The following is a 115343-nucleotide window of genomic DNA, read 5'->3' as shown; positions in this document are numbered from 1 at the left end:
CGCTCAGCAACCTGCGCACCGACGAGTACGGCGGTCCGCTCGCGAACCGCGCCCGCGCCCTGCTCGAGGTGGCGCGTGCGGTCCGCACCGAGGTCGGGGACGCGTTCCCGGTCCTGGTCCGCGTGTCGGCGACCGACTGGGTGGACGGCGGCGTGACGCTCGACGAGACCGAGGACGTCGTCCGCTGGCTCGCCGAGGCCGGGGTCGACCTGATCGACGTCTCGACGGGCGGGAACGTCGCCGACGCCGAAATCCCCGCCGGGCCGGGCTACCAGGTGCCGTTCGCTGCGTCGATCCGGCGGACGACAGGGGTGCCGACGGCGGCGGTGGGCATGATCTCGAGCGCGGAGCAGGCGGAGCAGATCGTCGCGACCGGCCAGGCGGACGTCGTGCTCGTCGGGCGGGACATGCTGCGCGACCCGAACTTCGCGCTCCGGGCCGCTGCTGCGCTCCGCGTCGAGCTCCCGTACGCCCCGCCCCAGTACGACCGGGCGCGCATCGCATGAAGCATCGCGAAGCGATGCGCAGCGCGCCCCGACCGAGCCTGCGAGGTCGGCGCCGGAAGGTGACCATGGCGCGCCCCGACCGAGCCTGCGAGGTCGGCGCCGGAACGTGACCATGCCGCGCCCCGACCAAGCCCCGGAGCTCGGCGCCGGAAGGTGAGGCCGCCCTCCCGGGTCACCGCCGCCGCGTCGCGTCCTCGACCTCGCCGACGAGCTCCTCGAGGATGTCCTCGAGGAACAGCACGCCGGTCGTGTCGCCCTCAGCGTCGAACGCGCGCGCGAGGTGCACGCCGGCCGCCCGCATGGTCGCCAGCGCGTCTTCGAGGTCCATCTCGGTGTAGAGCGAGATGAGCTGCCGGATGCGTTTCGGCGGGACCGGCTCGTCGTACTCGTCCGGGCGCAGGTCGAGGACGTCCTTGACGTGCACGTACCCGGTCGGCTCGTCGTCGTCGCCGACCAGGACGTACCGCGAGAACCCGCGCGTCGCCACGGACCGCTCGACGTCGTCCGGAGTGGCGTCGTCCGGCAGCGTCACGAGGGACGGCATCGGGACCGCGACGTCCGCGACCTTCTTCGACGTGAACTCGAACGCGAGTTGGAGCGTCCCGGCCCGGTCGGCGAGCATGCCCTCCCGGCGTGAGGTCTCGACGATGGTCTGGACCTCCTCGACCGTGTAGGCACTGACCGCCTCGTCCTTCGGCTCCACGCGGAAGACCCGGAGCACGCCGTTCGCCGCGGCGTTGAGCGCGACGACGACCCAGCGGAGCCCGTGCGCGATGTACCAGAGCGTCGGGACGAGCATGAGCGCCGCCCGGTCCGGCATCGAGAACGAGATGTTCTTCGGCACCATCTCGCCGAACACCACGTGCAGGAACGACACGAGCACGAGCGTGATGACGAACGCGATGATCCCGATGACCTCGGCGTTCCACCCGGTGAGGTGCAGCGGCCCCTCGAGCAGGTGGTGGATGGACGGCTCGGACACGTTCAGGATGAGCAGCGAGCAGACCGTAATCCCGAGCTGGGTGGTGGCGAGCATGCGCGTGGCGTGCTCCATCGCCCACAGGGTCATCTGCGCGGCGCGGGAGCCCTCCTCGGCTCGCGGCTCGATCTGCGACCGACGTGCGGAGATCACGGCGAACTCGGCGGCGACGAAGAACGCGTTGCCGAGGAGCAGCACGACCAGCCAGAAGATGCCCCACCAGTCGCTCATCGGGTCGCCTGCTTCTGGTCGGGAACGGGAGTGGTGGACGCGGCGTCCGGGACGGCGGGCGTGTACCGGACCCGGTCGATGCGCCGACCGTCGAGACGCTCGACCCGGAAGGCGCCGCCGTCGATCGCGACCTCGTCCCCGACGACGGGCAGCCGCCCGAGGCGGCTCATCAGGAAGCCGCCGATGGTCTCGTACGGTCCGTCGTCCGGGACGCGGACACCGGCGCGGTCCTGCAGCTCGTCCGGCCGGAGGAGCCCCGGGAAGGTCAGCCAGTCGCGGGAGCGCACGACGTCGATGCGCGCCCGGTCGTGCTCGTCGGACACCTCGCCGACGAGCTCCTCGACGAGGTCCTCGAGCGTGACGACCCCGGCGGTGCCGCCGTACTCGTCGACGACGACCACCATCTGGTACCCGCGCCCCCGGACCTCGGTGAGCAGGTCGTCGAGGTGCATGGTCTCCGGCACGCGCTCGGCGTCGGTCCGGAGCGCCCCGGCCGGGACGTCGGCGCGCTTGTCCCGCGGGACGGCGACGGCCTGCTTGACGTGGACGATGCCGACGATGTCGTCCGCGTCCTCCTCGATCACCGGGAACCGGCTGAAGCCGGTCTTCCGGGCGAGGGCGATGACGTCGGCCGCGCTCGCGTCGGCGTCGATCGTGGACATCCGCGGACGGGGCGTCATGACGTCGCTCGCCGTGAGCTCGGAGAACGCGATGGTCCGGGCGAGCAGTGTGGCGGTGTCCCGCTCGAGGCTGCCCTCCATCGCGGAACGGCGGAGCAGGCTCGTCAGCTCCTCGGCGCTCCGTGCGCCGGAGAGCTCCTCCTGCGGCTCGATCCCGATCGAGCGCAGGACGCGGTTCGCCGTGCCGTTCAGGAGTGCGACGGCCGGCTTGAAGACCGTCGTGAACGCGATCTGCAAGGGGACGACGAGCTTCGCGGTGGCGAGCGGCAACGCGAGCGCGAAGTTCTTCGGCACCAGCTCGCCGATGATCATCGACAGCAGGGTGGCGATGACGAGCGCGACGACCGACCCGACGGTCTCGACGACCCCGTCGGGGAGGTCGAGCGCGAGGAACGGGGCCTCGAGGAGGTGCGCGATGGACGGTTCGAGCAGGTACCCGGTGAGCAGCGTGGTCAGGGTGATCCCGAGCTGGGCGCTCGACAGGTGCGTCGAGGTCACCTTGAGGGCCGCGATGACCGCGTTCAGTCCCGTCTCGCCACGGTCCTGTCGCGCTTCCAGCTCGGAGCGGTCGAGGTTCACGAGGGCGAACTCGGATGCGACGAAGACCCCGGTGCCGGCGGTCAGGAGGATCCCGCCGACGAGCATCAGGACGTCGACGAGCGTCACGAGTTCCACCCCCGCGCGGTCGAGGAGGTGTCGAGATGGCCAGGCGAAGTGCGATTCGGAGGGTCGTCCACAGTGGGGACGAGTTTAGCCGGACGTCACCCTCGGAAACCGTGAGAACGGACAGAGACCGGGTCTCACCACGACACGGGCAGCGGCTTGCCCTCCTCGTACCCGGCGGCGGACTGGATGCCGACGAGCGCGCGCTCGGCGAACTCGTCGAGCGACCGGGCTCCCGCGTACGTCGCGGACGACCGGACGCCGGCGGTGATCATGTCGAGCAGGTCCTCGACGCTCGGTCGGTCCGGGTCGAGGTAGATGGTGGACGACGAGATCCCCTCGGCGAACAGCGACTTCCGGGCACGGTCGAACGGGTCGAGCCGCTCGAAGCGCTCCCGGACGGCCTTGGCCGACGCCATCCCCCAGCTCTCCTTGGACCGGCGTCCGGCGGCGTCGGTCCGGATGCGTCCCGGAGCCTCGACCGTGCCGGCGAACCACGAGCCGATCATGACGCTCGACGCACCGGCGGCGAGGGCGAGGGCGACGTCGCGGGGGTACCGGACCCCGCCGTCCGCCCAGACGTGGGCACCGAGGGAGCGTGCCGCGGACGCCGTCTCGAGCACGGCGGAGAACTGCGGGCGGCCGACCGCGGTCATCATCCGGGTCGTGCACATCGCGCCGGGTCCGACGCCCACCTTGATGATCGAGGCGCCGGCGTCGACGAGGTGCTCGACGGCGTCCGCCGTCACGACGTTGCCGGCGACGAGCGGGATGCCGAGGTCGAGCGCGGCGACGGTCCGGAGCGCGCCGAGCATGCCCTCCTGGTGCCCGTGCGCCGTGTCGAGCACGAGCACGTCCACCCCGGCGGCCGCGAGTGCGCGGGCCTTGCCGGCGACGTCGCCGTTGATCCCGACGGCGGCGGCGACCCGGAGGCGACCGCGCGCGTCGACCGCGGGCCGGTAGATGCCGGACCGGATCGCACTGGTCGGCGAGGTCGTCCCGACCACGTGCCCGTGCCGCATCACCGGGGCGAAGTCGACCTCGGCGGCGGTGAGCAGGTCGAACACGGCGCGCGGGGAGTCGACGTCGTCCGCGTCGATCGCGGTCGTCGCGCCGTGCAGCAGGTCGCCGACGGTCGCGTCCGCACCAGCGGTCGCGAGCCGGACCGCGGGCACGCACCCGAGGTACGACCCTGCGCCGTCCCGCACCACGACGCCGTGGCCGGCGACCGGCACGAGCTGCGTGAGCGCCTCGGCGACCGTCGTGTCCGCGGTCATGTCGAACGGGGTGTCGTGGTCGACCGGCTGCACCTTCACCCAGCGGATCGCGGCGTCGAGGTCCTGCAGGTGCATGTCCTGCGGCAGCACCCCGAGTCCGCCGCGGCGGGCGAGCGTCGCGGCGAGCCGCGGGCCGGTCACCGAGTTCATGTTGGCGCTCACGATCGGGATCGTCGCGCCGGTGCCGTCCTGCGGGGCGAGGTCGACGTCGAACCGGCTCGTCACGCCGGAGCGGCTCGGGACGAGGAAGACGTCCGAGTACGTCAGGTCGTGCGTCGGTGCCGTCTCGTAGAACCTCATGCGGACCAGCGTAGGCGAGCACCGGACGGGAGGCGCGGGTCGAGCCCGCCCCGCGCCTCCCGTCCGGCACGGCCGTCGGGGCGCCCTGACGCGTTCGCCACAGGCGGCGTGTACCCATCTCCCGCCCACGTTCCAGCGACTACGCTGGTTCGGTGTCGGGCAGGGCTGCCCGGACGACAAGCAGAGCATCAATCGACGGAGAGTGGGCGATCGGCTGTGTCGAGCCATCTGACCGGAACATCGGACGAGACCGCGGGCGAATTCGGCGCGAACGAGTGGCTCGTGGACGAGCTCTACGAGCAGTTCGTCGCGGACCGGAACTCGGTCGACGAGTCCTGGTGGCCGGTCCTCGAGAGCTACCACCGGACGCAGGCGCCGGCATCCCCGCCCAGCCCGTCGGACGCGGCTCCCACGGCATCTCCGGCCGCGCCGCCGACTCCCCCGCAGCAGCCCGCCACGGGCGCCGCGCCGGCAGCCCCTGCCCAGGCCAGGACGACCTCCAAGCAGCCGGCCCCGGCACCGATCCCGGCCGAGGCGAACGACGAGCACGACTCCTCCGACGAGGTCGCCGAGGACGTCGCGACCCCGCTCCGCGGCATGGCGAAGGCCCTCGCGGCGAACATGGACGCGTCGCTGACCGTCCCGACCGCCACCAGCGTCCGCACGATCCCGGCCAAGCTGCTCATCGACAACCGGATCGTCATCAACAACAACCTGCGCCGCGGTCGTGGCGGCAAGGTGTCGTTCACGCACCTGATCGGGTGGGCGCTCGTCAAGGCGCTCCAGCAGTTCCCGTCGCAGAACGTGTACTACGCCGAGCAGGACGGCAAGCCGGTCGTCGTCACACCGGCGCACGTCAACCTCGGCATCGCGATCGACGTGCCGAAGTCCGACGGCACCCGTGCGCTCCTCGTGCCGAGCATCAAGCGCGCCGAGACCCTGACGTTCCGGCAGTTCCTGGCCGCGTACGAGGACCTCGTCAAGCGGGCCCGCGCCGGCAAGCTCACCGCCGACGACTTCGCCGGCACCACGATCTCGCTGACGAACCCCGGCGGCATCGGCACCGAGCACTCGGTCCCGCGCCTCACCCGTGGTCAGGGTGCGATCATCGGCGCCGGTGCGCTCGAGTACCCGGCCCAGTTCCAGGGCTCGGCCCCCAAGACGCTCGTCGAGCTCGGGGTCGGCAAGACCATCACGCTGACGAGCACCTACGACCACCGGGTGATCCAGGGTGCCGGCTCGGGCGAGTACCTGAAGATCGTGCACGGCCTCCTGACCGGCCAGGACGGCTTCTACGAGGGCGTGTTCGCCGCGCTCCGGATCCCGTACAAGCCGATCCAGTGGGCGAACGACATCAACGTCGACCTGTCGTCGCGGTTCAGCAAGACGGCGCGGGTGCTCGAGCTCATCAACAGCTACCGCGTCCGCGGGCACCTGATGGCCGACATCGACCCGCTCGAGTACAAGCAGCGCACGCACCCGGACCTCGAGATCGAGAGCCACGGGCTGACGTTCTGGGACCTCGACCGCGAGTTCGTCACCGGCGGGCTCGGCAAGGCCACGACCGCGCCGCTCCGCGACATCCTGGCCGTGCTCCGCGACTCCTACTGCCGCACGATCGGCATCGAGTACATGCACATCCAGGACCCGGTCCAGCGACGCTGGATGCAGGAGCACGTCGAGGTCGGGTACCAGAAGCCCGGCAAGGACGAACAGCTCCGCATCCTCGGCAAGCTCAACGAGGCCGAGGCGTTCGAGACGTTCCTGCAGACCAAGTACGTCGGCCAGAAGCGGTTCTCCCTGGAAGGCGGCGAATCGACCATCTCGCTCCTCGACACCCTGATCCAGGAGGCCGCACGGGGCGAGCTCGAGGAGGTCGCGATCGGCATGGCGCACCGCGGGCGCCTCAACGTGCTGACGAACATCGCCGGCAAGACGTACGGCCAGATCTTCCGCGAGTTCGAGGGCCGGCAGCTCCCCGGTTCGATCAGGGGCCAGGGCTCCGGCGACGTCAAGTACCACGTCGGCACCGAAGGCGTGTTCACCTGCTCCGAGGGCACGACGATCCCCATCACGATCGCCGCGAACCCGTCGCACCTCGAAGCCGTCGACGGGGTGCTCGAGGGCATCGTCCGCGCCAAGCAGGACCGCGAGCCGATCGGGACCTTCGGTGTCCTGCCGGTGCTCGTCCACGGCGACGCGGCGATGGCGGGACAGGGCGTGGTCGTCGAGACCCTGCAGCTCTCGCAGCTCCGCGGCTACCGCACCGGCGGCACGGTGCACATCGTCGTCAACAACCAGGTCGGGTTCACCACCTCGCCGAGCGCGTCCCGCACGTCGGTGTACAACACCGACGTCGCGAAGACGATCCAGGCGCCGGTCTTCCACGTCAACGGGGACGACCCCGAGGCCGTGGCCCGCGTCGCCGAACTCGCGTTCGCGTACCGGCAGGCGTTCCACCGCGACGTCGTCATCGACCTCGTCTGCTACCGTCGCCGCGGCCACAACGAGGGCGACGACCCCTCGATGACGCAGCCGCTCATGTACAACCTCATCGAGGCCAAGCGTTCCGTCCGCACCCTGTACACCGAGGCCCTGGTCGGCCGCGGCGACATCACGCAAGAGGAGTACGACGAGGCCCACCGCGACTTCCAGGACCGTCTCGAACGCGCGTTCGCGGAGACGCACGAGGCCCAGACCGGGTCGATCCCGGTGATCGACCCGGCGACGGGCGCCCCGGTGTCCGGTGCGCCGGGCGACGACGGTGCCGTGCAGGGCCTCGAGCGTCCGAGCGCCCAGCGCGACGACTCCGAGGTCGAGGTGCACGAGACCGCCGTGTCCGAGGACATCGTGCGGCTCGTCGGCGACGCCCACCAGAACCAGCCCGAGGGCTTCTCGGTCCACCCGAAGCTCGCGCAGCTGCTCGCGAAGCGCGTCGACATGACGCGCAACGGCGGCATCGACTGGGCGATGGGCGAGCTCATCGCGATCGGCTCCGTGCTCGCCGAGGGCAAGCCCGTCCGGCTCGCCGGTCAGGACACCCGACGCGGCACCTTCGTCCAGCGGCAGGCGGTGTTCCACGACCGGGTGAACGGCCAGGAGTGGTTGCCGCTCGCGAACGTCGCCGAGGGACAGGCACGGTTCTACATCTACGACTCGCCGCTCAGCGAGTACGCGGCGCTGGCGTTCGAGTACGGCTACTCGGTCGAGCGGACCGACGTGCTCGTGCTGTGGGAGGCCCAGTTCGGCGACTTCGCGAACGGCGCGCAGACGGTCATCGACGAGTTCATCTCATCGGCCGAGCAGAAGTGGGGGCAGCGTTCCGGCCTCGTGCTCCTGTTGCCGCACGGCTACGAGGGCCAGGGGCCCGACCACTCGTCGGCGCGGATCGAGCGGTACCTGCAGCTCTGCGCCGAGGACAACATGATCGTGTCCCGGCCGTCGACCCCGGCGTCGTACTTCCACCTGCTGCGCCGCCAGGCGTTCGCCCGCCCGCAGAAGCCGCTCGTCGTGTTCACGCCGAAGGCGATGCTCCGGATGCGCCAGGCGACGTCCGCGGTCTCGGAGTTCACGACGGGGCGCTTCCAGGAGGTCATCGACGACACCACGATCAGCGACAAGCGCGCAGTCCGACGTGTCGTCCTGTCGTCGGGCAAGATCCACCACGACCTGCGCGCCGAGGTCGAGAAGCGCGGCATCACCGACGTCGCGCTCGTCCGGCTCGAACAGCTCGCGCCGCTCCCCCTCGACCAGCTGCTCGAGGTCCTGGGGAGCTACCCGGAGGCCGAGCTCGTGTGGGCGCAGGAGGAGCCGGAGAACCAGGGTGCCTGGCCGTTCGTGTACATGAACACCGCGCCGCACCTCGGCGGTCGCGCGTTCACGGTCCGGAGCCGTCCGGCGAGTGCCGCACCGGCGACCGGGTCCGCGAAGCGCAGCGCGGCCGAGGCCACGGAGATCATCGACGGCGCACTCGGCGCCTGACGGTGCCGATCCGGACGGTGCCGATCCAGACGGTGCCGATCCGGACGGTACTGATCCGGACGCCGGGGTGCGCTACGCGATCTTCGTGTAGCGCACCCCGGCTTCGTGGTACCCGCGCTTCTGGTAGAACCGGTGCGCACTGTCGGTCGCAGCAGCCGACACCGCGCTGAGCCGTCGGGCGCCCTGCTCGCCCGCCCACGTCTCGAAGGTCGACAGCAGCTCGCTCCCCGTGCCGTCCTTCCGGAACGTCGGGTCGACGACGAGCAGGAGCAGCAGCGCGCTCGGCTCGTCGGAGTCGTACGCCCACGTGGTCTGTGCCCCGGCGACCGCGGTGACCCGGCCGTCGTCGCCGCGGACCACCCAGGTGCGGTGGCCGGCCGCGGGGACGAGCCGTTCCAGGCGCGATCGCATGCCGAGCGGGTCGACGTCGTGGCCGAGCAGACGGACGAGGGCGGTGACGTCGGTGACGTCCTGGTCGGACCAGACGGTCACAGGTTCGACGGCGAAGGGCATGTCACGACCCTAACCGAGCCGTCCGACGGATGACGCGTCCCCCGGGCGCCGGGCCGGGGGCGACGGACCGGGGTCGGACCACGGGTCGGTGACGGCCTCGCTAGTGGGAGGCCTGGACCTCGCGCAGCCTCGCGAGCACCTGGAGCCGGAGCACCTCGGGCGCCTGTTCCCGGCACGCGCGCTGGACGGCTTCGGTGAGCACGATGCCGATCCGGTGCTCGGTGGTGCAGTCGACGCAGTCGGCCATGTGCGCGCGGATGTCCGCGGCGTCCTCGCCGCGGAGTTCGTTGTGCAGGAACTCCTCGAGCTCCGCCTTCGCCTTGGAGCAGTCGCAGCCGCTCATCGCTCGTTCCTTCCGGTCGTGCGGGCCGCCGTGGCGGGCGCTCTCCTGGTGCGGGTGCTCGGACGCATCGTCTCCGTCGACGCCGCATCCGGCACGACACCGGTCTCTCGGGCGTGGTCGGCGAGGAGCCCCCGGAGGAGCCGCCGACCGCGGTGGAGACGGCTCATCACCGTGCCCACGGGCGTCTTCATGATGTCGGCGATCTCCTGGTAGGAGAACCCTTCGACGTCGGCGAAGTAGACCGCCATCCGGAAGTCCTCCGGGATGGCCTGCAACGCGTCCTTGACCGCCGACGACGGCAGGTGGTCGATGGCGTCGGCCTCGGCGGACCGCGACGAGACACTCTGGGTGACGCTCTCCGCGCCGCCGAGCTGCCAGTCCTCGAGCTCGTCGATCGTGCCCTGGTAGGGGTTCCGCTGGTTCTTGCGGTACGTGTTGATGAACGTGTTCGTCAGGATCCGGTAGAGCCAGGCCTTGAGGTTCGTGCCCTGGCGGAACTGCCGGAACGCGGCGAACGCCTTGACGAAGGTCTCCTGGACGAGGTCCGACGCATCGGCCGGGTTCCGGGTCATGCGCATCGCGGCGCCGTACAGCTGGTCCATGAACGGCAGGGCCTGCTGCTCGAACAGGCTGCGGAGCTCCGAGGCGTCGATGGTGGTCTCGTCGGCCACGTCACCGGTCTGCTCGGCCTGCACGGCGTCGAGCTGCTCCTCGGTCGCGGCGAGCGGTGCCTCGTCGGCGGGAGCGTTCCGCGGAGCGTCGTCAGGAGTCATCGAGCGCAAGTCTAGGCCGAGGCCACCGAGCGACGTCCGGGTCGGCGGCAGGGTCCTGGTCCTCGGCGCTGCGAGTGCGATCGGCATGGTCCTCCCGGAGCCGTTGTCCTGCTGGGTACTCTTGTGAACCGATGCAGTCTCCGAATGATTCCCGGCCGGCCACGCCCGATCCGACCTGGCGCGCGCCCGTCGCCGCCGGCCCCCTCGCGGGCGACGTCGCCCTGCCGGGCTCGAAGTCCCTCACGAACCGCGAGCTCGTCCTCGCGGCCCTCGCCGACGGGCCCTCGACCATCCACCTGCCGCTGCACTCGCGCGACTCCGAGCTCATGGTCGGGGCGCTCCGGGCGCTCGGCGTGGGCATCGACCCCGTCGACGGGTCCGGGTCGTACGGACCGGACCTCCGCATCACGCCGGGTGCGATCGGTGCCGCCGCGGGCGCCGTCACGATCGACTGCGGACTCGCCGGGACCGTGATGCGCTTCCTGCCGCCGCTCGCCGCACTCGCCACCGGACGGGTCACCGTCGACGGCGACCCCCAGGCCCGCCGACGTCCGATGCGCACCACGATCGAGTCCCTCGTCGCCCTCGGCGTCCAGGTCACCGACGACGGCGGCGGCGCGATGCCGTTCGGGTTCGTCGGGACCGGCCACGTCCGGGGCGGTGAGATCGCCATCGACGCGAGCGCCTCGAGCCAGTTCGTCTCGGGACTGCTGCTGTCCGCGCCGCGGTTCGACGAGGGCCTCGTCCTCCGGCACACCGGGGCGACGCTGCCGAGCATGCCGCACATCGCGATGACCGTCGACGCGCTGCGTGCGCGCGGTGTCGTCGTCGACGAGCCGGAACGAGGGGTGTGGCACGTGCACCCGGGGCCGATCGGTGCGCGCGACGTCGTCATCGAGCCGGACCTGTCGAACGCCGCTCCCTTCGCCGTCGCGGCGCTCGTGGCCGGTGGCACGGTCCGGATCCGCACCTGGCCGGAGCGCACCACCCAGGTCGGGGCGGACCTCCAGGCCCTGCTCCCGCGGTGGGGTGCGACCGTGGTCCGCGACGGCGCCGACCTCGTCGTCGACGGCGGTGTCGGCGTCCGGGGGGGCGCGTCGCTCCCGGGCGTCGACCTCGACCTGTCGCGCGGCGGCGAGCTCACACCGGCGCTCGTCGCCCTCGCCGCCCTCGCCGCCGGTCCGTCCACCATCACCGGGATCGGACACCTCCGCGGCCACGAGACGGACCGGCTCGCCGCGCTCGTCGACGACCTCACCGGGCTCGGCGGAGCGGTGACGGAACTCGACGACGGTCTCCGGATCGAACCGCGGCCGTTGCACGGTGGCGCGTGGCGTGCGTTCGAGGACCACCGGATGGCGCACGCGGGTGCGGTCATCGGGCTCGTCGTGGACGGTGTGGAGGTCGACGACATCGGGTCCACGGCGAAGACCCTGCCCCAGTTCCCCGAGCTGTGGGCCGCGCTGGTCGCGACGGCCGCGACGGGGCCATCGTGAGCTGGCTCCCCCCGGACGGCGACGACGACGACCTCGACGAGCCCTGGGGACAGTACGACGAGTCCTCGGTGCGGGTGCGCCCGAACCCGAAGGGCAACCGGCCCCGCACGAAGGTCCGACCGACGTACGACGACGCCGCCCCGGGATGGGTGACGAACGTGGACCGGGGTCGCTACGGGGTCCTGGTCGACACCGACGGCCCGGACGGCGGACGGGTGATCACGGCGACGAAGGCCCGTGAGCTCGGCAAGAAGGCCGTCGTCACCGGCGACCACGTGTCACTCGTCGGCGATGTCACCGGTGAGGACGGTTCGCTGGCCCGCATCGTCCGCGTCGCGGACCGGACCACCCTGCTCCGCCGGAGTGCCGACGACTCCGACGAGGTCGAACGCGTCATCGTCGCGAACGCCGACCAGATGCTCGTCGTCGTCGCGGCCGCTGACCCGGAGCCGCGGACCCGGCTCATCGACCGGTACCTGGTGGCCGCGTTCGACGCCGGACTCGACCCGGTCCTCTGCATCACGAAGACCGACCTCGCCGACCCGCAGCCGTTCCTCGACCACTTCGCCTGCCTCGACCTGCGGATCGTCACGAGTGCCGCGTCCGACGTCCCGCTCGGCGTGTTCGAGGACGTGCTCCGCGACCACACCACCGTGACCGTCGGGCACTCCGGCGTCGGCAAGTCGACGCTCGTGAACGCCCTGACCGGGTCGACACGGGCGGTCGGGGTCGTCAACACCGTCACCGGGCGCGGACGGCACACGTCGTCCTCCTCGATCGCGATCCGGGTCACCGGGGGCGGGTGGATCATCGACACCCCGGGCGTCCGGTCGTTCGGGCTCGGCCACGTCGAGCCCGCGAACGTGTTCCGGGCCTTCGCGTCGCACGCGGTGCCCGTCCGGGAACCCCGCGACGGCATCCCGCTCGACCAGGCGCACGACTGGGAGATCGTCGACCGGGTGCAGGACGGCGAGCTCGGACCGACGGGCGTGGAACGGCTCGACTCCTTCCGCGCGCTGCTCACGGGCATGGGCGAGCACGACCCCGGCGCCGAGTAGCGCCGCGCCAGCGGGCCCTGTCCCGACCTCCGGACGGATCCGTCCCAGACCGCGGACGTGCCCTGTCCCGGGCTGCGGACCGGCCCCGCCCCCGAACTGGGGGTGTGTCCACCGGCATCCGGCCCTGAAAGCCCTGTCAGCCGACCAGGACCTGAGTTATCGTTACGCCACGGCCGTCTGTTCAGGAGACGCCGCCGATCGGACCCTCGATCTGGTGCTCCTGCGCGGCGTCCAGTCTCGTCGAAAGACCCTAACCCGAGGGGTGATCAAGACGATGCATTCGTCGTACCACCAGCAGGACGGTCCGAGCGCGCCGACCCAGCACGCACGCACCGTCACCACCACCGCCACCGCGCAGCGCACACCCGGAGTCCGGTGAGTTCCGATGGAACTCGTCGGTCGACGCCCTGAGGTCGATCGCATCGCGACGCTCGCCGTGCTCCCCCGGGAGTCGGCGCTCGTCGTGGTCGGCGAACCCGGCCTGGGCAAGAGCTCACTGTTGGATGCGGCTGCGACCCGCGCGCGGATCCCCGTCGTCCGCGTCACGGTGAACGCGAGCGAGGCACGCTGGCCGATGTCCGGCGTCTCGACGCTGTTCGCCGCGCTCGACGACCCCCGCGCCACCGCACACGCCGAACGCCTCGTCGCGCACGCCGCCGTCGCGGGCGACACCCTGGCGGTGGCCCACGAGCTGCACGCCGCGGTCCGCGACCTGGCGCTCGGGCCGGTGCTCGTCCTCGTGGACGACGCCGACCGGATGGACGACGAGAGCCAACGGCTCCTCGCGTTCCTCGCGGGCCGACTCGCCGGCACGGCCGTCCGGCTCGTCCTGTCCACCCGCCCGGCGTGCGAGGACAGCCCGTTCAGCGCGCTCCCCACCCTCCGGCTCGGGCCGCTGCACCCGGACCAGGCGCTCGCGCTGGCCCGGGTCACCGCACCCCCCGAGGCCAACGACGGCGTGCTGGCGATCCTCGCCGAGGAGACCGGCGGCAACCCCAAGGCCCTCGCCGAGCAGCTCCGGACGCTGGCCCGGGAACAGCTCGTCGGCCGCGAGCCGCTCGACGTGCCGCTCCGACCGACGGCCACGACCGAGGCGGTCGCCGAACTCGTCCTCTCCTGCGCCGGTGCGGACCAGGTCGACGTGCTCACCCGGATGGCACTCGCCCCGGTGGTCCGCACGCCGTCGCCCGCGTTCGACCGCGACGCCGTCGGGGACCTCGCGGACCGTGACCTCATCCGGTTCCGGGGCGTCCACGCCGAGATGAAGAACCCGCTCGTCCGGTCCGCCCTGCACTGGCGCATGCCCTCCCGGGCCCGACGCGCCGCACACGCCGGCCTCGTGGGCTGCCTCGCCGAGGTCGACCCCCGGGCCGCGCTCTGGCACGCGAGCTTCGTCGACGACGTCGTCGACCCCGAGCCCCTGCTCGACGCCGCCCACGAGTACGCCGTCGCGGGCCTCCCGTTCGCCGCCGTCGCGTTCACCGAGCGGGCCCTGCAGGTCGCTCGCGGCGACCTCCGGGAGCAGCGTGGACTCCTCGCCGTCGCGGAGGCACTGCTCAGCCGGCGGTTCCTCTCGCCGGCCGCGCGGTACCTGTCCGCGATCGGGCAGTTCAGCACGCTCGCGGACGACACCCGCCGCCTCCGACTCCGGTACTCGGTCGACTACCTGAGCGGCAACCCGGTGCACGCGGACGAGCTGCTCGTCCCGACCGACGTGACCGACCCCGCCGAGGCGGACGCACTCGCGGGGCTCCTGTCGATGGTGGCCTGCTTCCGCGCCGAGACGTGGGAGACCGACAGCGCCCGGGAATTGTTGCTCCGCGCGGAACCGATGCTGCCCGCGTCCGGCGCGCACACCCGCGAGGTCCACCAGGCGGCCGTGACGCTCGTCGCCGCGGTCGACGGGAGCATGCCGCCGGACGCCGAACTCCACGACGGGCTCGCCGCTCCGGTCCTGGTCGAGTGCTCCGAGGCGACGCTGCTCCTGCTCGGGCACGCCCTGAGCCTCAGCGAGCGGTACCGGAGCGCCCGTCGCGTGTTCGCCATCGTCCTGGCGCGGGCGTCGCGGACGGCGCCGGTCTGGATCGAGGCCGCGCGCTACCTCGGCGCGGAGAACGAGGTGCGCTCCGGCAACCACCGCCAGGCACTGCGCGCGATTGACGCGTGGGAGGCCGGCTCCGCGGTGGTGGAACGGCTCCGGGAGCCCTCGCGCGCGATCGCGATCGCCTGGCGTCACCACGCGGAGGGACGACCGGCCGACGCGCTCGACGTCCTCGAGCTCTGTCTGGCGCACCGGTCGAGCGGACGGCTGTGGGGTTCCACCGCCAAGCTGCACGCGCTCCGCGGTCGGGTGCTCCTGCAGGAGGACCGAGTCGAGGACGCCATCACCGCGCTCGAGGCCGCGGACGCCATCGGACGGAACCTCCGGAACCCGACGATCCTCCGGCACACCGGCGACCTCGTCGAGGCGTACGTGCGGGCCGGGCGCGTCGACGACGCCCGAGACCTCACGGGTCGGTTGGCGGCGGACCACAGTCGACGACCGTCGCGCTGGGGCACGCTCGTGCTCGCGCGCTGTCGCGCGCTCGTCGCCGGCCCGGCCGAGATCCCCGCCGCGTACCGCGCGGCGCTCGACGTGTTCGACACGAACGACTCGCAGTACGAGCGGGCCCGGACCCTCGAGGCCCTCGCCGAACGGCTCGACCGCGTCGGCGCACGGGAGGACCGGGACAAGTTCGTCGCGGCGGCGAACGCCGCGTACGAGGCCGCTGGGCTCCGCCGTCCGGCTCGGCCGGTCGCGGCGCCCATCCCCCTGCCGGTCCGCGAGCGGGTCGGTGTCGCCGGCTCGACCGGTGTTGCCTCCGCCGGCGGCGCCGTGCTGACGATGCTGACGCCGGACGAACGCGCCGTGGTCCAGAAGGTCACCGAGGGCTACCGCAACCGGGAGATCGCGTCGTCGTTGTACATGTCGCAGCGCACCGTCGAACTCCGTCTCACGCAGATCTACCGCAAGGTCGGGGCCAGGTCGCGCTCGCACCTCGTCGCGCTCCTCACCTGACCGACCTCCGGCCCGAACGGGGGGCGTCCCAGCGTCCCGTCGTTCGCCGGGGCCGCGCCGAACACCTCCCGACACACGCGCCCCCGTGTGTCGCTCGGACCTCGAACCGATCGGTACCCGAAGCCATGACCTCCGTCCAGACGTCCCGTCCGACCCCGAGCCGCGGAGTACTCCGCCAGCCGGCCCCGCGGCCGGTGGCACTCCGCCTGCGGCCGTCGCGTCCGGACCCCGCGACCCTCGCGGGGCGGATGGCGGCGATGCGTCGACCGCACCTCGACACCGACTGCAGTGGGCGCGTCACCGTCGTGGCCGACGGCACGACCGCGGGGACCGACGGCCTGCGCGACCTCCTCGCCGAGCTCGGGCACGGGTTCGCGACGAACGACGACGCCGAGCTCCTCGCCCACCTCGTCGAGCGCGCGCTCGTCGCCGAGCCGGACCTGGTGTCCGCGGTGGAGGTCGCGATGGCTCAGCTCGGCGGCGCACGCCCGTTCGTCGTGCTCGAGGTCGAGTCCGGCCGGCTCGTCGTCGCGGAGCCCTCGGTCCGGACCGGCGGCACGGTCCGCGAGCTGGCCGGCTGACGGTCCGCGGCCGGCGGGCTGACGGTCCGCGAGCCGCCGGCCGCCGGATCGCCGAGGGTCGGGCGGGTCGCTGTCAGGCGCTCCGGCGGAACTCGTCCCGCTCGTCGACGCTCTGCTGGACCGTCCGGGACTGCGTCGGCCGGCCGAGCGCCCGGTACTCCCAGCCGCTCGCACGGTAACGAGCGGGGTGCCCTCGTCGAGCACGGGACGGAACGCGGCCCGGAGCTGCGCCTCGGCCCAGGCGGACTCGACGCCGAACACGAGCCGGTCCGGGGGGAGCTTGTCCTGCTCCGCGTATCCCTCGCGGAGGTACTCGGGGTTCCAGGCGAGCTCCACCGCCGCACCGGCCGGGGAGACCTGCTGCACGAGCGCGGTGAGTCGCGCCGCGGTGCCGATCGGTACCGTTGACTTGCCGACGAACAGTGCCCGCCGCGTCACGCGACGGGCGAGTTCGGTGAACGCGCTGTCGACGTACGTCAGAGCGGTTACGTGTTCGGGACCGACGACGCACGTCCGGCGAACACGCGCTTCAACGGCGCCGGCATGGACGTCTCGCCGGCACTGAACGGCTGCCTCGGGTACGCGCTCGACGGCGAGGACGACCGCGTCGACTGGCGGTTCCTCGACGACCACGAGGTGCCGGCCGGTCCCTGGACGACGCTCGTGACCACGAGCGGGCTGACGGAGCAGGGCGGCGTTCCCCTATGCTCCTGGCAAGGGGGAACGATGCACCGGAGGATGATCGTCGCGGCGGGGGTCGCCACGACCGCCGCCATCGCGCTCGGCGGATGCTCGCTGCTCGGCGACACCACCGTCCCGATGCCGAGCCGGTCGCGGACGCCGCACGCGTCGGCGACCGCGACACCGCACAGTGCCGGCGACGACGTCGTCGGATCCGCCACCCCGGTCCCGCTCGTGCCGTCGCCCGGGCCGACCCCGTCGCCCAGCCCGACGCTCACCCAGATCGCCGCGGGCACCCCCGTCGCCGAGGGCGACGTCACCTCGCCCAAGGGCAGCGTCCACTACCACTACCGGATCGTCGCGGACGGTGACGGCACCTTCTCGACCCAGTTCTCCGGGTTCACCTCGACGCTCCCCGTCCCGGTGTCGGTGACGCTCCTCGGCGTCGCACCGCGAGTCGGCGACGGCCTCACCGACCACGGGACCGCGGACCACCAGCTCGGCGGGCCGACGAGCGGAGCGGCGCCGGCGTCCTCGGTGGCGCTCGACGGGGTCGGCCACGATCCCTCCGGACTCGGCACGATCGTGACGTACTCCTCCGCACCGGCGTCCGCGGCCGCCACGCTGCCGGTGGAGATCGGTCCGGACAAGGTGCTCGCGGTGGACACGGTCCGGTGGTCGATACCCGTTCGTCAGTCGAACGTGCACCCGGTGGACGGTGGAGCTGGTCCCTACGCGTACGGCGTCGTCACCGCGACGACGGCGTCCGGGGCTCCGCGGACCTACCTCGTCGCGCACGGCGACCGGGCCTCCGTCGTCGCGGAGCGGTTCGGGGTCTCCGTCGCCGACCTCGTGTTCCTGAACGCCGACATCCGGGTGTTCGGGGACGACCAGTGGATGTACGAGGGGACGTCCATCAACCTGGACCCGGACCGCCTCGACACGGTCGGCTGAGCCGCGGCGCAGGGCCGCGCCGTCCGGGCCGTCCGTCCGGGCCATCGGCCGGGCCGGCGGGGCGTTGAGTGAGCAGGAATCGTCGCGTCGACCGAGGCTGCCCGACGATTCCTGCTCACTCACGGGCGGGGACGGCACCGAGACGGCACCGGGACGGCATCGGGAAGGCACCAGGACGGCACCGGGACGGCACCGGAACGGGACGGGGTCCGCTCGGCGACGTCCAGGGTGGACCTGCGACGATGACACGCCACCGACCCGATGGAGACCACCCTGCCCGCACACGTGTTCCTCGCCCTGCTGATCGGCGCCGTCCTGACGTTCGTCCCCGTCGTCGGCCGGATCGCCCGCATCGCGACGACGATCGCCCACGAGGTCGGCCACTGCATCGTCGTCGTCCCGTTCGGCGGTCGCATCCATCGCATCACCCTCCGGACCGACGGCTCCGGCGAGGCCCAGGTCGACCTCGCGCGGACGCCCGGCAGCATCCGCTGGCTCGTCCGCGTCCTGAACCTCTACGCCGGGTACAGCGCACCGCTCTGGGCCGGTGTCCTGCTCGTGACCGGCACGCTCGCCGGCAACCGGGTGCTGACGACGACGGTGCTCGCGGTCGTCGGCCTCATCGCACTCGTCTTCGTCCGGAACTGGTTCGGACTCCTCGTCGTGATCGGTTTCGACGTCCTGGCCGCCTGGGTCGCGCTCCGTCCGTCCGAGGGCACCGTGCTCGTCGTCGCGGCGGTCGGTGCGCTGTTCGTCGTGGACGGCGTCCGGGCGATCGTGCAGGTCGCCGGCTGGTTGTCCACAGGGGCGCGGGTCCGGACCGATTTCCACATCATGGCGGGCGAGTACCGCGGGCACCCCTCGCTGTGGTTCATCCTGTTCCTGGTCGTGAACGCCGTCGTCGTCTGGCTCGCCCGGGCGCCGCTGACCACGGTCGGCGAGACGGTGTGGGCGGGGATCCGCGCGCTGCTGCCGTGAGCCAGCGCAGCCGCGGGCCAGCGCAACCATGAGCCAGCGCAACGGCGACGGCGCGACGTAACCGGGGGCCGCACAGCGCGGCCGACAGCAGCGGGCGTGGCAGAGTACCGAGAACGGCAACAGGAGGCACGGGCATGAGCAGTGAGGACCAGGACCGATTCGGGTTCGCCACCGAACAGGTGCACGGCGGAGTGCTCCCGGAGACCGGACACGGTGCCCGGATCATGCCGATCCACATGTCCTCCGGGTTCCTCTTCGACGACTTCGACCAGGCGCGCGACCGGTTCGCCGGCGACGACGACGGCTACACGTACACCCGCCTCGGCAACCCGACGAACGCGGCCGTCGAGCGCCGCGTCGCACTGCTCGAAGGCGGTGTCGAGTCGATCCTGGTCGCCAGCGGGCAGGCCGCGGCGACCGTCGCGTTCCTCGGACTCCTGCAGGCCGGTGACCACGTGGTGTCGGCGCAGAGCATCTACGAGGGCACCCGCGGGCTGCTCATCCAGAACCTCGGACGCCTCGGCATCGGGGTCGACTTCGTGGACGATGCCCGCGACCTCGACGCCTGGGCCGCGGCGATCCGCCCGAACACCCGGCTGTTCTTCGGGGAGTCGATCCCGAACCCCAAGAACGACGTCCTCGACATCGCCGGCGTCGCATCGGTTGCGCACCGGAACGGGATCCCCCTGGTCGTCGACAACACCCTCGCCACGCCGTACCTGGTCCGCCCGCTCGAGCACGGCGCGGACGTCGTGATCCACTCCGCGTCGAAGTTCCTGACCGGCCACGGTTCGGCGCTCGGCGGAGTCGTCGTCGACGGCGGCACGTTCGACTGGACCACCGGGGCGGGCTTCGGACACCTCACCGAGCCGGACCGCGGCCTCGGCGGCGCGAGCTACGTCGAACGCTTCGGTGCCCGTGCCTACGCTGCCTTCGCGCGCGACGTCATCGCGTCACGGATCGGTCCGACGCCGTCCCCGTTCAACGCGTTCGTCATCCAGCAGGGCATCGAGACGCTCTCCTTGCGGGTCGAGCGGCACAACGCGAACGCCCTCGCGATCGCCGAGTGGCTCGAGCAGCAGCCCGAGGTCTCGAGCGTGGACCACGCCGGGCTCCCGTCGAACCCGTTCCACGACCTCGCCGAGCGCTACCTGCCGCGCGGCGCCGGCTCCGTGTTCGCGTTCACCCTCGCCGGCGGCGAGCCCGCGGCACGCCGGTTCATCGACGCGGTCGAGCTGTTCAGCCGGATGACGCACCTCGGCGACGTCCGGTCGCTCATCCTGCACCCGGCGTCGACGACCCACGCGCAGCGCACGCCGGAGCAGCGTGCCGCGACCGGCATCGACGACGGACTCATCCGGCTCTCCGTGGGGATCGAGGACGTCGCGGACCTCCTCCGCGACCTCGCTCGCGGCCTCGCCGCGGTCCGCGCCGACGGCGCGTCGACAGACGGGGTCGGGAGGTCCGACGCTCGACCGGAGCTCGGCCTGGAGGCCCAGGGCACGTCCGCCACGGACCTCGACACCGCGGTCCTCCAGCACACCCTGCCGGGACACCACGTCATCGCCGAGGAGATCTAGTCATGGCCCGCCAACAGCACGTCGGATACTTCCTCTCCCGCGGCTTCGGTCCGCAGGCCTGGGGCCGGGACGACTGGGCGTGGGGGTACGACTGGACCAAGCCGGACCTCTACCAGCAGTCGGTCCGGACCCTCGAGCAGGGCGGGTTCGACCTCGTGATCGCCGAGGACGCCATCTCGCTCGGCAACCCGTCGACGCTCGACCTGCGTGTCCGGCAGGCGTACGGCGGTCCGAAGCACGACCCCCTCATGTTGGCGCCGTACCTGTTCGCGGCGACGTCGCACATCGGCATCGCCCCGACCGTCAACGCCGGGATCACGCCGCCGTACCTCGGTGCCCGGCAGTTCGCGACACTCGCGCACCTGTCCGGCGACCGGTTCGGGATCAACGTCGTGACCGACGTCGGGAGCGCGCGACACGCCGGGCTGGAACCGTTGGCACACGACGCCGCCTACGACCGCGCCGAGGAGTGGCTCGGCCTCGTCCGGCACCTCTGGCACAGCTGGGGCGAGCGCGCCCTCGTGCAGGACGTCGAGACAGGACGCTTCGCCGACGCGTCGGAACTCGACGCCTTCCAGCACGACGGCGAGTACTTCCGTGCCGCCGGACCGTTGAACGCGGTGCCGTTCGCGGCCGGCGACCCGGTCGTGGTCTCCCCCGGCGGGTCCGGCCGCGGGCTCGCCTTCGCCGGCACGCACTCCGACGTCCAGCTCGCCCTCGCGCCGCTCGAAGCGTCAGCCGTCCGCGCCTACCGCGCGAAGGTGCACGAGGCTGCACGTGCCGCGGGCCGCACCGCGGACGACTGCAAGATCCTGTTCGTGTTCAAGCCCGAGATCGTCGCGTCGAACGCCGAGGCGGACCGCATCGTCGAGGCGTCCCGGCACCCGTCGGACGCCGACCTCGTGGTCATCGCCGAGGGCCAGTCGAGCGACCTCGAGACCGACCTCACGGCGCTCGACCTCGACGCACCGCTGCCCGACGGGCTGTTCGGGGACCACGTGTCCGCCGGTACGATCCGCGGCCTCGTCGGCAGCACACCAGACGCGCCGCTCCGCGAACTCCTCACCCGCAAGGCACGGAAGGGCCGGATGTCCGCACCCGGTGGGCACGAGGGCTTCGTCGGGACGGCGGACGAGGTCGCGGACTTCATCGAGGAACTCGGCGACGACGCCGACAACGACGGCGTGATCTTCTCCGGCGACCTGCACCCGGCATCGATCTCCCGGATGCTCGGCGACGTCGTGCCGATCCTCCGGCGACGTGGGATCCTCCGGACGTCCTACGGCGACGGCGGCCTGCGCGCGAACCTCACCGACTTCTGACCGGCCGCGCCGCCCCTGCGATGATGGCCCGGTGACGATCACCGCGCTGCACCTCGCGTTCCTGACCGGGGCCGGGATCGTCGCGGGCGTCATCGGGACCGCGGGCGGGATCACCTCACTCGTCGCGTACCCCGCGCTCCTCGCGGTCGGCCTGCCCCCGCTCACCGCGAACATCACGAACTCCGTCGCCCTCCTCGGCAGCGGCATCGGCTCGACACTCCGCGCCGGCCCCGAACTCGTCGGACATGCCGCGACCCTCCGCCGCTGGATGCCGGTCACGGTCCTCGTGTCCCTCGCGGGGGCGTTGCTGTTGCTCGTCACGCCGTCGGCCGTCTTCGACCACGTCGTGCCGTTCCTCGTCGCCGCCGGGTCGGTGCTCCTGCTCGCGCAGCCCGCGATCGCCCGCCGCCAGGAACGCCGCGACCGGGGCATGAGCCAGTCCACGGCGGCAGCGAGCGTCTCCGCGGTGTCGCTCTACAACGGGTACTTCGGTGCCGGATCCGGTGTGCTGATGATCGCCGTGCTCATGCTCACCGCGGAGCGCGACCTCCGACGGGCGAACGCGCTCAAGAACGTGCTCCTCGTCGCCGGCGACCTGCTCCCCGCCGTGCTCTTCGCGGTCGTCGGCAGCGTGGTGTGGTCCGCGGTGTGGCCGCTCGGCGTCGGCGCGCTCGTCGGCGGGCTCCTCGGCCCGTCGGTGGCGCGGCGCGTCCCGCGTGACACGTTGCGTGTCCTCATCGGCGTGTGCGGGTTCGCCCTCGCCGCGTGGCTGCTGGTCACCGCATGACGGCTCGCGTCACGACGCGCGTGCGGACGGACGGGAGGCGCGGGACGGGCCCGCCCCGCGCCTCCCGTCCGTCACGTCCCCGGTCCGGGACGGCGCGGGCGCTCAGTGCGCCACGGGCTCCACGATGTTCGACTCCTCGACCTCGGTGACCTCGTTCGCCGTGCGGAGGATCTCCTCGCGGCTCGAGGCGACGTTGACGGCCCAGTAGTAGATGACGAGCGAGAAGACGGCGACCACGACGATGTCCCACCAGAGCGGGAACACCGGGTGCGCGAGGGGGCCGAAGTCGCTGAGGTACACGATGAGCCCGATGCCGATGAGGTACGGGAACAGCCACTGCGCGGCCCGCCAGTCCCACCGCGGCTGGACCTCCTTGCTGCCGCCGAGCACACGGTTCAGCACGATGAGCACGAAGCCGATCGCGACGGCGATCCCGAGCTTCCAGTCGGTGTCCCATCCGGACCACAGGATGATCAGGTTGGCGATGATGAACGCCACCGGGGACAGCACGTGCGCGGCGGGCAGCCGGTAGGGCCGTTCGACCTCCGGGATCCGCTTGCGGAACGCGCCGACGGCGAGCGGCGCACCCGCGTACATGAGCACGGACGCACTCGTGATGAGTCCGACGAGGGACTGCCAGCTCGGGAACGGCAGGAAGCAGACGACGCCGATCACGAACGCGGCGACGAGCCCGACCCACGGCACGCCGGCGCGGGTGACCCACTCGAACGCCTTCGGGAAGTACCCGTTACGGCTGAGGCCGTAGGAGACGCGGGACGACGCCGTCACGTAGATGAGGCCGGTGCCCGCCGGGGACACGATCGCGTCGATGTAGATCACCACGGCGAGCCAGACGATCCCCGCACCCATCGCGATGTCGGCGAACGGACCGGTGAACGTCGTGTACGCGGCACCCGCCCAGGTGCCCTTGATGTCCTCCGGGCGAAGCGCGCCCAGGAAGAAGATCTGCAGCAACAGGTAGATCACGAGGCCGATGACGACCGACCCGATGACGGCTCGGGGGATGTCGCGCTTGGGGTTCGTCGACTCGCCGGCGAGCTGGTCGGCCTGCTCGAACCCGAGGAGCGAGAAGATGATCCCAGAGGTCGACACCGCTGCGAGGATGCCCTTCGCCCCCTCCGGAGCGAAACCGTTCGCTGCCGTGAAGTTGCTCCCGTGGAACCCGGAGAACGCGAGGACGACGATGGTGAGGACCGGGATGCCGACCTTCCACCACGTCGCCGCGGAGTTCGTGTTCGCGAGGATCCGGACGCTGAACAGGTTCACGAGCGTCAGGACGACCATCAGCACGATCGCCACCGCGATGCCGCTGCCCGTCAGCACCGCCTGGTGGTCGACCTCGTGCAGCCAGGCGTGCGCGAACGACCAGTGCTGCGCGTAGTTGATCATCGCCTCGACCTCGATCGGGGCGACCGTCGCGGCCTGGAGCCACGAGAACCACCCGAACGACGCCCCGGCGACGCCGCCGAACGCGATGTGCGGGAACCGCGCTGTCCCGCCCGCGATCGGGAACATGCCTCCGAGTTCGGCGTGCACGAGCGCGAGGATGAGGATCGCGACACCGCCGATCGCCCAGGAGATGATCGCGGACGGACCCGCCGCCTCGAGTGCGTGCTGCGACCCGAACAACCAGCCGGAGCCGATGATCGAGCCGGTCGAGGCCCAGATGAGCCCGATGAAGCCGACCTGACGCTTCAGGCCGCGACGGCCCTGCGTGGTCGGTGTTCCCGTTGTGGTGGCCAAGGTTGCTCCAACGTCGGATGGTTCAGGACCTGACCGACTTTGGCACCACAACGAGGGCCGCGGGGGCGACGCAACAGGCTTGGAACGAACCCGTAACGCGCCGGTAACACGCATGCTGTAAGAGCACTCAGACTACTTGGCGGCTTTCTTCGCCTTCTTCGCCCGCTTCTTGGCCTTGTCAGCCTTGGCCGTCGCACGCTCGACGAGCTTCTTCGCCGTCTTCGCGGCCGCCTTGGCCTCGTCCGCGGTCGTGACGGCACGCTTCCGATCGGCCTTGGTCCCGGTCTTCGCGATGGCCTTGACCGCTGCAGTGGCCTCCTTGGCGAAGCTCGTGGCCTCTGCGACGACCTTCTCCGCGGCCTTCGCGTTCTGCTTCGCCGCCTTCGCCTTCGCTTTGGCCTCCGCCGCGTCGGCCGCGGCGCTCGGCTCGGCGCTGGAGTCGTCGCTCGCCCGCGGCACGCCGTTCCCCGTCGGGAGCGGTGGAGCGATCGGCATCGTGGTCGGGACCTCGGACACCACCACGGGTGCGTCCGCCATGATCGCCGCCTCGTCGGGCGTCTCGGGGATGACGACGACGTCGCCCGCGTCCGGGACCGAGTCCGTGACCAGGGTCGTCGTGATCTCGTCGGCAGCGGCGTCATCGACGCGCTCCACGAGGAGCTCGGCGCCTTCCTCGGCGAGACGCACGAGCGCCGACGCGGCCCGGACCTTCGCGGTGGCACGACGGTCGACGACATCCGCATGCGCCTGCTCGAGGAACGTCCGGAGTGCACGCTCGGCGACGGTGCGGCCGCGCGGGGCGAGCCGATCGAGCCGGTCGATCTCGCCCGCGACCCCGGTCGACGAGGCCTCGACGCCGTCGTTCCGCGCTGCTTCGATGAGCGCAGCGACGGCACCGGCGGCACGTTCGGTGGCGAGTGCGCGCTGGTCGAGGACCACGAGCATCTCGAAGTCGGTACCGTGCGTCACGGTCTCGACCCGTGCCGGCTCGGTGCCTCGTCCGCGGAGCACCAGTCGCTCGTCCGTCGACGGCAGCCACGCGATGAGGGCCGCCACCGTCGCGACGGAGCCGACGATCCGTTCGTACTCGGCGAGTCCGAGCTGCTCCTGCTCCCGGATCCGGACGCGGATCGCGATCTCCTGCACGGTCGTTCCCTTCGGTCGGTGACCATCCCCACGGTAGTCCGGGCAGGTGAACGGGTCTGGGGAGCGAGGTGGCCCGGACGACGACCCCGACCAACTCCGGCTCGTCAGACCGCACTGGACGGCGAGCGGGACCGGGCCGCCAGACCACACCGGACGGCGAGCGGGACCGGGCCGCCAGACCGCACCGGACGGCGAGCGGGGCCGGGCCGTCAGACGACACCGGGCCGCCAGACGACGACGGCCGCAGCGCACACCCGGTGAGGGACGTGCACCACGGCCGGCGATGACCACGGATGTGACAGCGGACCCCGGCGCCGGAGCGAGTGGTGGAGATGGGGGGAATTGAACCCCCGTCCATCGCTGAGATTCGACGTCTTCTACGGGCGTAGCCAGATGATTCGTTCTGCTCGGCCCCGATCATTGCTACTGGCTTCTTGGTCGACGGGCCCAGCCCGAGTGCAAGTCCCGCACGGCCCTCAGACACAACCGTGCAGCAAGCCCTCTGCATGACGTCAGGGTCCGGTTAGAAGGCGATCACCGGTCTGACGGACTTCATGTGGCTCTACTGCTTACGCAGCGAGAGCGAAGTCAGTGCGCTTGTTATTGGCACTTGTTGTTTCCACGGATCGTTAACGAGACAACCGTGGATCCTCGGCCCGCTTCTCGTCGGCAAACAGGCGATGTCGAAACCGATCATCCCCATGAGTCCGCCGCCGAGGGCCGCTGTCACACTGTGGAGTTGTGAGTCTGCTCGACGAGTCGAACAGCAGTTCAGTCTACATGAGGCACGTCGACCCCGCCAGCGCGGGTCGGGCCTCCGTTCCGGAGCTACTCGCCCATGTGGCGGCGCGAGGACATCGCGCGCTCGGCCTCGCGCCGATCGGTGCGCTCCCGCAACGTCTGACGCTTGTCGAACTCGCGCTTGCCCTTGGCCACCGCGATCTCGACCTTGGCGCGGCCGTCGGAGAAGTAGATCTGCAGCGGGACCAGGGTGTACCCGCCCTCCTTGGTCTTGTGCGAGATCTTCACGATCTCCTGTTTGTGCAGGAGGAGCTTCCGCTTGCGCCGAGGGGCGTGGTTGTTCCACGTGCCCTCGGTGTACTCCGGGATGTGCACGGCGTCGAGCCAGGCTTCCCCGCCGTCGATGAAGGCGTAGCCGTCGATGAGGGATGCGCGCCCCTGACGGAGCGACTTGACCTCGGTGCCGGAGAGGACGATGCCTGCTTCGTACGTGTTCTCGATGGTGTAGTCGTGGCGCGCGCGGCGGTTCGTCGCGACGACCTTCTCACCGCGTTCCTTCGCCATGACGCCTCCTCGACGCTCGTTCCGCTGTCCGCTCGGTCCGGGCGGCGCTCGCCCGGGAGTGGGCGGCCGACCAGTCTATCGAACGTCGGGGTGCAGCGCGATCTTCCCGCGCGTCGCATCTCCGCACGGAGTCGGGTCGACGTCGCACGACACGCCGCGCGGACTCGGCCGAAGTCGCACGACACGCCGCGCGGACTCGGTCGAAGTCGCACGACACGCCGCGACGCCCGACCCGCACGCGGCGCGTCCTGCGATCTCGACGAACGCGCCCGGGCGTGGCGCGCGGAGGGGCGGGAGGCGCGGCGCGGGGCGCGTGCGTGCGCCCCGCCTAGACCTTCAGGTACCGACGGATCGCGACGCTCGCCGACCCTGCGGCGAGGAGCGCCCCGACCACCACCACGATGGGCACCACCACGGCGGTCTCCCCCATCCCGATGAACGGCGTCCCGGTGAACCGCGTCGACAGGTACCCGCGGACGAAGAACCAGACGACAGCCACGATCGCGCCACCCGCCAGGACCGCCCCGATGAGCGAGGCGATCACCCCCTCGAGGATGAACGGCGTCTGGATGAACCGGTTCGACGCCCCCACGAGGCGCATGATCCCGAGCTCCCGGCGTCTCGAGAACGCGGAGAGCCGGATCGTCGTGGCGATGAGCAGCACCGCGGCGACGAGCATGAGCGCAGCGATCCCGACCGCCGTGTACGACGACGCGTTCAGCACCGAGAAGATCGGTTGCAGGTAGCCGCGTTGGTCGACGACGCTCTGCACTCCGGCGAGCTTGGACAACGACTCGATGAGGACGTCCGACTGCGACGGGTTCTTCAGGTTCACCCAGTACGTCTCGTTGAGGTACTCCGGCTTCACGAACTCGGTCGCCGCGGAGTCCTTGAACTGCGACTTGAAGCGGGCGTACGCCTGGTCCTGCGTCTCGAAGTAGGTCTTCTGGATGAACGGCTTGAGCGTCGACGAATCGAGCTGCGCCTTGACCTGGTCGCGCTGGTCCGCCGTGGCCTTCGCGCCGGTGCAGTTGCCGGTTGTGTCCGTGTCGGTGCACAGGTAGACGGCGACCTGCGCTCGGTCGTACCAGTACCCCTTCATCTGGTTGATCTGCATCTGCAGCAGGATCGCCGTGCCGACGAAGGTCAGCGAGATGAACGTGACGAGCACCACCGAGACGACCATCGAGGCGTTCCGGCGGAGGCCGGAGCCGACCTCGGAGAACACCAGCCCGAGCCTCATCGGACGATCCCCGGGAGGGTCTGGATGCCGGTGGTGGTCGACACCGGTCTGCGGATGACCGGGATCGCCTGGGTCTCGTAGCCGCCGGCCTGCTCGTCGCGCTGGACGACACCGCCGGAGAGTTCGATGACGCGGCGCTGCATCTGGTTGACGATGCCCGCATCGTGAGTGGCCATGAGCACTGTGGTCCCGCCCTGGTTGATGCGTTCGAGGAGCGCCATGATGCCCGCCGAGGTGGTCGGGTCGAGGTTGCCGGTCGGCTCGTCCGCCAGCAGGATCGCCGGCTTGTTGACGACGGCGCGCGCGATCGCGACACGCTGCTGCTCACCACCGGAGAGCTCGTGCGGCATCCGGTTCGCCTTGCCGGACAGGCCGACCATCTTGAGGACGTCCGGCACCGCCTCGCCGATGAACCCCTTGCTCTTGCCGATCACCTGGAGGGTGAACGCGACGTTGTCGAACACGTTCTTGTTCGGCAGCAGGCGGAAGTCCTGGAACACGACCCCGAGGTTCCGTCGGAAGTACGGGACCTTCCGCGAGGAGAGCGACCCGAGCCGCTGCCCGAGCACGTGGATCTGCCCGCGTGTCGGCTTCTCCTCCTTCAGGACGAGCCGCAGGAAGCTGGACTTGCCGGAGCCGGAAGCACCGACGAGGAAGACGAACTCGCCCTTGAGGATCTCGAGCGTGACGTCGTTGAGCGCCGGATTCGGGTTGCCCGAATACACCTTGGTGACCTGGTCGAATTTGATCATGACCGGAACAGGGTAGGTCGGGATCCGGTGAACCGGGCTCAGGCGCGCGGCTCGACGTCGCGAGACCCCGCCGGCACCCCCGCGAGTGAGCAGGAATCGTCGGGTGCGGGCGATCGACCCGACGATTGCTGCTCACTCGCGCGCGGCCGGGCACGCCGCGCGGGGGCGCGGCCCGCGCGCCCGCGCCGGGCCGGTCAGTCCGTGGACTGCTTGCGCCAGCGGATGCCGGCGTTGATGAACCCGTCGAGGTCGCCGTCGAACACGTGCGAGGGGTTCCCGACCTCGTACTCGCTCCGGAGGTCCTTCACCATCTGGTACGGCGCGAGGACGTAGGAGCGGATCTGGTCACCCCAGCTCGCCGTGATGTTCCCGGCGAGCTCCTTCTTCTTGGCGTTCTCCTCCTCCTTCTTGAGGAGCAGGAGTCGCGACTGCAGCACGCGCATGGCGGCGGCACGGTTCTGGATCTGCGACTTCTCGTTCTGCATCGACACCACGGTCCCCGTCGGGATGTGCGTGAGGCGCACCGCGGAGTCGGTCGTGTTGACGGACTGTCCACCCGGTCCGGACGACCGGAAGACATCGACGCGGATGTCGTTCTCCGGGATGTCGATGACGGCCGTCTCCGGCATGAGCGGGATGACCTCGACCGCGGCGAACGACGTCTGTCGCTTGCCCGCCGCGCCGAACGGCGACATCCGGACGAGCCGGTGCGTGCCGGCCTCGATCGACAGCGTGCCGAACGCGTGCGGGGCGTCGACCTCGAAAGTGGCGGACTTGATGCCGGCCTCCTCGGCGTAGGAGGTCTCCATCACCGTCGTCGCGTAGCCGTGCTGCTCGGCGTAGCGGAGGTACATCCGCAGGAGCATCTCGGCGAAGTCCGCGGCGTCGACGCCACCGGCTCCGGCGCGGATCGTGATGACGGCGGGTCGATCGTCGTACTCGCCGTCGAGGAGCGTCTGCACCTCGAGCTCGCCCATGGTCTTCGTGAGGGCCTTCAGCTCGGCACCGGCCTCGTCCGCGGAGTCCTGGTCGTCGCCCTCGTTCGCCATCTCGACGAGCACCTCGAGGTCGTCGAGCCGCTGCTCGGTGTCGGTGACCTTCTTGAGCTCCGACTGCTTGTGCGACAGGGCGCTCGTCACCTGCTGGGCGTGCGCGGTGTCGTCCCACAGGTCCGGGGCACCGGCCTGCTCGCCCAGGTCGGCGATCTCGCGCTCGAGCCGATCGACGTCGATCACCGAGCGGATGTTCCCGAACGTCTCGCGGAGGGCTGCGATCTGCTCGCTGATGTCCAGTTCGACCATGGTGCACAAGCCTACCGGCAGGCCGCTGACGGCCGGGTCGGGCGCGATCCGTCGGACTGGAGGCTCGGTGCGGGTCCGCCCTGCACCCCGCGTCAGTGCGCGCCGAGCGTGGGCTGCCGCGCGGCCATGCCCGCGACGGACGCGCGGGCGACGGCGTCGGGGAGGGCGTCGAGGAACGCGCTGACGTCGTCGGCGGTCGAGCTGTGTCCGACCGTGATGCGGAGCGCCCCACGCGCGTCCTCCTCGGACACCCCCATCGCCATCAGCACGTGCGACGGCTCGGGGATCCCCGCCTGGCACGCGGACCCCGTCGACACGCTGATCCCGGCCGCGTCGAGCAGGAACAGGAGCGAATCGCCCTCGCATCCGGGGAAGGTGAAGTGCGCGTTGCCCGGCAACCGGTCGACCGGATCGCCCCGCAGCACGGCGATCGGCACCCGCTCGGTCACCCCGGCGATCACCGCGTCGCGGAGCGTCCTCGCCCGCGCGGCGTCGTGCACCGCGGACGCCGCGACCCCGAACGCCGCCGCCGCCGGTGCGTCCTGTGTGCCGGAGCGGACCTGGCGCTGCTGACCCCCGCCGTGGATGAGCGGCTCGACGACCGCGGTCCTCGCGAGCACGAGTGCGCCGATGCCCACCGGTCCGCCGATCTTGTGCGCGGAGATGCTGGTCGCGTCGAGGGGTTCGGCACCGCCCCCGGCGTGGTGCACGTCGACCGGGACCTGCCCGTAGGCGGACACCGCGTCGCAGTGCACGGGGACACCGGCCGCGTGGGCCAGCCGGACGACGTCCGCGACGGGCTGGACCGTGCCGACCTCGTTGTTCGCCCACAGGAACGTGACGAGCGCGACGTCCGACGCGTCCGCCAGTGCTGCGGCGAGCGCCGTGAGGTCGAGTCGGCCGAGGGCGTCGAGCGGGATCTCCTCGACCACGGCGCCGTCGTGACGTTCGAGCCACGCGACGGTGTCGACGGTCGCGTGGTGCTCCCCCGCGGGGACGACGATGCGCGGTCGCGGTCGCTCGGCCTGGCGCGCCCAGTACAGCCCCTTCACGCCGAGGTTGACGCTCTCGGTGCCGCCGGAGGTGAACACGACCTCGACGCCGTCGGCACCGACGGACGCGGCGACCTGCTCCCGGCCGGTCTCGAGCAGCATCTTCGCCGCCTGCCCGGCACTGTGGATCGACGACGGGTTCCCGACGGTGGCGAGGGCGCGCGTGTACTCGACGAGGGCGGCGGGCAGGATCGGCGTCGTCGCAGCGTGGTCGAGGTAGACGGGCAAGGTGGCGCTCCAGGCGGTGGGGATGCCCCGGTGCGGGGTCTCGTTTTCAGGATACGCGGGGCCGGTGATTAGCCTTGACCCGTGCAGACCGTCGACACCGCCAGCCGCCTGGGCCTCCGACTCGACGGCACCGGTGCGTGGTTCGCGGTGCACTCCGCGTCCGCGACGTCGGTGACGCTCGTCGTCCCCGCGACCCCGGCCCACGCCGAGCTCCGTGTCCCGATCACCCCGGACGGGACGGTCGCCGGCGTCTGGTCCGGCCGGGTGGACGGGATCGCCGTCGGTGACCCGTACCACCTGCTCGTCGACGGCCCCGACGGTCCGCGGCACGACTTCGACCCGGAGCGGCCCCTGCTCGACCCGTACGCCCGGGGCATCGTCCCGAGCGCGACGACGCCCGGCGGGTGGACCTCGGTCGCGGTGTCCGACGACTTCGACTGGGGCGACGTCCCGAAGCCCATGACGCCGCTCGACCGGACGGTGCTCTACGAGGCGAACGTGCGGACCCTGACCGCCGGGAACCCGGACGTCCCCGAACACCTCCGCGGCACGTACGCGGGGATCGCGCACGAGAGCACGATCCGGCACCTCCGACGCCTCGGGGTCACGGCCGTCGAGCTGCTGCCCGTGCACGCGTTCACGTCCGAGCAGTGGCTGCACGGCACGGGTCGGGAGAACGCCTGGGGGTACAACTCGCTCGGCTTCTTCGCACCGCACGCGGCGTATGCGTCGATGCCGGCTCGGGACGCCGGCGCGGACGCGGTGCTCCGTGAGTTCAAGGGCATGGTCCGGATCCTCCACGAGGCCGGGATCCAGGTCGTCCTCGACGTCGTCTACAACCACACCGCCGAGGAGGGCCGCGGCGGCCCGACGACGAGCCTCCGCGGGATCGACGGGGCGAACGCCTACCGCTGGACCTCCGACGAGACGGACCCCGCCTACTTCGACGTCACCGGCTGCGGGAACTCCCTGAACACGAGCCACGAGCCGATGGCCGACCTCGTGATCGACAGCCTCCGCTACTGGGCGGAGGAGGTCCAGGTCGACGGGTTCCGGTTCGACCTGATGGCGGCGCTCGCCCGGAACGCGGAGCACGCCTTCGACCCGGACCACCCGATCCTCGACCGGATGCGGGACGATCCGGCGCTCCGGGACGTCCTGCTCGTCGCGGAACCGTGGGACGTCGGCCCGGACGGCTGGAAGACCGGGGCGTTCGGGCGCGGGGTGGCCGAGTGGAACGACGGCTTCCGCGACACCGTGCGGCAGTTCTGGCTGACCGACATCGCCCGGGAGCGTCGCGAAGGCAGCCCGCAGACCGGCATCGGCGCGCTCGCCGGCGCACTCACCGGGTCGCGGCACATGTTCGGTGTCGACCGCGGACCGCTCGCGGGCGTGGCCTTCGTCACCGCGCACGACGGGTTCACGATGCGCGACCTGGTGTCCTACGACACCAAGCACAACGAGGCGAACGGTGAGGACAACCGGGACGGCACGAACGACAACCGGTCGTTCAACCACGGCGTGGAGGGACCGACCGAGGACAAGGGGGTCCGCACCCACCGGCAGCGGTCCCTCCGGAACCTGATGGGCACCCTGCTCCTCTCCGCAGGCATCCCGATGCTCACCGCGGGCGACGAGCGCGGCCGGACGCAGCACGGCAACAACAACGCCTACGCGATCACCGACGACACCGTGTGGGTCGACTGGTCCCCGATCCCCGAGGCCGAGTCGTTGATCGACGACACGGCGGCGCTGATCCGGCTCCGACAGGCGCACCCCGCGCTCCGGCCGTCGCGGTTCGGCGTCGAGGGCGCGGTCACCCCGTCGGCCTCCCGGATGACCTGGTACGCCACCGACGGCGAGCTCATGACCCGCGAGCGCTGGGACGAGGCGACCCACCGGGCGCTGCAGTACTTCGTCGAGTCGACCCCGGAACACGAGGAGTACGACCGGGTGCTCGTCGTCGTGCACGGCAGCGGCCGGACGCGGGACATCACGCTCCCCCGCCATGACGACGTGGAGTCCTACCGGTTGGCCTGGTCGAGCGAGCGGCACCGTGACCACGACCGGCAGCGGCCGGCGGGCACCATCTTCACCGCGTACGGCCCCGGCATCCACGTCTTCGAGATCCGCTGAGGCCCGCGGGGATCCGCTGAGTCCCACGGGGATCCGCCGAGGCCCACGGGGATCCGCCGAGGTCCACCGCGGTCCGCGGGCACGCCGACCTGACCCGCTGGGGCACCCCCGAGTACGGTCGAGTGGTGGACATCGCAGACCGACCCGTCATCGGGCGCATCCCCGTCACCGACCTGGAACCCTCGACGCCGATCGGGTTCCCGAGCAAGGCGTTCGACGGCGAGGTGATCACGTTCTCCGCCCGGGTGTTCCGCGAGGGGCACGGCGTCATCGGCGCCGACCTGGTGCTCGAGCGTCCCGACGGCGCCACCCGCACCGTCCCGATGACGCCCGGCGCCCCGGGGACCGACCGGTACGTCGCCACGGTGCAGGTGGACCACACCGGCATGTGGACCTGGCACATCGAGTCCTACGCCGACGACTGGGCGAGCTGGGTCGGCGGGGCGCGGCTGAAGATCGCCGCCGGCGTCGACACCGAGGCGACCCTCCTCGACGGTGCCGTCCTGCTCGAACGCCTCGCCGCCGAGGCCGACTCCCCCGCGGCGTCGGAGGCGGCCGTCCGCATCCGGGACACGTCCCGGGACGCCGGGACGCGCCTCCAGGCCGTCGACGACCCGAGGATCACCGGGGCGCTCGTCGACACGCCGCTCACCAGCCTCCGCTCCACATCGGCACCGCAGGCGCTCGACGTCGAACGCACCCGTGCCGGCGTCGGCGCGTGGTACGAGTTCTTCCCCCGGAGCGAGGGCGCCAGGCGGCTGCCGGACGGTGCATGGCGGAGCGGCACGTTCCGGACAGCCGCACGCCGGCTCCCGGCCGTCGCGCGGATGGGGTTCGACGTCGTCTACCTGCCGCCGATCCACCCGATCGGCACCACCGCGCGGAAGGGTCCGAACAACACCCTCACCCCCGGCCCGCACGACCCGGGGAGCCCGTGGGCGATCGGGTCCTCGGCTGGCGGTCACGACGCGATCCACCCCGACCTCGGGACGGTCGAGGACTTCCGCGAGTTCGTCGAGACCGCGAAGAACACCGGGATGGAGGTCGCGATCGACTTCGCGCTCCAGTGCTCGCCCGACCACCCCTGGGTGCTCGAGCACCCGGAGTGGTTCACGATCCGCGCCGACGGCTCGATCGCGACCGCCGAGAACCCGCCGAAGCGGTACCAGGACATCTTCCCCATCCAGTTCGACACCGACCCGGAGGGCATCGTCACCGAGGTCCTCCGTGTCCTCCGGTACTGGATCGGCCTCGGCGTCGGGATCTTCCGCGTCGACAACCCCCACACGAAGCCGCTGTGGTTCTGGGAGCGGGTCATCCGGGAGATCCGCGTGGACCACCCCGAGACCGTGTTCCTCGCCGAGGCGTTCACACGTCCGGCGATGATGCGGGCGCTCGCCGAGTCCGGGTTCACGCAGTCGTACACGTACTTCACCTGGCGGAACACCAAGGAGGAGATCGAGGAGTACTTCACCGAGCTGAGCTCCGAGACCGCCGCCTACCTGCGGCCGAACCTCTTCGTGAACACCCCGGACATCCTCACCGAGTACCTGCAGTTCGGCGGTCGCGCGGGCTACAAGGTCCGGGCCGCACTCGCCGCGACGGGCTCGCCGACGTGGGGCGTCTACTCCGGCTTCGAGCTGTTCGAGGACGTCGCACGCCCCGGGAGCGAGGAGAACGTCGACAACGAGAAGTACGAGTACAAGCCGCGCGACTTCGCCGCCGCCGAGGCGGCAGGGGCGTCCCTCGCGCCGTACATCACGATGCTCAACCGACTCCGCTCGGCGCACCCGGCACTCCGGCAGCTCCGGAACCTGCACGTCCACGGCAGCGACAACGACGCCATCGTCGTCTACTCGAAGCACCTCGACGGCGAGTTCACCCGCTCCGGCCGACCGGACACCGTGATCGTCGTCGCGAACGTCGACCCGCACTCCGCACGGGAGGCCACCGTGTCGCTCGACCTCACCGCGCTCGGGGTCGCCCCCGACGCACAGCTCGACGTCCGTGACGTCGTCACCGGCGCCCGCTGGACCTGGGGCGCGTCCAACTACGTACGGCTCGACGCCTTCGCCGAACCCGTGCACCTGCTCGTCGTGGAGGGAACCCGATGACCGACAGCCGCCAGCCCGACCAGCCCTCGGACAAGCTGCCGACCCGGCGAGTGGAACCGGGACGGCCGGGAGGCACGGCCTCCCCCGCCCCGCAGGCTCCGGTCCCCGGACGCCCCCCGATCGCGCCGCCCCCGCCGCCGCCCGTCGCGGTGCAGAGCGCCGCCCCGGTCGCACCCGCCGTACCGCGCACCGAACCGAACGTCTCGGCACCGGGCGAGGACCTCCCCGGCGCGCCGACGCCGGCGGCGGAGTCGCCCGACCGCGACGTCGCCGAGGCCGACACCCTCGCCGGTGGTGCCGGTCCCGCGCCGACGACCGACACCACGAGTGCGGGTGCCGGTGCCGGTGGTGCCGGTGCCGCCAGTGCGCCGGGCGCGACTCGCGAGACGGAGGGGCCCCGTGCCTCCCGTCCGGATGCGAGCACGACCGCCGCGGAGACCGCGACCGCGGTCTCGGACACGGCCGCAGCCGCACCGCATCCCGACCACGTCGAGGACTGGCTGCTGCGCGAGGTCGCCGAGGGGCGCTGGTCGCAGCCGCACAGCGTCCTCGGCCCGCACCCCGTCGACGGCGGGACGAGCGTCCGGGTCGTCCGGCACCTCGCGAACGCCGTGACCGTCGTCACCCGCGACGGCGACGACTTCGCGCTGGAGCACGAGGGACACGGCGTCTGGTCCGGAGCGACGACCGGTGCGCTCGGGGCGTACCGGGTCGAGGCCGAGTTCGACGAGGAGATCTGGACGTCCGACGACGCCTACCGGTTCGCCCCGACGCTCGGCGAGCTCGACCTGCACCTGTTCGGCGAGGGCCGCGACGAGCAGCTCTGGCATCACCTCGGTGCACACGTGCGGACGGTCGACGGCGTCCCGGGCGTCGCGTTCGCCGTGTGGGCTCCGCGCGCCACCGCCGTCCGGGTGATCGGCGACTTCGAGGGCTGGGACGGCCGGACCACCGCGATGCGCCGACTCAGCGACCTCGGCGTCTGGGAGCTGTTCGTCCCCGGTGCCGTGGACGGGCAGCGCTACAAGTTCGCGATCCTCACCGACTCCGGGTGGGTCGAGCGTGCCGACCCGTTCGCGCGCCGGACCGAGGTCCCGCCGCTCACCGCCTCCGTGGTGACGGAGTCCTCCTACGCGTGGTCCGACGACGACGACGCCTGGATGCAGCGGCGTGCTGCATCGACCACGCACGACCGGCCGATGAGCGTCTACGAGGTCCACCTCGGGTCCTGGCGCCCGGGCCTGTCGTACCGCCAGGCCGCCGACGACCTCATCGGGCACGTCACCCACCTCGGGTTCACGCACGTCGAGTTCCTGCCGCTGTCCGAGCACCCGTTCGGCGGCTCGTGGGGCTACCAGGTCACCGGGTACTACGCCCCGACCGCTCGCTTCGGGTCGCCGGACGACCTGCGGTACCTCATCGACCGCCTGCACTCCGCGGGCATCGGCGTCATCATGGACTGGGTCCCCGGGCACTTCCCGAAGGACGAGTGGGCACTCGCGAAGTTCGACGGGTACGCCCTCTTCGAGCACCCGGACCCCCGCCGCGGCGAGCAGCTCGACTGGGGCACCCTGGTGTTCGACTTCGGGCAGCAGCAGGTCCGGAACTTCCTCGTCGCGAACGCGCTGTACTGGCTCGAGGAGTTCCACATCGACGGGCTCCGGGTCGACGCCGTCGCCTCGATCCTGTACCTCGACTACTCCCGGACCGAGTGGCTCCCGAACCAGTTCGGCGGCCGCGAGTACCTCGAGGCGGTCTCGTTCCTCCAGGAGACGAACGCCACCGCGTACAAGCGCTACCCCGGCATCGTGATGATCGCGGAGGAGAGCACGTCCTGGCCGGGGGTCACCCAGCCGACGAGTGCCGGCGGACTCGGGTTCGGGCAGAAGTGGAACATGGGCTGGATGCACGACTCGTTGGAGTACGTGCAGCGCGACCCCGCGTACCGCGCCTACCACCACGACGAGATCACGTTCTCGTTCGTGTACGCGTTCTCCGAGCAGTTCACCCTGCCGATCAGCCACGACGAGGTCGTGCACGGCAAGGGGTCCCTCTACGGCAAGATGCCGGGCGACGAGTGGCAGAAGCTCGCGAACGTCCGCGCGTACCTGACGTTCATGTGGGCGCACCCGGGCAAGCAGTTGTTGTTCATGGGTCAGGAGTTCGCGCAGCCCTCCGAGTGGAGCGAGGAACGCGGTCTCGACTGGTGGCTCCTCGACGACCCGGGCCACCTCGGTGTGCAGGACCTCGTCGTCGCGCTCAACGCCGTGTACAAGGACAACCCGGCGTTGTGGGCGCACGACGCCACGGCGGACGGGTTCGAATGGCTCGAAGGCGGTGACGCGGAGCACTCGACGCTCGGGTTCATCCGGAAGGCGGGCGACGACCGCATCGCGGTGTTCGTGAACTTCTCCGGCGTGCCGGTGTCGCGTCGGTTCGGGCTGCCCGTCGCCGGGACCTGGACCGAGATCCTCAACTCCGACGCCGTCGCGTACGGCGGGTCCGGCGTGGGGAACCTCGGGCAGGTCGTCGCGGAGGACAAGCCGTGGGCCGGGCGCCCGGCCTCGGCCGACATCGTCGTCCCGCCCCTCGGTGCCGTCTGGCTGAAGCTCGCGCGGTAGCGGGAGCGGTTCTTCCGCGAAACACCAGGTTGGCCGCGTCGCGCAGGGGTGTCTCCCTGCGCGACGCGGCCAACCTTGTGTTTTCCGGAGGTGCGGTGGGGCCAGGCCGCCTACGCGTCGAAGGCCCTGGCCCGTTCGAGCAGGCGGTCGAACGCCGCGTCCTCGTCCGGGTCCGCGACTGCGCGACCGGGCTCGGCGTCGAACCACTCGACGATCTGCCGCGCACCCGTCGCCCACGGGATGGTCGCCGTCCACCCCGGCACGAGCGACTTGACGTGCGTGTTGTCGAACACCACCGAGTGCATCCGGTCGCCGAGGATCCCCGGCCCCCAGGCCGGCACCATCCGCGCGACGCTGTCGCTGGCGACGTGCACGATCCGCGGGTCGTCGACACCGGCCGCGGCGGCGAGCGTCCTGGTGATCTGGTCCCACGGGAGCGCCTCGTCCGAGGTGATGTGCACCGTGTCGCCGATCGTCGCCGGCACCCCGAGCAGCCCGACGAACGCGCGGGCGAAGTCGTCGTGGTGGGTGAGGGTCCAGAGCGAGGTGCCGTCGCCCGGGACGACGACCTCCAGTCCGCGCCGGAGCCGGTCGATCGTCGTCCAGCCGCCGAGGAGCGGCACGCTCGTCCGGTCGTAGGTGTGCGACGGGCGGACGATCGTCACCGGGAACCCGGTCTCGCGGTACGCGGCGACGAGCAGGTCCTCGCAGGCGATCTTGTCGCGGGAGTACTGCCACCACGGGTTGCGGAGCGGCGTGGACTCGCGGATCGGGAGCGACGCCACGGGTTTCTGGTACGCCGACGCCGAACTGATGAACACGTACTGCCCGACCCGGCCGCGGAACAGCTCGACGTCCGCCTGCACCTGGTCCGGCGTGAACGCGACGAAGTCGACGACGACGTCGAACCGTCGGTCTCCGACCGCGGCCCGGACGGATGCCGGATCGGAGACGTCGCCGACGAGCACCTCGACGCCGTCCGGCACCGGCCTGGTGTGCGAGGCGCCGCGGTTGAGGACCGTGAGCTGGTGTCCGAGCTCGAGCGAGCGGACCGCGGCGGCCGAGCTGATGATGCCCGTCCCGCCGATGAAGAGGACTGTCAACGCTGACATGGGAGGCTGCTTCCTGAGAGACGAGTCTCCAGTCTGCACCCCACGGACTGGAGGGACGGTGCCGGTCGGCCCCGTCCCTCCTGTCCCGCGCCCGGTCACGGGCGCACCGCCGGACGAGCGCGTCAGTACAGCAGCATCGTGAGCCGGCGTCGGGCCGCGATGACTCGTGGATCCTCGGTGCCGACCAGTTCGAAGTACTCCACGAGCCGGGCGCGGACGGCGTCGCGGTCCTCACCGGACACGCCCGGGAACACGTCGAGCAACCGCGCGAAGGCGTCCTCGACGTGACCCCCGCTGATGTCGAGGTCGGCCACGCCCATCTGCGCGTGCGCGTCCGTCGGCGACTCGGCGGCGGCGGCACGGAGCTCGTCGGCGGTCCGGCCGTCGAGCCGGTCGAGCAGCGACACCTGGGCGAGCCCGGCCACCGCCATCTGGTCGTGCGGGTCCTGCAGGATGGCCGTCCGGTACTCCTGGATCGCCGCCGCGAAGTCACCGCGCTCGATCGCGTCGTAGGCGGCCTGGTGGTGCGGCGGGAGGGGCTCGGGTTCCGGCTCGGACGCCGGGTCCTGCTCGGCGCCGGGTACCGCGTCGGATCCCGACAGCTCGACACGACCGGCGACCCCGTTCTGCTCGGCGACCTGGAGCACCTGCTCGAAGACGTCGCGGACCTCGGCCTCCGGCAGTGCGCCGACGAAGAGTCCGAGGGGGCGGCCACCGACGACCGCCGCGACGGTCGGGATCGACTGCGCCTGGAACGCCTGTGCGAGCTGCGGGTTCGCGTCGACGTCGACCTTGGCGAGGACGACCCGCCCGTCGTACTCGGCGGTGATCTTCTCGAGGACCGGGGACAGCTGCTTGCACGGCCCGCACCACTCGGCCCAGAGGTCCACCACGACGGGGACGATCGTCGAGAGCTCCAGGACGTCCTGGAACGAGGCGTCCGTGACGTCGATCACCAGGGAATCGAGGGTCACCGGGGTCCCGTCGTGGTCGTGCGCGAGTGCACCGGCCTGTTCCGCGACGGCGCCCGGGGTCGACTGGCCCGGCGCGGACTGGCCCGATGCTGTCGGTCGGTTCACCAGGGACGACAGGTCGACCGCGCCACGGAGACCGGCGGGGAGGGACGGGGGGACGTTGCTCATTGGACCTCACTCGCTGCGATCAGGCCCTGACTGAACCCGAGCAGTTCTATCTTGGACTTCGTGCCGACCGGGGGCACGTAGAAGAGCAGCTGCACACCGTAGGTCGCGCTGATCCCCTTCGTGCTCGTGCCGACACCCGACAGGGCCTTGACGGCACCCTCGGTGTTGACCTCGGCGCCGGCCTGGGTCGGCGTGACCTTCTCGATCTCGTCGAGCGTCGTCGAGACGAGCGCCCCGGCCTTGTTCGTCGCGAGTGCGATGCTCGCGTTCTCCGGGATCTCGGAGGAGTACTCGATCTTGGCGGTCGACGGCAGGCTCGAGGACTTCGAGTCCTTGTACGGCTTGCCGATCTTCGAGCGCAGGTCGTCGCCGTCGGACGAGAACGTGTCGGCGTACTGGCTCGCCGTGTCGTTCGCCAGGATGTCGGCGTACGCCCCGGCGATCTGGCCGGGCGGCAGCGTGAGGAGCTTGACGTCCGGCGAGAGCTGCGCGGCACCGATGCTCACCGGTGGCACGTCCGTGAACGTCGCGCCGGCCTCGAGCGCGACGTCGTAGTCGACCTTGTACTGGGACCGCGCGGATTCCTGAACGAGGGTGAGCGCCTGCGGGGCGGTGTCCTTGTCCGCGGGGTCCTGGACGACCACGAACACCGTCCGCGGCCACGAGTCGGTCTGCTGCGGGACGGCGACGGTGACGTCCCCCGACGGGATCGCCGGGGGTGCCTGCACGTCCGTGTCCGAGCCGCGGATCGTGTAGTTGGCCTTCCGGAGCGCCAGAGCCGGCCCGGTGAACCGCTCGGCGGCGAGGTCGGCGTTCCGGTCCGAGTCGGCCTTCGCTGCGACCTCGGCGATCCGGCCGACGATGCGCTTGATCTGCGGCGCCGTCGCCGCGGTGGGCTCGGCGGCCGTCTCCGCGGCACCGGACTCCGTCGCCGTCGGGGTCGGAGTGGGGGTCGCTCCGGATCCGTGCGGCCAGTACTCCGAGGAGCACCCGGCGAGCGTCAGACCGGCGACCAGGACGACCGGCACCACCGCGACCATGCGGCGGCCGCGACGACCCCGCGGCGGGACCTGGGCCCCGGCGGCCGCGGCGCGACGGGAACCACGGACCCGCGGCGGACGACCGCCGCCGCTCCGACGACGCGGTCCGCGGAGGCGGCGCTGGTGGAGGATCGCCCAGACGTAGAGCGCGATGCCGAGGGCGACGAAGAAGCCGCCGGCGGTCATCAGCGGCCCCACGAGCGGCGTGGAGGTGTCGCGCGGCCAGGTCACCGAGACCGTGCCGACGCTCGAGGTGCCGTCGCCGTCCACGAGGAGCAGCGACGTGCTCGACGGCAGTTCGACCGTGAAGTCCGACGCCTCGGAGCCGGAGTACTCGGCGGACCAGAGGTCGCTGCCCGCGGGATCCGGCACGCTCCGCTCCGACCCGGTGGTCTTCGCGCGGAGGCTCGTGTCCTCGGCGTCGTACCGGAGCGTCTGGTGCCGGGCGTCACCGACCCAGGCATCGACGTCGGTCGTCGTCCCGTACACCGCCACGAGGTCCTTCGACGCACCCGTGATGCGGACGTGCTGGTGTCCGGGGTTCGCGTCGAGCGTCGTCCCGGGGATCACGGTCACACCGGCGGACGAACCGCTCGTCGCCGCGACCGTCGAGGTCGGTGGGGCGAAGATCGTGCGCTGGCCGACCCCGAGGCCGACGAGCACGACGCCGATGACGAAACTGACGATCGCCAGGACGAATCGCACGGAGACACTCCCTCCGCGCCGCAGGAATGGGACATGCGGCGCGCCACCGACACGGCGGCTCTGCCCTTCTCGGACATGTTTGGGCAAAACGGACGGTTCAGGATAGCCGGGGAGCCTGGGAGGCACATCCCCGTCGCACGGACGACCGGTGCACGGGAGCCCCAGGAGCCCGGCCACTACAATCGAGGCCGGACGACCACCGTCCGTCGAGACGTGCAGGAGCGACATCGTGGCCAACGACGAGGCAGAGTTCGGGAGCGAGCTGCGGGGGTACCGCAAGGACGACGTCGACCGTGCTCTGGGGCAGCTCCGCCGTGAGCTCATCAAGTCGAACAACGACCGCGCCGAGGCAGCCCGGGAGCTCCGCCAGCTCCAGGTCCGGGTCGACGACCTGCAGCGCGAGCTCGACGAGGCCGGCACGCCGACGTACAGCGGACTCGGCACCCGGCTCGAGAACACGCTCCGGGTGGCCGAGGAGCAGTCGACACGCCTGATCAGTCAGGCGGACATCGATGCCGAGCGCGTCCGGGCCTCCAGCCAGACCGAGGCCGCCCGGCTCCTCCGCGGGGCCCGGACCGAGGCGAGCGACACGCTCGACGACGCCAGGACCCGTGCCACGAACGAGCTGTCGCGAGCCCGGGCGGAGTCGGCCGACACCATCGAACGGGCGCGCGCCGAGGCCGGCCTCGCCCTCCAGGACGCCCGCACCGAAGCCGCCGCGATCCGCTCCGCGGCCGTCACCGAGGCCGCCGAGAACCGGTCGGTGAGCATCCGGGAGACGAGCGCGCTCCGGGCACAGGTGGAGCGTGAGGTCGCCGAGCTCCGCGAGGTCGCGCACCGCGAGTCGACCGAGGCGCGCGAGTCCGCGGCCGAGCTCGACCGCGACACCGCACACCGGCGCGGGGTGTTCGAGGCCGAACACGAGCGCAGGACCGCCGAGCTCGACCGCGTCACGACCGAGGGACACGACACCCTCGCCCGCGAGCTCGCCGCCGGCCGCGACGACTGGGACCGGACGCGCGCAGCCGAGCGGGCGGCGCACGATCGCGACCTCGCGGACGGCCGCGCAGCGCTCGACGCCGAGGTCGCCGCCCGCCGAGCCGACCTCGAGGCCGAGTTCGGCGATGCGCGGAGCGACCTCGACGCCGAGCTCGGCGCCCGACGAGCCGATCAGGACCGGGCGTTCGCCGAGTCCCGGAGCGCCCTCGAGCAGGAGCTCGCCGCGGCGCGCGCGGACCTCGCCGTCGACGTCGAGCAGACGCGCATCGAGAACGACCGGCTCGTGGCCGAGACGACCGCCCGGATCGACCGGGAGACCGCCGAGCACCTCGCCCGCATCGAGCGCGAACGCGCCGAGGCCGACGACGCCGCAGCACGCGCGGTGCGGGCGCACGAGGCCGAACTCGCCGACCGGCGCGCCGCCGAACACGCGGCGCTCGACACCGAGGTCGCGGACCGCCGGACCGCCGAGCTCGGCGAGCTCGAGGCCGAACGCATCGCCCTCCGCGCCGAGATCGACCGCGACCGCGCCGACCACGACCGATCGCGTGCCGAGACCGACGCGGAGATCGTCCGTGCCCGCGACGCCGCCCGCACGGCGCTGGAGTCCGAGCTCGCGGGCCGGCGTGACGAAGCCGAGCAGGACTACCTGCGGAAGCACCACGAGACGGTCACGGAGACCCAGCGGTACCTCGACGAGGCCAACCTGCAGCTGGCGGACGCGATCCGACGCGCCGCCGACGCGCGGACCGAGGCGGACCGGCTCGACCGCGAGTCGAAGGACGCTGCGCGCGAACGCGAGCAGCAGGCCGAGGAGGCTGCGCTCACGGCCGTCCGTTCCGCGCAGGAGCGTGCGCACCTGCTCGTCACCGACGCCGAGACCCGGACCGAGCGGCTCCTCGCGGACGCGGAGGACCGGCTCGCCGCGATCCGGATGGAGCGCGAAGCAGTTGCCGGGTACCTCGAGAACCTCCGCGGAGCGCTCTCGCACGCCGCCGACGGCTCCGGAGACTGACCGACCCGCACACGCCAGCCGGACTGGAGGCGCGACCCCGGCCTCCGGTCCGGCCATCGGTCCGTCAGGTGCGCGCGTCCGTCAGCGCGCTGCTGGCCACACGGTGGGGAGCGGTGCACTCCCCGGGACCACGAGGTCCGCGACGCGGTCGAGGACGATCCGCACGTACTTCTCGCCCACCCACAGGTGCTTCGCGCCGGCGACCGGTTCCACCCGCACCTCGGGGACCGTCGCGAAGGCGTGCGCGGCGGCGTCCGGGCGCAGGAAGTCGTCGAGTTCCGGGACCAGCGCGACGACGGGCACCCCGGCGCCCCGCCATCGCGCGAGTTCCGCTGGTGACGTGCGGCGGAGTGGCGGCGACAGCAGCACGATGCCCGCGACGGCACCGCGCTCGACGTGTTCGAGGGCGTGCTTCAGGATCACCTCGGTGCCGAACGACCACCCGACGAGCCAGGGGGTCGGCAGTTGGCGCGCCTCGACCTCCGCCAACGCCGCATGCATGTCGAGTCCCTCGGACACGCCGTCGCCGAACGTGCCCTCCGAGGTGCCGCGGGGACTCGTGACGGAGCGGAAGTTGAACCGGAGCACCGCGATGTCGGCGAGGGCCGGGAGCCGAGCGGCTGCCTTCTTGAGCACGTGCGAGTCCATGAAGCCCTGCGCCGTCGGCAGGGGGTGCAGGGCGATGATCGTCCCGGCGGCGGCGCGGTCGAGCGGTTCGGCGAGCTCGCCGACGAGCGTCAGGTGGTCGTCGGTGACGAGGTCGATCTCGGTCCGGAGCGCGGGCAGCTCGACGCCGCTGCGGATCTCGGTCGGCGCAGGCACAGCGGTCGGCGCAGGCACAGCGGTCGGCGCAGGCGCAGCGGTCGGCGCAGGCGCAGCGGTCGGCACGGAAGCGGTCGGTTCGGGCGCATCGGTCGGCGCGGTCATGCGACTCTCCAACAGTGTGTGTGCCAGTGCCGACGGGACGCGAGGTCGGCGGCGTCACCGAGCACCCCGTCCGCACGCCAGACCACGAGGTGCGCGACACCTGGCCGGATGGACAGCGAGCAGCCCGGGCAGACGTACTCCTTGACCGCGGCCGTCGCACCGATCGGCTGGACGGTGAACTCGCGCCCCCGTCGGACCTCGGTGCGGGCCCAGCTGCTCATCACGCGCCCGAGGTCGTCGTCCTCAGGCTCGGGACGGCGACCACGCGGCCGGTTGCTCCGCGGCACCGCCGATCAATACCAGTTGTACGAGACGCTGTGGCCCCAGGCACCGCACGGCGTTCCGTACGAGCCGGTGATGTAGTTCAGGCCCCACGTGATCTGTGTCGCGGGGTTGGTCTGCCAGTCCGCACCGGCGGTCGACATCTTGCTGCCCGGCAGCGCCTGCGGGATGCCGTACGCGCCCGAGGGGTTGTAGGCGTAGATGTTCCAGCCGGACTCCTTGTTCCACAGGGAGACGAGGCAGTTGTACTGGTCGGAGCCCCATCCACGAGCGGTCACCATGTCGAGGGCGATCGCCTTGGCGCTGCCCGGATCCGGGGTCCCGGCAGCGGGCGCGGCCGTCGACGACGAGGACTTCTTCGTGGTGGACGTGGTGGTCGTCGTGGCGGAGGACGTGGTGGTCGTCGTGGCGGGCGGCGTCGTGACGACGGGCGCCGGCTCCTTGATGGAGTAGCCGTCGCGGTCGACGGTGGCGTCGGCGTACGTGCCGTGCGCGGTGTAGCTCTGCGCGGGACCGGCCTTCTGCAACGGCGGCGCGATGACGGCCGCGGACGCCATGTCGACGCCCTGGAACGGGCTGACGAGCGAACCGCCCGCGATCCCGAAGACGGCGAAGAAGGACAGGGCGGGGATCGTCGCGCGGCGACGCATGAGGGCAGCGCCGCGGAGGCGCGGGGTGGTCGCCCGGCTGGACGGCCGACGCGGCGGGCGGCTGATGCGCGCTGCGGCGGTGCTCGTCGCCTGCTCCTGCACGGCCCGCTCGTGGACCGCGGTGTCGGAGACGCGAGTGTCGGCGACCGAGACCGGCGCGAGCCCCCGGGGTCGGCCGAGGGCCGCCCGCCGCTCACCCGGTCCGTGGTCGGACGGGGTCGAGAGGAGCTCCACCTGGCCGGCACCGACGAGGTCGGTGGGAGCGGTCAGAGGAGTACGGACGCTGCGTGGTTCTGCACTGTGCCTACCCATGAGTCCGTCAAGGATAACGGAAGGATCACGGAAACCGAAGCATCCGGCAGGATCCGTGTCGCGGACGGGTCAGCGGACGGCCAGCATGACGTCGACGACGGCGTCGAGCAGCGCGTCGACCTGCGACTCCCGGTACCCCCCGTGCCCCGGCCGGAACACGATCGAACGCACCTCGGTGAGGCTGAGGGGTTTGCCGTCGTGGAAGTACCCGCTGAGCCGCGACGCGAACGCGTCCACGTCCTTCGGGTGGTAGCCGACCGACAGGAACCCGACCCGGGAGAACCGCTGACGGTCCGGTCGCTCGAGCCGGGCGACGATGTCCGACGCCTTCGTGCGCGCGTCGGCGAACCACGCCTTCTGTCCTCGGGAGCTCTGCTCCTGCTCGCGCTCCCGGGCGGCGAACGCGTCCTCGAGCCGCTCGAGCGCAGCGTCGACGTGCTGGGTCGAGTAGCCGCCCTTCCGCATGCTGAACGCCGTCGCGCGGATCTTGTCGGAGGCCAGGTGGTCGCCCCCGCCGCCGGTGTAGGCCCGCCGGGCGTCGTCGAGGAACCGCTCGACCTCGTCCGGGTCGTAGCCGAGGGACTTGCGGTCAACGGTCGGGAATGTCGATGGCACGGCGACATTCTGCCACCGCCCCGGCGCAGAACTCCCTGAAGCAGCTCCGCGCGTCGGCGGCGGAGACACCCGGCGCGACACCCCGGGTCCGCCGTCAGTCGGACGGTCGGTCAGTGGACGATGAGGTACAGCACGTAGCCGACGGCGGCCGACGGCAGGATGCTGTCGATCCGGTCGAGCAGTCCGCCGTGCCCCGGCAGGAACGTCGAGATGTCCTTGATGCCGAGGTCGCGCTTGATCATCGACTCGGTCAGGTCGCCGAGCGTCGCCGAGAGGGTGATGAGGGCTCCGAAGACCAGGCCGAACCACCACGACTGTCCGAGGAGCAGCCAGGACACCAGGACGCCGGCGATGAGCGCCGCCGTCACCGAGCCCGCGAACCCCTCCCAGGTCTTCTTCGGGGAGATCCGTGGGGCCATCGGGTGTTTGCCGAGGTTCAGTCCGGTCGCGTACGCCCCGGTGTCGACCGCGACCACCACCACCACGAAGCCGATCACCCAGAACTGCCCGCGGTCCTCGGCGGCGAGGAGCACCGTGCAGGCGCCGAGCAGGGTCACGTACGACTGCACGAACAGCCCGCTCGCGACGTCCTGCACGATGCTCGCGGCGGTGAGTCCCGGGCGCGTGACCGCCACCTCGACGACGCGCCAGAGCGTGATGAACACGATCCCGGCGAGCAGGACGACGAGGGCGGCCTCGGGACCGCCGTAGAACGCGAACGGCGTGATCGCGACACCCGCGATGACGCTCGGGACACGGGGGACGTCGCGCCCGGCGAACCGCATGGCGCTCGCGAGCTCGTAGACGCCGACACCGATGAGGAACGCGGCGACGACGATGTACGACGGCGTGTACGCGAGCAGGCTGCCGAGCATGACCGCCGCGAAGGCCAGCGCGATGGCGATCGCGGCCGGCAGGTTCCGGCCGGTGCGCTCGGTCAGGCGCTGGTTCCGGGCCTCGATCACCGCACGCCGCTGGCGCAGCTGCATCTCGAAGTCGGTCCGCGCCGCCTTCGCCCGGGCGTCGAAGTCCGCCCGGAACCCCTTGCCCCCGCGTCGACCGCCGTCGTTGTGGTCCGGGCCGTCGGGGCCCGCGTCTGGCTGGTCCATCAGACCTCGAGGAGTTCGGCTTCCTTCTTCTTCAAGGCGTCGTCGATCTGGTCCACGTACTTCTTGGTCAGGGACTCGAGTTCCTTGTCCGCACGGGAGATCTCGTCGTCGGAGACCTCGCCCTTCAACGCGTCCAGGTCGTCCTTGGCCTTGCGACGGATGTTGCGGATCACCACCCGGTGGTCCTCGCCCTTGCCCTTGACGATCTTGACGTACTCCTTGCGGCGGTCCTGGGTGAGCTCCGGGATCGTCACGCGGACGATCTCGCCGTCGTTCGTCGGGCTCGCCCCGAGGTTCGGGAACGTCGCGATCGCGCGCTCGATCTCCTTGAGGGCCGTCTTGTCGTACGGCGTGACGATGAGCGTGCGGGCCTCGGGCGTCTGGAGCGACGCGATCTGGGCCAGCGGGGTCGGCGACCCGTAGTACTCGACGGGGATCTTCTGGAACAGCGCGGCGTTGATGCGGCCGGTACGGACGGTCGAGAAGTCGTCCTTCGCCACGTCGACGGCACGGTTCATCTTGTCGGTGGCCTCGGTCAGGACATCACTGATCACGGTGGTTCTCCTTCGGTACGGGTCGAGTCTAGTTGCTGACGACGGTGCCGATGCGCTCCCCGCGGATGGCGGCAGCGACGTTGCCGGCACCCTCCATCCCGAAGACGTGCATCGGCATCCCGTTGTCCATGCACAGGCTGAACGCAGTCGCATCCACCACCTTCAGCCCGCGGAGCAGCGCGTCCTGGTAGGTGACGTGGGCCAGCTTCTCGGCGGTGGGGTCCTTCTTCGGATCGGCGGAGTAGACACCGTCGACGCCGTTCTTGGCGACGAGGACCTCCTGCGCACCGATCTCGAGCGCCCGCTGCGCCGCCACGGTGTCGGTGGAGAAGTACGGCAGCCCGGCACCGGCGCCGAAGATGACGACGCGGCCCTTCTCCAGGTGTCGCTCGGCACGTCGCGGGATGTACGGCTCGGCCACCTGGGTCATCGAGATGGCGGACTGCACCCGCGTCGCGGCACCGGCCTGCTCGAGGAAGTCCTGCAGCGCCAGGGCGTTCATGACGGTGCCGAGCATGCCCATGTAGTCCGCGCGACCGCGGTCCATGCCACGCTGGCTGAGCTCGGCGCCGCGGAAGAAGTTCCCACCACCGACGACCACGGCGACCTCGACCTCGCGCGCCGCCTCGGCGATCTCCCGCGCGATGGCGCCGATCACGTCGGGGTTGACACCGAGGGACCCGGCGCCGAACGCCTCCCCCGAGAGCTTCAACAGGACTCGTCTGCGGCCGGTCTTCTCATCGGTCATCGTGCGGTGCGCCTTTCGTGCGGTTGGCGTGCTTGCTGTGGAGGCTATCGGAGCGGGCATGCGAACGGGGTCCGGAACCTGTGGTTCCGGACCCCGTCCATGCGGTCGTTACGCGCCGACCTTCACCCGGGCGAAGCCCTCAATCGTGATCCCGGCCTGCTCCGCGACCGTGGCCACGGAGAGCTTCGGGTCCTTCGCGTAGCCCTGCTCGAGCAGTGCGATCTCCTTGAAGAAGCCGGTGAGTCGACCCTCGATGATCTTCGGGAGCGCGGCCTCGGGCTTGCCCTCGGCACGCGTGGTCTCCTCGACGATCGCGCGCTCCTTGGCGACGTCCGACTCGGGGACGTCGTCGCGCGAGAGGTACTTCGGGTCCGCGAACGCGATGTGCTGCGCGATGGACCGAGCCGTCTCGGCGTCGTCACCCGAGTAGGCGACGACGACGCCGACCTGCGGGGGCAGGTCCTGGCTGGTCTTGTGCAGGTAGATCGCGAAGTCGGTGCCCTCGACACGGGCGACCGTGCGGAGTTCGACCTTCTCGCCGAGGAGCGCGGCCTCGTCGTTGATGTGCGCGGAGACGCTGGTGCCACCGAGGTCGGCGGCGTTGCCCGCGGCGGCGTCGGCGGCACCGGCGGCCTGCACGGCACCGAGCACGTCGGCGGCGAGCGCGATGAAGCGGTCGTTCTTCGCGACGAAGTCGGTCTCGCTCGCGAGCTCGACGATGGTCGCAGCGGAGTCGTTCGCGGCCGCGGTCACGAGACCGGCGGTCGTCGCACGGCCCTCACGCTTGGCGACGCCCTTGAGGCCCTTGACCCGGAGGATCTCGATGGCCTTCTCGATGTCGCCGTCGGCCTCGACGAGCGCGTTCTTGCTGTCGAGCATGCCCGCACCGAGGCGGTCACGCAGGGTCTTCACGTCAGCGGCGCTGAAGTTTGCCATGACTGTGGTCGTCCTTTCTGGACTGTGCGTGGTGATGGCGGGGGCGCCAGACCGGGTCCGACGCCCCCGCCGAGGAGGGGTGGTGCTTACTCGGCCGGGGTGGTCGTGGCAGCAGCGGCTGCCTCGGCCGTCGGCTCGGCGTTCTTGTCCTCGACCGGCTCGCCGATCTCCTTCGCGGCGACCTGGGCGTCCGCGTCGTTCTCCTCGACCGGCGCCTCGGCGGCCGGAGCTGCATCAGCAGCCGGAGCTGCGTCGCCAGCCGGAGCTGCATCAGCGGACGGCGTGGTGTCGTCGGAGCCGCCGAGCAGCTCCTTCTCCCACTCGGCAAGGGGCTCTGCGGGCTCGTCGGAACTGCCCTGGTGGCGGACCGTCAGGCCTTCCGCGGCGGCGTCGGCGACGATGCGGGTCAGCAGGCCGACGGAACGGATCGCGTCGTCGTTGCCCGGGATCGGGTAGGTGATCTCGTCGGGGTCGCAGTTGGTGTCGAGGATCGCGATGACCGGGATGCCGAGCTTCTGCGCCTCGTCGATCGCGAGGTGCTCCTTCTTGGTGTCGACGATCCAGAGCGCGCTCGGGGTCCGCGTGAGGTTGCGGATGCCGCCGAGGGTCTTGTGGAGCTTGTCCAGCTCGCGCTTCTTGATGAGGAGCTCCTTCTTGGTGAAGCCCTTCGTGGTGTCGTCGAAGTCGATCTCCTCGAGCTCCTTCATGCGCTGGAGGCGCTTGGAGACCGTCTGGAAGTTCGTGAGGAGGCCGCCGAGCCAACGCTGGTTCACGTACGGCTGGCCGACGCGGGTGGCCTGTTCGGCGATCGAGTTCTGCGCCTGCTTCTTCGTGCCGACGAAGAGGATCGTGCCGCCGTGGGCGACCGTCTCCTTGACGAAGTCGTACGCGCGGTCGATGTAGGACAGCGACTGCTGCAGGTCGATGATGTGGATGCCGGAGCGCTCGGCGAGGATGAAGCGCTTGACCTTCGGGTTCCACCGACGGGTCTGGTGCCCGAAGTGGACGCCGCTGTCGAGCAGCTGGCGGATGGTGACGACGGCCATGGCCGTACTCCTGTTCTCGGCACACGGAAGGACCGGGTGCAAGGTTGCGGTTTGTCGATCCGACCGGCGGCCGGGATCCCTGGTGCCCTGGCACCGCGACCGCCTCCGCCGTCTGGCAGGAGGACCGGTGGTCGGGAGCGCCACGCCCGCCTGCTGAACAGGACGGGCGGATGGGCACGCGAAGTCAGCGCTCAGCGCGCTGCTGCCCCAATGCTAGCACCCCGTCGCGGCGGGAACGCGGACGGGAGGCACGGTGCGGGTGCGCGGATCTGCGCGCCTGCACCGTGCCTCCCGTCCGACTGCGCGGAGCGCGGCTACGCCTTGACGGTCTCGCCGTCCTCGGTGACGCCCATCTCCTCGAGCGAGCGACCCTTGGTCTCCGGGATCTTGGACAGCACGAAGAAGAAGGAGACGAGGGCGAACAGCGCGTAGATGCTGTAGGTCACGGTGAGGTTGAACTGCGACAACGCCGGGAACGAGATCGTGACGATGAAGTTCGCGACCCAGTTCGCCGCCGATCCGATGCCGAGCGCGGTGGCCCGGATCTTGTTCGGGAACATCTCGCCGAGGAGCACCCACATGAGCGGTCCCCACGTCGCGCCGAACGAGACGACGAAGAGGTTCGCGAAGACCAGCGCGATGATCCCCCACGCGCCCGGGAGGTGCGGTGCGCCGCTCGAGTCGACCGTCGCCTGGCTGAACGAGATCGCGACCATGAGGAGCGACACGAACATGCCGCCGGACCCGGCCAGCAGCAGGGGCTTCCGACCGACCTTGTCGACGAGGAAGATCGCGATGAACGTCACGGCGACGTTGATCACGGACGAGATCGTCGAGATCAGGAACGACTGCGACGGCTTGAACCCGACCGCCTGCCAGAGGGTGGTCGAGTAGTAGAAGATCACGTTGATGCCGACGAACTGCTGCAGGACGGCGAGGATGATCCCGACCCAGACGATCGGCTGGAGACCGAAGCGGTTGCCGCGGATCGAGCCCTTCGCCTGCTTCGACTCGCGCTCCAGCCCGTCCTGGATCTCGTCGAGCGACATGTCCACCGTGTCGCTCGGGACGATCCTCGTGAGGACCTCCCGGGCGTCGTCCTTCCGGCCCTTCGCGGCGAGGTACCGCGGTGACTCGGGCAGGATCAAGGCCAGGACGCCGTAGATGACCGACGGGACCACGCCGACGAGGAACATCCACCGCCAGGCCTCGAGCCCGAGGAAGTGCCCGGACGCCGTCCCGCCGCCGCCGAGCGCGATGAGCTGGTCGGAGAGGAGCGCGGCGAAGATGCCGAGCGTGATCGCGAGCTGCTGGAACGAGGCGAGTCGCCCGCGGATCCCCTTCGGCGAGACCTCGGAGATGTAGGCCGGCGCGATGACCGATGCCGTGCCGATGCCGAGGCCGCCGACGAGCCGCCAGATGATGAAGTCGACGGTGCCAGTCGAGATGCCGACGAGGATCGAGCTGACGAAGAACAGGATCGCGGCGATGAACATCACGCGGGTGCGGCCCCAGCGGTCGGCGATGCGCCCGGCGAAGTACGCGCCGAACGCGCAGCCGATGAGGGCGCTGGCGACCGCGAAGCCGCTGCCGGCAGCGGAGAGCTGGAACTGCTTGGTGATGGCGGACTCGGCGCCGTTGATCACCGACGAGTCGAACCCGAACAGGAACCCGCCGACCGCGGCCGCGATGGCGAACGCCGTGACCTTCCCCTTGAATGCCTTGTCGGGCTGCTGCCCGGCCTTCGCTGTGGTCACGTTGCTCCCTGTCTCCCGCCGCCGCGCGCGCGTGGGATGACACGTGGTGCACGGTGCCCCGGTGGTCGGCTGGTCGCCGTCCGTGCGGCGTTGCGGTGACCGGAGCAGCACCCACCGTACTCCCCGGGTTGGGGGCCGGTGACCTGACCGTCGAGCAGGCCGGGCCGGTCGTTCCGGTGTCGCCCGGTGTCCCCCCGGTCCACCCGAGGCGTCGGTGCGCGGGTGGATGGCTGGTCCTGCACCGGACGGGAGGCGCGGCCCACCGTCCACAGATCGGCTCCCCGCCCGGGACCGTCGCCCGTGTCGGCCTCAGGCTCCGAGGACGAGAGGACGCGGCTGATGGAGGTGGTGGCTGATGGGACGACGGTGGGCGCGCGGAACACGCGGCATCCTGGTCGGAGGACGGTGGCGGGCACGTCTCTGCGGCGCGACCGGATCGGTGCTGTGGGTCGGTTGGGCAGTGGTGACGCTGAGCTCGGTGTCGGCGGGGCCGGTGTCCGCGGGGCCGGTGTCGGCGGGCCCGGCGTCGACAGAGCCGGGTTCGGCGGAGCCCGCGTCGGGGGGATCCGTGTCGGCGGGGCCCGCGTCGGACTTCCGGACGGGGACATGGGGGTGGCCGACGACGACCAGGATCGTCCTGCGGCCGTTCGAGCAACCCACCGGCGAGTACGGTCCCGGACACCGCGGGATCGACCTCCGCGCCGACGTCGGCGCTCCGGCGAGCGCTCCGGCTGACGGTGTCGTGGCCTTCGCAGGGAGTGTGGCGGGTCGGCCCGTGGTGACGATCGACTTCGGCGGCGGCCTCGTCGGGACCCTCGATGCGGTCGCGCCGTCCGTGCAGTCCGGCGATGCGGTCGTCCGCGGGCAGTGGGTCGGCACGATCGCGACGGGAGCGGTGTCGGCCGGCCACTGCGGCGGCGTGGCCTCGTGCCTCCACCTCGGCGCCCGGCTCGACGGCGTGTACGTCGATCCGCTGCTCTACCTGTCGGCGCCGGAGTGGCCGGTGCTGCTCCCGCTCGGGGTGGTGCCGTGGTGACGGTGCGGGCTCGGTCCCGTGGTCCTGCTGTCCCGCTGCCCCGCTGCCCCGCTGCCCCGCGATGAGGCTGAGTGCGCGGCCCGATGACCGAGCGCGGGCCCGGCCAGGTCGGCCACGCGCGGTGCTCGTCGGCGGCGGTCACTGCCCGCCGGCCGCCGGTGCGCTCACGTCCCGTTTGCGACCCGTGCGCCCGTCGGCCGTGCGGCCGTCGGTGACCGTCGACGACCCGCGCTGCAGGCACGTCCATGCCGGACGTCATGCTCGGGGATGGGCGGTCCGGTAGACCTCGCGGAGTCGCGCCGAGGAGACGTGGGTGTAGATCTGCGTCGTCCCGAGACTCGCGTGTCCGAGGAGCTCCTGCACTGCGCGGAGGTCCGCTCCCCCGTCGAGCAGGTGTGTCGCAGCGGTGTGTCGGAACGTGTGCGGGCCGTTCGGACCCGCGCCGGGTTCCGCCTCGAGGATCCGCGCGATCGTCCGGTACGCGGAACGCACCCCGAGGCGCGCTCCCCGGTCGCCGAGGAACAGCGCCTGCTGTGGGTCGCCGGAGTCGCTCGGCGGCACGCCGTCTGCGGATGCCGCCCGAGCGAGGACGGCGGTCCGCCCGAAGTCGAGCCAGTCGCCGATCGCGTCGTGCGCCGGGACCCCGAACGGCACCACGCGTTCCTTGCCACCCTTGCCGAGCACCCGCACGGTGAGCCGCGAACGATCGACGTCGGCGAGGTCGATGCCGACCAGTTCACTCACGCGGAGGGCCGACGCGTACAGCAGCTCGACGACCGCCCGATCGCGCAACGCTCCCGGATCGCCGCCGACCGCTCGCTCCGCCATCCGGTCCAGCACCGAGCGCATGCCGTCCGCGGACAGCACCCGGGGCAGGTGCGACGCCGCCTTCGGGGTGCGGAGCCGTGCTCCCGGGTCGATGGTCGTCCACCCGTGTTCGCTGGCCCACCGCGTGTAGGCCCGGACCGAGGACGCTCGGCGCGCGATCGTGCTCCGCGCGAGACCGCGCTCGGTCCCGGCCCACAGCCAGTCCCGGAGGAGGTCGAGCGTGACCGCGGTCGTCGTCCCGACACCGCGCGCCCCCGCGAACACGGTGAGGTCGTCGAGGTCGGCCGAGTAGGCACGCACCGTCTGCGGGCTGAGGCCCCGCGCGGTCGCCATGTCGTCGAGGAACGCCGCGATCGCCCGGGTGAGGCGACCGCTCCGGCCCGACGACGTGTCGCTCATGGGCCTCAGCGTACGTCCGGCCATCGCGCTCCCCCCTGTGGCGCACCGAGTGCACCGAGAGCCCCCGCGTACCGAGAGCCCTCGCGCCCCGACAGGTCCGGGCGCCCCGGACGCCTGCCGCCGTCATCGGAGCTGCCGCCAACCGACCGTGGTCCGCGCGGCCTTGCCGACGAGCTCGGCGAGCGCGAGGGTGTCCTCGGCATCGGCGATCGCGACACCGGCACGCCGCGCGACCTCGGACACCGGAACGCCCTGCCGTGTGCCGAGCGCGTCGAGGACCCGGATCAGCATCGGGTCCGACATCGGACCGTCCAGGGGCACCGGGCCGCCCACCGGGACCGGATCGTCCGCCGAGACCGAACCGTCGGGCGACACCGAACGACCGACCGAGATCGGACCCGGGTGCAGCGTGCGGACCAGGTCGATCGCGTCGGACGGTCGGCAGAGGAGCGTCGCCCGTCCGGCGGCGACGAGTCGGTGACACCCGGCCGACGCCGCCGACGTCAGCGGACCGGGTACGGCTCCGACGGGTCGCCCGAGCTGGGCTGCGTGGTTCGCGGTGTTGAGCGCACCGGATCGGTGACCGGCCTCGACCACGATGACCGCTCTCGACATCGCGGCGATCACGCGGTTCCGGTTGAGGAACCGCCAGCGTGACGGCCGGGTCCCCGGTGGCGACTCCGCGACGACCGCGCCGACGTCCGCGATCCGCCGGAGGAGGTCCGTGTTGCCCGATGGGTAGAGCTGGTCCACGCCACCGGCGAGTACGGCGACGGTCGGCGCCCCGGCCGCGAGCGCGACACGATGCGCGACCGCGTCGACCCCGTAGGCGCCGCCCGACACGGTGGTCAGGCCCGCGTCGGCGGCACGGGAGACGATCTCGGCGGTCATCTCGGCGCCGTACACCGTGTTGGCCCGCGACCCGACGACGGCGAGGCCGTCGGCACCGAGTGGCGCAGCCGGGCCCGCGGCGGGTCGGAGACGTCCCGACCGCACCCACAGGACCAGCGGTGCGTGCGGACCGAGGTCGTCGAGGCCTGGCGGCCACGCTGCGTCCCCCGGCACGATCAGCCCTGCGTGCAAGCTGCCGGCCGCCGCGAGCACCCGCTCCGCATCGATCGCACGGAGCCGCGGCGACCACCGGGCGAGCGCCGGTCCGAGGGCTCGGACGACGTCGTCGTCGAGCGGTCGCGACGGCGCACACGCATCGGCGATCCGAGCCGGAGCGTCCCCCCGCCCGCCTCCCGCGAGGACGATCTCGAGTGCTCGGGCCGCACCGACGGCGTCGACGAGCGTCCCGGCGACCGCGTCACCCGGCTCGGTGACGATGGACCACACCACGCGTGCGTGCGTGTCGCACTCGTCCGGGTCGGCGCCGGAGGCCTGTCCGCCACGGACAGACCGCAGCGCGTCGAGTGCTCGCGCGCCCGGGCCGCGGCTGGACCACCCGGTCACAGCGCACTCCGCAGCGCCAGGGCCTGCCGGACGTGGTCGAGCGTCGGCCGTTCCACGTCGGCGAGGTCCGCCAGAGTCCATGCGAGCCGCACCACGCGGTCGTGTCCGCGCATGGTGAGGCTGCCGATCTCGAGCCCGCGGTCGAGCACTGCCGCCGCCCCGGGGTCGGGCGCGAACTCCGGGCGGCGGAGGACCGGACCGGACACATGGGCGTTGCGTGACCAGGGCGTCCCCGACCATCGAGCACGCATCCGACGACGTGCGAGCGTGATGGACTCCTGAGCGGCCGCGGTGGTGATCGGCTGCTCGCTCGCGGCGCGGATCCTGGCCGGTGTGACCCGCGGGACCGCGAACCGGATGTCCACGCGGTCGAGCAACGGCCCGGAGAGCCGCGCGAAGTACCGGCGCACCACGCTCGGCGGGCAGGAACACCCGGGGTCGCCGCTCCCCGCGTTGCCGCAGGGACACGGGTTCGCGGCGAGCACGAGCTGGAACCGCGCCGGGAAGGTGGCGCGCCCGGACGCCCGGTGGATGGTGACCGTGCCGGACTCGAGCGGTTGGCGCAGCATGTCGAGGACCGTCCGCGGGAACTCGGTGGCCTCGTCGAGGAACAGCACCCCGGAGCTCGCCCGGGACACGGCGCCGGGCAGGATCATCCGCGACCCGCCGCCGATCAGCGCGACGGCGCTCGAGGAGTGGTGGGGGCTCTCCCACGGCGGTCTCGTCGTCCACGATTCGGCACCGAGGCCCGCGACCGACCGGACCGCGGCGACCTCGAGCGCCGATTCGGTGTCGAGGTCCGGGAGGAGACCGGGGAGCCGTTCCGCGAGCATCGTCTTCCCTGCGCCGGGCGGTCCGAGCAGCAGCATGTGGTGGCCTCCGGCAGCGGCGACGACGAGTGCCCGCACGGCGAGGTCGTTCCCGACGACGTCCGCGAGTTCGAGCTGGCGGGGCTCGGCGACCTGCACGGTCGGCGGGTCGACCGCGATCGCGTGCTGCTCGGGGAGGTCGGCACCCGCGAGCACTGCCGCGTCACGGAGCGTGACGACCGGGTCGACGCGGATGCCCGGGACGCTCCGCGCCTCGGCGTGGTTGCCCGCGGGCACGACGGCACGCGTCGCGCCCGCGGCCCGGGCCGTGACGAGCATCGGGATCACTCCCGGCACCGGACGGACACGGCCGTCGAGCCCGAGTTCGCCGATGTGCACGACATCGGCGAGGTCGGGCCGGACCAGTCCGTCTGCTGCGAACACCGCGATCGCGATCGCGAGGTCGAACCCCGACCCGTGCTTCGGGACGGACGCCGGCGTGAGGTTGACGGTGATCTTGCGGGCGGGCAGGGCACTCCCGGCGTTCGACGCCGCCGACCGGACCCGCTCCCGCGCCTCGCCGAGGGACGCGTCCGGCAGGCCGATGATGCTGAAGCCGGGCAGCTGGCTCGACAGGTGCGCTTCGACCTCGACCAGCCGACCGGTGATCCCGAGCAGCGCGACGGCCGACGTCCGGCCGACGCCGCTCACACGATCCCCCGGATGTGCTCGACGTGCTCGCCGGTCGCGTGCATCCGGACCGCGACGGCATCGAGTCGCAGTCGTCGTGGCCGGTCGGCCGGGTGCTCGGCGACCCATCGTGACGCGAGTCGCCGGAGCCGGGCGACCTTCTGCGGCGTGATGGCCTCGAACGGGTGACCGCCGATCGGACCGCGTCGTGTCTTGACCTCGACGAGGACGACGACGTCGGCGTCGATCGCGACGATGTCCACCTCGCCGTCACGACAGCGCCAGTTGCGTTCCAGGACGGACATGCCCGCCGCCGTCAACCACGCGGCGGCGATGTCCTCGCCCTGCCGCCCCGTCGTGATGTTCGTGCTCGGGCGCCGCGCTCCACGGCCCCCGTCGATTGCTCCTGCGCTCATCGTTCCTCCCGACGACGAGCTTCGTGCGCCGGCAGATCGTCACATGCTGCGCGTTCCCGGCATGTGGATCACCGACCCTACCAGCGCACTTGTGCAGAACACCGGCAATCGTTTCCTGCCAAATGCAAGGAAATGATGATCCGTCGAAGTTTGATGCGGACGACGATGTCGCTCGGCAGTGAAGTCCGGCGGACGCCGGAACGGCGACGTCACCGAAGTGACGTCGCCGTTCCGAGGAATGCAGCAGTGATCAGTGCGCGGCCGCGTAGGCTTCCTGGACCGCAGTGGAGATACGACCACGGCTCGAGACCTGGTGACCGTTCTCCTGCGCCCACTCGCGGATCTTCGCGAGCTCCTCGGAGTTCCCGCGCTTGGCCGCCGGCCGCGCCGAGCCACTGCCGGAGGCGCGTCGGGCTCCGACCTTGCGCGCTGCGGCGATGTAGTCCGAGAGCGAGTCGCGGAACTTGTCGGCGTTGTCGTTCGACAGGTCGATCTCGTAGCTGGAGCCGTCGAACGAGAATTCGACGGTACGGCCGGATCCGGGGGTGATCGGGGAATCGTCGAGATCGTCGACGAGCTGGACGGTCACTTTCTGCGCCATGTTCGGCTCCTTCAGGTCGTGGGGATGCCACCGAAGGCCGAATGGCACATCGTGGCGTTCAACCCAGGATAGCCATGGAAATGCGAATTGCGGAACTCCGGCACCGCTCCGACCGGAATCGAGGTCGGATCGCCGGCGCATTCACTCGTCGAGCGCCAATTCCTTCGGGAGTTCGAGTTCCCGGCTGGTGAGTTCCTCGACATTGACGTCCTTGAACGTGAGCACTCGTACGGATTTCACGAAGCGGTCGGACCGGTAGACGTCCCAGACCCAGACATCACTCATCGTCAGTTCGAAGTAGAAGTCGTGCTCGGTGTCCCGGCGGACGAGCTCGACCTCGTTCGCGAGGTAGAACCGGCGCTCGGTCTCGACCACGTACCGGAACTGGGCCACCACGTCGCGGTACTCGCGGTAGAGGGCGAGCTCGACCTCGCGGTCGTAGTCGTCGAAGTCTTCGTCATCCATTGCTGGACCATCCTACGGCGCGGGACGCGGCCCCGAGTCCGTCAGGAGCGACTCCCCCTCGCGCTCGTGCAGCCAGGTCGTCCGGTGCAGTCCGTGCGGGCCGTGCCCGCGGAGTCCCGCGTAGTGCGCCGCCGACCCGTAGCCCTTGTTCGAGTCCCACGCGTAGTGCGGAGCCGACTCGTGGGCACGCACCATGATCGCGTCGCGCCGGACCTTCGCGACGACCGACGCCGCCGCCACCGACGCGCAGTCCCGGTCGGCCTTGACCCGGGTGACGACGTCGACGGGACGGACCAGTGCGCGCGTCAGCCAGTCGAACGAGCCGTCGAGCACGACGATCGCGCCGTCGAGCGAGACACCCCCGGCGACCAGCGCCTCGATGGCCCGCGCGCCGGCAAGTCCGAGGGCCGCGACGATGCCGTCGTGGTCGACGACCCCGGCGGACGCCATGCCGACCGCCGTCGTCGCCCACGACTCGACGTGCGGCACGAGCGCCTCGCGGCGAGCCGGAGTGAGGAGCTTCGAGTCGGCGAGTCCGACCGGGACCCGGCGGACGTCGATCGTGATCGCCGCGACACCGACCGCGACCGGACCGGCGATCGCACCGCGGCCGACCTCGTCGCACCCGATGACGGTGATGCGCCCCTCCGCGAGCAGCGACTTCTCCCACCGGAGGGTCGGGCGGACCGGCCCCTTCCCGCTGCGCGACGCCGACGCACGCGCCTGCGTGCCGCGGGCCGACCCGCGGGACGGGCCCCGGGCCTCCCCTGCGGACGGGCCGAGGCGACCGACGTCGCCGACCGGTGCCGACGCGCTCATCGGTCCCGCTGCTCCACGCCGGCGAACACGTCCGGGTAGTCGTCGAGCCAGGTCCACCGGCTCGTCGGCCACGAGATGACGAACGCCCGACCGACGACGTCCGCCGTGGGGACGAACCCCTTGCTCGGCGTCTGGCGGTTGTACCGGGAGTCCTTCGAGTCGTAGCGGTTGTCACCCATCACCCAGATGGAGTTCGCCGGGACCGTGACTGAGAAGTCGGTCCCCGAGGCGCGTGTCTCGCCGGGCGGCAGCTTGATGTACGGCTCCTTCAGGGGCACGCCGTTGACGGACATCTGCCCGAAGTCGTTGCAGCACGAGACCGTGTCGCCCGGCAGCCCGATGACCCGCTTGATCAGATGGTCGTTGCTGTCCGACGTGCCGAGACCGATCTGCGTGAGCAGCCAGTCGGACGCCTTGCCGAGCGGTGTCCGCGGGGTGACCGCAGCGGGCAGCTGTTCGCCGTCGAGCCACCCCCCGGGGTCCTTGAACACGACGACGTCGCCGTGGTGCAGTCCGACGACGTCCGGCACGAGCTCGTTGACGATGACGCGGTCGTTCACCACGAGGGTGTTCTCCATCGACTCCGACGGGATGTAGAACGACCGGATCAGGAACGTCTTGACGAGGAACGACACGAGCAGCGCCGCGATGAAGATGATCAGGAGGTCGCGGAGGAACAGCAGTGCACCGTTGCGTCGCCGTGGAACTCGCGGGCGCCGATCCCCGTGGGGCGTCGTCGTGTCGGTCATGCCGTGGTGGTCATCCTGTGAGCGGGAGCGGGTGGAACGTGACGAGACACGGAAGAACCCCCCGTCATGTACACGGTACATGGACGAGGGGTCCTAGACGCGGCGGGCCGCGCGGGTCACTCCGTGCGAGATCGCACAGATCGACTACGCGTCGCGCTTCTCCTTGATCTTGGCCTTCTTGCCACGCAGTTCGCGGAGGTAGTAGAGCTTGGCGCGGCGGACGTCACCGCGCGTGACGAGCTCGATGTGGTCGATGACCGGGGAGTGCACCGGGAACTTGCGCTCCACACCCACCTGGAAGCTGACCTTGCGGACCGTGAAGGTCTCGCCGACGCCGTGGCCCTGGCGGCCGATGACGACGCCCTGGAAGACCTGGACGCGGGCGCGCGTGCCTTCGATGATGTTGACGTGGACCTTGACCGTGTCGCCGGCGCGGAAGGCCGGGACGTCGGACCGCAGGGAGGCTGCGTCGACCTTGTCGAGGAGCTGGCTCATGATGTGTCACTCTCTGCGCCCGCGCACGGGTCGGTCGCTGATCGGTTGGAGGTGTGGTTCGGTCACGTGGACCGTCCGGCCGAGACGGCCGGGCGTGCCCCGCTGTCGGCGGTTCCCCCGTGGCAGAACCAGGCCAGGGCACAGCTGTCCATGCTGCCACATCCGGGCAGGCTGCGCCAGCCGACGGTGTCGTCAGTCAGCGCCAGCCGACGGGGTCGTCCGACGATGCATCCGTCACGGGCAGCACGGTCGGCACCGGGCAGGATGGACGCATGATCGAACTGCGCACCCCGTCCGAGCTCGACGCCCTCCGGGTCGCCGGCCGGTTCGTCGCCGACGTCCTCGACGCCCTGCTCGCGACGGTGGACGTCGGCGTCAACCTGCTCGACCTCGACCGGCTCGCCGCCACGATGATCGCGGACCGTGGCGCGGAGTCCTGCTACGTCGACTACCACCCGTCGTTCGGGGCGATGCCCTTCGGCAGGAACCTCTGCACGTCGGTGAACGACGCCGCGCTGCACGGCCTCCCGTTCGACCACGTGCTGCAGGACGGCGACCTCGTGAGCCTCGACTTCGCGGCGAGCGTCGACGGGTGGGTCGCCGACTCCGCGGTCACGGTGCAGGTCGGCACGCAGCACCCCGAGGACCAACGGCTCGGGGAGACCGTCGAGCGGGCGCTCGTCGCGGGGATCGCGGCGGCGCGCCCCGGGAAGAAGCTCGGCGCGGTCTCGCACGCGATCGGCACCGTGGCCAGGGACGCGGGCTACCCCGTCAACCTGCAGTTCGGCGGTCACGGGGTCGGGCGGACGATGCACGGTGAGCCGCACGTGCCGAACGACGGGCGCGCCGGGCGTGGACTGCCGCTGAAGCCCGGGCTCGTGATGGCGATCGAGCCGTGGCTCATGGCCGGCACCGACGAGCTCGTGCAGGACCCGGACGGCTGGACCCTCCGGAGCGCCGACGGATCCCGGGCCGCGCACGTCGAGCACACCATCGCGGTGACGGAGCACGGGCCGGAGATCCTGACGCTGCGTGCTGCGGAGCGCTGACCCGGCTGCCGCCGCCGCCGCCGCTTCCGCAGAACACCAAGAAGGCAGGACGGCGCAGAGATATGTCCCTGCGCGATGGCGCCAAGGTGGTGTCTTGCGGAACGCGGGGCGGCTACTCGGCCAGCAGGTCCGGGCGCACCCGACGCGTCCGGGACACCTGCTGCTCGTGCCGCCACTCGGCGATCCGGCCGTGATGCCCGCTGAGCAGCACCTCGGGGACGTCGAGGCCCCGCCAGGCTGCGGGTTTGGTGTAGCTCGGGTACTCGAGCAGGCCGTCCTCGTGGGATTCCTCGTCGAGCGAGGCCGGGTTGCCGACGACGCCCGGAACGAGTCGCCCGACGGCCTCGACGATCGCCATCGCCGCGACCTCGCCGCCGTTCAACACGTAGTCGCCGAGGGACAGCTCACGCACGTCGGCCCGTTCCGTTGCCCACGCGGTGACCCGCGCGTCGATGCCCTCGTACCGGCCGCACGCGAACACCAGGTGCTCGTGCTCCGCGAGCTCCCGCGCGGTCGCCTGGCGGAACGGGACGCCGGCCGGGGTCGGCACGACGAGCGTCGAGGACCCGTCGGGCCGCAACAGCTCGTCGAGCGCCAGACCCCACGGCTCGGGCTTCATCACCATGCCGGCACCGCCGCCGTACGGGGTGTCGTCGACGGTGCGGTGCCGGTCGGACGTCCAGGACCGCAGGTCGTGCACCTGGACGTCGAGGATCCCACCGGTGCGCGCCCTGCCGAGCAGCGAGACGTCGAGCACCCCGAAGAACTCCGGGAAGATCGTGACGACGTCGATCCGCACCGGTCAGGCCTCGGGATCGGCGTGGGTGGCGGAATCGTCCGGGTCGACCGCGGCGTCCGGCGTCGCGGCCACCTCGGGATCGCCGTCCGACTCGGTGTCGCCGTCCGACTCGGTGTCGCCGTCCGACTCGGTGTCGCCGTCGGCCTCGGTGTCGCCCTCCTCCGGCTCCTCGAACAGCCCGGTCGGCGGCGTGAGCGTGACGGTGCCGGCCGCGATGTCCACCGCCGGGACGATCGCGCTCACGAACGGCACGAGGACCTCGCCCCGGTCGCCCGTGTCGATCGCCAGGAGGTCCTGCGCCGGCATGTGGTCCACGCGTGCGACCGTGCCGACCTGCACGCCGTCACGCAGCGCCCGGAGTCCGACCAGCTGGTGGTCGTACCAGGCATCGTCCTCGCCGGTCGGCTCGTCGAGGTCGGCGTCGATCCAGAGGATCGCCTTGACCAGGCTCTCGGCGCCGTCGCGGTCCGTGATGCCCTCGAAGAACGCGACGGGATGCCCGTTGTACCAGCGCAGCTCGTCGAGGACGAGGGGCTTGTCCGCCCAGGGCGAGGAGTCCGGCACCTGGAGCGAGAACGTCGCACCGCGGGGGAACCGGCGGTCCGGGTCGTCGGTGTAGAGCTCGAGCTTCAGACCGCCCTTGAGCCCGTGCGCCTTGCTGAGTCGACCCACCCGCAGCTGGGTCGTGCGCTCAGGAATCGGTGTCGACCACGTCGACCCGCACCCGCTGGCCATCGGCGAGTGCCGTGACCAGGGTGCGGAGCGCCTTCGCGGTCCGTCCGGCGCGTCCGATCACGCGACCGAGGTCCTCGGGGTGCACGCGCACCTCGAGGACCTCGCCACGCGCAGAGGTGGAGCTGGCGACGCGCACGTCGTCAGGGTGATCGACGATCCCCTTGACGAGGTGCGTCAGCGCGGATGCGAGCAAGGACCTACGCCTCGGTCGTCTCGGCGTCGGTCGACTCGGCCGGAGCGGCCGCGGGGGCCTTCTTCTCCGACTTCGGCGTGAGGACCGGCTTCTTCTTCTCGTCGGCGACGAACGCGGTCTTCTCGCCCTTGACCTGCACCTTCGAGACGGCGTCCTTGTCGCCCTTGAACTTGCCCCAGTCGCCCGTGAGCTTGAGGAGGGCCGCCACCTGCTCGGTCGGCTGCGCGCCGACGCCGAGCCAGTACTGCGCGCGGTCCGACTTGATCTCGATGAACGAGGGCTGCTCGGTGGGGTGGTACTTGCCGATCTCCTCGATCACACGACCATCGCGCTTGGTGCGCGAGTCGGCGACGACGACACGGTAGTAGGGCGCGCGGATCTTTCCGAGACGCTTGAGACGGATCTTGACAGCCACAGTTGCTCCTGGTGCGAATATGTGTGGTTGAACTGGAAGCCGCGGGCGTGGGGGCACGCGCGGCGAAGCTCGGATGGAAGTCGCGCACCCCTGATTAGAGGGTCGGGAGGGCACGACTCGACCGTTCATTCTTACAGATTCCCGGCCGGACCACCAACCAGGCGGCGCGGCGCGGCGCCGACCGGGGTCCGGACCGCGCCGCCCCTGGTCAGGGCGCGAGCGCGCGGACGGCCTCGAGTGCCTCCGAGGTCGCTCGGACCGCATCGACCTGCTGCGCGTCGCGGGCACCGCCCACGACGGCGAACGGCACACCAGCGGACTGGAGGGACGCTGCCAGCCCGCCCCGCGCCTCCTGTCCGGCGCAGAGCACCACGACGTCGGCCGGGATCGACCGTGCGACCCCGTCCTCGTCGACGATCCGCAGCACACCCGGCTCGATGGCCTCGTAGGCGCGGACGCCGCCGATGAACTGCACCCCCGCGTCGCGGAGTCGCCCGAGCGCCACCCAGCGCGAGGTGATCCCGACGCCCTGGCCGAACTTGCCCGACCGGCGGAGCACCGTCACGTCGGCACCGGGGCGGATGGTCCGAGCGGCAACCGGCTGGCGCTGGGGCAGGTCGCCCACGAGCCCGTCGAACCCGTCGAGGGCCCAGCGGGCGTCGAAGTCCTCCGCCCGGACGGCCTCGGACGGCGACTCGACGAGGAACGCCGCGGTGTCGACACCGATCCCGCCGCCGCCGATGACCGCGACGGTGCCCGCGGGGACACCGTTCCGGAGTGCGTGCTCGTACGTGACCACGTGCGGCAGGTCGGCACCGGGGATGTCGACCTCGCGCGGCACGACGCCCGACGCGAGCACGACGACGTCGCTGTCCTGGAGCAACGACGCCGTCGCCGCGGTCCCGAGGTGGATCGTGGCACCACGCTGTTCGAGCTCGACGCGCGCCGACCGGACGGTGGCGGCGTAGTCCTCCTTGCCCGGGATCACGGCGGCGAGCTCGAACTGGCCGCCGAGCGTCGTGGCCTGCTCCCAGAGGTGCACGGTGTGCCCACGACGGGCGGCGTCCACCGCGGCGGCGAGCCCGGCCGGTCCGCCGCCGACGACGTCGACGCGCTTGGGGTCGGTCGTCGGGCGCACCGGGAACGCGAGCTCGCGCCCCGCCCGGGGGTTCACCAGGCACGACACGGGTGCACCGACGATCGACCGGTCGAGGCAGGCCTGGTTGCAGCCGATGCAGGTGTTCACCAGGTCGAAGTCCCCGGCGAGGCTCGTCGTCACGAGCGCGGGGTCGGCCAGGAACGGGCGGGCGAGCGCGACGGCGTCGACGAGTCCACGGCGGAGGACGTCCTCGACGTCGCGGAGGTCCGTCATCCGGTTCGATGCGAGCACGCGGACGGACGGGTACGGCGACGCCCGGACGACCCTGGCTATGCGTTCGACGTAGGCGAGCCAGACCCCGTGCGGCACGGCGGCCTGCACGGTCGGGGTCCGCGACTCGTGCCAGCCGACACCGACGCTGATCCCGTCGATGCCGGTCGGCAGCAGCTCGGCGACGAGCGCGTCGACGTCATCGGGTGTCGACGACCCCGGCATCAGGTCGACGCCGGACAGCCGGATCGTCACCGCGAGGTCCGGGACGGCGTCGCGGACGGCCTGCGTCACGGCGACCGCGAACCGGCGTCGTCGGACGGCGTCCCCGCCCCAGGCGTCGTCGCGGAGGTTCGTCAGGGGCGAGCAGAACTGGTTGACGAGGTAGCCCTCGGACGCCATTATCTCGACGCCGTCGAACCCGATCTCCCGGGCACGCCGGGCCGCGGCCGCGAAGTCCTCGATGGTCCGCTCGACCTCGTCCGCGGTCAGGGCCGACGGCACGACGCCCCGCGCGGCGGCCCACGGCAGGGCGGACGGCGCGACGGCCCGCTGCGGGTCCCCGTGGCGGTCGACCATGCCCTGCACCAGGGCGTAGCGCCCCGCGTGGAACAGCTGCGCGAGCATCGTCCCGCCCTCGGCGTGCACGGCGTCGACCGCCGCACGGAAGCGCTCGTCGGCGCCGTCGACCCCGAACACGGCGAAGTCCGGGCCGCCCCGTGCCTCGTCGCTGATCGCGATGCCGCCGGTGATGAGGAGTGCCGCTCCCCCGGCGGCGCGCTCGGCGTAGAACGCGGCGAGCGCGGCACCGCCGTCGTCCTGGACCTCGAGTCCGGTGTGCATGCTCCCCATCACCACGCGATGCGGGAGCGTCAGCGGGCCGAGCGTCCAGGGCGACGCCGTCGTCGCGAGCAGGTCGGTCATGGGTGCCCGGTCACTCCGCGGCGGACGGACCGGTGGCGGGCAGGACCGCGTCACGGAGCGGCGACGTGGTGTCGGCCCAGTAGGGCGGGGCGATGACGGTGAGCCCGCCGTCGACCGAGATGACCTGCCCGGTGATGTACGACGCCTTGTCGCTCAGCAGGAAGTCGACCGCGTCGGCCATGTCGTCCGCAGTGCCGGGGCGCTGCAGCGGGAGCTTCTCGAGCACGGTCTGCATCGGCGCCTGCCCGGGGACCTTCTCGTAGAAGTAGTCGAGGGAGTCCGTGTCGATGAGGCCGCCGTTGACCGCGTTCACGGTGATCTGCCGGGGCCCGAACTCGACCGCCATGTACTTCATGTAGGACTCGCTCATCGCCTTCGCGGCGCCGAGGGCGGCGTACGTCGGGAACGCCCGGAGCGATCCGTACGAGGTGACCACGACGATCCGCCCCGGGCCGTCCATGAGCTCGGCGGCCCGCTGGGCACCGAGCACGAAGGACCGGGCGTTCGTGGCGTAGCTGCGGTCGAGGTGGTGCAGCTTCAGGTCGGCGACGGGCTTGAACGCGCTCGCGGCGGCGTTCGCGACGAAGTGGTCGAGGCGGCCGTACGTGTCCCGCACGACGTCGAAGAGGGCGTCGATCGACGCGGGGTCCTCGATGTCGACCTGCGCCGTGATGCCGTCCCCGCCCGCGGCCTTGACGTCCGCCAGGGACTCCTCGGCGAGGTCGGCGTTGCCCTTGTACGTCACGACGACCGTGACCCCGCGCGCACCGAGCTTCTTCGCGAGCAGGCGGCCGATGCCGCGGGACGCGCCGGTGATGAGTGCGATCGGCGCAGCAGCGCTGGGGGCGGTGGACTCGGCCAAGGTGTTCCTCACGTGTGCGGGCGCCGCAGGCGCCGGTGACGGTTGCGGTCGCAACCAGGGTACGGACTGGAGGCACGGTACGGGGCCTCCCCGTGCCTCCCGTCCGGCGCGTGTCTAGAAGCCGGCCTTGCCGGTGACGACGGCGCGGCCGACGACGAGCTTCTGGATCTCGTTCGTGCCCTCCTCGAAACGCTGCGCGCGCGCGTCCCGGTAGACGCGTTCGATCGTGTTGCGCTTCCAGTAGCCCTGGCCGCCGTGCACCTGCAGTGCCTTGTCCGTGACGCGGGCGAGCATGTCGACCGCGATCATCTTCGACGCGCTCGACAGGGTGCCGGCGTCCGCGCGGCCCTCCTCGTACGCCCGGGCGGCCTCGAACACGAGGGCCCGTGCCGCGGCGATGTCGGCGTAGTTCTCCGCGAGGGAGAACTGGATCGCCTGGCGGCTCGACAGCGGCTTGCCGAAGGTCTCGCGCTTGTTCGCGTACTCGACGGCGAGCTGGTTCGCGCGCTCCGCGAGCCCGACGGCGCTCATCGCGACCGAGACGCGGCTCGGGAGGAGGAAGCCGCCGAGTGTGACCTCGAGGCCCTGGCCCTCCTCGCCGAGGCGGGCGGAGGCGGGGATCGGGGTGTCGGTGAAGCGGAGGATCGCGTGGTCGGTCCCGCGGATGCCCATGGTGTCCGAGTCGTCGATCACCTCGGTGCCGGGGAGGCCGGTGTTCGGCATGAGGAACGCGACCGTGCCGTCCTGGCCGGTCGAGCCCTCGAGACGGGCGGCGATGAGCCAGTAGTCGCACTTGACGCCGAACGTGATGAGGTGCTTCTCGCCGTTCATGACGTAGGTGTCGCCCTCGCGTCGGACGGTCGTCCGGATGTCGGCGCCGGTGCCGGCCGTCGCCTCGGTCAGCGTGAACGCGACGAGCTTGTCGCCCGCGATCGACGGCTTGACGACCTCCTCGAGCTGTGCGGGGGTGGCGTACGGCGCCATCGCACGCCAGGTGCCGTTGATGACGTGCACGAGCATCCGGATCGACGCGTGCGACCGCGACACGATCTCCATGACCTCGAGGTACCGCGAGAACGGGATGCCGCGCCCGCCGAGTTCGACGGGTGCCGCGAGCGACAGCCAGCCGTGGTCCTTGAGCTCCTCGAAGACGCGCGCCGGGACCTGCCCGGTGCGCTCGATCTCGTCGGCGAAGGCCTCGCCCGGTCCCTCGACCCAGGCGGTCACCTCGTCCTTGAGCTGCTGGAACGCCTGCTCGGTCTGCGGTTCCATGAGGATCGTCATCGGGTCTCGTTCTCCTTCGTCAGGGTGTCGTCCGGCGTCCGCTCGTGCTGCGTCCGCTCGTGCTGCGTCCGCTCGTGCTGCGTCCGCTCATGCTGCGTCCGCTCGTGTTCGACGAGCTCCGCCGCCCGTTCGCGCAGGACGTTCTTCTGGACCTTGCCGACCGCGTTGCGCGGCAGTTCGGGGACGTACTCCAGGCGTTCCGGCCAGTAGTACTTCGACACGTTCGCTGCGTCGAGGTACGCCTGCATGTCGGCGAACCCGAGCTGCGTGTCCGACGCGCTCGACACGACGAAGGCGCATGCGCGCTCCCCGAGTCGGTCGTCGGGCATCGCGACGATCGCGACGTCGGTGACGAGCGGGTGCTGGTACAGCAGGTTCTCGATCTCGACCACCGGCACCTTCTCCCCGCCGCGGTTGATGACGTCCTTGACGCGACCGGTGATGCTCAGGAACCCCTTCGGGTCGACCGTCGCGAGGTCGCCCGTCCGGTACCAGCCGTCGGCCGTGAAGACGTCGTCGGTCAGGTCGGGACGGTCGAGGTACCCGTCGAACATCGTCGGGGAGTGCAACTCGAAGTTGCCCTCGGTGCCGGCCGGCTGCTCGACGCCGTCGTCGTCGACGATCCGGATGCGGATGCCCGGCAGCGCACGGCCGTCGTGGCCGTGTGCGTCCGTGGGGTCGTCGTCCGGGCTGGAGAGCGCCCCGAGGCACGTCTCGCTCGTCCCGAACGCACCGAGGATCGCGCTGCCGAGGACGGTGCTCGCACGCTGCGCGAGCGCCCGGGGCACGGCTGCGCCGGTCGGGACGAAGACCCGCAGGTGCTCCGGTGCCGGAGCGCCGGCCTCGACCAGGTCGACGAGGTCGGTGAGGAACGGCGTCGCGCACTGGACGAAGGTCGCACCCGCGGTCCCGAAGGCCTGCTGGAGCGCGACCGTGCCGTCCCAGACGGGTTGGATGACCTGTGCGACGCCGAGTCGGAAGGCCAGGAGCATGCCGTACAGGAACCCGGTCTGGTGCGCGAGCGGCGAGGGGATGTAGATCCGGTCCGAACCGTCCAGCCCGGACTGGGCGACGTGCATCGCCGTGGCGAGACCGAGCGTCCGGTGCGCGTGCTGCACGCCCTTCGGCTCCCCCGTCGTGCCCGACGTGAACAGCAGCTGGCAGACGTCGTCGGGCCGCGGGGACATCGCCGTGATCGCTGCGACGTCCGGGGCCATCGACTCCAGGGCGGTGTCGTAGTAGCGCCACTTCCACTCGGACGCGGCGACGGCGTCGAGGGCGTCCTGCGGGATCGGCGGCAGACTCGTCGGCGTGTCGCCCTGGCCGCGGGCCTCGGACCGGATGACGACGACGTGCTCGACGGCGAGACGACGGCGCTGGGCCTTCGCCTCGGCGACGATGTCGAGCATCTCCAGTGCCGGGCGCCGTTTCCGGAACACGTTCGGCAGGAACACGACCCGGGCGCGCGACCGCGAGAGCGTCATCGCCGACTCGCGCGGACCGAACACCGGCATGATCGGGGTCGCGACGGCACCGATCTGGATCGCGCCGAGGGTGATCGCGACGAACTCCCGCCAGTTCGGCAGCTGCATCGCCACCGACTCGCCAGGTCGGACACCGAGCTCGAGGAGCAGTGCGGAGACCTTGTCGGCCTCCTCCTGCAGCTCCCGCCAGCTGGTCGTCACCGGTTCCGGGCCGCCGACCTCGATCACCGCTGCGGCGTCGGGATCGCTCGTGGAAAGCGCCCGCACCCGCTCGCTGAGGACCAGCGGATCGGCGTCGAGCCCCGCCGGCACGTCGGCCTCCCGCGCCGTGGTCGTCGTCGCGACGTCGACGTCCTCGACGCCGTGCTCCGGGTCGAACCCGTCCGTGCCCTCGGCGTCCCCGGCGCCGGCGGCGAACGCGGCCTCGGCGTCGCCCACCTCCATCGCGAGCCCGACGGAGTTCATCGCCTCGAGGAACGTCGGGTACGAGATCCGGTAGGCGCGAGGGTAGGTGAGCGCGGACACGCCGTCGGCCTTCGACGCGGCGACGGCGAGCGACATGAGCACCCGGTGGTCGTTGAAGGAAGACATCGGCGAACCGGTCAGCGTGCGGACGCCCGTCACCCGCAGCTCATCGGCGCCCTGCTCGGCACGACCGCCCATCCGGTTCAGCTGCAGCATCGCCGCGACCCGGTCGGACTCCTTGAGCCGGATGTGCGCGACGTTCCAGAGCCGGCTGGTGCCCTCGGCGAAGGTGGCCATCGTCGAGAGCACCGGCAGCAGGTCCGGGATGGGCTGGCAGTCGATGTCGAGGGGCCGGAGCGGCGCACCGTCGGAGCGGACGCGGACGAACCCGGTGGCGTCGTCGACGGACATGTCGACACCCATCGCGGTCGCGAGGTCGAGGAACTCGCTCTCCGGGTGGTCGGTGTCCGCCGTCCGGAACGAGGTCATGCCGCGGAACAGCACGTCGGAGGGGCGGATGGCCGCGGCCGCGATGCCGAAGGCGGCGGAGCCGATGTCCGGCGGGATGACGTAGTCGTGCGGGGTGGCTCGCTGGTTCGCGGGGATCCGGTACTCGAGCCAGTCGTCCGAGTGCTCGACGACGAGGCCGAACTGCCGCATCATCCGGATCGTCAGCTCGACGTACGGCTGCTCGTTGAGTCGCCCTCCGGTGACGTGGATGCGGGTGTCCTGCTCGGCGAACGGCGCGACGAGGAGGAGGCCCGAGATCCACTGCGACAGGGTGCCGGCGATCGAGACGTCGCCGCCGCGGGGACGCCGCGGCTGGACGGTCACGGGCGGGCAGTCGTTCGTCGCCTCGAGCTCGACGCCCATCTGGGTCAGCGAGTCGAGGAGTGCCTTGATCGGACGACGTTGGAAGTACTTCATCCCGGTGAGGGTCATCGGCCGGTCCGTGAGGGACGCCAGCCCCGTCATGAAGTACAGGGTCGTGCCCGAGGACCCCATGTTGAGCAGGCCGTCGGCGCCGCGTGAGCCGTGGTCGACGACGTCGGTCGCCCGGTACCGACCGCCGAGGCCGGTGACGACGTAGTCGTTCCCCCGACGGCTGATCTCCACACCGAGCGCCCGGAGTGTCCCGATCGTCCACTCGACCTGCCGCGTCGCGCTGATGCCCGAGACGATGCTCGTGCCCTCGGCGAGCGAGGCGAGGACGAGCGCACGGTGCGCGTGGTACTTGGACACCGGGATGTCGAGCTCCCCGGCGAGTGGTGCGGACGTGCCGCGCACGACCAGCTGCATGCGTACCTCTTCCTGACGAACTGCCGTCCACGCTACGCCTCACAGCACTCTCGGAGAAATCGCGTCGCGCACGACTCCGCGCCCCCGGTGTTGTGCGTGTCCGACAACGGACCGGCAGGATGACGTCATGGACATCGAGTTCGCCCCGTCCCGTCCGTCCACCCTCGGCATCGAGTGGGAGCTGGCGCTGGTCGACCGGACGTCCGGCGACCTCGTGCCCGCGGCTCCGGAGGTGATCCCGGCCGCGCGGTCGCGTCTCGACCGCGCAGAGGCAGTGACGACGGAGCTGCTGACGAACACCGTCGAGACCGTCACGGGTGTGCACGACACCGTCGCCGGAGCGGTGCGGGACCTCGCCGGGACTGTGGCCGCCGTGGTCGACGCCGCCGACGCGGAGGGCGTCGACGTGCTCTGTTCCGGGACGCATCCGTTCGGGCTGTGGGCGGACCAGGAGGTGACGCCGGACAGCGAGCGGTACGCGACCCTCATCGACCGGACCCGCTGGTGGGGACGGCAGATGCTGATCTGGGGCGTCCACGTGCACGTCGGCATCGATCATCGGGACAAGGCGCTGCCGATCCTCGGTGCGATGCTCGCCTACGTTCCGCACTTCCAGGCGCTCACGGCGTCGAGCCCGTTCTGGAACGGGGACGACACCGGCTACGCCTCGAACCGCGCGATGATGTTCCAGCAGCTCCCGACGGCCGGTCTGCCGCCGCAGTTCGGCGCGTGGGCGAACTACGAGGAGATGGTGCAGGACATGACCCGCACCGGGGTGATCGACGACCACTCCGAGCTCCGGTGGGACCTCCGGCCGTCACCGAAGTGGGGCACGCTCGAGACCCGCGTGTTCGACGGGATCAGCACCGTCGACGAGGTCGCCACGATCGCGGCGCTGACGCAGTGCCTCGTGACGGAGTCCTCCGACCGCCTCGACGCCGGCGAGACCCTGCCCACCATGCAGCCGTGGTTCGTCCGCGAGAACAAGTGGCGTGCGGCCCGCTACGGCATGGACGCGGAGATCATCCTGAACGCCCAGGGCGACGAACGCCTCGTGACGGACGACCTGCACGACCTCCTGGCGCGTCTCGAACCCGTCGCCGACCGGCTCGGCTGCGTCGAGGAGCTGTACGGCCTCGAGCGGATCATCGCCGATGGCGCGTCGTACCAGCGGCAGCACGCCGTCGCCGCACAGCACGACGGGGACCTCCGAGCCGTGGTGCACTCCCTGGTCGGCGAGCTGCGGGAGAGCCTCCCCCGCTTCATCTGACATTGCGGACTCGTGTTTGACGTGTTGGTCAGTTGTTCTGCAGGCCATGGTGGCGTGCAGAACGGAGTCGACAATGCGGTTCACACGACCGGCGATCACGGCCGGGGCCATCGCGATCGCCACGGGGACGGCGCTCACATTCGCCATGCCGGCGTTCGCCGCTCCGCCCGGCGACCCATCCGGCGCAGTCCGACCGCTTCTCGAACCCGTCGTGGACCCGGCGGACGCGAAGGTCGGCGATGCGCTCCCAGAGGACGAGATCGATGCCCAGCTCCGGGCGCTCGAGGGCACGCAACCGCAGGCCGAGATCGACCGGATCGTCGACTCGAACGTCCCTGCGGCGACGCTCACTGATTCGGAGACCGGCGAGTTCACCGCCGCCGTCGTCCTGCCGACCGATCTCCGGGCGCCCGGCACGATCACCGTTCGCAGTGGGCTCGTGAACACTTGGGGGTCCCCCGTCACCGTCACCAAGATCACCCGCTGAGGCGATCCGACCCGCGACACGCAAGGTTGGCCGCTTCTCGCAGGGCAACACCTCTGCGACGAGCGGCCAACCTGGTGTTTCGCGGAGGGGGCTAGCGCTTCAGGAACTTGCCGAGCGCCTGCATCTCCTCATCGGTCGGCGCCTTCGGGTTCTTCGCACCGCCGAGCCCGAACCCGCCGCCGGCCGGGGCGTTCGAGGGCGCGGGGGCACCGCTCGCGATGGCGGCGTTCTGCGCGGCGCGCTTGGCCGGGTTGCCCGCCTTCGAGCCCTTCTTCTTGGGCTGCGGTCGCTTGCCCGCGTAGCCGGCGCCGGGGATCGGCCCCATGCCGGGGACCTGCGGCACGCCGCCCTTCGCGACGGTCTTCATCATCTTGGCGGCCTGCTCGAAGCGGTTCACGAGCGAGTTGACCTCGGTCACCGTGGAGCCGGAACCCCGCGCGATCCGGAGGCGCCGGGAGCCGTTCAGGAGTTTCGGGAGGGCGCGCTCCTGCGGTGTCATCGACTGGATGATCGCTTCGGTCCGGACGATCTCGCGCTCGTCGAAGTTCTCGAGGGCCTCCTTCATGCCCTTGGCACCCGGGAGCATGCCGAGCATGCCCTTGATCGAGCCGGCCTTGCGGAGCTGCTGCATCTGCTGCAGGAAGTCGTTCAGGGTGAAGGAGTCGGTCGCGATCTTCTCTGCGACGGCGCGGGCCTCGTCCTCGTCGAAGGCGTTCTGCGCCTGCTCGATGAGGCTGAGGATGTCGCCGAGGTCGAGGATGCGGCTCGCCATCCGGTCCGGGTGGAACGGCTCGAAGTCGTCGAGGCCCTCGCCGGTGGAGGCGAACATGATCGGCCGGCCGGTGACGCTCGCCACGGACAGGGCTGCACCACCGCGGGCGTCGCCGTCGAGCTTCGACAGCACGACACCCGTGAAGTCGACGCCTTCCTGGAAGGCCCGGGCGGTGACGACCGCGTCCTGCCCGATCATCGCGTCGATGACGAACAGGACCTCGTCCGGGTCGACGGCCTTGCGGATGTTCGCGGCCTGCTTCATCAGTTCGGCATCGACGCCGAGTCGCCCGGCCGTGTCGACGATGACCGTGTCGTACTGGCGCTGTTCGGCGACCTTGATCGCGTTCTTCGCGACCTTGACCGGGTCGCCCGTGCCGTTGCCCGGCTCGGGTGCGTACACCTCGACCCCGGCCTGCTCGCCGACGACCTGGAGCTGCTGCACGGCGTTCGGACGCTGGAGGTCCGCCGCGACGAGCATCGGCGTGTGCCCGTCCTTCTTGAGCCACTTGCCGAGCTTGCCGGCGAGGGTCGTCTTGCCCGCACCCTGGAGGCCTGCGAGCATGATCACCGTCGGCGGACGCTTGGCGAACTCGAGGCGACGCTGCTGGCCGCCGAGGATCTGGACGAGCTCCTCGTTGACGATCTGGACGACCTGTTGCGCCGGGTTCAGCGCCTTGTTGACCTCGTCCCCGAGCGCACGCTCGCGCACCGCGGCGGTGAAGGCCTTGACGACCTCGAGCGCCACGTCCGCGTCGAGCAGGGCACGCCGGATCTCGCGAACGGTGCCGTCCACGTCGGACGGCGTGAGCCGTCCCTTGGACCGCAGGTTGCGGAAGGTCTCGGTGAGCCGGTCGGAGAGTGAGCCGAATTGCGCCATGGTGCGGACGATTCTACAAGGGTGCGTCCGACCGGCGGCACCGGTCGACGGGGAGGGAGGGCATGCGCCCGGCAGATCGGTTTCTGTACTCAATACAACAAACCGGGTAGGGTCCTCGCATGCCGGAACCCACAGTGCTGCGACACGACGCCCCGCTCGACTACCGTGACGGGGTCGCGCTCCAGCACCGCATCGCAGCCGAGGTCCGCGCCGACCGGTCCCTCGGTGCCGTCGTCCTCTGCGAGCACCCGTCCGTGTACACCGCCGGACGTCGCACCGAACCGGGCGACCTGCCGACCGACGGCTCCCCCGTGGTGGCGACCGACCGCGGTGGGCGGATCACCTGGCACGGCCCCGGGCAGCTCGTCGCCTACCCGGTCGTCCGCCTCCCGGAACCGCTCGACGTCGTCGCCTGGGTGCGCGACCTCGAGCAGGTGCTCATCGACACCGCCGCGTCCGTCGGGGTGGCGGCTCGACGAATCGAGGGGCGGAGCGGCGCGTGGGTCGGGACGGGTCGTGCTGCCGAGAAGGTCGGCGCGATCGGGCTGCACGTCGCGGACCTCGTCACGACGCACGGCATCGCGCTGAACTGCTCGAACAGCCTCGACTCGTACGGCGCGATCGTGCCGTGCGGCATCGCCGACGCCGGAGTGACCACGCTCTCGCGCGTGCTCGGTCGTCGCGTCGACCCGGTCGACGTGCGCGAGACCATGGCGACCCTGATCCTGGAGGCCGTGTCGCTCCTCCAGTCCGGATCACATCTCGCGGACGTGCGCCGGCAGCCGGACGCGACCGCGCTCACCGCCGTCCCGACCGCCGCGGCGGTCGCCGCATGACGCTCGCGCCGGAGGGACGGCGGATGCTCCGGGTCGAAGCCCGGAACGCCGAGACCCCGATCGAGACGAAGCCGTCGTGGATCAAGACCCGGGCGACGCAGGGACCGGAATTCCGGGCGCTGAGTGGACTGGTCCGGGAGCAGCAGCTCCACACGGTGTGCCAGGAGGCCGGCTGCCCGAACATCTTCGAGTGCTGGGAGGACCGCGAGGCGACGTTCCTCATCGGCGGCTCGCAGTGCACGCGCCGGTGCGACTTCTGCCAGATCGACACGGGGAAGCCGACGCCGCTCGACCGTGGCGAGCCCGCGCGGGTCGCTGCGTCCGTGCTCTCGATGGGCCTCCGCTACGCCACGGTGACGGGGGTCGCGCGGGACGACCTCGACGACGGCGGTGCCTGGCTCTACGCCGAGACCATCCGGGCGATCCACGCGGCGTCGCCCGGGACCGGCGTCGAGATCCTCGTCCCCGACTTCAACGGCGTCCCCGCGCTCCTGCAGCAGGTGTTCGACGCCCGGCCCGAGGTGTTCGCGCACAACGTCGAGACCGTGCCGCGCATCTTCAAGCGGATCCGGCCGGCGTTCACGTTCGAGCGGTCGCTCGACGTCATCGCGCAGGGGCGTGACGCCGGGCTCGTCACGAAGTCGAACCTCATCCTCGGGATGGGCGAGGAACGCGACGAGGTGCTCGAGGCACTGCAGCGGCTGCGCGACGCCGGTACGGACATCATCACGTTGACGCAGTACCTCCGGCCGTCGCCGAGGCACCTGCCGGTCGCCCGCTGGGTGCGGCCCGAGGAGTTCGTCGAACTGCGGGAGGTCGCGGAGACGATGGGCTTCGCCGGGGTCCTCGCGGGGCCACTCGTCCGCTCGTCGTACCGGGCGGGGCGGCTCTGGGCGCGGGCGACGGTGGCGCGCGGCGGCGTGGTGCCGGAGCACCTGTCCCACCTGCTCGACGCCGCCCCGGGCCGTCAGGCGGTCTGAGCCGCGGGCCGCCCGGATCGCACGACGCGCCGCGTGCGGGTCGCCCAGATCGCACGACGCGCCGCGTGCGGGTCGCCCGGATCGCAGAACACGCCGCCTCCCGTAGCGGGGAGACGGCGTGTTGTGCGATCTCGAGCGGAGACCTCGCGTGTGGCGCGGGCGCGGGCGGGCGGCGCGGGGGGACTACGCCCCGCGACCTCGGATCGAGCGGAGCAGCCAGCCGATCACGGAGAGGAGCACGAGGACGATGCCGATCCAGAGCAGGAACTTGAGCGCCGCGACGAAGCCGCCGACGAACAGGAAGATCACACCGATGACGATGGCGATGATGAGCAGGGCGGGCATGGGGCACCTCCGGATGGGAACGTCGCGTCGACGAGTGCGTCGGGCGGCGCCGACGATACCCGTCCGGTCGGCCTCGCGTTACGCGGTCGGTCCGGCCGAGCGGGTCGGTGCCTCCGGGTGGGTCGGTACCTCCGAGCGGGCCGTTCCCTTCGGGTGGGTCGGTGCCTCCGGGTGGGCCGGTGCGGCGGAACGGCCGGTCAGCCGACCAGGTTCTGGACGAACACGTGCGGGGTGAAGCCGGTGAGGTCGTTGATGCCCTCGCCCTGCCCGATGAGCTTGATCGGGATCCCGGTCTTCTCCTGCACGCTCAACACGAACCCGGCCTTGGCCGAACCGTCGAGCTTCGTGATCACGAGCCCGGTGACGCCCGCACCCTCGATGAACGCCTGCGCCTGCGCGAGCCCGTTCTGCCCGGTCGTCGCGTCGAGCACCAGCAGCACCTCGGCGATCTCCGTCTGCTTCTCGACGACGCGCTTGATCTTGCCGAGCTCGTCCATGAGTCCGGCCTTGGTGTGGAGCCGACCCGCGGTGTCGATGACGACGATCTCGATGCCCTCGCGGATGGCGGTCTCGACGGTCTGGTACGCGACCGAGGCCGGGTCCTGCCCGGGCTGCGACGGTCGGACGACCCGGGCTCCGGCGCGCTCGGCCCATGTGGAGACCTGCTCGACGGCGGCCGCGCGGAACGTGTCCGCCGCGCCGACGACGACGGTGCGGTCGTAGGTCTTCAGGAACTTCGCGAACTTGCCGATGGTCGTCGTCTTGCCGACGCCGTTCACCCCGACGACGAGCACCACCGCGGGCCGCGCGGACAGCTTCAGGGTCGTGTCGAGCTTCGACAGCCGTTCCTCGAGCACCTCGCGGAGCATGCGGTTGAGGTCGGCGGGGTCGGTGGTCTGGTAGCGGTCCACCCGGGCGCGGAGGTCCTCGATGATCTCCTCGCTGATGTCCGGACCGAAGTCCGCGCCGATCAGGGCCGTCTCGAGGTCCTCCCACGTGGTCTCGTCGATCGTCCGTCGCTGGAACAGACCACGCAACCGAGAGGACAGGGACCACGAACTCGCCATGTTCCCAGCTTAGGGCGCGGCATCGGCCCCGGATCCCCGGTACGCTCAAAGCACGAAGGGGAGTATTCCTCCTGCGGTGGTGTCGTCAGTACGGTCCGGTCAGATCCGGATCCGGTGCCACCGGTCATGCGTCTGCATGACGGAAGAGACCTTCAGTCCCTGTCGCGGACCCGTTGATGGTCCGCGCACTGCACTGGAGGCACCCATGGACGTCCATCTCTCCGTCTGGCTCATCACGATCGCCAGCATCCTCGCGCTGCTCGTGTTCGACTTCTACTCGCACGTCCGCACACCGCATGTCCCGCACATCCGCGAGTCCGCGATCTGGTCGAGCGTGTACATCGCCCTCGCGATCGTCTTCGGTGTCGGGATCTGGGTGTTCGGCGGTGGTCAGGCCGGCGGCGAGTACTTCGCCGGGTGGCTCACGGAGAAGGCGCTGAGCGTCGACAACCTCTTCGTGTTCCTCATCATCATGACGAGCTTCGCGGTGCCGAAGGAGTTCCAGCAGAAGGTCCTCCTCGTCGGGGTGGCGATCGCCCTCGTCGCCCGGGGCGTGTTCATCGGCCTCGGTGTCACGATCATCGACAACTTCTCGTGGGTCTTCTACCTCTTCGGTGCGCTGCTGTTCTGGCTCGCGTGGAGCCAGATCAAGGGCGGACACTCCGGCGAGGAGGGCGACTCCCGGCTCATCCGCATCCTCCGTCGCGTGGTGCCCACCTCGGACGACTACGACGGCGACAAGCTCACGACCCGGGTGGACGGCAAGCGGCTCTTCACCCCGATCTTCCTGGTGATGCTCGCGATCGGGTTCACGGACGTGCTGTTCGCGCTCGACTCCATCCCCGCGATCTTCGGCCTGACGCAGGACCCTTACATCGTGTTCACCGCGAACGCCTTCTCGTTGCTCGGACTCCGCCAGCTGTACTTCCTCATCTCGGGCCTGCTCGAGCGCCTCATCTACCTCGGACAGGGCCTCGCGGTCATCCTCGCGTTCATCGGCGTGAAGCTCGTCCTCCACGCCCTGCACGTCAACGAGCTGCCGTTCGTCAACGGTGGCGAGCACGTCGAGTGGGCGCCCGAGATCCCGATCTGGTTCTCCCTGTCGTTCATCCTGCTGACGATCGCGGTGGCGGCGACGGCGAGCCTCGTGGTGTCCGGTCGGCGGGCGAAGCGTGGCGAGCCGATCGACAAGCACGCGGCGAAGTCCGTCGACGCCTGACCCTTCCCGACCCTTCCGCTGAACACCAACTCGGCCGCTTCTCGCAGAGGTACAGCGCTGCGAGGACCGGCCGACGTTGTGTTTCGTGGGCGGGGACTACCGTCGGGGCATGCCCCGCCCACTCGCACCGCGCCTCCAGACCGAACGCCTGGTCCTCGACGCGTGGGCCGACGCGGACGCGTCCTGGTACGGCGACCTCGTCGCGGAGCGGAGCGCTGCCGCGGCGGCGCGTGGTGAGGCGGCGACACCGCGGACCAGCGGCAGACCCGGCCGGGAGGCACGACTCGCCTCGATCGCGACGCTCCAGGACACCGCGGCCCGGTCCGGCATCCCGCTGTACCCCGTCCGGCGCATCCACGAACAGGACACCATCGGGTACTGCGGTCTCGTCGTGGGACGATCGACCGCGGACGAGCCGGAGCTCGCCTACGAGCTGTTCGAGCGCGTCCACGGTCACGGGTACGCGACGGAGGCGGCCGCCGCCGTGGTCGACGCTGCACGAGCAGCGGGGTACGAGCGGCTCTGGGCGACGATCCGGGAGTGGAACACGACGTCGTTCCGCGTCGTGGAGAAGCTCGGGTTCGTCCGGACCGACCGCCCCGAGCCGGACGACGGCCGCGGCCGGATGATCTGGACGCGCCTGGATCTCTGATGGGCCCCTCCACGAAACACCAGGTCAGCCACGTCGCGCCAGGGCACACCACTGCGCGAAGCGGCCATGTTGGTGCGTTGCGGAACGGTCAGGCCGGGACCGACTCCTGCACCCGCTGCCCGACGACCGCGGTGATCCCGTCCTGCCGCATCGACACCCCGTACAGCGCGTCGGCGATCTCCATGGTGCGCTTCTGGTGCGTGATGACGATGAGCTGGCTCGATGCCCGGAGACGTCCGAACACCGTCAGCAGCCGCCCGAGGTTGGCGTCGTCGAGGGCCGCCTCGACCTCGTCCATGATGTAGAACGGGCTCGGCCGGGCGGTGAAGATCGCGACGAGCAGGGCGATCGCGGCCAGGGACCGCTCGCCGCCGGACAGCAGTGTCAGCCGGTCGATCTTCTTGCCGGCGGGCTTCACGGTGACGTCGATGCCCGTGGTGAGCAGGTCCTCGGGGTCGGTGAGGACGATCGAGCCCGAGCCGCCCGGGAACAGGATCGGGAACACCTCGTCGAACGCCGCGCGGGTGTCCTCGAACGCCGCCGCGAAGATCGTCTGCATCTTCTCGTCGAGCTCGGCGATGATCGTCAGCAGGTCGCCGCGGGTCCTCGTGAGGTCCTCGAGCTGCTCGGTCAGGAACCGGTGCCGTTGTTCGAGCGCCTGGAACTCCTCGAGGGCGAGGGGGTTCACCTTCCCGAGCTGCCCGAGGTCGCGTTCGGCGTCCCGCAGTCGGCGCTCCTGCTCGGCGCGGACGTACGGCACCGTCGGGACCCCGGCCAGGTCGATCGGCTGGTCGCCCACGAGCTGGTCGCCCACGAGCTGGTCGCCGACGAGCTGGTCGCCGACCGGCGTGCCGTCGTGGACGGTGTCGATGGCCATGTCGTCCTCCGCTCTGCCCGCGTCGCCGGCGAGCGCGGACGGGTCCGCGGCAGCAGCACGCAGCGCCTCACGGTGTCGACGGGCGAGCACTCGCGGATCGACGAGCACGTCGACGGGCACCGGCACGGCCGGCCCGTACTCCGCCACGAGGATCTCCTCGACGAGACCGAGCTCGCTCCCGGCACGCTCGACGAGCGACGACACGTGGAGCTTCTTCTCGTAGATCTCCATCTCGAGCGAGTGCACGCCGTCCGTCACGGCCTGGAGCCGATCACGCAGCTGCTGCTCCTCGACGCGGACTGCCTGCAGCTCGGTGTTGCGCTTCGTCCGCTCCGACTCCCGCTCCCCCAGCTGGACCCGCGCGGCCGCGACGGACCGGTCGACCGCGTCGAGGACCACCGGCAGGTCGGCGAGCACCCGCTCGGCACGCTCGATCTGCAGACGCCGGACGACCGCGAGGCGCGCCTGTTCCTCGGCCGCCGCGCGCTCGGCGTCGAGTCGTTCGGCGAGCTGGTCCGCTCGTGTCTGCTCGGCGCGGGCTCGCTCCCGGACCGTCTCGACCTGGATCCGCTGCTCGACCTCGGCGTTGCGGGCGCGTTCCAGTTCGGCGAGGAGGTCCCCGCGCGCCGACGCGTCGAGGACCGGCCGCGGTGTCGCGAGGAACGCCGCTCGCTCGCGTTCGGCGGACGCGAAGGCCTCCTCGGCCGTCTCGACACTGCCCGTCGTCTCGTCGAGCGCGGCACGGAGTCGCTCGACCTCGGCCGCCGCGTTCTCGGCGCGGGCCCGCGCGGACGCGGTCGTCCGGTCGTAGTCCGCGCGCGCCGCCGCAGTGCTGCGCAGGACACGGTCGGCCTCCTCCGCCTCGCCCCGTGCGGCGTCCGCGGCGCTCCGCGCGGCCTGGAGGCCCGTGGCCGCGTCCTCCGCGTCCGTCGCGACGGCCTCGCGCCGGCTGGATGCGTCGTCGCGCTCCGCGGCGAGCTCGAGCCGGGAGGTCGACCGACCGACACCCCCCGTCACGAGGGCGAGCCGGACGACGTCCCCGGACACCGTGACGACCGTCGCCTGCGGCGCGGCGGTGAGCAGTGCCTCCAGTCCGGCGGGGTCCGTCCCGGGGTCGGCACCGCGCTCGGTGATGACCGTGTCCGCGAGCAGCGCGGCGATGCCGGCCGGCCCGTCGACGACGTCGAGTGCCCGGCGGAGACCGGACGGGAGGGCGTCCGGGAGCGTCGTCGTCCGCGGCGCGGTGTCGGCGACGACGACGTCGATGCGTCCGAGGTCGTCGTCGCGGGCCGCGGCGACCGCGCCGAGCGCACCGGCGAGGGTCTCGGCGAGCACCGCGTCGGCCAGACCGTCGAGGGCGGCCGCGACGGCGGCCTCGTACCCGGGCTGCACGGTGAGGTGGTCGGCGAGGCGGCCGACGATGCCCGGGCGACCGGCGTCGATGAGCGCCTGCGAGCCGTCGCGCACGTCGAGGGAGAGGGCGAGTGCCGCGACCCTGGCGTCGAGCGCGTCTCGTTCGCGCTCGAGCGTGTGGAGTCGTTCGCGCTCGGCGTCCCGGCTCGCCTGGGCCGCTTCGAGTCGGTGCCGGGCAGCGGTGAGCCGCGCGGTGAGGTCGTCCTCGTCGACCTCGAGCAGCTCGGTGTCGAACCGTGGGTCCGCCGCGATCCCGGCGAGCTGGGCCGCGGCGGTCTCGGCGCGCTGCTCGGCCTCGCGGAGCGCCCGTTCCCGGCGCTCGCGGTCGTTCAAGGCCGCGGTGACCCCGGACCGCGCGACGTCGACGCGGTTGCCGACCCGCGCCGCCTCGAGGTCGTGCTGTGCGACGAGCGCGCTCTGGGCGGCGATCTCCTCGTCGAGCGTGTCGAGGTCGGCACGGGCGCGCGACACCGCCGCCGCCGCCTCGGCCAGAGCACCGTGCCGCTCGTCCGCCACGCCGCCCAGCCGGACGGCCTCGTCGCGCGCGTCCGCCACCATGCTCGCCGTGACGGTCGGACCCTGCGTCGGGGTGTCGGCCTGCTGGGCGAGGAGCAGCAGCCGCTGGTTCGCGAGACTCGACAGTCCGCGGAGGCGCTCCTGCACGCTCTCGAGACCGTGCACGACGGTGCGGGCACGGTCGACGTCGTCGCCGACCATCCGCTGCTCCATGTGCTGCCGGCGGGTCCTGGCCTGCTCGAGCCGCTCCTGGAGGACGATGCGTTCGCTCTTCTGCCCGGTCTCGACGGCCGTGTGCTCGGACAGCTCACGACGGAGCCGGACGACGTCATCGGCGAGGATCCGGGCCTTGGCGTCCCGGGCGACCGCGGCGACGGACTGCGCCTTCCGCGCCACCTCGGCCTGCCGACCGAGGGGCTTGAGCTGTCGTCGGATCTCCCCTGCGAGGTCGGACAGCCGCGTCAGGTTCGCCTGCATCGCGTCGAGCTTGCGGAGCGTCTTGTCCTTCCGGCGGCGGTGCTTGAGGATCCCCGCGGCCTCCTCGATGAAGCCGCGACGGTCCTCCGGGGTCGCGTGCAGGACACGGTCGAGCTGTCCCTGGCCGACGATGACGTGCATCTCACGGCCGAGGCCGGTGTCGCTCAGCAGCTCCTGGACGTCGAGCAGTCGGCAGTTCTCGCCGTTGATCGCGTACTCGCTCCCGCCGTTCCGGAACAGCGTCCGCGAGATCGTCACCTCCGAGTAGTCGATCGGCAGGAGGCCGTCGGTGTTGTCGATCGTCAGGGTGACCTGCGCGCGGCCGAGGGGCCCGCGGGTCGAGGTCCCGGCGAAGATGACGTCCTCCATCTTGCCGCCGCGGAGGGTCTTGGCGCCCTGCTCGCCCATCACCCAGGCGAGGGCGTCCACGACGTTGGACTTGCCGGAGCCGTTCGGGCCGACGATGCAGGTGACGCCGGGCTCGAACGCGAACGTGGTCGGCTGTGCGAAGGACTTGAACCCACGGAGGGTCAGGCTCTTCAGGTACACGGACGGTCCTCCCGCTGCGGCTGGGTTGGCGACAGGGTAGCGCAGGGGCAGTCGCCCGGTCGGTCGCCGCGGCGCGTGGCGGGGCAGGCGGTCCGGGCGTCAGTGCGGCGGGGTGGTCCGCGCGTCAGCGCGGCGGGCGTTGGCAGACCGGGCAGCGGTGGCTCGAGCGGTTCATGAACGACTCCCGGACGATGACCGCTCCGCACCGCGGGCATGGCTTGCCCTGCTGGCCGTACACGGCGAGGCGCTGCGAGAAGAACCCGGACTGGCCGTTCACGTTGACGTACTGGGCGTCGAAACTCGTCCCGCCGTCCTGGAGCGCGCGGGCGAGGACGCCCCGGACCTCGTCGAGCAGGTGCAGCAGGGTGGCGCGCGGCAACCGGTTCGCTGGACGGTCGTGGTGCAGCTTCGCGGCCCAGAGCGACTCGTCGGCGTAGATGTTCCCGATCCCGCTGATGATCCCCTGGTCGAGGAGCACGCGCTTGATCCCGCTGTTCCGCTTGCGGGCGCGTGCGATGAACAGGTCGGCGTCGAAGGCCGGATCGAGCGGGTCCCGAGCGATGTGCGCGACCTGGATCGGGATGCTCCGCCGCCACATCGCGTCCGGCTGCTCGGAGTCGATCGTGCCGGCGCTCCCGGCCGGAGCACCGTCCGCAGTCGGCACCATCCGGTCGATCGCCATCGACCCGAACGTGCGCTGGTCGACGAACTCGAGCTCGACCGGCTGCTCCGGGACTCCGGCGGCGTCGGTCCAGGCCGGCTGGACGTCGAGGACGATGCGGCGGTGGGTCGCTGCGGCACGCCCGCGGCCGAGGAGGATCTGCCCGCTCATGCCGAGGTGGGCGACGAGCGCCTCCGGGCCGGCGCCGACGTCGTCGAGAGGCATCCAGATGAACTTGCCGCGACGGACGGCGGCAGCGATGGTGCGGCCGGTCAGCCGATCGACGAAGTCCTCGGCTGGCCCGTCGTGCCGGGTCAGTGCACGCTCGTCGTCGACGCGGACGGCGATGACCCGGGCACCGCTGACGGCTGGTTCGAGGCCGGCGCGGACGACCTCGACCTCGGGCAGTTCCGGCACGGCTACTCGCCGGCCGACCGTGCGGCGGTGTCCGGCTCTGCGGCCGGGTCCGGTTCCGCGGCGGTGTCCGGCTCCGCGGCCGTCCCCGGTTCCGCGCGACCCGACAGGCGCGTCCAGGCGTCCAGCGCAGCCGCCATCTCGGCGTTCTTCTTGCTCGAGCCGGTCCCGACCGCGATGTCGTCGCCCTGGATGACGACCGTCGCGGAGAACGTCTTGTCGTGGTCCGGGCCCGTCTCGGTCACCCGGTACGCCGGACTCCCGAGGTTCTGGCCGGACGCCAGCTCCTGCAGGCTCGTCTTCGGGTCCATCGCGGCACCGAACCGCTCCGGGTCGATCAGGAGCGGTTGTACGAGTCGGAGCACGAGCGCGGTCGCGGCGTCGGGACCGGCGGACAGGTAGGTCGCACCGATCAGCGCTTCGACCGTGTCCGCGAGGATCGACGACTTGTCGCGCCCCCCGGTGAGTTCCTCACCACGGCCGAGCTTCAGGAACGGGCCGAGCTCGATGATCCGCGCGATCTCGGCGAGCGCGACGGTCGACACGAGGCTCGCGCGTCGCTTCGCCAACTCGCCCTCGTCGACGTCCGGGTAGTCGCGGTAGAGCTTCACCGTCACCGCCTGTCCGAGGATCGAGTCCCCGAGGAACTCGAGACGCTCGTTGTGCGCGATCCCGCCGTGCTCGTACGCGAACGAGCGATGGGTCAGCGCGAGGTCGATGAGCGCCGGTGCGGCGTCGACCTGCAGGACGGCGAGGAGTTCGTCGGCACCGGGCCGCCGGGCGCGCAGACGAGCAGCGCCCGACCCATTCGGGCCGTGGCCCTTGGTGCCGGACGCTGCTGTCACGAGTGCGGACCGATCAGACGTCGGCGACCTTGCGGCCCTTGTACTCCATGTAGAGCGGGGTGCCGGCGCTGTCCTCGACGACCTTGGCGCGGTGCGGCAGGCTGTAGGTGACCGAGCCGTTGCTCTCGACCGTCTTCACCAGGGTCACGGGAGCGGCCTTCCACTGCGAGCGGCGGGCGTGGGTGTTGGCGCGGGACTTCTTGCGCTTCGGAACAGCCATGGTTCATCTCTCTTGTCTGTGCGTGGTTCGTCTGTGCCCGGCGTGCTGCAGTGGTGACGTCCTGGTGGACGTCGGTGCCTGCTGCTCCGGCCGGGCATCGCGGTCGGTGGTCTCGTCAGTTCGTGCGGTCGGTCTCGGAGTCCGTCTGCTCTGCAGCAGCTCGCTCGTCGACGCGGAGTCCGGAGAGCGCGGCCCATCGAGGATCGAGGTCCTCGGGGGCGTCGCGTTCGCCGACATCCGCCAGGCGCTCGCCCGTCACCGGGTCCAGACCTGGACAATCCGGCCGGCAGACCGGCTGGAACGGCAGTGCCAGCACCACCGCGTCTCGGACGACGGGTTCACAATCCACGTGGTCGTCGTGAACCTCGTAATCCGAATCCTCCGAAGCATCATACGTGAACAGCTCGGCGAAATCGACTTCGACAGGCTCGCTGATGTCGATGAGGCACCGGCTGCACTGACCGACGGCCTCGGCCTCGGCCGTGCCGGACACCAGGATGCCCTCGTGCAGGCCTTCGAGCCGGACGTCGAGGTGGAGCGCCGCGCCCTGCGGGACAGCGATGGGTCCGGCTCCGAGGGTCTCCGGGACGATGATGTCGAGAGTGTGCTCACGCATCTCCCCCGGACGGTGTGCGATGTCGCGCACCGGCAGGGTGTAGGGGGTCTTCACGAAATGAGGCACAAGGAGCGAGTCTACCGGCGATCGACTCCGTTCGCCACCGCTGACGCCCACGGGCCGGTGCGCGGGCGCTCGGCAGCCGTCACGGGAGGCACGGGTCAGTCCCGGAACGCCGCCGCCACCACCGCCGGCACGTACGGTGCGACGTCGCCACCGAGCGCCGCCACCTGCCGGATGAGGGAGCTCGACACGTGCGAGTTGGCGGGGTCCGGCACGAGGAACACCGTGTCGACGTCGGCGAGGTCGCGGTTCACGATCGCCATCGGGGTCTCGTACGCGACGTCCTCGCCGGAGCGGACCCCCTTCACGAGGACGGTCGCACCGACCTCGCGGCAGTAGTCGACGAGCAGACCCCTCGTCCACGTGGCGACCAGCACGGTCCCGCCGACGCCCTGCTCCACCAGGGCGGCCTCGATGAGCCGGACGCGTTCGTCGGCCGGGAACCAGGCCGCCGGTTTGTCCGGGTTGTGCACGACGAGGACGTGGACCTCGGCGAAGATGCGGGCGGCTCGGCGGATGACGTCCATGTGGCCGAGGGTCACCGGGTCGAACGAACCGGGGACGACCGCGATCTGAGCCATGCACCGAGCCTAGTTCTTGCCGAGGAACGCGGCGTCGTCATCGTCGAGCCGTCGAGCGAGCGCCGCGGCGAGCGCCGGAGCGCCGTCGAGTCCGGGGTCGCGCTCGAGCACCCGCTCGGCCTCTGCCCGGGCGTCGACGATGACGTCGGCGTCCCGGACGACGCGCAGCAGGGTCAGGGAGGAGCGACCGCCGGACTGCCGCTCACCGAGGACGTCGCCTTCGCGTCGGAGTTCGAGGTCGACGCGGGCGAGTTCGAACCCGTCGTCCGATCCCGCGACCGCCTCGACGCGTTCGCGCGCGGTCGTGTCGTCCGCGGCGGTGGTCACGAGCAGGCACACGCCCCGGTGCCGGCCCCGTCCGATCCGCCCGCGGAGCTGGTGCAGCTGCGACACCCCGAACCGGTCGGCGTCGAGCACCGCCATCATCGACGCGTTCGGGACGTCCACCCCGACCTCGATCACGGTCGTCGCGACGAGGACGTCCACGCGACCGGCCGCGAAGTCGGTCATCGTGCGGTCCTTGTCGTCACCGGACATCCGGCCGTGCAGCACCGCGATCGACCGACCTCGGAGGACCGGCATCGACCGCATGCGCTCGGCGACGGCCAGGACGGTCGCCGGTGGCCGCCGCGGTGGTGCGGCCGGTTCGTCGGCGTCCGGGTCGTGGTCCCGGTCGCCGTCCTCCCGGGAGGTGTCGTCGATCGCCGGACAGACGACGAACGCCTGTCGGCCGGCGGCGAGCTCCTCGGCCATCCGCGTCCAGATCCGGGGCTCCCACCCGGGGTGTTCGGTCAGTCCGACGGTGAACGTCTCGACACCGGCGCGTCCGGACGGGAGGCCCTGGATCGTCGACACGTCGAGGTCGCCGAACACGGTCATCGCGACGGTGCGCGGGATCGGTGTCGCGGTGAGCACGAGGACGTGCGGCGGGACGGCGCCCTTGGTGCGGAGCGACTCGCGCTGCTCGACGCCGAACCGGTGCTGCTCGTCGACCACGACGAGCCCCAGTTCGGCGAAGTCGACCCGGTCGCCGAGGAGCGCATGCGTCCCGACGACGAGCCGGGACCCCCCGGACGCCGCGGCGAGGAGCGCCCGTCGACGCTCGTCCGTGGACTGCGACCCGGTCAGGATCACCGGGCGGAGCTGTGCGGCGAGGTCCGGGCCGAGGAACCCGACGATCGACCGGAGGTGCTGCGCGGCGAGCACCTCGGTCGGGGCGATGAGCGCCGACTGACCGCCGGACTCCGCGACCGTCAGCATCGCCCGGATCGCGACGAGCGTCTTGCCGGACCCGACCTCCCCCTGCACGAGACGGTGCATCGGCCACCGAGCGGCCAGGTCGTCCGCGATCTCGGCGCCGACCGCACGCTGGTCGTCGGTCAGGGTGAACGGCAGGGCGTCGTCGAACCGCCCGAGGACCCCGCCGGGCGACGCCACACGCGGGGTCGACGCCGTCGCGCGCGCTGCGATCCGCCGCTGCACGAGCGCGGTCTGGAGCACGAAGGCCTCGCGGTACTTGAGGGCGTCCTGCGCCTGCTTGACGTCCGCGACCTTCTCCGGGCGGTGCAGCTGCTCGAGCGCCCGGCGGTACGGGACGAGCCCCAGCCGCGCCCGGACACCCGCCGGGATCGGGTCGTCGAGCTGCGGCAGGGTGTCGAGCAGCACGCCGATCGCCTTCGCGATCTGCCACGACGACAGGGTCGACGTCGCCGGGTAGATCGGGATCGGCTGCCGGGACCACCGGAGCGCCTCGTCGGTCCCGGCGTCCGCGGTGGCGCGCGGATCCGCGGCGTCGAACAGTTCGTAGTCCGGGTGCGCGAGCTGCCGCGCCCCGCGGTAGTCGCCCACCTTGCCGGCGAAGATCCCGCGCGCGCCCGGGACGAGGTCGTTCGCCCGCCAGGCCTGGTTGAAGAAGGTCAGCGTCAGGATCCCGTTGCCGTCCCCGATCCGTGCTTCGAGGATGGAGCCGCGCCGCTGCCGCATGGTGCGCTCGCGGACGTCGACGACCTCGGCGACGATGGTGACGGCCTCGCCGATCGCCAACTGGTCGAGTGCCGTGAGGGCCCCGCGTTCAGCGTACCGGCGCGGCGCGTGCTCGAGCAGGTCGCCGACCGTCCGGTACCCGAACGCCTTCTGGAACGCGGTCGCCGTCCGGCCGCCGAGCACACCGGTGAGCGGCGCGTCGAGCGCCGTGCGCGCGTCGAGTTCCGGGGTCGGCGAGGGCGGCACCGCCGCGGCGACACCGGGTTCCGGGACAGGAGGGGTGACCACGGTCCAACGGTACCCGGCCGGACCGACGCGTCCCGGGCCTCCCGACCGACCTGTGGAGGACCCGCACGGGCGACCCGCATGCCGCTACCGTTGCTCTCGTGACACGCATCATCGCCGGCGCGGCCGGCTCGCTGACCCTCCGCGTCCCGAGGTCCGGGACCCGGCCGACGAGCGACCGCGTGCGGGAGGCGCTGTTCTCGTCGCTGCAGTCCCGGGGACTCCTCGACGACGCGGCCGTGCTCGACCTGTACGCCGGGACCGGTGCGCTGGGACTCGAAGCCGCCTCACGCGGCGCCACCGACGTCGTGCTCGTGGACCGGGCCGCACCCGCGGCGGCGGTCTGCAAGGAGAACGCGCGTGCGGTCAAGCAGCGTGTCCGCGGCACCCTCGCGCTCGACGTCCGGGCCCAGTCCGCCCTCGGGTACCTGCGGGACACGGCACGCGTGTTCGACCTCGTCTTCATCGACCCGCCGTACGAGGTCGACGAGGACGAGGTCGTCGAGGTGCTCACGGCGTTGGTGCCGCAGCTCGCCCCGGACGCGATCGTCCTGCTGGAACGGAGCACGCGGTCCCCCGAACCGGCCTGGCCGGACGGTCTCGAAGCCTGGAGCAAGCGGGCGTACGGCGACACCATGGTGTGGGAGGCCAAGCGGGTCTGACCTCGTCCCGGCCGACGGGCCGACGGGTCCGACCTCAGCCCCGCCGGCCGTCCCAGTCCGCGTACGGGTCCCAGCCGGCCGGGTCGACCGGGACGCCGCCACGGCGCACGCCCGGCGTGGCGCCGGGCGCACCGCCGACGTCGACGACCGTGCCGATCCGGCGGAACCCGGACGGGAGGCCCGCGGCGGCCGGGTAGGTCGCGAACAGTGCGTGGTCCTCGCCCCCGTACAGCGCCACGCCGTCGGGGACGACGTCGGGGTCGAGGTCGATGACGACACCGCTCGCACGGGCCAGTCGCGCTGCGTCGATCGCGAGTCCGTCCGAGAGGTCGAGCATCGACGTCGCGCCGGCGACCGCGGCGCGGACACCGGCCTCGATCGGCGGGTGCGGTCGCCGTTGCCGGTCCACCCCGGGGTCGGACCCGCCGGCGCTCGCAGCCAGGAACGCCGCCGTCCGCGCCGCATCCGGCTCGCCGTGTCCGTCCGTCCCGTCCGCGAACAGCCGGGCGAGCCCGGACGCCGCGACCCCGAGTTCGCCGGCCACCGCGACCTGATCGCCGACACGGGCGCCCGAACGGAGCACCGGAGGGCGCCCCTCCAGGTCGCCGAACGCCGTCACCGCGACCGTGAAGGTCGCGGACGTCGACAGGTCCCCGCCGACGACACCGCACCCGGGTGCGAGGGCCGCACACGCCGCGGCGAGTCCGTCCGCGAACCCCTCGAGCACGGCGACCGGGGTGTCGGGAGGCACCGCGAGCGCGACGACGAGGGACGTCGGTCTGGCGCCCATCGCCGCGACGTCGGACAGGTTCGTCGCAGCGGACTTCCACCCGACGTCCTCCGGGCTCGACCAGGCCCAGCGGAAGTCCGGACCGTGGACCATCATGTCCGTCGTGACGACGAACCGGCCGTCGGGTGCAGCGAGGACGGCGCAGTCGTCCCCGGGGCCGAGCTCGGCGGCAGCAGCACCCGGGAGTCGGCGCACGATCCGGTCGAGCACGCCGAGCTCGCCGACCGACGCGACGGTGTCCGGGTCCTGGCGCGCGTGTTCGTGCTCGTGGGTCACACCGGAACGCTAGCGCGCGTCCGCCCCGGTATCCTGGCGGTGATGCTCTCCCTGCGCCGCCCCTCCAGGCTCGTCGTGGCGTTCGGCGCCGGGACCGCCCTCCTCGCCGGGCTCGCCGGGTGCACGAACGCGGTCTCGATGACCGCCGCGCCCTCCGCGAACGCCGCCGCGTGCGCCGCCGTCCAGGTCCGCCTGCCGGACACGGTCGACACGAAGTTCGGGATGCGCGCGACGAACGCCCAGTCGACGGCCGCGTGGGGCACCCCGTCGGCGGTGCTCCTGCACTGCGGTGTGGCGGTCCCGACCGTGTCGGACCTCCCGTGCTTCTCCAAGGGCAGCGTCGACTGGATCCGCGACGCGTCCACCCCCGACCGGATCACCTACACGACCTTCGGTCGGACCCCCGCGGTGCAGGTGACGATCGACTCGTCGAAGGCGACCGACCAGGTGCTGCAGGACGTCGAGGACGCCGTGTCGACGCTGCCGAAGGACGGCAAGCGCTGCCTGGACCCGTCCGAGGTCCGGAACTGACCGCTTGACCGAGCGCCGACGGGTCAGCGGACGGCGGCGACCCCGAGGTCGATCAGCTCGGCGACGAGTTCCGGGTACGACAGCCCGGACGCGGCCCAGCACCGCGGGTACATCGAGAACGGGGTGAACCCGGGCATCGTGTTGACCTCGTTGACGACGAAGCCGTCGTCCGTCAGGAAGCAGTCGACGCGAGCGAGCCCCGACCCGCCGATCGCCTCGAACGCCCGCGCCGCGATCGACCGGATGACCGCCGTGTCGTCCTCGGAGATCGGAGCGGGGGTGCGGAGCTGCTCGTCGCCGCCCAGGTACTTCGCCGCGAAGTCGTAGAAGCCGTCCTCGGCGACGACGATCTCACCGGGCAGGCTCGTGCGCGGCGTGCCGTCGCGACCCTCGAGCACCGCGACCTCGATCTCGCGGCCGATGATCCGCGGCTCGACGATGACCTTGCTGTCGTGCTCGAACGCCAGGTGCATGGCCGCGGCGAGCTCGGCGGGCCCGTCGACGCGGGAGACGCCCATGCTCGAACCGGCACGCGCCGGCTTGACGAAGAGCGGCCACCCGTGGGCAGCGACGGTCTCCGCGACGCCGAGCTCGTCCGCGACCCACTCACGGCGGAGCACCGTCGTCCACGGCGCGACACGGAGGCCGGCGTGCTCGAGGACGGCCTTCGACACGTGCTTGTCCATCGCGAGGGCGCTCGCGAGGACGCCGTCGCCGACGTAGGGCAGACCCGAGAGCTCGAGCATGCCCTGGACGGTGCCGTCCTCGCCGAACGGTCCGTGCAGGATCGGGAAGACGACGTCGATCTCGATGCGCTCCGTGGCGCCGTCCGCATGCACCACGGTGAGCGCTCGGTCCGTGACGGAGTCGGGGAACCGGACGCGCGAGCCGTTGTCGACGACGCTCGGCAGGTCCTGTCCGCGGAGCGCCCACGCGTCGGGGTCGTCCTCCTGCAGGGTCAGCGCGCCGTCGCGGGTGATGCCGACCGGGACCACCCGGTACCGTGTCCGGTCCACGACGGCCATGATGCCGCCGGCCGTCACGCAACTGATCTCGTGCTCGCTGGAACGTCCGCCGAAGAGGACGACGAGGGTCTGGTCTGCGGTCACGTCTACTCGCCCTGCGGTTCGTCGGTCTCGGTGAGGTGAGGAGCGATGTTCCTCGGGTCGAGCGTACCGGCGAGCACCTCGGCGACCTGACTGACGATCGGCATGTCGACCCCGTGGGTGCGCGCCAGTTCGAGGATCGGGGCCACGGACGCGAGCCCCTCGGCGGTCTGGTTCATCTGCCGGACGACCTCGTCGAACCGGTACCCCTGCCCGAGCAGCCGGCCGGCCGTGTTGTTGCGCGACAGCGGCGACTGGCACGTCGCGATGAGGTCGCCGAGGCCCGCGAGCCCGGACAGCGTCTCCGCCTTCGCACCGAACGCGACCGCGAACCCGGTCATCTCGGCGAGCCCGCGGGTGATGATCGAGGCCTTCGTGTTCTCGCCGTAGCCGACGCCGTCGACGATGCCGATCGCCACCGCGATGAGGTTCTTCAGCACGCCGCCGAACTCCGTGCCGATGACGTCGGTGTTGATGAACGACCGGAAGTACGGGTTCGTCGCGGTGGCGGCGACGAGCGACGCCGTCTCGACGCTCGTCGAGGACACCACGGCGGCCGTCGGCTGACGCCGAGCGATCTCGAGGGCCAGGTTCGGACCGGACGCGACCGCGATCCGGTCGTCGTCGATCTCGAGCCCCTCGTGCAGGACCTCGCTCATCCGGAGCCCGGTCGCCTTCTCGACGCCCTTCATGAGGCTCACGACCGGGATGCCGTCCGGCAGCAGGTCCCTGATCTCACCCAGGTTCGCGCGGAGGCTCTGCGACGGCACCGAGACGTAGACCTGCTCGGCGCCGTCGAGGACGCGCGCGAGCCGGGTGTCGGCCCGGAGTGTCCGGGGCAGGTTGATCCCGGGCAGGTAGTCCGAGTTCCGCTTGCTCTCGGTGATCTCGCGGGCGACTTCGGGCCGACGTGCCCAGAGCACGACCTCGGCACCACCCTCGGCGAGGACCTTGGCGAACGTCGTGCCCCAGCTGCCGGCGCCGATCACCGCGACGCGTCGGGTCTCCGCACGGCGCAGGACGACGTTGATCGCGGCGGTGTCGACCGCGCCCCGGCCGAGCGACGCCGGATCGGGCGTGCCGCTCGGCTCACTCAAAGCGTCCGGTCTCCTTCTGGTTGTTCGCCGCCGGGTCCCAGCGGGTCGCCGGAGCCTGCTCGCCGCGGAGCTGTTCGACGAGGGCGGTGATCGCCGTCATCAGCTCGTCGGTCGCCCGGAGGAGCATCTGCTGGTCGATCGGCCGGCCCCGGTACGCCGAGAGGTCGAGCGGCTCGCCGATCACGACGTCGACACGGGTCTTCGGGAACAGCTTCAGCCGCTTGCCGTAGCGGGGCATGATCCCCTGCGTGCCCCAGTGCGCCATCGGGATGAGCGGCACGTCGCTCTCGAGCGCCATCCGCACCGCACCGGTCTTGCCGCGCATCGGCCACATGTCCGGGTCCCGGGTCAGCGTGCCCTCCGCGTAGACGATCAGGCCGCCGCCGCCCTCGATGAGCGAGCTCCCCGAGCCGAGCGGGTCGCTGCCGCGCGTCCGCCCCGAGCGCTCCACGGGGATGTTCCCCATGCCGCGCATGAAGTACCCGATCACGGGGTTGCGGAACAGCGACGCCTTGGCGAGGTACTGCGGGAGCCGGCGGTGCAGCCACACCACGGTCCCCACGACCAGCGGGTCGATGTTGGTGTAGTGGTTCGGAGCGACGATGAACGGCCCGGTCGCGGGCAACCGCCGGGGGCCGTGCCACCGGAAGTCGGCGGCGAACCGGATCGTCGGGATGATGATCGACGCGACGACCTTGAAGGCCGAGTTCAGCGTGCTGATCCGCAGCTTGCGCTCGGGCGTCGGCAGGCCACGGGTGATCTCCATGCCGGCGGCGTCACGCTCGCCGCCGGCACGGGTGCCGTTCCGTCCCACGTCAGCCGGCGAAGTCGAAGTCCGCGCCGAGCTTCCGGAGCTTCGGGATGAAGTGCTCGTAGCCGCGGCTGATGATGCCGACGTTGGTGATGTGCGACTCGCCGTCCGCGGTGAGTGCGGCGATGAGGTGGCTGAACCCGCCTCGGAGGTCCGGGACCCGGACGTTCGCGCCGTGGAGCTTGGTCGGGCCGGTCACCACCGCGGCCTGCTCGAACGGGCGACGCGCGACGCGGCGGTCGTGCCCGGGGAGGCCGTCCTTGTGCACGACGATGTCCGCACCCATCTCGTTGAGCGCGTCGGTGAACCCGAACCGGTTCTCGTAGACCGTCTCGTGCACGACGCTCCGGCCCTCGGCCTGCGTGAGGGCGACGACGAGCGGCTGCTGCCAGTCCGTCATGAACCCGGGGTGCACGTCGGTCTCGATGACGACGGGCTTCAGGACGTCGACCTCGCGGTAGAACCGGATGCCGTCCTCCTGGATGTCGAACCCGCCGCCGACCTTCCGGAAGACGTTGAGGAAGGTCATCAGGTCTTCCTGCTTCGCGCCCTCGACGAAGATGTCACCGTTCGTGGCGAGCGCCGCGGCGGCCCAGCTGGCGGCTTCGTTGCGGTCGTTGATCGCCCGGTGCGTGTACCCGCGGAGCTTCTCGACGCCCTCGATGAAGATGACGCGGTTCGGCTCGACGGACACGATGGCGCCCATCTTCTGCAGGATCGCGATGAGGTCCATGATCTCGGGTTCGATCGCGGCGTTCCGGAGCTCGGTGACCCCGGTCGCGAGGACGGCGCTCAGCAGGACCTGCTCGGTCGCCCCGACGCTCGGGTACGGCAGCTCGATGTTCGCGCCCTTGAGACCGTCCGGTGCCGTCAGGTGGATGCCGGCGGTCTGCTTGTCGACGATGGCGCCCATCGCCCGGAGGGCGTCGAGGTGGAAGTCGATCGGCCGGTCGCCGATGCGGCAACCACCGAGGTCGGGGATGAACGCCTCGCCGAGCTTGTGGAGCAGCGGGCCGCAGAACAGGATCGGGATGCGGCTCGACCCGGCGTGCGCGTCGATCTCCGCGAAGTGGGCGCTCTCGACGTTCGACGGGTCGAGGATGAGCTCGCCGCGGGCGGGGTCGGTGATCCGCACACCGTGCACCTCGAGCAGCCCACGGACGACCTTGACGTCGGAGATGTCCGGGACGTCCTTGAGGATCGACGGGGTGTCGCCGAGCAGTGCCGCGACCATCGCCTTCGTCGCGAGGTTCTTGGCCCCGCGCACCTCGATGCGTCCGACGAGCGGCTTGCCGCCCCGGATGACGATCTCGTCCGACTTGAGTCCCACACGGGCTCCGGCCGCCGCTGCGTCCTGTACGAGAGAGTTCACTTACCTCACCGGCAATGTCTCGGGCCGCCACGAAGCGCGGCGGGATTCGAACTCCGTGATCGACGTTTCGTCACGGAGGGTGAGCCCGATGTCGTCGAGCCCTTCCATCAACCGCCACCGAGTGTAAGCGTCGATCTCGAACGCCACGTCCACATCCCCGATCGACACGCGCTGCTCCGCGAGGTCGACGGTCGCCTCGATCCCCGGGCGGGCGGCGATCTCGGCCCAGATGCGCTCGACGTCCGACTCCGGCACTATCGCCGTGACGAGACCCTGCTTGCCCGCGTTCCCGCGGAAGATGTCGGCGAACCGCGACGAGATCACCACGCCGAACCCGAAGTCGCGGAGCGCCCAGACGGCGTGTTCGCGGCTCGACCCGGTCCCGAAGTCCGGTCCCGCGACGAGCACCCTCGCGCCGGCGAACTCCGGGCGGTTCAGCACGAAGTCGGGGTCCTGGCGCCACGCGGCGAAGAGGGCGTCCTCGAAGCCGGTCTTCGTGACCCGCTTCAGGTACACGGCGGGGATGATCTGGTCGGTGTCGACGTTGGCGCGCTGCAGCGGTGCGGCGATGCCGGTGACGGTGGTGATCGAGTCCATCAGTGCTCCTCCTCGGGCTGCGCGATGCCGGCCTGCGCGTCGTCGACCGTGGTCCGTCCGGCCGGCGCCGCGGCACCGAGGGACGCCGCGGCACCGAGCGACGCGGCGGCACCGTCGACGGCGTGTCGGGCATCGTCCTCCTCGATGTCCCAGGGGCTCGACAGGGTCCCGCGGACGGCCGTCGCGGCGGCGACGAGCGGCGACACGAGGTGCGTCCGCCCGCCCTTGCCCTGCCGCCCCTCGAAGTTGCGGTTCGACGTCGATGCGCACCGCTCCCCCGGCGCGAGCTGGTCGGGGTTCATGCCGAGACACATCGAGCACCCGGCGAACCGCCACTCCGCGCCGAAGTCGGTCATCACCTTGTCGAGCCCCTCGGCCTCGGCCTCGAGCCGGACCCGTGCGGATCCCGGGACGACCATGACCCGCACGCCGGGGGCCTTGGTCCGACCGCGGATGATCGACGCGAAGGCCCGGAGGTCCTCGATCCGGGAGTTCGTGCAGGACCCCATGAACACCGCGTCGACCGCGATGTCCTTCATCGGGGTGCCGGCGACGAGGTCCATGTACTCGAGCGCGCGTTCGGCGCCGGCCGCGGCGTTCGGGTCCGCGAAGTCCTCGGGCGACGGCACGGTCTCGGACAGCGACACGCCCTGCCCGGGGTTGGTCCCCCAGGTGACGAACGGCTCGAGCTCGTCCGCGTCGAGGTACACCTCGGCGTCGAACACCGCGTCGTCGTCGGTCGCGAGGGTGTCCCAGTAGGCGACGGCCTCGTCCCAGTCGGCGCCGACCGGGGCGTGCGGTCGGCCCTCGAGGTAGTCGTAGGTGGTCTGGTCGGGCGCGACCATGCCCGCCCGGGCCCCGGCCTCGATCGACATGTTGCAGATCGTCATCCGGCCCTCCATCGACAGTGACCGGATCGCACTGCCGCGGTACTCCAGGACGTAGCCCTGTCCGCCGCCGGTGCCGATCTTCGCGATGACCGCGAGGATGATGTCCTTCGCCGTGACGCCGGGCCGCAGGGTGCCCTCGACCGTGACGGCCATGGTCCGGAACGGCTTCAGCGGGAGCGTCTGCGTCGCGAGGACGTGCTCGACCTCGCTCGTGCCGATCCCGAACGCCATCGCACCGAACGCGCCGTGGGTGGAGGTGTGCGAGTCGCCGCAGACGACCGTGATGCCCGGCATGGTCAGCCCGAGCTGCGGACCGACGACGTGCACGATGCCCTGCTCGGCGTCGCCCAGGGAGTGCAGGCGCACCCCGAACTCGGCGCAGTTGCGGCGGAGGGTCTCGATCTGGATCCGGCTGGTCGGGTCGGCGATCGGCCGGTCGATCGCGAGCGTCGGCGTGTTGTGGTCCTCGGTCGCGATCGTCAGGTCGAGGCGACGCACCGGACGGCCGGCCTGCCGGAGGCCGTCGAAGGCCTGCGGGCTCGTGACCTCGTGCACGAGGTGGAGGTCGATGTAGAGGAGGTCCGGGTTCCCGTCCTCGCCCTTGACCACGACGTGATCGTCCCACACCTTCTCGGCGAGTGTCCTGCCCATGACCTCGTCCTCGCTCTCCTCGTTCGTCGGCCGGGACGGCCGGTGTCTCCCGCGCGACACCGCGACGTCGCCGGGTCCCGCACCCTGACGAAGCCCGTCGGGTCCAGGAAGTCTACGCCCGGAACGGCTTGGTATACCAACGCGACCGGCGGGCGGACGGGAGGCACGGGTCGGCGCCGCCCCGCGCCTCCCGTCCGTCACCCGGAACGTCGTCCGCGTCCGCCAGGATGGGGTCATGGACGACTCCGCCTACACGCTCGAACCGGGCCCACCGCCACTCGACGACTACCTCCGGCTCCGCCGGGACTCCGGGTTGACGCCGGTGCGCGCCGACCAGGGCCGGGGCGCACTGACCGGCAGCTGGTCGTTCTGCCACGTGCGGACCACCGACGGGACCGTCGTCGCGATGGGCCGGCTCCTCGGCGACGGCGGCTGGTACTTCCACGTGGCGGACATGGCCACCGACCCCGCGCACCAGCGTCAGGGGCTCGGACGGGCCGTGCTCGACTGGCTCGTCGCGGACGTCCGGCACCGCGCACCGGCCGGGGCGTACGTCGACCTCGTCGCCGACCCGCCGGGCGTCCGCCTGTACGAGGCCGTCGGGCTCCGTGACGTCGCACCGAGCACCGGCATGGCGATGGTGCTCGACGCCTGAGCCGCGGTCGGCGCGCGGGCGCCCGGTCACGTCGGCCCTCAGTGCGGCGAGACGTTCCAGCGGTCGATCACCGGTCGGCCGTGCTCGTACCCGAGGACGCTGACGGAGGCGGTCGACAGCGCCAACACGGCACCGTCCTCGGGCCCGAGCCGGATCCAGGCGGCGCCGAGCGCCCGGAGCACGTGGCCATGCGCGACGCACACGGCGTCACCACCGTCGGCGAGCACCGGACGGACGCGGTCGAGCACCCGTTCCACGCGCGCGCGGACCTCGGCGGCGTCCTCGCCGGGTGTCGTCCCCGCGGGGACGCCGTCCGTCCAGAGGTCCCACGGGCCGTGCCGCTGCACCTTGATCTGCGGGGTCGTCAGTCCCTCGTACGCGCCGTAGTCCCACTCCATCAGGTCGTCGTCGACCTCCGGGTCGACACCGATCAGGCGCGCGGTCTCCCGGGCGCGCGTCAGCGGACTCGACAGCGCGAGTGCGAACGAGCGACCGGCGAGCGCCCGGCCGGTCGCCCTCGCCTGCTCCTCGCCGTTCGCGGTGAGCAGTATGTCCGTGCGACCGGTGTGCTGGCCGCTCCTCGACCACTCCGTCTCTCCGTGACGGACGAGGACGAGTTCGCCGGGGCGTTCCGAGGTCATGTGTTCCTTCCGAGCTGCAGGCCGAGCGCAGCGGCGCCGACCGAGACGACGAGCATCCCGAGGCCGTTCAGGACGGCGAGCCGGGGATGTCCGGTCCGGAAGAGCTGCACGGTCTCGACACTCGCCGTCGAGAACGTCGTGTACCCACCCATCATGCCCGTCCCGAGCACCGTCACCACGCCGTCGGGCAGCACGCCGACGCTCCCGAGGCCGGTCAGGGTCCCGAGCACGAGCGATCCGGTGACGTTGATGACGATCGTCCCGACCGGCAGGCGCGTCCGGCTGCGGGCCGTCACCAGACCGTCGAGCACGAACCGGAGCGCCGCCCCGACACCGCCGCCGACGGCGACGAGGGCGAGTTCGAGCGGACTCATGCCGGATCCCGCCCGCGATCCGGGTCCGGCCCGCGATCCGGGTCCCGCCCGTGATCCGGGTCCCGTCCGCGACCTGGGTCCGGTTGCGCCGTGGGCCGTTCCGCCGGGTCGGTGTTCGACGGTCGCGGTCGGAGCTGCCGCGCGACGAGGAGCCCGACGACGACCGCCACGAGCCCGGCGACGACGGTGAGCGCCGCGTACCCGGACCCGGTGCCGACCCGACCGTCGCGGAGGAACTCCGCGACGTCGACCGCCAGCGTGCTGTAGGTCGTGAACCCGCCGAGGATCCCGGTCCCGACGAACACCCGCAGCGTCCGCCGGCGCCCGACGTCCTCGCCACGGGCCGCGAGCGACCCGAGCAGCAGGCCGAGGCAGAACGCACCGACGACGTTGATCGCGAGGATGGCCCACGACCAGCCGCTGACCGGCGGGAGAGCCTCCGCGAGCACCGCTCGGAGCGCCGTGCCGACCGCGCCGCCCAGTGCGACGAGCAGGACGAGACCGGGGCGGAGGTGCACGGGCCGTGTGGTGGGGTGGTCCATCGTGGATCAACCTACCGTGGGGCGCGACGCGGTCGTCGTGCAGCGTGTGGTCGACCGCCTCCGGCGCTCAGGGGTGCAGCGTCGCGCTCGGCAACTCACCGAACCGGTCGCGGTACGAGGCCGAGAACCGCCCGAGGTGGACGAACCCCGAGCGGCGGGCGATCTCCGCGACCGAACCTCGCGTACCGACGGTCCCGAGCAGCGATCCGCGGACCTTCGAGAGGCGCACCTCGCGCAGGTAGGCCAACGGGGTCGTCCCGAGCTCCCGGTGGAAGGCCTGCTGCAACCCCCGGGCCGACAGTCCGACGGCCGCGGCGATGTCGTCCGTCCCGATCGACCTGTCCGAGAACCGACCGACGTACTCGACGGCCTGCCGCATCCGGGCGGACAACGGGGCGGACGGGGTCGGTACCCCGTTCGACCACCGCGCGAAGGTCTGCAGCGCCCCGTGCGCGAGCTCGACGTTGAGCGCGCGCCGCGCCGCGGTCGTGAGCGGTGCCTGCGGGGTGAGCATCGAGGCAGCGGCCTGCCGGACCCCGGCGGTCCATGACGGCAGCGCCCACTCAACTGCGGACGCACCGGCGGCCGAGCCCGTCTGCGCCGAGCCGGTGAGACCGAGGTCGGCCGCGAGCGCGTCGAGGAACCCGGCCCGGAAGTGGATGTGGTTCTGACGGGCAGCGTCGAGGTGCAGCCTGGTCGAGCCCGGCGGCAGCATGACCGGGACGCCCACGCGGAGCGGGATGTCCGTCGTCCCCATCTGGATCGCGCCCTCCCCCGCCGTGAGCCAGAGGACGACGTACGCGTCGCCCGCGTCGAACGACCCGGACAAAAGCGCGGTCGCGGATGAGGTCTGGAGGGACACGTCGGCGTCGCCGGTCCGGCCGTACCGGAGCCGGAACGGCCGACGTGGCGCGATGAGCCGGAGTCGGTCGCCTCCGTTCCGCCGGAGGAGTGCGCGGGCGTGCTCGAGGTCGTCGGTGTCGACACGCACGTCGAACGTCGCTCTCGGACTCGTCGGAGCGGTCCGGCGAGCGACGACCGGGTGGACGTCCACCCGGTCCGGTGACGATCCGGGGTCGCACCCGACCGGTGGTCCGGCGGACCGCTCGGGCGCGATCATCGTTGCTGTGTCGCGAGGAACAGTAGTGCCCGACATGAGTGCTCCACGGCCGTCGACGTGATCTCGGATCCGGCGACCAAGGACTGGGGCTACCGAGGCCCACGGTACGGCCAGGAAGGCCGCACCGCAAGACCGACCTACGAGGGCAGGACCGTCCGACGCTCCACGACCGCGCGGGCCACGTCCGCGAGCGCCAGCTGGTGCGACCGCGCGTACTGCCGGAGCAGCTGGAACGCACCGTCCATGTCGAGGTCATGGGTCTGCGAGAGGAACCCCTTGGCCTGTTCGATCACCACGCGGCTGTCGAGCGCCCGCTGCAGTTGCTCCTGCGCGAGCGTCGCGTGGTCGACGCTCCGCTGTTGCAGGATGCTGATCGTCGCGACGTCGGTGAGCGCCTGCGCCGCGCGGGCGTCCTCCTCGTTGAGCGTTCCGTCCGTCTCCCGGAACAGGTTCATCGACCCGAGGGTCGTCTCCCGCAGCCGGAGCGGGATGGAGTGCACCGACGCGTACCCGGCCAGGGCGGAGGCCGCCGCGAACCGCGGCCACCGGGCGTGCATCTCAGTGGTGTTCTCGACGGACACGGTCGCCCCGGTGGCGAACGCCTCGACGCACGGACCCTCGCCCGCGTCGAGCTGCATGAGCCCGATCAGGTTGCTCCGCTCGCTCGTCGAGACGATCACCTCGAGGACCTGGTGCTGGTTGACGAGCATGATGCCGGCGGCCGACGCGTCGAAGAGCCCGGTGGCGTTGTCGACCAGGGACTGCAGCAGGTCGACGACGTCGTAGTCGGCGACGAGCGTGTCGGTGAGCGTGACGAACGCGTCCACCAGTCGGTGTTCTCGGGTGTGGGCCATGATGGCTGAGTCCTTCCCTACGAGTCGAGGTCGTCGGTGTCGGTGAACTGCAGAGTGCGGGCGACGACGTCGGCTGCGACCTCGCGGACGGTCCGGCCCGACGCGAATGCGTGCCCCCGGAGGATCAGGAGCGCGTCGCCGACGTCCGCCCCGGTCTGGGCAACGATCATCCCCGAAGCCTGGTGCACCTCACGGCGAGAGTATTCGCCCGCCGCCGTGTCGGGAACCTCGGCGTCCCGCTCGCCGCGGCGCAACGCCCGGAGGAGCACCTGCCGAGCCACCGCCTCGGTCAGGGCCACAGCGTCACGCACGATGTCGTCGTGCAGTGTGCCCGGGTGGTTGGTCGAGAGGTCCACGGCGCCGATGTCCAGGGTGCCGAGCCGCATCGGGAACGCGAACACCGCGCCGACGCCCGTACCCTGCAGTGCCGCCAGCGCGAGGGGCCATGCGGTCGAGCTGGCGCGCTGCACGTCGGGCTCGAACACCGGCGTCCCCGAACGGAGTGCCTGCCAGCAGGGTCCCTCGCCGAGGTCGAGCTGGATCTCGTCGAGACGCGCGGCCCGGGCATCGCTGGCACCCACGGTCTCGGACCCGAAGGGGTCGCCGACGGTGGAGATCGCGACACCGGTGACGGGGAGCGCCGAGAGGAAGGGCGCACACAGGTCACCGTGGTCGCCGGCTCGCTGCAACGCCGCGACGGCAGCGGTGAACGCAGGAGTGTGGTCCATCGATGCCTTCCTCGCTCGTCGCAGCGCAGGGTCCAGGCACCGGTCGCACCGACTGTACGCCGATTCGCGCATTCTCCGGGGACGTTCCGTCGACCGCGTTGCGACGGAACCGCCGACCTCCGTACGGTTCGGACAGCTGCCCTGGACCACGGTCGCCCGATCTCCCCGCGATGACGACAAGGACGACACCATGGCCGCACACCGTCCGGGTGCATCATGATCCGCACGACCTACGCGCCCCCGTTCCGGGCCGAGGCGCTTCCGACGACGCGCGACGGCTGGTTGCGCAGGGCGGGCCTCACCGACCCGGCGATCATCGCGGAGCGCGTGCACCGGGCGAGCACCCCGACCGAGGAGCCGCGCTACGCCGACTTCTTCGATGCGCGCTGAGCCCGCGCGCGCCGATCCGACGCCGGCGGATGCAGTGCTCGTGCGACGCGAGTCCCGCGCGGTGGCGGTCGCGCTCACGGCGTTCGTCGCGGTGCTGGTCGGCGCAGTCCTGCTGGTCGCGTCCTGGGGTGCCGTGGTGACGACGGTCGGCTCGGCGTTCGTCGTGGTCGGGCTGGTCGGGCTGGTCGCCGGCACGTGCACGGTGCTGCGTCGTCGACGGCGGCCGGCCTGACCGCCAGCACGACCCGAGCACCAGCACGACCCGAGCACCAGCACAGCCCACGCACCGGCACAGCCCGCGGACGCGAAGAACCCCTGACCGGCGCAGACCGATCAGGGGTTCTTCGTGGTTGCCGTCTGGTACTCGACGATCACTGGTGTGACCCCAGCGGGATTCGAACCCGCGTTACCGCCGTGAGAGGGCAGCGTACTAGGCCGCTATACGATGGGGCCGTTCCGGCAACAGAGAAGAGTATGCCACAGCACGCGGGCAACCTCCAATTCGGCCGCGGCGGTCGGTGTGTCGCATGCCGACCGGGATCGACGAGTCGTCGGCACCGCCGGGCGCACGCCCCGCACCGGCGAACGCCGCGCAGCCAGCGGCCATCCCACACCGGGCGGACGGCCCTCACCGCGCGGGCGGCCCCGTCGACGTCCTGACGACGAGCCGTGTCACCGCCGGCGCGAACGACGTCCGCGGCACTCCCCCGGCGAGCTCGTCGAGCAACGCCCGAGCTGCGGTGCTGCCCTGCACGAACGGGTCCTGCTCGACCGTGGTCAGCCCGAGCACCGCCCCGTACTCGTGCCCGTCGATGCCGATCACCGAGATGTCCTCCGGCGCGCGGAGCCCGGCCTCCGCCATCGCCGCCATCGCACCGAGGGCCATCTCGTCCGACGCCGCGAACACCGCGGTGGGCCGTGGGTGCCGGTCGAGGAGCCGCTGCATCGCGGCGTGACCGCCGCGGAACGAGAAGCCGCCGTCGAGCAGTCGGTCCTCACCCACCTGCACGCCGACGGACCGCATCGTCTCGCGGAAGGCGTCCCGACGGAGGTACGGCACGGCGACGTTCATCCCGGCCTCGTCCTTGCCGCCGAGGTACGCCACGTCCCGGTGCCCGAGCTGCAGCAGGTGCTCCGTCGCCGCCCGCGCGACGGCGACGTCGTCGACCCCGATGTGCCGCACCCCCTCGGCAGGCCCGCCGACGACGACCATCGGGTACTCCGTCAGCTCGAGTTGTTCGCGCTCGGACTCGTCGAACACGAGTGACAGGAGCACGAGTGCGTCGATCCGCTTCCGGAGCATCGACCGGTGGAACGCGCGCTCCCGGTCCGACGCGCCGCCTCCGAGGCTGAAGAGGACGAGGTCGTACCCGTCCCGCCGGAGCTCCGCGTCGACGCCTTCCAACGTCTTGACGTAGAACCACCGGTCGATCACCGGCACGACCACGCCGATCGCCCGCTGTCGGCCCGTCGCGAGCCCGGCCGCCGCCGACGACGGGATGTACCCGAGTTCGTCGGCGACACGCTGCACCGCCGCGATGGTCGGCGGCGCCACGCTCGGCAGACCGCGGAGCGCCCGCGAGACGGTCGACTTGGACAGTCCCGTCGCGCGGGCGATCTCCTGGATGCCGGACATGCTGACCGGACGCTCGCTACCGGCCGCCGCGCACGATCGTGCGACGCCGGCGGAGCAGCACGCCGGCGACCACCACGAAGAACAGGAGCGTCAGCGCCCACCCGAGCGCCGGACGACCCGTGAGCTCGCACGCGATCGTGACGACGAGGAACACCACCCCGAAGAAGGCGGTGAACCCGGTGAGCATGTCGACGGTGTCCGTCGGCCGCCGCGGTGCCATGCGCGCCATGGTCAGCCCTTCACGCCGCCGGCGGTGAGACCGGCGACGATCCTCCGCTGGAAGACGAGCACGAGGATGACGAGCGGGATCGTCACGATGGTCCCGGCCGCCATGACCGCGGTGTAGGGCTCCTGGTGCGGCTGGCTCCCGGCGAACGAGGCGATCGCGACGGTGACCGGCTGGGTCTGGTCGCTCGACAGCTGCGAGGAGATGAGGTACTCGTTCCACGACGAGATGAACGCGAGGATCGCCGTCGTGAACACGGCCGGGGCGGCGAGCGGCAGGATGATCCTCCGGAACGCCTGCACGCGGGTGCACCCGTCGATGCGCGCGGCCTCCTCGAGGTCCCACGGCATCTCCCGGAAGAACGACGCGAGCGTGTACACCGTCAGCGGCAGCACGAACGAGATGCTCGGCAGGATGAGCGCCTGGTAGGTGCCCATCCACCCGATGTCCGTGAACAGCTGGAACAGCGGCGAGATGAGTGCGACGCCCGGGAACATCGACGCCGCGAGGATCGCACCCGCGATGAGCGACTTGCCGCGGAACTCGAGGCGGGCCAGGGCGTACGCGGCGCTCGTGCCGACGAGCAGCGCGATGACCGTCACCGCCGCGCCGATGAACAGCGAGTTGAGGAGGGCCTTGCCGAGGTGGTTGCCGAGCGCCGTCGAGAACGCCGTCGCGTAGTTGTCGAGCGTCACGTGCGTCGGCCAGGGGGTCGCGTCGAACGTGAACCCGACGTCCCGGAAGCTCGTGACGACCATCCAGTAGAACGGCAGCAGGCACCAGACCGCGATGACGACGGCGCTGATCCCGGTCCGCCACGCCTGGCCCGGGTGCCGTTCGACCCGGACCTTGGCGCCGCTGGTGTCGCGGACGACGGGGTGCGTGTTCACCCGTGGGGCTGCGATGGTCACTTCAGTTCACCCTTCTGCTGGGCCGCCTGCGTCTGCACGACGTTCGCGCCGAGGAACCGGACGAACACGAACGCGACGATGAAGATGATGAGGAACGTGATGGTCGACAGGGCCGACGCCGAGTTGAAGCCCTGCCGGATCTGGTCGACGACGAGGATCGAGAGGGTCGTCGTGGCGTTCCCCGATCCGCCACCACCGCCCGTGAGGATCGCCGGCAGGTCGTACATCCGGAGCGCGTCGAGCACGCGGAACAGCACCGCGACCATGAGCGCCGGCCGGACGAGCGGGAGCGTGATGTTCCAGAACCGCTGGGCCGTCGACGCGCCGTCCATCTTGCCGGCCTCGTAGACGTCCTCCGGGATGAGCTGGAGCCCCGCCAGGATGAGCAGCGCCATGAACGGCGTCGTCTTCCACGTGTCCGCGATGATGATCGCGAACCGCGACGCCCACTCGTCCGACGTCCAGAGGATGTGCGTGCCGAGCACGTGGTTGAGCACGCCGTTGACGTCGAAGATGAAGTACCAGAGCTTCGCGGTGACCGCCGTCGGGATCGCCCAGGGCACGAGGATCGCGGCCCGGACGAGTGCGCGGCCCTTGAAGGTCCGGTTCATGATGATCGCCATCCAGAGCCCGATGACGGTCTCGAGCGCGACGGTCACGATCGTGAAGAACGTGGTGTTGCCGAACGACACCCAGAACTGCGAGCCGAGGTTGCCGGGCGGGCACGACACGTCCCCGCACCGCTGGCCGAGCCAGTGCACGTAGTTCGCGATGCCGGCGAACCCGCCGCTCACGAACAGCCCGGTCGCCTTGTCGAGACCTGCGTCGTTCTGGAACGACTGGATGACCGCGCTCACCACGGGGTACCCGATGACGATCGCGAGCAGGAGGAGCGTCGGGCCGATCAGGTAGACCGCCCAGCGGCCGTGCGCCTCGTTGAGGCCGCTCCGGCGGCGCTTCGGCGGTTCCGTCCCTACGGGGTTCGGGATCGCCGCGGGGATTTCTGTTGCAGCTGACACGAGGCCTCCTTGCCGGTGTCGGTGGTGCGGTGTGTGCGGGAGGGTCGAGCGACGGACGGGAGGCGCGGGGCGGGGCCGACCCGCGCCTCCCCACCGACACGGCCGGAACGCCGCTGGCGCGTCGCTCCGGTACCGGCGGCGTGGGCCCCCCGTCCGTCAGGTGGGGCGTCTAGCTGCTGGACGCGGCCTTGACGGCAGCCTGCATGTCCTGCAGCGCCTCCTTGACGCTCTTCGAGCCCTTGAGGGCGGCGTAGGCGTTGTCCTGGATCGCCTTCGTGACGGCCGGGTAGTACGGCGACACCGGACGCGGCTCGGCGCTCTTGATCGACTGCAGCAGCGTCGGCAGGTAGGGCAGCTTCGAGGTGAGCTCGGAGTCGGAGTAGACGCTCGCCACGACCGGGGCCAACGAACCCTGCGTCGCGAAGAACTTCTGGGTCTCGTTCGACTCGAGGAACTCCAGGAAGTCGTGTGCCGTCGCCTTGTGCTTCGAGTACACGCTGATCGCGGCGTTGTGGCCGCCGAGCGTCGAGGCACCCACGCCGTCCTCACCGGGGATCGGTGCGACGCCGAACGTGTCCTTGACCGTCGACGAGCCGTCGGTCTTGGCGAGGTTGTAGACGTAGGGCCAGTTGCGGAGGAAGAGCAGCTGACCGCTCTCGAACGCCTGCCGGCCCTGCTCCTCCTGGTAGGTGATCGCCGCGGCCGGGATGTTGCCGTCCTTGAACGCGGTGACGAGGTTCTGGAGGCCGGTGGCCGCGTCGGCGGTCGTCAGGGTCGGCGTCGTGCCGTTCTTCGCGAGCACCGATCCACCGGCGCCGTTGATGGCCTCCGAGGTGTTGACGGTGAGGCCCTCGTACTTGGCGAACTGGCCCGCGTAGCACCCGATGCCGGCCTGCTTCGCGATGTCGCAGTCCGCCATCATCTCCTTCCAGGTGGTCGGCGGCGTCTTGACCAGGTCCTTGCGGTAGTACAGGAGCGCTCCGTCGGAGGTCTGCGGCGCCGCGTAGAGGGTGTTGTTGTACGTGGCGGTCTTCACGGTCGCCGGCAGCAGCTTCGACGTGTCGACCTTCATCTTGCCGGTGAGCGGGGTCAGCCACCCCTTCGCTGCGAACTCGGCGGTCCAGACGACGTCCACGTCGACGACGTCGTAGCCGGCGTCCTTCGCCTGGAAGTGCTGCACGAGGTCGTCGTGCTGCTGGTCGGCCTGGTCGGACTGCTCCTTGAACGTGACCTTCTGGTCCGGGTGGGCCGCGTTCCACTTCTCGAGGAGCGGCCGCACGACGTTGGAGTTGTCCTTGCCCTGCACGTAGGTGATCGGCCCGCGGCTGTCCTGCCCGGCCGAGGCGTCCCCGCCACCGCTCGATCCGGAGCTGCCGCTCGAGCAGCCCGCCAGCGCGAGGCCCATGACGGCGATCCCCGCGACGGTCGCGAACCGCACCTTCGCTCGTGTCTTGTTCACTGCGTGTCTCCTCATCGAGATCACAGGCGGCACCGCCTGTGGCAGGCGCCACTGCCTGCTGGTGCGGGACGCTACCCGCGTCCGAGGGCCACCGCAACCGGTTGCATCGTGGCAGTGACCGAACTGTTACCTGAGCGTCGGGATCCGACTTGCCAAGAATCCGCCCGAAATCGGTTTCTCAGCGGGTCAGTCGGCCGCGCCCCAGCGGGAGCAGTCCGGACCGGTACTCGACGACCTCCCGATGCGCTCCCGGCGGGTCGACACGGATGCTCGCATCGCCCCAGCGCCAGACGCGGTTGTACAGGTACACAGCGATCTCGGTCCCACCGCCGTCGGCGACCACCCACGTCCCGGTGCCCCACTGCGCCGGCTGGCCGACACCGTCGACCACGACCGTCGGCCGGGCGAACCAGGTCAGGGGCGGCCGACGGATCCGGAGCTCGACACGGCGTCTGGTCGTCCCGGAGGACATCGGCGGTTCCACGGTTGCAGCCTACGGCGGCGTAGGGTCGGGTCGTGACGACGACGTTCCCGCACCGACCCCCGACCACCCTCGACATCGACCCCGCGGGCATCGACGCGTTCGTGACCGCCCTCGAGACGACCCCGGGCGTCGAACCGCACAGCCTCATGCTCCTCCGCGGCGGCGCCGTCGTCACCGAGGGATGGTGGGCGCCGTACTCGCCCGACCGGGTCCACCTGCTGTACTCGCTCAGCAAGAGCTTCACGTCGGCCGCCGTCGGCATCGCGGTGGGCGACGGTCTCGTGGACCTCGACGCCGCGGTCCTCGACCACTTCCCCGAACTCGACGCGGACGTCGTCGATCCCCGCAGCCGACGGATCCGCGTGCGGCACCTCCTCGCGATGGCGAGCGGACACCGGGAGGAGACCGTGGAGCGGGCGCGTGCGCTCGATCCGACGAACCTCGTCCGCGGGTTCCTGCTCCTGCCGCCGGACGAGGAACCCGGGACGGTGTTCGCCTACAACCAGCCGTGCACGTACACGCTCGGCGAGATCGTCCGTCGCGTGACCGGTGGGTCCCTGCTCGACTTCCTGCGCCCCCGACTCCTCGACCCGCTCGGCATCGGGGACGTGGCGTGGGTCCGGGACGACAACGGTGCGGAGCTCGGGTTCAGCGGGCTGCACGCCACGACGGACGCCATCGCCCGGCTCGGGCAGCTGTACCTCCAGCGCGGCGTCTGGGCGGGCGAGCGCATCCTCGCCGAGGACTGGGTGGACGCGGCGACGCGCGCCCAGGTCGCGAACCCGGACGAGGAGAACGTCGACTGGGCGCAGGGGTACGGGTTCCAGTTCTGGATGGCCCGGCACGGCTATCGCGGCGACGGGGCGTACGGCCAGTTCTGCGTGGTCCTCCCCGAGCACGACGTGGTCCTCGCGATGACCGGGCAGAGCCTCGACATGCAGGCCGTCCTCGATGCTGCCTGGACGCACCTCCTGCCGGCGATCGACCGGGCGGGATCGGCGGGAGCGGCGACGGCGGGATCGGCGACGGCGGACGACGACTCGCTCGCCGCACGACTCCGCACCCTGGCGCTGCCGCCGGTGCCCGGTGCTCCGCTCGGCGACCTCGGGCGGACCGTCCGGCTGACGCCCGCTGCCGACTCGGACGTCCGGAGCCTGACCGGCCTCACGATCGCCCAGGAGGCCCCGGGCGCGGCCTGGCGGGCCACCCTCGTCGAGGGCGACACGGACCACGAGGTCATCGTCGGTGAGGTCGCGGTCGGTGAGGGCTCGTGGACCGACGACGGACCACTCGGTGCGAGCGGGGCACGGGCCGACCCGTCAGACGACGCGGACGGACAGGATGGCTCAGACACGCCCGGTGCTCTGCCCGGCGCAGGTGCACCGCGCGGCACGGTGCTTGTGGACGTCCGGTTCCTCGACACCCCGCACCTGCTCCACCTCCGGTGCGCACTCGACGACGGGACGTTCGCCGCCCGCTGGGAGACCGAGCCGCTGCACTCCAATCTCGCCCATCTGCGCCGGCCGGAGGACGCACCTGCCCGCTGAGCCTGCCCGGTCCGGCTCCCTTGCCCGCTGAGCCTGCCCGGTCCGGGTCGTTCAGCCGCTGGGCCTGCCCGGTCCGGGCCATTCAGCGACGCCGAGAATGCACAGACGCGGGGTTCGGCGCCATCGGCACCCCGGTTCCGTGCATTCTCGGGGGCGACCGCGGCAGCAATGAGAACGGCCCCCGCTTCCGCGAGGGCCGTTCCGAACGTGCTGGGGTACCTGGACTCGAACCAAGAACAACGGTACCAGAAACCGACGTGTTGCCAATTACACCATACCCCAATGGACCCGGTCACTCAGCCGAGCACCGTGGTCCAACGGTTCGTGGACTTCCCGAACCGAGAGACAACACTACAGCATCTCAGGCCGGTCGATGACCACCGACGAGGTCCCGGTGCACCGCGGCCGCCGTCACCGCGCCCGACCCTGCGGCGACGATGAGCTGCTCCGGACCCGGCGGCGTGGTGTCACCGACCGCGTAGAGCCCGGGAACCCCGGTGCGTCCCGCCCGATCGACGACGACGAGTCCCGCGTCGTCGTGCCGCAGCGACGCCTCCACCCAACCGAGGTCCACGTGCCACACCGGACGGACGAACCCGCCCGTGCGCGCGATGACCGTGCCGTCCGTGAGGCGGACCCCGGTCATCCCCGAGCGGTCACCCTCGAGATCGGCGATCGGACGGTCCTCGACGGCGATGCCGACCGCGGCGAGCCGGGCGCGGTCATCGTCGGTCAGGACGCCGGCGGCGTTCGTGAAGACCATCAGGTCGTCGGTCACGGCGCCGAGCAGGAGGGCATGCTCGGCGACGTCGGCCGTCTCGCCGACGAACGCCAAGGCCTCCCCCGCCTTCTCGTACGCGTCGCACTCCACGCAGCTGTGCATGCTCGTGCCGTAGAACGCGCGGAGCATCGGCAGTGCCGGGAACTCCTCCCGGAGCCCGGTCGCGATCACGACCGCACGAGCTGTCGCCGAGGTTCCCGTCCCGCGCCAGGTGCCGTGCACGCGCCACCCGTCCGGATGCGGAGCGACCGCGTCCACGACGGACTGCACGACCGTCGCCTCGGGGTAGCCCTCGACCTCGGCGCGCCCGAGCCGCCGGAGTTCGAGGGGCGAGATGCCGTCGCGCGTCAGGAACCCGTGCGACCGGAGGGTCGCGGCGTTCCGCGGCCGGTTCGCGTCGACGAGGAGCACGCGACGCTTCGCCCGCACCAGGTTCAGCGCCGCGCTGAGTCCTGCCGGGCCGGCGCCGACCACGACGACGTCGTACCGTTCGGCGGCCCCCGGCTCGGCCACGGTCATCGGGACTCGAGGCGCCGGAGTCGAGCGAGCGACGACTCCTTGCCGAGGATCTCCATCGACTCGAAGAGCGGCGGGCTGATCCGACGCCCGGAGACCGCGACGCGGACCGGGCCGAACGCCAACCGTGGCTTCAGGCCGAGGCCGTCGATGAGCGCGCCGCGGAGCGCCTCCTCGATGCCCACGGCGGACCAGTCCTCGAGGGGAGCCAGCGCCGCGATGGACGCGGTCACGACCTCACCGGCACCGTCCCGCAGCGTCGCGGCCGCGTCGGTCTCGATCATGAGGGCGTCGTCGGCGGTGAACAGGAACCCGAGCATGCCCGGGGCGTCACTCAGCACCTGCATGCGCTCCTGGACGAGCGGCGCCGCCTGCTCCAGGATCGACTGCTGTCGTGGCGACGCCGGCTCGGCGAGGAACTCGGTGAGGTACGGCTTCAGGCGCTCCCGGAAGTCCGCGGCGTCGAGCAGGCGGATGTGGTCCCCGTTGATCGACTCGGCCTTCTTCGGGTCGAACCGTGCCGGGTTCGGGTTGACGTCCTCGACGTCGAACGCGGCGACCATCTCGTCGAGCGAGAAGACGTCGCGGTCGGCACTCAACGACCACCCGAGGAGCGCGAGGTAGTTCACGAGCCCCTCCGGGATGAACCCGTTCGCCCGGTGGTGGAACAGGTTCGATTCCGGATCGCGCTTGGAGAGCTTCTTGTTCCCCTCGCCCATCACGTAGGGGAGGTGTCCGAACCGGGGCACGGCGTTCGTGACCCCGATCTCGACGAGCGCCTCGTACAGCGCGATCTGCCGCGGGGTCGACGACAGGATGTCCTCGCCGCGGAGCACATGCGTGATGCCCATCAACGCGTCATCGATGGGGTTCACGAACGTGTACAGCGGTTTCCCGTTCGGGCGCACCACCACGAAGTCCGAGAACGACCCCTGCTTGAACGTGATCTCACCGCGGACGAGGTCGTCGAAGCTCAGGTCCCGATCCGGCACCCGGAGCCGGAGGGCCGGCACCCGGCCCTCGGCTCGGAACGCGGCACGCTGCTCGTCGGTGAGGTCGCGCTCGTGGTTGTCGTAGCCCTGCTTCGGATCACGACCCCCGGCCAGGTTGCGCGCCTCCATCTCCTCGGGCGTGACGAACGACTCGTAGAGCCAGCCCCGCTCGGTGAGCCGGACGATCATGTCCTGGTAGATGTCTGACCGCTCCGACTGTCGGTACGGTCCGTGCGGACCGCCGACGTCGACGCCCTCGTCCCAGTCGATCCGCAGCCACCGCAGCGCGTCGAGGATCTGCTCGTAGCTCTCCTCGCTGTCACGAGCGGCATCGGTGTCCTCGATCCGGAACACGAGTTTGCCGCCGGTGTGCCGGGCGTAGGCCCAGTTGAACAGGGCCGTCCGGATGAGACCCACGTGGGGCGTCCCGGTCGGTGACGGGCAGAAGCGGACGCGGACGTCGGCTCCGGTGGCGGTGGTGAATGGCGCAGTCATGTCGGACCGATCCTATCGCGCTGCCACGCATGCAGCCTGGCCGCAGACGCAGAAAAACCCCTGATCGGAGTGCATTGCTGCACCCGATCAGGGGTTGATCCCGGACTGCGGTCCGACGTGAAGTCCGGCGGTGTCCTACTCTCCCACAAGGTCCCCCTTGCAGTACCATCGGCGCTGTGAGGCTTAGCTTC

103 protein-coding genes, 2 tRNA genes, 1 rRNA gene, 1 other RNA gene and 1 pseudogene (1 of these 108 running past the window's edge) are annotated in these 115343 nt (G+C 71.4%); 29 read left to right on the top strand and 79 right to left on the bottom strand.

Going from position 1 to position 115343, the window contains the following annotated elements; genetic code table 11:
• On the top strand, positions 1-506 hold the end of the coding sequence (locus ACO0E0_RS10585) for an NADH:flavin oxidoreductase/NADH oxidase (RefSeq protein WP_422871382.1). The gene continues 574 nt to the left of window position 1, outside the view; the window shows 506 of its 1080 coding nt (coding positions 575-1080); its start codon lies off the left edge, out of view; the stop codon is at positions 504-506.
• Positions 507-678: 172 nt separating this feature from the next.
• On the opposite strand, the gene ACO0E0_RS10580 is transcribed toward ACO0E0_RS10585, so the two are convergent.
• The 3 genes from ACO0E0_RS10580 to guaB1 all read right to left on the bottom strand — a co-directional run bounded on the left by ACO0E0_RS10580 (position 679) and on the right by guaB1 (position 4636).
• Positions 679-1716: a hemolysin family protein gene (locus ACO0E0_RS10580; protein WP_422871381.1), complete on the bottom strand. Its 1038-nt coding sequence runs from the start codon at positions 1714-1716 to the stop codon at positions 679-681.
• Entirely contained in the window at positions 1713-3041 is a 1329-nt protein-coding gene (locus tag ACO0E0_RS10575; protein ID WP_422871606.1) for a hemolysin family protein, read from the bottom strand. Before ACO0E0_RS10575 ends, ACO0E0_RS10580 begins: the two co-directional genes overlap by 4 nt.
• Positions 3042-3196: 155 nt before the next feature.
• Entirely contained in the window at positions 3197-4636 is a 1440-nt protein-coding gene (gene guaB1, locus ACO0E0_RS10570) for a GMP reductase (RefSeq protein WP_422871380.1), read from the bottom strand.
• Between the two features lie 216 nt (positions 4637-4852).
• On the opposite strand from guaB1, the gene ACO0E0_RS10565 reads away from it, so the two are divergent.
• On the top strand, positions 4853-8617 hold the full coding sequence (locus ACO0E0_RS10565) for a multifunctional oxoglutarate decarboxylase/oxoglutarate dehydrogenase thiamine pyrophosphate-binding subunit/dihydrolipoyllysine-residue succinyltransferase subunit (protein ID WP_422871379.1): 3765 nt from the start codon (positions 4853-4855) through the stop codon (positions 8615-8617).
• Positions 8618-8689: 72 nt separating this feature from the next.
• Here the strand turns inward: ACO0E0_RS10565 and ACO0E0_RS10560 are convergent, their stop codons facing one another.
• From ACO0E0_RS10560 to ACO0E0_RS10550, 3 genes are all read right to left on the bottom strand, one after another.
• Positions 8690-9130 carry a GNAT family N-acetyltransferase gene (locus ACO0E0_RS10560; RefSeq protein WP_422871378.1) on the bottom strand — a complete coding sequence of 147 codons (441 nt, stop codon included), beginning with the start codon at positions 9128-9130 and terminating at the stop codon, positions 8690-8692.
• A 100-nt stretch (positions 9131-9230) separates the two neighbouring features.
• A complete protein-coding gene (locus tag ACO0E0_RS10555; RefSeq protein WP_422871377.1) occupies positions 9231-9473 on the bottom strand; it encodes a zf-HC2 domain-containing protein in 243 nt (80 codons plus the stop codon).
• Complete coding sequence (locus tag ACO0E0_RS10550) at positions 9470-10246, bottom strand: sigma-70 family RNA polymerase sigma factor (RefSeq protein ID WP_422871376.1); 777 nt, start codon at positions 10244-10246, stop codon at positions 9470-9472. The genes ACO0E0_RS10555 and ACO0E0_RS10550 overlap by 4 nt, the downstream gene beginning before the upstream one ends.
• Positions 10247-10377: 131 nt before the next feature.
• Between ACO0E0_RS10550 and aroA (ACO0E0_RS10545) the strand changes: the two genes are divergently transcribed.
• From aroA (ACO0E0_RS10545) to ACO0E0_RS10530, 4 genes are all read left to right on the top strand, one after another.
• Complete coding sequence (gene aroA, locus ACO0E0_RS10545; protein ID WP_422871375.1) at positions 10378-11742, top strand: 3-phosphoshikimate 1-carboxyvinyltransferase; 1365 nt, start codon at positions 10378-10380, stop codon at positions 11740-11742.
• On the top strand, positions 11739-12800 hold the full coding sequence (gene rsgA / locus ACO0E0_RS10540) for a ribosome small subunit-dependent GTPase A (RefSeq protein WP_422871374.1): 1062 nt from the start codon (positions 11739-11741) through the stop codon (positions 12798-12800). Before aroA (ACO0E0_RS10545) ends, rsgA begins: the two co-directional genes overlap by 4 nt.
• Before the next feature lie 385 nt (positions 12801-13185).
• Entirely contained in the window at positions 13186-15858 is a 2673-nt protein-coding gene (locus ACO0E0_RS10535; protein WP_422871373.1) for a helix-turn-helix transcriptional regulator, read from the top strand.
• A gap of 257 nt (positions 15859-16115) precedes the next feature.
• Complete coding sequence (locus tag ACO0E0_RS10530; RefSeq protein ID WP_422871625.1) at positions 16116-16439, top strand: class II glutamine amidotransferase domain-containing protein; 324 nt, start codon at positions 16116-16118, stop codon at positions 16437-16439.
• Positions 16440-16721: 282 nt separating this feature from the next.
• On the opposite strand, the pseudogene ACO0E0_RS10525 reads toward ACO0E0_RS10530, so the two are convergent.
• Positions 16722-17072, bottom strand: a pseudogene (locus ACO0E0_RS10525) (hypothetical protein); the annotation flags it as partial.
• Here ACO0E0_RS10525 and ACO0E0_RS10520 point away from each other — a divergent pair.
• From ACO0E0_RS10520 to ACO0E0_RS10500, 5 genes are all read left to right on the top strand, one after another.
• Entirely contained in the window at positions 16983-18074 is a 1092-nt protein-coding gene (locus ACO0E0_RS10520) for a LysM domain-containing protein (protein ID WP_422871372.1), read from the top strand. The pseudogene ACO0E0_RS10525 and the gene ACO0E0_RS10520 overlap by 90 nt on opposite strands.
• 261 nt (positions 18075-18335) lie before the next feature.
• Positions 18336-19052, top strand: a complete 717-nt coding sequence (locus tag ACO0E0_RS10515) for a M50 family metallopeptidase (RefSeq protein ID WP_422871371.1) — start codon at positions 18336-18338, stop codon at positions 19050-19052.
• Positions 19053-19186: 134 nt separating this feature from the next.
• Positions 19187-20632, top strand: coding sequence for an O-acetylhomoserine aminocarboxypropyltransferase/cysteine synthase family protein (locus ACO0E0_RS10510; protein WP_422871370.1), 1446 nt, complete (start codon positions 19187-19189; stop codon positions 20630-20632).
• 2 nt (positions 20633-20634) lie between these two features.
• The gene (locus ACO0E0_RS10505; RefSeq protein ID WP_422871369.1) at positions 20635-21954 is read left to right on the top strand and encodes an LLM class flavin-dependent oxidoreductase; all 1320 of its coding nucleotides are present in this window, start codon (positions 20635-20637) and stop codon (positions 21952-21954) included.
• Between the two features lie 31 nt (positions 21955-21985).
• Entirely contained in the window at positions 21986-22741 is a 756-nt protein-coding gene (locus ACO0E0_RS10500; RefSeq protein ID WP_422871368.1) for a sulfite exporter TauE/SafE family protein, read from the top strand.
• Between the two features lie 102 nt (positions 22742-22843).
• Here the strand turns inward: ACO0E0_RS10500 and ACO0E0_RS10495 are convergent, their stop codons facing one another.
• From ACO0E0_RS10495 to ACO0E0_RS10460, 8 genes are all read right to left on the bottom strand, one after another.
• Positions 22844-24505 carry an APC family permease gene (locus tag ACO0E0_RS10495; protein WP_422871367.1) on the bottom strand — a complete coding sequence of 554 codons (1662 nt, stop codon included), beginning with the start codon at positions 24503-24505 and terminating at the stop codon, positions 22844-22846.
• A gap of 132 nt (positions 24506-24637) precedes the next feature.
• Positions 24638-25651 (bottom strand): hypothetical protein, encoded by a 1014-nt coding sequence (locus ACO0E0_RS10490; protein ID WP_422871366.1) that lies wholly within the window; start codon positions 25649-25651, stop codon positions 24638-24640.
• A 324-nt stretch (positions 25652-25975) separates the two neighbouring features.
• Positions 25976-26352: a transfer-messenger RNA gene (ssrA, locus tag ACO0E0_RS10485) on the bottom strand.
• Between the two features lie 127 nt (positions 26353-26479).
• The gene (gene smpB, locus ACO0E0_RS10480; RefSeq protein WP_422871365.1) at positions 26480-26956 is read right to left on the bottom strand and encodes an SsrA-binding protein SmpB; all 477 of its coding nucleotides are present in this window, start codon (positions 26954-26956) and stop codon (positions 26480-26482) included.
• Between the two features lie 328 nt (positions 26957-27284).
• Positions 27285-28199, bottom strand: coding sequence for a permease-like cell division protein FtsX (gene ftsX, locus ACO0E0_RS10475; protein WP_422871364.1), 915 nt, complete (start codon positions 28197-28199; stop codon positions 27285-27287).
• Complete coding sequence (gene ftsE / locus ACO0E0_RS10470) at positions 28196-28951, bottom strand: cell division ATP-binding protein FtsE (protein ID WP_422871363.1); 756 nt, start codon at positions 28949-28951, stop codon at positions 28196-28198. The genes ftsX and ftsE overlap by 4 nt, the downstream gene beginning before the upstream one ends.
• A gap of 194 nt (positions 28952-29145) precedes the next feature.
• The gene (gene prfB, locus ACO0E0_RS10465) at positions 29146-30252 is read right to left on the bottom strand and encodes a peptide chain release factor 2 (RefSeq protein ID WP_422871362.1); all 1107 of its coding nucleotides are present in this window, start codon (positions 30250-30252) and stop codon (positions 29146-29148) included.
• Positions 30253-30344: 92 nt separating this feature from the next.
• Positions 30345-31532: a cysteine desulfurase family protein gene (locus tag ACO0E0_RS10460; protein WP_422871361.1), complete on the bottom strand. Its 1188-nt coding sequence runs from the start codon at positions 31530-31532 to the stop codon at positions 30345-30347.
• An 81-nt stretch (positions 31533-31613) separates the two neighbouring features.
• Here ACO0E0_RS10460 and ACO0E0_RS10455 point away from each other — a divergent pair, with 81 nt between their 5' ends.
• The 3 genes from ACO0E0_RS10455 to glgB all read left to right on the top strand — a co-directional run bounded on the left by ACO0E0_RS10455 (position 31614) and on the right by glgB (position 38403).
• A complete protein-coding gene (locus ACO0E0_RS10455; protein WP_422871360.1) occupies positions 31614-33668 on the top strand; it encodes a glycogen debranching protein in 2055 nt (684 codons plus the stop codon).
• A gap of 125 nt (positions 33669-33793) precedes the next feature.
• A complete protein-coding gene (locus tag ACO0E0_RS10450; protein WP_422871359.1) occupies positions 33794-35782 on the top strand; it encodes an alpha-1,4-glucan--maltose-1-phosphate maltosyltransferase in 1989 nt (662 codons plus the stop codon).
• Complete coding sequence (gene glgB, locus ACO0E0_RS10445; RefSeq protein WP_422871358.1) at positions 35779-38403, top strand: 1,4-alpha-glucan branching protein GlgB; 2625 nt, start codon at positions 35779-35781, stop codon at positions 38401-38403. The genes ACO0E0_RS10450 and glgB overlap by 4 nt, the downstream gene beginning before the upstream one ends.
• Before the next feature lie 110 nt (positions 38404-38513).
• On the opposite strand, the gene ACO0E0_RS10440 is transcribed toward glgB, so the two are convergent.
• The 3 genes from ACO0E0_RS10440 to ACO0E0_RS10430 all read right to left on the bottom strand — a co-directional run bounded on the left by ACO0E0_RS10440 (position 38514) and on the right by ACO0E0_RS10430 (position 42402).
• Complete coding sequence (locus ACO0E0_RS10440) at positions 38514-39515, bottom strand: SDR family oxidoreductase (protein WP_422871357.1); 1002 nt, start codon at positions 39513-39515, stop codon at positions 38514-38516.
• Between the two features lie 122 nt (positions 39516-39637).
• Complete coding sequence (locus ACO0E0_RS10435) at positions 39638-40657, bottom strand: tetratricopeptide repeat protein (protein ID WP_422871356.1); 1020 nt, start codon at positions 40655-40657, stop codon at positions 39638-39640.
• The gene (locus ACO0E0_RS10430) at positions 40654-42402 is read right to left on the bottom strand and encodes a DUF8094 domain-containing protein (protein WP_422871355.1); all 1749 of its coding nucleotides are present in this window, start codon (positions 42400-42402) and stop codon (positions 40654-40656) included. Before ACO0E0_RS10430 ends, ACO0E0_RS10435 begins: the two co-directional genes overlap by 4 nt.
• A gap of 229 nt (positions 42403-42631) precedes the next feature.
• Between ACO0E0_RS10430 and ACO0E0_RS10425 the strand changes: the two genes are divergently transcribed.
• Entirely contained in the window at positions 42632-44416 is a 1785-nt protein-coding gene (locus tag ACO0E0_RS10425) for a coiled-coil domain-containing protein (RefSeq protein ID WP_422871354.1), read from the top strand.
• Positions 44417-44497: 81 nt separating this feature from the next.
• Here ACO0E0_RS10425 and ACO0E0_RS10420 read toward each other — a convergent pair whose 3' ends face one another.
• The 10 genes from ACO0E0_RS10420 to ACO0E0_RS10375 form a co-directional block, all read right to left on the bottom strand.
• Positions 44498-45343 carry an alpha/beta hydrolase gene (locus ACO0E0_RS10420; RefSeq protein WP_422871353.1) on the bottom strand — a complete coding sequence of 282 codons (846 nt, stop codon included), beginning with the start codon at positions 45341-45343 and terminating at the stop codon, positions 44498-44500.
• The gene (locus ACO0E0_RS10415) at positions 45340-45630 is read right to left on the bottom strand and encodes a hypothetical protein (protein ID WP_422871352.1); all 291 of its coding nucleotides are present in this window, start codon (positions 45628-45630) and stop codon (positions 45340-45342) included. Before ACO0E0_RS10415 ends, ACO0E0_RS10420 begins: the two co-directional genes overlap by 4 nt.
• Before the next feature lie 6 nt (positions 45631-45636).
• A complete protein-coding gene (locus ACO0E0_RS10410; RefSeq protein WP_422871351.1) occupies positions 45637-46587 on the bottom strand; it encodes an aggregation-promoting factor C-terminal-like domain-containing protein in 951 nt (316 codons plus the stop codon).
• Positions 46588-46656: 69 nt separating this feature from the next.
• Complete coding sequence (locus ACO0E0_RS10405; protein WP_422871350.1) at positions 46657-47202, bottom strand: DivIVA domain-containing protein; 546 nt, start codon at positions 47200-47202, stop codon at positions 46657-46659.
• Positions 47203-47312: 110 nt separating this feature from the next.
• The gene (locus ACO0E0_RS10400; RefSeq protein WP_422871349.1) at positions 47313-48311 is read right to left on the bottom strand and encodes a phosphatidate cytidylyltransferase; all 999 of its coding nucleotides are present in this window, start codon (positions 48309-48311) and stop codon (positions 47313-47315) included.
• Complete coding sequence (gene frr, locus ACO0E0_RS10395) at positions 48311-48865, bottom strand: ribosome recycling factor (RefSeq protein ID WP_422871348.1); 555 nt, start codon at positions 48863-48865, stop codon at positions 48311-48313. The genes ACO0E0_RS10400 and frr overlap by 1 nt, the downstream gene beginning before the upstream one ends.
• Before the next feature lie 28 nt (positions 48866-48893).
• Complete coding sequence (pyrH, locus tag ACO0E0_RS10390) at positions 48894-49613, bottom strand: UMP kinase (protein WP_422871347.1); 720 nt, start codon at positions 49611-49613, stop codon at positions 48894-48896.
• A gap of 108 nt (positions 49614-49721) precedes the next feature.
• Positions 49722-50549, bottom strand: coding sequence for a translation elongation factor Ts (gene tsf / locus ACO0E0_RS10385; RefSeq protein WP_422871346.1), 828 nt, complete (start codon positions 50547-50549; stop codon positions 49722-49724).
• 86 nt (positions 50550-50635) lie between these two features.
• Complete coding sequence (gene rpsB, locus ACO0E0_RS10380) at positions 50636-51595, bottom strand: 30S ribosomal protein S2 (RefSeq protein WP_422871345.1); 960 nt, start codon at positions 51593-51595, stop codon at positions 50636-50638.
• Between the two features lie 314 nt (positions 51596-51909).
• Positions 51910-53352: a sugar porter family MFS transporter gene (locus ACO0E0_RS10375; RefSeq protein ID WP_422871344.1), complete on the bottom strand. Its 1443-nt coding sequence runs from the start codon at positions 53350-53352 to the stop codon at positions 51910-51912.
• 568 nt (positions 53353-53920) lie between these two features.
• On the opposite strand from ACO0E0_RS10375, the gene ACO0E0_RS10370 reads away from it, so the two are divergent.
• Positions 53921-54388 carry a murein hydrolase activator EnvC family protein gene (locus tag ACO0E0_RS10370; protein ID WP_422871343.1) on the top strand — a complete coding sequence of 156 codons (468 nt, stop codon included), beginning with the start codon at positions 53921-53923 and terminating at the stop codon, positions 54386-54388.
• Positions 54389-54643: 255 nt separating this feature from the next.
• Here ACO0E0_RS10370 and ACO0E0_RS10365 read toward each other — a convergent pair whose 3' ends face one another.
• The 9 genes from ACO0E0_RS10365 to rplS form a co-directional block, all read right to left on the bottom strand.
• Entirely contained in the window at positions 54644-55615 is a 972-nt protein-coding gene (locus ACO0E0_RS10365) for a tyrosine recombinase XerC (RefSeq protein WP_422871342.1), read from the bottom strand.
• A gap of 123 nt (positions 55616-55738) precedes the next feature.
• Positions 55739-57070 (bottom strand): DNA-processing protein DprA, encoded by a 1332-nt coding sequence (gene dprA, locus ACO0E0_RS10360; RefSeq protein WP_422871341.1) that lies wholly within the window; start codon positions 57068-57070, stop codon positions 55739-55741.
• Entirely contained in the window at positions 57067-58590 is a 1524-nt protein-coding gene (locus tag ACO0E0_RS10355) for a YifB family Mg chelatase-like AAA ATPase (RefSeq protein WP_422871340.1), read from the bottom strand. Before ACO0E0_RS10355 ends, dprA begins: the two co-directional genes overlap by 4 nt.
• Positions 58587-58985, bottom strand: coding sequence for a YraN family protein (locus tag ACO0E0_RS10350; RefSeq protein ID WP_422871339.1), 399 nt, complete (start codon positions 58983-58985; stop codon positions 58587-58589). The genes ACO0E0_RS10355 and ACO0E0_RS10350 overlap by 4 nt, the downstream gene beginning before the upstream one ends.
• A gap of 250 nt (positions 58986-59235) precedes the next feature.
• Complete coding sequence (locus ACO0E0_RS10345; protein WP_422871338.1) at positions 59236-59586, bottom strand: histone-like nucleoid-structuring protein Lsr2; 351 nt, start codon at positions 59584-59586, stop codon at positions 59236-59238.
• A 141-nt stretch (positions 59587-59727) separates the two neighbouring features.
• Positions 59728-60051 (bottom strand): DUF2469 family protein, encoded by a 324-nt coding sequence (locus ACO0E0_RS10340; protein ID WP_422871337.1) that lies wholly within the window; start codon positions 60049-60051, stop codon positions 59728-59730.
• 12 nt (positions 60052-60063) lie between these two features.
• Entirely contained in the window at positions 60064-60870 is an 807-nt protein-coding gene (locus ACO0E0_RS10335; protein WP_422871336.1) for a ribonuclease HII, read from the bottom strand.
• Positions 60867-61619 carry a signal peptidase I gene (gene lepB / locus ACO0E0_RS10330; protein WP_422871335.1) on the bottom strand — a complete coding sequence of 251 codons (753 nt, stop codon included), beginning with the start codon at positions 61617-61619 and terminating at the stop codon, positions 60867-60869. The genes ACO0E0_RS10335 and lepB overlap by 4 nt, the downstream gene beginning before the upstream one ends.
• Before the next feature lie 144 nt (positions 61620-61763).
• Positions 61764-62114: a 50S ribosomal protein L19 gene (gene rplS / locus ACO0E0_RS10325; RefSeq protein ID WP_422871334.1), complete on the bottom strand. Its 351-nt coding sequence runs from the start codon at positions 62112-62114 to the stop codon at positions 61764-61766.
• A 272-nt stretch (positions 62115-62386) separates the two neighbouring features.
• Here rplS and map point away from each other — a divergent pair, with 272 nt between their 5' ends.
• Positions 62387-63163, top strand: a complete 777-nt coding sequence (gene map, locus ACO0E0_RS10320) for a type I methionyl aminopeptidase (RefSeq protein WP_422871333.1) — start codon at positions 62387-62389, stop codon at positions 63161-63163.
• Positions 63164-63275: 112 nt separating this feature from the next.
• Here the strand turns inward: map and trmD are convergent, their stop codons facing one another.
• The 8 genes from trmD to aroA (ACO0E0_RS10280) form a co-directional block, all read right to left on the bottom strand.
• On the bottom strand, positions 63276-63962 hold the full coding sequence (trmD, locus tag ACO0E0_RS10315; protein ID WP_422871332.1) for a tRNA (guanosine(37)-N1)-methyltransferase TrmD: 687 nt from the start codon (positions 63960-63962) through the stop codon (positions 63276-63278).
• A gap of 3 nt (positions 63963-63965) precedes the next feature.
• Positions 63966-64697: a ribosome maturation factor RimM gene (gene rimM, locus ACO0E0_RS10310; protein WP_422871331.1), complete on the bottom strand. Its 732-nt coding sequence runs from the start codon at positions 64695-64697 to the stop codon at positions 63966-63968.
• Positions 64654-64890, bottom strand: coding sequence for an RNA-binding protein (locus ACO0E0_RS10305; RefSeq protein ID WP_422871330.1), 237 nt, complete (start codon positions 64888-64890; stop codon positions 64654-64656). Before ACO0E0_RS10305 ends, rimM begins: the two co-directional genes overlap by 44 nt.
• 4 nt (positions 64891-64894) lie before the next feature.
• Positions 64895-65305 carry a 30S ribosomal protein S16 gene (rpsP, locus tag ACO0E0_RS10300; protein WP_422871329.1) on the bottom strand — a complete coding sequence of 137 codons (411 nt, stop codon included), beginning with the start codon at positions 65303-65305 and terminating at the stop codon, positions 64895-64897.
• A gap of 208 nt (positions 65306-65513) precedes the next feature.
• A complete protein-coding gene (locus ACO0E0_RS10295; protein WP_422871328.1) occupies positions 65514-67598 on the bottom strand; it encodes an oxidoreductase in 2085 nt (694 codons plus the stop codon).
• A gap of 10 nt (positions 67599-67608) precedes the next feature.
• Positions 67609-68460, bottom strand: coding sequence for an SDR family oxidoreductase (locus ACO0E0_RS10290; RefSeq protein ID WP_422871327.1), 852 nt, complete (start codon positions 68458-68460; stop codon positions 67609-67611).
• Positions 68461-68574: 114 nt separating this feature from the next.
• Positions 68575-69744 carry an acyl-CoA dehydrogenase family protein gene (locus tag ACO0E0_RS10285; protein ID WP_422871326.1) on the bottom strand — a complete coding sequence of 390 codons (1170 nt, stop codon included), beginning with the start codon at positions 69742-69744 and terminating at the stop codon, positions 68575-68577.
• Positions 69741-72992: a 3-phosphoshikimate 1-carboxyvinyltransferase gene (gene aroA, locus ACO0E0_RS10280; RefSeq protein ID WP_422871325.1), complete on the bottom strand. Its 3252-nt coding sequence runs from the start codon at positions 72990-72992 to the stop codon at positions 69741-69743. Before aroA (ACO0E0_RS10280) ends, ACO0E0_RS10285 begins: the two co-directional genes overlap by 4 nt.
• Before the next feature lie 127 nt (positions 72993-73119).
• Here aroA (ACO0E0_RS10280) and ACO0E0_RS10275 point away from each other — a divergent pair, with 127 nt between their 5' ends.
• The gene (locus tag ACO0E0_RS10275) at positions 73120-74262 is read left to right on the top strand and encodes a glutamate--cysteine ligase (RefSeq protein WP_422871324.1); all 1143 of its coding nucleotides are present in this window, start codon (positions 73120-73122) and stop codon (positions 74260-74262) included.
• Between the two features lie 73 nt (positions 74263-74335).
• A complete protein-coding gene (locus tag ACO0E0_RS10270) occupies positions 74336-74749 on the top strand; it encodes a hypothetical protein (RefSeq protein ID WP_422871323.1) in 414 nt (137 codons plus the stop codon).
• A 91-nt stretch (positions 74750-74840) separates the two neighbouring features.
• Here ACO0E0_RS10270 and ffh read toward each other — a convergent pair whose 3' ends face one another.
• Positions 74841-76400: a signal recognition particle protein gene (gene ffh / locus ACO0E0_RS10265; RefSeq protein ID WP_422871322.1), complete on the bottom strand. Its 1560-nt coding sequence runs from the start codon at positions 76398-76400 to the stop codon at positions 74841-74843.
• Positions 76401-76519: 119 nt separating this feature from the next.
• Between ffh and lipB the strand changes: the two genes are divergently transcribed.
• Positions 76520-77236 carry a lipoyl(octanoyl) transferase LipB gene (lipB, locus tag ACO0E0_RS10260; protein WP_422871321.1) on the top strand — a complete coding sequence of 239 codons (717 nt, stop codon included), beginning with the start codon at positions 76520-76522 and terminating at the stop codon, positions 77234-77236.
• Positions 77233-78216, top strand: coding sequence for a lipoyl synthase (gene lipA / locus ACO0E0_RS10255; RefSeq protein WP_422871320.1), 984 nt, complete (start codon positions 77233-77235; stop codon positions 78214-78216). Before lipB ends, lipA begins: the two co-directional genes overlap by 4 nt.
• A gap of 183 nt (positions 78217-78399) precedes the next feature.
• On the opposite strand, the gene ACO0E0_RS10250 is transcribed toward lipA, so the two are convergent.
• Together ACO0E0_RS10250 and ftsY are read right to left on the bottom strand one after the other, a co-directional pair.
• A complete protein-coding gene (locus ACO0E0_RS10250) occupies positions 78400-78561 on the bottom strand; it encodes a hypothetical protein (RefSeq protein ID WP_422871319.1) in 162 nt (53 codons plus the stop codon).
• A gap of 197 nt (positions 78562-78758) precedes the next feature.
• Positions 78759-79628, bottom strand: a complete 870-nt coding sequence (gene ftsY, locus ACO0E0_RS10245; RefSeq protein ID WP_422871318.1) for a signal recognition particle-docking protein FtsY — start codon at positions 79626-79628, stop codon at positions 78759-78761.
• A gap of 205 nt (positions 79629-79833) precedes the next feature.
• On the opposite strand from ftsY, the gene ACO0E0_RS10240 reads away from it, so the two are divergent.
• The gene (locus ACO0E0_RS10240; protein ID WP_422871317.1) at positions 79834-80847 is read left to right on the top strand and encodes a TerC family protein; all 1014 of its coding nucleotides are present in this window, start codon (positions 79834-79836) and stop codon (positions 80845-80847) included.
• Positions 80848-80956: 109 nt separating this feature from the next.
• Positions 80957-81499, top strand: a complete 543-nt coding sequence (locus tag ACO0E0_RS10235; RefSeq protein ID WP_422871316.1) for a GNAT family N-acetyltransferase — start codon at positions 80957-80959, stop codon at positions 81497-81499.
• Between the two features lie 88 nt (positions 81500-81587).
• On the opposite strand, the gene ACO0E0_RS10230 is transcribed toward ACO0E0_RS10235, so the two are convergent.
• From ACO0E0_RS10230 to ACO0E0_RS10200, 7 genes are all read right to left on the bottom strand, one after another.
• Entirely contained in the window at positions 81588-85331 is a 3744-nt protein-coding gene (locus ACO0E0_RS10230; protein ID WP_422871315.1) for a chromosome segregation SMC family protein, read from the bottom strand.
• Positions 85332-85455: 124 nt separating this feature from the next.
• Positions 85456-86409: a bifunctional DNA-formamidopyrimidine glycosylase/DNA-(apurinic or apyrimidinic site) lyase gene (gene mutM / locus ACO0E0_RS10225; RefSeq protein ID WP_422871314.1), complete on the bottom strand. Its 954-nt coding sequence runs from the start codon at positions 86407-86409 to the stop codon at positions 85456-85458.
• 2 nt (positions 86410-86411) lie between these two features.
• Positions 86412-87194: a ribonuclease III gene (gene rnc / locus ACO0E0_RS10220; protein WP_422871605.1), complete on the bottom strand. Its 783-nt coding sequence runs from the start codon at positions 87192-87194 to the stop codon at positions 86412-86414.
• A gap of 70 nt (positions 87195-87264) precedes the next feature.
• The gene (gene rpmF / locus ACO0E0_RS10215) at positions 87265-87471 is read right to left on the bottom strand and encodes a 50S ribosomal protein L32 (RefSeq protein WP_422871313.1); all 207 of its coding nucleotides are present in this window, start codon (positions 87469-87471) and stop codon (positions 87265-87267) included.
• 115 nt (positions 87472-87586) lie between these two features.
• Positions 87587-88204: a YceD family protein gene (locus ACO0E0_RS10210; protein ID WP_422871312.1), complete on the bottom strand. Its 618-nt coding sequence runs from the start codon at positions 88202-88204 to the stop codon at positions 87587-87589.
• 44 nt (positions 88205-88248) lie between these two features.
• Positions 88249-88731, bottom strand: coding sequence for a pantetheine-phosphate adenylyltransferase (coaD, locus tag ACO0E0_RS10205; RefSeq protein WP_422871311.1), 483 nt, complete (start codon positions 88729-88731; stop codon positions 88249-88251).
• Positions 88732-88740: 9 nt separating this feature from the next.
• Positions 88741-90960 carry an ATP-dependent DNA helicase RecG gene (locus ACO0E0_RS10200; protein WP_422871604.1) on the bottom strand — a complete coding sequence of 740 codons (2220 nt, stop codon included), beginning with the start codon at positions 90958-90960 and terminating at the stop codon, positions 88741-88743.
• A gap of 140 nt (positions 90961-91100) precedes the next feature.
• On the opposite strand from ACO0E0_RS10200, the gene rsmD reads away from it, so the two are divergent.
• Positions 91101-91661, top strand: a complete 561-nt coding sequence (gene rsmD, locus ACO0E0_RS10195; protein WP_422871310.1) for a 16S rRNA (guanine(966)-N(2))-methyltransferase RsmD — start codon at positions 91101-91103, stop codon at positions 91659-91661.
• A gap of 34 nt (positions 91662-91695) precedes the next feature.
• Here rsmD and thiL read toward each other — a convergent pair whose 3' ends face one another.
• Complete coding sequence (gene thiL, locus ACO0E0_RS10190) at positions 91696-92727, bottom strand: thiamine-phosphate kinase (RefSeq protein ID WP_422871309.1); 1032 nt, start codon at positions 92725-92727, stop codon at positions 91696-91698.
• Between the two features lie 42 nt (positions 92728-92769).
• Between thiL and ACO0E0_RS10185 the strand changes: the two genes are divergently transcribed.
• Positions 92770-93258, top strand: a complete 489-nt coding sequence (locus ACO0E0_RS10185) for a DUF3515 family protein (RefSeq protein ID WP_422871308.1) — start codon at positions 92770-92772, stop codon at positions 93256-93258.
• Between the two features lie 23 nt (positions 93259-93281).
• Here ACO0E0_RS10185 and ACO0E0_RS10180 read toward each other — a convergent pair whose 3' ends face one another.
• From ACO0E0_RS10180 to leuC, 6 genes are read right to left on the bottom strand one after another with little or no spacing between them, the layout of a single operon-like run.
• The gene (locus ACO0E0_RS10180; protein WP_422871307.1) at positions 93282-94367 is read right to left on the bottom strand and encodes a D-alanine--D-alanine ligase family protein; all 1086 of its coding nucleotides are present in this window, start codon (positions 94365-94367) and stop codon (positions 93282-93284) included.
• Positions 94368-94369: 2 nt separating this feature from the next.
• Positions 94370-95461, bottom strand: coding sequence for an NAD(P)H-dependent glycerol-3-phosphate dehydrogenase (locus tag ACO0E0_RS10175; RefSeq protein WP_422871306.1), 1092 nt, complete (start codon positions 95459-95461; stop codon positions 94370-94372).
• Complete coding sequence (locus tag ACO0E0_RS10170) at positions 95454-96227, bottom strand: lysophospholipid acyltransferase family protein (RefSeq protein WP_422871305.1); 774 nt, start codon at positions 96225-96227, stop codon at positions 95454-95456. Before ACO0E0_RS10170 ends, ACO0E0_RS10175 begins: the two co-directional genes overlap by 8 nt.
• A 49-nt stretch (positions 96228-96276) precedes the next feature.
• Positions 96277-97644 carry a UDP-N-acetylglucosamine 1-carboxyvinyltransferase gene (gene murA / locus ACO0E0_RS10165; RefSeq protein WP_422871304.1) on the bottom strand — a complete coding sequence of 456 codons (1368 nt, stop codon included), beginning with the start codon at positions 97642-97644 and terminating at the stop codon, positions 96277-96279.
• The gene (gene leuD, locus ACO0E0_RS10160) at positions 97645-98241 is read right to left on the bottom strand and encodes a 3-isopropylmalate dehydratase small subunit (protein ID WP_422871303.1); all 597 of its coding nucleotides are present in this window, start codon (positions 98239-98241) and stop codon (positions 97645-97647) included.
• Positions 98241-99782: a 3-isopropylmalate dehydratase large subunit gene (leuC, locus tag ACO0E0_RS10155; protein WP_422871302.1), complete on the bottom strand. Its 1542-nt coding sequence runs from the start codon at positions 99780-99782 to the stop codon at positions 98241-98243. The genes leuD and leuC overlap by 1 nt, the downstream gene beginning before the upstream one ends.
• Positions 99783-100017: 235 nt before the next feature.
• On the opposite strand from leuC, the gene ACO0E0_RS10150 reads away from it, so the two are divergent.
• Positions 100018-100437 carry a GNAT family N-acetyltransferase gene (locus tag ACO0E0_RS10150; protein WP_422871301.1) on the top strand — a complete coding sequence of 140 codons (420 nt, stop codon included), beginning with the start codon at positions 100018-100020 and terminating at the stop codon, positions 100435-100437.
• Between the two features lie 38 nt (positions 100438-100475).
• Here the strand turns inward: ACO0E0_RS10150 and ACO0E0_RS10145 are convergent, their stop codons facing one another.
• The 6 genes from ACO0E0_RS10145 to ACO0E0_RS10120 form a co-directional block, all read right to left on the bottom strand.
• Positions 100476-101078, bottom strand: coding sequence for a histidine phosphatase family protein (locus ACO0E0_RS10145; protein WP_422871300.1), 603 nt, complete (start codon positions 101076-101078; stop codon positions 100476-100478).
• Positions 101075-101452 (bottom strand): fluoride efflux transporter CrcB, encoded by a 378-nt coding sequence (crcB, locus tag ACO0E0_RS10140; RefSeq protein WP_422871299.1) that lies wholly within the window; start codon positions 101450-101452, stop codon positions 101075-101077. Before crcB ends, ACO0E0_RS10145 begins: the two co-directional genes overlap by 4 nt.
• Positions 101449-101994 (bottom strand): fluoride efflux transporter FluC, encoded by a 546-nt coding sequence (locus ACO0E0_RS10135; protein ID WP_422871298.1) that lies wholly within the window; start codon positions 101992-101994, stop codon positions 101449-101451. The genes crcB and ACO0E0_RS10135 overlap by 4 nt, the downstream gene beginning before the upstream one ends.
• Before the next feature lie 67 nt (positions 101995-102061).
• Entirely contained in the window at positions 102062-102985 is a 924-nt protein-coding gene (locus ACO0E0_RS10130; RefSeq protein WP_422871297.1) for a helix-turn-helix transcriptional regulator, read from the bottom strand.
• A gap of 266 nt (positions 102986-103251) precedes the next feature.
• Entirely contained in the window at positions 103252-103968 is a 717-nt protein-coding gene (locus tag ACO0E0_RS10125; RefSeq protein WP_422871296.1) for an ANTAR domain-containing protein, read from the bottom strand.
• Positions 103969-103985: 17 nt separating this feature from the next.
• The gene (locus ACO0E0_RS10120) at positions 103986-104696 is read right to left on the bottom strand and encodes a GAF and ANTAR domain-containing protein (RefSeq protein WP_422871295.1); all 711 of its coding nucleotides are present in this window, start codon (positions 104694-104696) and stop codon (positions 103986-103988) included.
• 216 nt (positions 104697-104912) lie between these two features.
• On the opposite strand from ACO0E0_RS10120, the gene ACO0E0_RS10115 reads away from it, so the two are divergent.
• Positions 104913-105086 carry a hypothetical protein gene (locus tag ACO0E0_RS10115; RefSeq protein WP_422871294.1) on the top strand — a complete coding sequence of 58 codons (174 nt, stop codon included), beginning with the start codon at positions 104913-104915 and terminating at the stop codon, positions 105084-105086.
• Positions 105076-105318 carry a hypothetical protein gene (locus ACO0E0_RS10110; RefSeq protein ID WP_422871293.1) on the top strand — a complete coding sequence of 81 codons (243 nt, stop codon included), beginning with the start codon at positions 105076-105078 and terminating at the stop codon, positions 105316-105318. Before ACO0E0_RS10115 ends, ACO0E0_RS10110 begins: the two co-directional genes overlap by 11 nt.
• A 148-nt stretch (positions 105319-105466) precedes the next feature.
• Here ACO0E0_RS10110 and ACO0E0_RS10105 read toward each other — a convergent pair.
• The 7 genes from ACO0E0_RS10105 to ACO0E0_RS10075 all read right to left on the bottom strand — a co-directional run bounded on the left by ACO0E0_RS10105 (position 105467) and on the right by ACO0E0_RS10075 (position 110821).
• Positions 105467-105539, bottom strand: a tRNA-Glu gene (locus ACO0E0_RS10105).
• Between the two features lie 175 nt (positions 105540-105714).
• Positions 105715-106722, bottom strand: coding sequence for a LacI family DNA-binding transcriptional regulator (locus tag ACO0E0_RS10100; protein WP_422871292.1), 1008 nt, complete (start codon positions 106720-106722; stop codon positions 105715-105717).
• 16 nt (positions 106723-106738) lie between these two features.
• Positions 106739-106942, bottom strand: coding sequence for a hypothetical protein (locus ACO0E0_RS10095; protein WP_422871291.1), 204 nt, complete (start codon positions 106940-106942; stop codon positions 106739-106741).
• An 11-nt stretch (positions 106943-106953) separates the two neighbouring features.
• Positions 106954-107859: a carbohydrate ABC transporter permease gene (locus ACO0E0_RS10090; protein WP_422871290.1), complete on the bottom strand. Its 906-nt coding sequence runs from the start codon at positions 107857-107859 to the stop codon at positions 106954-106956.
• Entirely contained in the window at positions 107856-108878 is a 1023-nt protein-coding gene (locus ACO0E0_RS10085) for a carbohydrate ABC transporter permease (protein WP_422871289.1), read from the bottom strand. The genes ACO0E0_RS10090 and ACO0E0_RS10085 overlap by 4 nt, the downstream gene beginning before the upstream one ends.
• A 169-nt stretch (positions 108879-109047) precedes the next feature.
• On the bottom strand, positions 109048-110283 hold the full coding sequence (locus ACO0E0_RS10080; RefSeq protein WP_422871603.1) for an ABC transporter substrate-binding protein: 1236 nt from the start codon (positions 110281-110283) through the stop codon (positions 109048-109050).
• 232 nt (positions 110284-110515) lie between these two features.
• The gene (locus ACO0E0_RS10075) at positions 110516-110821 is read right to left on the bottom strand and encodes a hypothetical protein (protein WP_422871288.1); all 306 of its coding nucleotides are present in this window, start codon (positions 110819-110821) and stop codon (positions 110516-110518) included.
• A 32-nt stretch (positions 110822-110853) separates the two neighbouring features.
• On the opposite strand from ACO0E0_RS10075, the gene ACO0E0_RS10070 reads away from it, so the two are divergent.
• Positions 110854-112368 (top strand): serine hydrolase domain-containing protein, encoded by a 1515-nt coding sequence (locus tag ACO0E0_RS10070; RefSeq protein ID WP_422871287.1) that lies wholly within the window; start codon positions 110854-110856, stop codon positions 112366-112368.
• 210 nt (positions 112369-112578) lie between these two features.
• Here the strand turns inward: ACO0E0_RS10070 and ACO0E0_RS10065 are convergent.
• The 4 genes from ACO0E0_RS10065 to rrf all read right to left on the bottom strand — a co-directional run.
• Positions 112579-112650 (bottom strand) — tRNA-Gln (locus ACO0E0_RS10065).
• Positions 112651-112729: 79 nt separating this feature from the next.
• A complete protein-coding gene (locus tag ACO0E0_RS10060) occupies positions 112730-113668 on the bottom strand; it encodes an NAD(P)/FAD-dependent oxidoreductase (RefSeq protein ID WP_422871286.1) in 939 nt (312 codons plus the stop codon).
• On the bottom strand, positions 113665-115152 hold the full coding sequence (gltX, locus tag ACO0E0_RS10055; RefSeq protein ID WP_422871285.1) for a glutamate--tRNA ligase: 1488 nt from the start codon (positions 115150-115152) through the stop codon (positions 113665-113667). The genes ACO0E0_RS10060 and gltX overlap by 4 nt, the downstream gene beginning before the upstream one ends.
• A gap of 122 nt (positions 115153-115274) precedes the next feature.
• Positions 115275-115343, bottom strand: a 5S ribosomal RNA gene (gene rrf / locus ACO0E0_RS10050); the annotation flags it as partial.

This window comes from Curtobacterium phyllosphaerae, from assembly GCF_049341865.1.
GTDB classification, from domain to species: domain Bacteria; phylum Actinomycetota; class Actinomycetes; order Actinomycetales; family Microbacteriaceae; genus Curtobacterium; species Curtobacterium phyllosphaerae.
This window is presented reverse-complemented; position numbering and strand designations above follow the sequence as displayed.

What these genes read in the sequence shown, in the direction of transcription:
- map (WP_422871333.1), top strand. Translation starts at nt 62,387, where the DNA reads ATGATCGAACTGCGCACCCCGTCCGAGCTCGACGCCCTCCGGGTCGCC.
- tsf (WP_422871346.1), bottom strand. Translation starts at nt 50,549, where the DNA reads ATGGCAAACTTCAGCGCCGCTGACGTGAAGACCCTGCGTGACCGCCTC.
- ACO0E0_RS10080 (WP_422871603.1), bottom strand. Translation starts at nt 110,283, where the DNA reads ATGGGCCTCGCGCTGGCGGGCTGCTCGAGCGGCAGCTCCGGATCGAGC.
- ACO0E0_RS10295 (WP_422871328.1), bottom strand. Translation starts at nt 67,598, where the DNA reads ATGACCGACCTGCTCGCGACGACGGCGTCGCCCTGGACGCTCGGCCCG.
- smpB (WP_422871365.1), bottom strand. Translation starts at nt 26,956, where the DNA reads ATGGCGAAGGAACGCGGTGAGAAGGTCGTCGCGACGAACCGCCGCGCG.
- ACO0E0_RS10185 (WP_422871308.1), top strand. Translation starts at nt 92,770, where the DNA reads ATGCTCTCCCTGCGCCGCCCCTCCAGGCTCGTCGTGGCGTTCGGCGCC.
- ACO0E0_RS10530 (WP_422871625.1), top strand. Translation starts at nt 16,116, where the DNA reads ATGCGTCGACCGCACCTCGACACCGACTGCAGTGGGCGCGTCACCGTC.
- ACO0E0_RS10515 (WP_422871371.1), top strand. Translation starts at nt 18,336, where the DNA reads ATGGAGACCACCCTGCCCGCACACGTGTTCCTCGCCCTGCTGATCGGC.
- ACO0E0_RS10365 (WP_422871342.1), bottom strand. Translation starts at nt 55,615, where the DNA reads ATGAGCGACACGTCGTCGGGCCGGAGCGGTCGCCTCACCCGGGCGATC.
- rimM (WP_422871331.1), bottom strand. Translation starts at nt 64,697, where the DNA reads ATGGCCAGCGGGTGCGGGTCGACGTGGTCGACACCGATTCCTGAGCGC.
- guaB1 (WP_422871380.1), bottom strand. Translation starts at nt 4,636, where the DNA reads ATGAGGTTCTACGAGACGGCACCGACGCACGACCTGACGTACTCGGAC.
- ACO0E0_RS10535 (WP_422871373.1), top strand. Translation starts at nt 13,186, where the DNA reads ATGGAACTCGTCGGTCGACGCCCTGAGGTCGATCGCATCGCGACGCTC.
- coaD (WP_422871311.1), bottom strand. Translation starts at nt 88,731, where the DNA reads ATGGCTCAGATCGCGGTCGTCCCCGGTTCGTTCGACCCGGTGACCCTC.
- ACO0E0_RS10285 (WP_422871326.1), bottom strand. Translation starts at nt 69,744, where the DNA reads ATGACGATCCTCATGGAACCGCAGACCGAGCAGGCGTTCCAGCAGCTC.
- ACO0E0_RS10235 (WP_422871316.1), top strand. Translation starts at nt 80,957, where the DNA reads ATGCCCCGCCCACTCGCACCGCGCCTCCAGACCGAACGCCTGGTCCTC.
- ACO0E0_RS10550 (WP_422871376.1), bottom strand. Translation starts at nt 10,246, where the DNA reads ATGACTCCTGACGACGCTCCGCGGAACGCTCCCGCCGACGAGGCACCG.
- ACO0E0_RS10060 (WP_422871286.1), bottom strand. Translation starts at nt 113,668, where the DNA reads ATGACCGTGGCCGAGCCGGGGGCCGCCGAACGGTACGACGTCGTCGTG.
- ACO0E0_RS10420 (WP_422871353.1), bottom strand. Translation starts at nt 45,343, where the DNA reads ATGACCGCGCCGACCGATGCGCCCGAACCGACCGCTTCCGTGCCGACC.
- ACO0E0_RS10270 (WP_422871323.1), top strand. Translation starts at nt 74,336, where the DNA reads ATGCGGTTCACACGACCGGCGATCACGGCCGGGGCCATCGCGATCGCC.
- ACO0E0_RS10560 (WP_422871378.1), bottom strand. Translation starts at nt 9,130, where the DNA reads ATGCCCTTCGCCGTCGAACCTGTGACCGTCTGGTCCGACCAGGACGTC.
- ACO0E0_RS10110 (WP_422871293.1), top strand. Translation starts at nt 105,076, where the DNA reads ATGCGCGCTGAGCCCGCGCGCGCCGATCCGACGCCGGCGGATGCAGTG.
- ACO0E0_RS10275 (WP_422871324.1), top strand. Translation starts at nt 73,120, where the DNA reads ATGGACATCGAGTTCGCCCCGTCCCGTCCGTCCACCCTCGGCATCGAG.
- aroA (WP_422871325.1), bottom strand. Translation starts at nt 72,992, where the DNA reads ATGCAGCTGGTCGTGCGCGGCACGTCCGCACCACTCGCCGGGGAGCTC.
- ACO0E0_RS10575 (WP_422871606.1), bottom strand. Translation starts at nt 3,041, where the DNA reads ATGCTCGTCGGCGGGATCCTCCTGACCGCCGGCACCGGGGTCTTCGTC.
- glgB (WP_422871358.1), top strand. Translation starts at nt 35,779, where the DNA reads ATGACCGACAGCCGCCAGCCCGACCAGCCCTCGGACAAGCTGCCGACC.
- rplS (WP_422871334.1), bottom strand. Translation starts at nt 62,114, where the DNA reads ATGAGCCAGCTCCTCGACAAGGTCGACGCAGCCTCCCTGCGGTCCGAC.
- ACO0E0_RS10580 (WP_422871381.1), bottom strand. Translation starts at nt 1,716, where the DNA reads ATGAGCGACTGGTGGGGCATCTTCTGGCTGGTCGTGCTGCTCCTCGGC.
- ACO0E0_RS10150 (WP_422871301.1), top strand. Translation starts at nt 100,018, where the DNA reads ATGGACGACTCCGCCTACACGCTCGAACCGGGCCCACCGCCACTCGAC.
- ACO0E0_RS10520 (WP_422871372.1), top strand. Translation starts at nt 16,983, where the DNA reads ATGGACGTCTCGCCGGCACTGAACGGCTGCCTCGGGTACGCGCTCGAC.
- ACO0E0_RS10345 (WP_422871338.1), bottom strand. Translation starts at nt 59,586, where the DNA reads ATGGCGCAGAAAGTGACCGTCCAGCTCGTCGACGATCTCGACGATTCC.
- rpsB (WP_422871345.1), bottom strand. Translation starts at nt 51,595, where the DNA reads ATGGCCGTCGTCACCATCCGCCAGCTGCTCGACAGCGGCGTCCACTTC.
- leuC (WP_422871302.1), bottom strand. Translation starts at nt 99,782, where the DNA reads ATGGGCAGGACACTCGCCGAGAAGGTGTGGGACGATCACGTCGTGGTC.
- ACO0E0_RS10240 (WP_422871317.1), top strand. Translation starts at nt 79,834, where the DNA reads ATGGACGTCCATCTCTCCGTCTGGCTCATCACGATCGCCAGCATCCTC.
- ACO0E0_RS10115 (WP_422871294.1), top strand. Translation starts at nt 104,913, where the DNA reads ATGATCCGCACGACCTACGCGCCCCCGTTCCGGGCCGAGGCGCTTCCG.
- ACO0E0_RS10555 (WP_422871377.1), bottom strand. Translation starts at nt 9,473, where the DNA reads ATGAGCGGCTGCGACTGCTCCAAGGCGAAGGCGGAGCTCGAGGAGTTC.
- lipA (WP_422871320.1), top strand. Translation starts at nt 77,233, where the DNA reads ATGACGCTCGCGCCGGAGGGACGGCGGATGCTCCGGGTCGAAGCCCGG.
- ACO0E0_RS10505 (WP_422871369.1), top strand. Translation starts at nt 20,635, where the DNA reads ATGGCCCGCCAACAGCACGTCGGATACTTCCTCTCCCGCGGCTTCGGT.
- ACO0E0_RS10350 (WP_422871339.1), bottom strand. Translation starts at nt 58,985, where the DNA reads ATGAGCGCAGGAGCAATCGACGGGGGCCGTGGAGCGCGGCGCCCGAGC.
- ftsY (WP_422871318.1), bottom strand. Translation starts at nt 79,628, where the DNA reads ATGGCGAGTTCGTGGTCCCTGTCCTCTCGGTTGCGTGGTCTGTTCCAG.
- leuD (WP_422871303.1), bottom strand. Translation starts at nt 98,241, where the DNA reads ATGGACTCGATCACCACCGTCACCGGCATCGCCGCACCGCTGCAGCGC.
- ACO0E0_RS10410 (WP_422871351.1), bottom strand. Translation starts at nt 46,587, where the DNA reads ATGGGTAGGCACAGTGCAGAACCACGCAGCGTCCGTACTCCTCTGACC.
- ACO0E0_RS10120 (WP_422871295.1), bottom strand. Translation starts at nt 104,696, where the DNA reads ATGGACCACACTCCTGCGTTCACCGCTGCCGTCGCGGCGTTGCAGCGA.
- ACO0E0_RS10400 (WP_422871349.1), bottom strand. Translation starts at nt 48,311, where the DNA reads ATGGACCAGCCAGACGCGGGCCCCGACGGCCCGGACCACAACGACGGC.
- ACO0E0_RS10125 (WP_422871296.1), bottom strand. Translation starts at nt 103,968, where the DNA reads ATGGCCCACACCCGAGAACACCGACTGGTGGACGCGTTCGTCACGCTC.
- lepB (WP_422871335.1), bottom strand. Translation starts at nt 61,619, where the DNA reads ATGACCGACACGACGACGCCCCACGGGGATCGGCGCCCGCGAGTTCCA.
- prfB (WP_422871362.1), bottom strand. Translation starts at nt 30,252, where the DNA reads ATGGTCGAACTGGACATCAGCGAGCAGATCGCAGCCCTCCGCGAGACG.
- ACO0E0_RS10145 (WP_422871300.1), bottom strand. Translation starts at nt 101,078, where the DNA reads ATGACCTCGGAACGCCCCGGCGAACTCGTCCTCGTCCGTCACGGAGAG.
- crcB (WP_422871299.1), bottom strand. Translation starts at nt 101,452, where the DNA reads ATGAGTCCGCTCGAACTCGCCCTCGTCGCCGTCGGCGGCGGTGTCGGG.
- gltX (WP_422871285.1), bottom strand. Translation starts at nt 115,152, where the DNA reads ATGACTGCGCCATTCACCACCGCCACCGGAGCCGACGTCCGCGTCCGC.
- lipB (WP_422871321.1), top strand. Translation starts at nt 76,520, where the DNA reads ATGCCGGAACCCACAGTGCTGCGACACGACGCCCCGCTCGACTACCGT.
- ACO0E0_RS10440 (WP_422871357.1), bottom strand. Translation starts at nt 39,515, where the DNA reads ATGTCAGCGTTGACAGTCCTCTTCATCGGCGGGACGGGCATCATCAGC.
- ACO0E0_RS10135 (WP_422871298.1), bottom strand. Translation starts at nt 101,994, where the DNA reads ATGGACCACCCCACCACACGGCCCGTGCACCTCCGCCCCGGTCTCGTC.
- ACO0E0_RS10170 (WP_422871305.1), bottom strand. Translation starts at nt 96,227, where the DNA reads ATGGAGATCACCCGTGGCCTGCCGACGCCCGAGCGCAAGCTGCGGATC.
- ffh (WP_422871322.1), bottom strand. Translation starts at nt 76,400, where the DNA reads ATGGCGCAATTCGGCTCACTCTCCGACCGGCTCACCGAGACCTTCCGC.
- ACO0E0_RS10335 (WP_422871336.1), bottom strand. Translation starts at nt 60,870, where the DNA reads ATGAGCGCGTCGGCACCGGTCGGCGACGTCGGTCGCCTCGGCCCGTCC.
- pyrH (WP_422871347.1), bottom strand. Translation starts at nt 49,613, where the DNA reads ATGACCGATGAGAAGACCGGCCGCAGACGAGTCCTGTTGAAGCTCTCG.
- ACO0E0_RS10095 (WP_422871291.1), bottom strand. Translation starts at nt 106,942, where the DNA reads ATGGCACCGCGGCGGCCGACGGACACCGTCGACATGCTCACCGGGTTC.
- ftsX (WP_422871364.1), bottom strand. Translation starts at nt 28,199, where the DNA reads ATGAGGCTCGGGCTGGTGTTCTCCGAGGTCGGCTCCGGCCTCCGCCGG.
- ACO0E0_RS10340 (WP_422871337.1), bottom strand. Translation starts at nt 60,051, where the DNA reads ATGGATGACGAAGACTTCGACGACTACGACCGCGAGGTCGAGCTCGCC.
- aroA (WP_422871375.1), top strand. Translation starts at nt 10,378, where the DNA reads ATGCAGTCTCCGAATGATTCCCGGCCGGCCACGCCCGATCCGACCTGG.
- ACO0E0_RS10250 (WP_422871319.1), bottom strand. Translation starts at nt 78,561, where the DNA reads ATGCCCGCCCTGCTCATCATCGCCATCGTCATCGGTGTGATCTTCCTG.
- ACO0E0_RS10100 (WP_422871292.1), bottom strand. Translation starts at nt 106,722, where the DNA reads ATGTCCGGCATCCAGGAGATCGCCCGCGCGACGGGACTGTCCAAGTCG.
- ACO0E0_RS10510 (WP_422871370.1), top strand. Translation starts at nt 19,187, where the DNA reads ATGAGCAGTGAGGACCAGGACCGATTCGGGTTCGCCACCGAACAGGTG.
- ftsE (WP_422871363.1), bottom strand. Translation starts at nt 28,951, where the DNA reads ATGATCAAATTCGACCAGGTCACCAAGGTGTATTCGGGCAACCCGAAT.
- ACO0E0_RS10435 (WP_422871356.1), bottom strand. Translation starts at nt 40,657, where the DNA reads ATGAGCAACGTCCCCCCGTCCCTCCCCGCCGGTCTCCGTGGCGCGGTC.
- rpmF (WP_422871313.1), bottom strand. Translation starts at nt 87,471, where the DNA reads ATGGCTGTTCCGAAGCGCAAGAAGTCCCGCGCCAACACCCACGCCCGC.